This is a genomic window from Kosakonia sp. SMBL-WEM22 (assembly GCF_014490785.1).
Taxonomy (GTDB): domain Bacteria; phylum Pseudomonadota; class Gammaproteobacteria; order Enterobacterales; family Enterobacteriaceae; genus Kosakonia.
The window spans coordinates 57,524-172,866 of record NZ_CP051488.1 but is presented as its reverse complement, the minus strand read 5'-3'; the positions used below and the strand labels follow the sequence as shown (position 1 = coordinate 172,866).

Sequence of the window (115,343 nt, the reverse complement as noted above, 5' to 3'; positions counted from 1 at the left end):
GCGCCGCAGAGCAGCGCCCGTACACGCTCGCCGCCGCTTAATGCGGCAGCCGGTTTATCCGCCGCAAATGGCGGCAGGTTAGCTTGCGAAAAGGCGGCCTCAAGTCGCTCAGGCAGATCCCACTGACCGTCGAGTAACTCCAGATCGGCGGGCTGATAGCGCCCCTGCAACACGCGCTCCAGCGCGGCGAAGATCTCGCCATAGCCAAGCAGCTGCGCCAGGGTGGTCTGCGCAGAGAGGGTGTGTTGCTGCGCGACATACACCCAACGCACCGCAGATTCGATATGCCCGAACGCGGGCTGAGACTGCCCGGCAAGCAGGCGTAGAAGTTGGGTTTTGCCGACGCCGTTACGCCCGACCAGCCCGCACAGCGAGGCGTCGAAAGTTAAATTGAGCGGGCCGAAAAGGGTCTCGCCTGTCGCAAACTGGCAGGTGACCTGATGCAAAATAAAGGCGGGTGACTGCGCACAATGAGCCATAAGCACTCCTGAATGAGATCGTTAACGGCCTTGCCAACGCGAGAGCGTTTAACAAGGTGGCGGATTCATCAGTCGTGTTTGTTCATTTTCCGGGTGCGCTCCAGTGAGACGAGGAGTTCGTCGTCGCACAGGATAGCCAGGGATCCAGGCCGGGTTCAAGGTTAAATTTTCATCTTTACGTCGCGGTACGCAACATTGAGGGCTAATTGTTTGCGCAATATTGCCGATGAATAAGGTGACTTAACTGAAAGTAGCAGGCCATGCGTGCAATCCAGGATCGCCATTTCAGAAAGGAGACGATAAAACCGCGCGTTACCCCAAACGCATAACGGTGGCATATCGTTCAGCACTGCTCAGGGAGGAGGTCCGGAAGTAAAGCATTGTTCTGGTTCAGGCCCTGAATCCTAAAATGAGAATGAATGATGTCCAGATATATTCTGATTGTCGATGACAGCCGCCTGTCACGCATGATTTCCCGCCAGTATGTTCTTAACTTGCACAGCGACTGGAGCATTGATGAGGCCGGTACGGGCGAAGAGGCGATTGCCCACGCTGCGGCGAACACCCCCTATCTGATTCTGCTCGATGTGAATATGCCCGGCATTGGCGGCATTGAAGCGGCGTCACGCCTGCGTCAGACGCACCCGCAGACCCACATCGTGCTGCTCACCGCTAACGTGCAGAACTCCGTGCAGGCTGCCGCCGAAGAGATGGGCCTCGGCTTTCTGCCTAAACCGCTGAAAGAGACGCAACTGCACGCCATGTTGAAGAGCCTGGAGAGCCAGCCATGACCGAGTTGCCCGATATCAGCGAGATTGAAGCAGACAGCCTGATGGAGATCTTCAACATCGGCGTCGGTCACGCAGCGGCGGCGATGAGCAACATCGTCAACGAAGAGGTGCGCATGTCGGTACCGACCATCCGCTTTACGCCGCGCTCAAAAGCGGCCGACGAGATGGGCGCGGGCGTGTCGCTATTCGGCATCAGCCAACACTATGAAGGGGCCTATGCCACCGAAGCGATTCTGATGTTCCCGGAAGCCGCCAGTTTCGAAATCGTCCGCATGATGGTTGGCGATCTGATCCCGGCACATGAGCTGGGGGAGATGGAGCGCGAAGCGATGAGCGAGATTGGCAATATCGTGCTCAATGCCTGCGTCGGCACGCTGGCAAATATGTTCCAGAAAGAGCTTCAGGGATCGCTGCCGGTGGTGCGGGTTGGCAGCAGCGAAGAGATCCTCAACCCGGAAAAGGATGAGAACGATCCGCTGGTGATGATGCTGCGCATTGATTTTGCGCTTGAGCGCCAGCAGATCCAGGGCTATCTCGCGTTTATCCTCGATATGTCCGCGCTGTGCGACTTACGCGAGCAGGTTCGGCTTTATATCAGCCGTTTAGAATTCGGTAGTGTTCCCAGCGGAATGCATTAATCATGAAAGATAAGTTGTTATTGGATGCGTTTTCAGCCCTCAGCCTCGGTGTCATCCTTGTGGATGCGCAGTACCGTATCGCGCTGTGGAATGCGTGGTTAGAGACGCATACCGGGCGGGCGGCCAGCGACACCGTCGGCGAAGACTTTTTTCCGTCTTTCCGGACCTGACCTATCACCGCGTCGGCGATGCGATCCGTCAGGCCATTGGTCACAATTTATCTTCCCTGCTTTCGCAATCGCTTCACCGCTCGCCTTTTCCGCTCTATGCAGAACCGGCGCGGCCAACCGCCCGTCTCAGCCAGGCGGTGACCATTGTTCCACTCGGCGATGCCGAGCGTTACTGCCTGATTCAGATCGTCGACGTCACCGCAGCAGTGCGCCGTGAGTCGCTGCTGCGCGATCAGGCCCATGAGCTGCTGTCGCAATCCCTGTCGGATGGCCTGACGGGCGTCGGCAACCGCCGCTATTTTGATCTCTGCATTGAGCGCGAGTGGCGCGCCAGCAAGCGTAATAACAAACCGCTGTCGCTGCTGCTGATCGATGTGGACTACTTCAAGTCCTACAACGATAGCTATGGCCACCAGCACGGCGATGAGTGCCTGCAGCAGATCGCGGCGGCGATGCGCGGCACGCTCTGCAACCCGAATGAGATCCTGTTCCGCTACGGCGGCGAGGAGTTTTGCGCTCTTCTGCCGGAAACGCGCTCGGCAGATGCGGTGGAGCTGGCAGAAAAGCTGCGCACCAGCGTGCAGCGCCTTGAGCTTCCCCACGCCAGTTCACCGGATGGCTGCGTCAGCGTCAGTATCGGCGTCGCCAGCCTGTGCCAGCAGAACCATACCGAATATGGACAGTTGATCCAGAGCGCGGACAACGCGCTGTACGAGGCGAAACGCGCCGGGCGCAACACCGTTCGCGTCAGCACCGCCTTTCGTCGATTCACCCACGCGCCACGCCGCTGAGTTGAGTGTCGCTGCCGGATGGCGCTTCGCTTATCCGGCCTACAAAGGCCGAACGACGGCACCGAGCCGGATGTGTTACCGGATGGCGCTTTGCTTATCCGGCCTACAAAGGCCGAACGGCGGCACCGAACCGCCTGCTTTGCCGGATGGCGCTTCGCTTATCCGGCCTACAAAGGCCGAATGACGGCACCGAACCGCCTGCTTTGCCGGATGGCGCTTTGCTTATCCGGCCTACAAAGGCCGAATGACGGCACCGAACCGGATTTTTTGCCGGATGGCGCTTCGCTTATCCGGCCTACAAAGGCTGAACGACGGCACCGAGCCGGATGTGTTACCGGATGGCGCTTTGCTTATCCGGCCTACAAAGGCCGAACGGCGGCACCGAACCGCCTGCTTTGCCGGATGGCGCTTCGCTTATCCGGCCTACAAAGGCCGAACGACGGCACCGAGCCGGATGTGTTACCGGATGGCGCTTTGCTTATCCGGCTTACATGGCCGGAGCGATGGCACGGAACCGTAGGCCGGATAAGGCGTAGCCGCCATCCGGCAACACGCTTCCCGGCAAAATCGGAGCATAAAAAAACCCGCCGTAGCGGGTTTTTCATCGTCTGAACGATTACTGCAGCAGCGAAATATCCGCCACTTGCAGGAAGAGTTCACGCAGTTTCGCCAGCAGCGTCAGGCGGTTGATGCGCACCTCTTTATCGTCGGCGTTCACCATCACGTTCTCAAAGAACTCATCCACCGGCTCGCGCAGCTGCGCCAGCTCAATCAACGCTTCCTGATAGCGCCCTTCAGCAAAGAACGGCTGCAGGGTATCGCGCAGCACCACCACATTGCCCGCCAGCTTGATCTCTGCCGCCTCTTTCAGCACCGCCGCCTGCACGTTCTCATTCAGCGTTTCATCAGATTTCGCCAGGATGTTGGAGACGCGCTTGTTGGCTGCCGCCAGCGCCGCCGCCTCTTCCAGCGTACGGAAGTGAGACACCGCCTTCATACGCGCGTCGAAATCGGCCGGTTTGGTCGGACGGCGCGCCAGCACTGCCTGAATGGTATCAACGCTGTAGCCTTCGTCCTGATACCAGGCGCGGAAGCGGCCCAGCATAAAGTCGATCACATCGTCGACCACTTTAGCGTTCGTCAGCTTATCGCCGTAGAGACGCACTGCCTCTTCGGTCAGCGTTTGCAGATCCAGCGCCAGGTTCTTCTCAACGATAATACGCAGCACGCCGAGCGCGGCACGACGCAGCGCGAACGGGTCTTTATCGCCTTTCGGGTGCTGGCCGATACCAAAGATCCCCGCGAGAGTATCCATCTTATCGGCAATCGCTACAGCGCAGGCTACCGGGTTAGAGGGCAGATCGTCACCGGCAAAGCGCGGCTGATACTGCTCGTTCAGCGCAACGGCAACGTCTTCCGCTTCGCCGTCGTGACGCGCATAGTGCATGCCCATCACGCCCTGGGTGTCGGTAAACTCAAACACCATGTTGGTCATCAGATCGCATTTGGAGAGCAAGCCCGCGCGCGTGGCGTGGTTCACATCTGCGCCAATCTGACCGGCAATCCAGCCCGCCAGCGCCTGAATACGATCGGTCTTGTCGCGCAGCGTGCCGAGCTGCTGCTGGAACAGCACGGTTTGCAGACGCGGCAGGTGATCTTCCAGGCGTTTTTTACGGTCGGTATTGAAGAAGAACTCGGCATCCGCCAGACGCGGGCGCACCACTTTTTCATTACCGGAGATAATCTGTTGCGGATCTTTCGACTCGATATTGGCGACGAAGATGAAATTTGGCAGCAGTTTGCCGTCGTTGCCATACACCGGGAAGTATTTCTGGTCACCCTTCATGGTGTAGACCAGCGCTTCTGCCGGAACGGCGAGGAATTTCTCTTCGAACTTCGCCGTCAGCACCACCGGCCACTCAACCAGAGAGGTAACCTCTTCCAGCAGGCTGTCGCTCAGATCGGCTTTACCGCCAATCTTGCGCGCCGCTTCTTCGGCGTCCGCTTTGATTTTGGCTTTACGCTCGGCGTAATCGGCCATCACTTTGCCGCGCTCCAGCAGGATCTGCGGGTACTGATCGGCGTTGTCGATGGTGAACTCCGGCTCGCCCATAAAGCGGTGGCCGCGGATCACGCGATCGGAGTGAATGCCAAGGATCGTTGCCGGCACCAGCTGGTCGCCCAGCAGCAGGGTAACGGTGTGAACCGGACGCACAAAGTGCACGTCCGACGCGCCCCAGCGCATCAGTTTCGGGATCGGCAGTTTGCTAAGCGAGGTGGCGATCATGTTCGGCAGCAGCGCTTCGATGCTTTCGCCTTTGACATGGGCGCGATAGAGCAGCCATTCGCCTTTATCGGTGGTCAGACGCTCGGCCTGATCGACGGTGATACCGCAGCCGCGCGCCCAGCCTTCAGCCGCTTTGCTCGGTTTGCCTTCCGCGTCAAACGCCTGGGCGATGGCCGGGCCGCGTTTTTCAACTTCGCGATCCGGCTGCGCGGCGGCAAGGTTAGCCACTTTCAGCGCCAGACGGCGCGGCGCGGCGAACCATTTAACGTCGCCGTGGGCAACGCCTGCCGCATCCAGCTCAGCGGTAAAGTTGGCAGCGAAGGACTCCGCCAGGCTGCGCAGCGCTTTTGGTGGCAGCTCTTCGGTGCCGATCTCCACCAGGAATGTTTTCTCTGACATGGCCGCCTCTTATTTATTTCTGTTGCACATCGGGAAGCCAAGGGCTTCACGGGAAGCGTAATAGGCTTCAGCGACTGCTTTGGTCAGCGTACGAATGCGCAGAATGTAGCGCTGGCGTTCGGTGACGGAGATGGCTTTACGCGCATCAAGCAGGTTGAAGCTGTGGGCGGCTTTCAGAATGCGTTCGTAAGCCGGCAGCGGCAGCGGGTTTTCCAGCGCCAGCAGCTGCTGAGCCTCTTTCTCATACTGCTCAAAGCAGGTGAAGAGGAAGTCGACATCGGCGTATTCGAAGTTGTAAGTGGACTGCTCCACTTCATTTTGATGGAACACGTCGCCGTAGGTGGTTTTACCCAGCGGGCCGTCGCTCCAGACCAGATCGTAGACGCTGTCTACGCCCTGAATGTACATCGCCAGACGTTCCAGACCGTAGGTGATCTCGCCGGTGATCGGCTTGCACTCAAGGCCGCCAACCTGCTGGAAGTAGGTAAACTGCGTCACTTCCATGCCGTTAAGCCACACTTCCCAGCCAAGACCCCAGGCGCCCAGCGTCGGGTTCTCCCAGTTATCTTCCACGAAACGAATATCGTGAATGGTCGGGTCCATACCCAGCTCTTTCAGTGACCCGAGGTACAGTTCCTGAATGTTGTCCGGAGAGGGTTTAATCACCACCTGGAACTGATAGTAGTGCTGTAAGCGGTTCGGGTTTTCGCCGTAGCGACCATCGGTCGGGCGGCGGGAAGGCTGAACGTAGGCAGTTGCCATCGGCTCCGGGCCCAGCGCGCGCAGGCTGGTCATCGGGTGCGAAGTACCGGCACCCACTTCCATGTCCAGAGGTTGAACGATGGTGCAGCCCTGACGAGCCCAATAATCCTGTAAGGTCAGGATCAGACCCTGAAAGGTCCTGGTATCAAACTTTTGCATATTATTTCGTGCTGGATACGTGTGGATTTAAAGGAAGCGACCAGTATACCCGCTGACTGCAAGATATACAGTACGAAACGGGGTTGTTTACGGAAAATTGGGAAATAGCGGCGGCATTGGCGCGTATTGTGGGGCTTAACGCATCGAAAGGTGCAAAAACTGCCCTTCAGCGTCAAAAGTGCAGACAAACGCTTCATGACGCGGCGTCACGCCACGCATTTCGTAACTTCCCTGGTACTGTTCGAAGCCGGTAACGTTTACTTTCTCCGCCCCGGTGTTGTAGCGGTGCGCGGCATTTTCCCGGCAGAGCTGCTCCATATCGAGGGAGCGCGTCGGGCCAGGCCGCGCCGTTTGCGCCTTCTGCTCCGGCATTTTCTCGGGCGCGCTGCAACCCGCCAGCAGCAGCATCAGCATGGGTAGAGTAAACTTCATCATTTTCTTACGCATTTCCTTGCGGGCTGATAGGGTAAACGGCCAAAAACGCCATTGTGCAGCACTGCGCTTAGTGCACAACCACGCGGGGGAAAACTCAGAATTATCCAAAGAGATACGCAGGTAAATTACCACTCTTAGGATAGTTGTCGACAATAAGAAATTGAGGAAGTGATGCCATCAAAAATTCACTGGATAGATAATTTACGCGGGATAGCCTGTTTAATGGTGGTCATGATCCACACCACCACCTGGTACATTACTAATCCGGCCACGGTGACCAGCTTCGACTGGAACGTTGCCAATCTGCTCAACTCCGCCTCGCGGGTCAGCGTTCCCCTCTTTTTTATGATTTCAGGCTACCTCTTCTATGGCGAACGCAGCGCCCAGCCGCGCCACTTTTTGCGCATCGCCCTCTGTCTACTGTTTTATAGCGCGATCGCCCTGCTCTATATCGTGCTGTTTACCTCAATTAACAGCGACCTGTCGCTGAAGAACATCCTGCAAAAGCCGATTTTTTACCACCTGTGGTTCTTCTTCGCCGTCATCGTTATCTACCTGGTCTCGCCGTTAATTCAGGTCAAAGCCCTGAGCGGCAAGATGCTGCTGGCGTTAATTGCAGTAATTGGCATTGTCGCCAACCCCAATCTGGTGACGCTGAAAAGCGGCGGTGTGGAGTGGCTACCGATCAATCTTTACATCAATGGCGACACCTTTTACTACGTGCTCTACGCCATCCTCGGGCGCGCCATCGGCATGATGGAGACGCAAAAACGCGCGCTGAGCTGGCTCAGCGCCGCGGTGGTGGTGCTGGCGGTGGTGGCGATTTCACGCGGTACGCTGCATGAGCTGAGATGGCGCGGCAACTTCGCTGATACCTGGTATCTTTACTGCGGCCCGATGGTTTTCCTCTGCGCCATCGCGCTCTTTACGCTGGTCAAAAACACCCTCAATAGTCGTACCCTGCCGGGGCTGGCGCTGATTTCGCGCCACTCGCTGGGCATTTACGGTTTCCACGCGCTGATTATTCATGCGCTGCGCACGCGCGGTGTGGAGGTGCAAAACTGGCCGCTGCTCGACATTCTGTGGGTCTTCTGCGCGGCGCTGTCAGCAAGCCTGGCGCTCTCCATGCTGGTGCAGCGCATCGACCGGCGGCGGTTTGTCAGCTAGTGATGCGCGCCCGCGCCCGGTGCAGCTGGCGCGGGGAGGAGAAACCGGCGGCCAACGCCGCCTGCTCCGCACCCTGGCCCTGCAATAGCGCCTGCTCGGCAATCACCAGCCGTAGCTGCTCAAGATAGTCGCGCACGCTGATCCCCAGATGCTGCTGAAAAAGACGGGTCAGATGCCGGGCGCTGACGTGTGCCTGCGCGGCGATCTCCGCCAGTTGCCAGGCCTTTTGCGGTTCCGCAGTCAGCGCATCCTGCGCACGGTGCACCGCCGGATGGAGATGGTTGCGATAGCGCAGCCACGGTGAAAGCTGCGGGTCGTCGCCGGAGCGGCGAAACCAGACCACCATTTCGCGCGCCACTGCCAGCGCACGCGCCGGCCCGCATAAACGGTTAATAATGTGCAGGGCGAGATCGATGCCTGAGGTGATGCCCGCGCTGGTCCAGATACCGCGATCCTCAATAAAAATCCGGTTCTCTTTCACCAGCGCCGCCGGTTCGAGTGCCTGCAAACGGGCAATCACATTGTGATGGGTCGTACACTGAACCCCGTTCAACAGCCCGGCTTTTGCCGCCAGCATCGCGCCGGAACAGACGCACATCAGCGTAATCGCCCGGCGGTGGAGCAGAGGTTGCAGGCGCATCAACCAGTTGCGCACCTGCGTTGCCTGCGGCGTGTCGAATAAACGCGACGAGTCGCTGACGCCGGGCAGCACCAGCAGGCTCCCCTCCGGCAATCTCTCCGGCAACGGCGCGATGTTGCCCATCGTTAAGCCAAGGGAGGTTGCCACCTCCGCTTGCGGGCCGATGTAGTGCAGGCGAAAGGTCTCCTGCGCCTGCGCGAAGGTCTCTGCCGGACCAGCCATATCGAGCGCCAGCACGCCGGGCAGCATCACAAACCAGACATCACACATTTATTGTTCCAGCGTCTCCTGGACGGTTTTAATGGCGGCAAAGCGCCCAACGAGCACGGTTTCCGTGCGGTGGCGCAGCGTGTGGCTATCAAGCGTCACACCATTGTGTGTCATCGGGAAAGTGAGCGTCGCTTCGCTGACGAAGGTGACGCGATAGCCCAGATCCGATGCCACCCTGGCGGTCGTTTCACAGCACTGCTCCGTACGAATACCACAAATGATCAGATGATTGATATCGCGCTGACGCAGCCAGCGATCGAGGCCGGTATCGGTAAAGGCGTTGTGGACATGCTTATGGAAAGTGACATCTGCCTGGTGCTGCAAAAAGGGCATCGGTTTCACGAAGCCGCTCTCCAGTGAGAAGGGGCCGCTGTCGGCGACGTGAAAGATATCCACCAGCGGAATACCGCGCGCCTGACAGCCTGCAATCAGCGTCAGCAGCGCCTGCTGGAAGGCAGGAAAGTCGTTATCCTGCCAGAAGTCACGGTGGAAAAAGGATTGCTGGGTATCGATGTTAATCAGGGCGGTACGGGTCATTTCAGGACTCCTTGCTCAGTGGGGTTAACGCTATTCTGGCAAGGCTTTACGCTGCTGCTAAGACCAAAAAAGGACAACATCAGGGTGATTACGGCCCACCGTTACCAGCGGGCCGAAAAGGTTATGACATCAGCGGCAACAGCTGCTGATAGATGCGGCGGAAGGTATCGCGCTTCGCGGCATAGTGTGCGTGGCGCTGCGCGTCCGGCTGATGCTGCTGCTCCACCGGGAGCTGCGGCAGCAGCATTGCCAGCGGTACGTTGGGATTAACGGCGATCTGTGCCAGCCGCGCCGCGCCGAGCGCCGGGCCAACATCCCCGCCGGTGCGGTAATCGAGCTGCAAGCCGCTGATATCCGCCAGCATCTGCCGCCACCAGGCGCTGCGCGCGCCGCCGCCGATAAGGGTAATGCTTTGCGGCGTCACGCCGCAGGCGTGGACGACATCCATCCCGTCTGCCAGCGCATATCCCACCCCCTCCAGCACCGCACGCGCCAGCTCCGCCGGGCCGTGTTGATGGGTCAGACCAAAGAAGACGCCCTTTGCCTGCGGGTTGTTATGCGGCGTGCGCTCGCCGGAGAGATAGGGCAGAAACCAGATATCGCCCGCTTTCTCATCCGCCTGCTGCGCGGCGTTAATCAATGCCTGCACCGACGCCATGCCGGTCAGTTTTGCCGCCCAATCCAGGCAGGAGGCGGCGCTCAGCATCACCGACATCAGGTGCCAGCGCCCCGGCAGTGCGTGACAGAAGCTGTGCACCGCGCTTTCCGGTTTGCTGAGGAAACCTTCGCTGACGGCAAAGTAGACACCGGATGTGCCGAGCGAGAGCATCGCCTGGCCCGCATCCGCCATGCCGACGCCGACCGCGCCAGCGGCATTGTCGCCGCCGCCTGCAACAATCGGCACCACCGGCATCGACCAGCGCCGGGCAACCTCCGGCAGCAGTTCGCCGGTGATCTCGCTGCCTTCAAACAGCGTTGGCATATGGCTGCGCGACAGCGAGCAGGCGGCGAGCATCTCATCGCTCCAGTCGCGCTTCGCCACATCGAGCCACATGGTGCCCGCGGCATCGGACATATCGCTGGCATAAACGCCGGACATCTTCAGCCGCAGGTAATCTTTCGGCAGCAGCACCTTCGCCACCTTTGCGAAGATCTCCGGCTCGTGCCGTTGTACCCACAGCAGCTTCGGCGCGGTAAACCCCGGCATCATCAGGTTGCCGGTGATCGCACGGGCATTAGCGACCCGCGCCTCCAGCAGCCCGCACTCCTCACCACAGCGACCATCGTTCCAGAGGATCGCCGGGCGCAGAACGCGGTTTTCACTATCCAGCAGCGTCGCGCCGTGCATCTGCCCGGCAAGGCCGATGGCCTTCACCTGTTGTAATGAGTGCGCCGCGCCGAGCGCCCGGATGGCGCGATTCGTCGCCTGCCACCAGCTTTCGGGATCCTGCTCCGACCATAGCGGGTGTGGGCGAGAGACGCTGAGTTTCTCCGTATGGGAGGCCAGCACCTCGCCCTGCTCACCGAGCAGAATCGCCTTCACGCCCGAGGTACCGAGATCGATCCCGATATACATAGTGACTACTCCTTGTTGAGTGTGCCGCGCAGAAGCCGGTTACTTATCGAAGAGATAGGCGTTGACCAGGTTCTCCAGTTGCTCCTGATGACCGCTCTGATGACGCGGTGCCAGGTTCTGCTCTTCAGCGTACTTCGCCAGCTCGGCAAGGCTAAGCTGCCCCTGCAAAATTTGCTGGCCCAGCTCACCATTCCAGCCCGCGTAGCGTTTGGCGACGCGTTTATCCAGCTCGCCCTCTTCCACCATGCGGGCGGCGATTTTCAGCGCCAGCGCCATGGTGTCCATCGCGCCGATATGGCCGTAAAAGAGATCGTACTTATCGGTGCTCTGGCGACGCACCTTGGCGTCAAAGTTGAGGCCGCCGGTGGTGAAGCCGCCCGCTTTGATGATTTCATACATCACCAGAGCGTTCTCTTCGACGCTGTTCGGGAACTGGTCGGTATCCCAGCCGAGCTGCGGATCGCCGCGGTTGGCGTCGACGGAGCCAAACAGCCCCAGCGCAATGGCGGTGGCGATTTCATGGTGGAAGGAGTGGCCCGCGAGGGTGGCGTGGTTGGCTTCGATATTGAGCTTGATCTCCTTCTCCAGCCCAAACTGCTTGAGGAAGCCATAGACGGTCGCGGCGTCGTAGTCATACTGATGCTTGGTCGGCTCCTGCGGTTTTGGCTCAATCAGCAGCGTGCCGCGGAAACCGATTTTGTGCTTATGCTCGACCACCATGTTCATAAAGCGGCCAATCTGCTCGCGCTCCTGACGGAGGTCAGTATTGAGCAGAGTTTCATACCCTTCACGCCCCCCCCACAGCACGTAGTTTTCGCCGCCGAGTTTATGGGTGGCGTTCATCGCGCTCACCACCTGGGTTGCCGCCCAGCTGAAGACTTCCGGGTCCGGGTTGGTGGCCGCGCCCGCACCGTAACGGGGGTTAGTGAAGCAGTTTGCCGTGCCCCACAGCAGCTTGACGCCGCTCTGCTGCTGTTTTTCCCCCAGCACATCAACCATTTCGGCAAAGTTGCTCAGGTACTCTCTCAACGAGGCGCCTTCCGGGGAGACATCGACATCATGGAAGCAGTAGTAGGGCACATTGAGCTTATGGAAAAATTCGAAGGCGACATCGGCTTTGCGTTTTGCCAGCGCCATCGCCTCGCCAGGCTGTTGCCAGGGACGATCGAAGGAGCCGACGCCAAACATATCCGCGCCGTTCCAGCAGAAAGTGTGCCAGTAGCAGGCGGCGAAACGCAGGTGATCTTCCATGCGTTTCCCGAGCACCAGCTCATCCGGGTTGTAGTGACGAAACGCGAGCGGATTCGTACTCTTTGAACCTTCAAAACGAACCCGATCCAGCTGGTCAAAATAAGCGTGCATAATGAGCTCCATTGGCGAGTGAACATATCTGAGTTAATACTGGATTCTCTCTGCGCCTTGCTCAATTACGTTATTTCACACTGCCATTGAGAGAATACGCAAACGTGCGCTGGCTCGCAAAATAGCCGCAAAAATTGCTGCGAGATACTTTCCGGCTTTTTATGCAACACCAGTTTTATTTTTTTTAAAATAAGATCGGGGTCATAAATCAGCAAATAAACGAAAAAACGTAACCCGCCTATTAAAATCTGTAATTGCCACTATTCCATTCTGCGTTAAGAATTTGCTCGTTCTAAGCAGTGCATGTTTCTTTTATCTCGCACACCACCCTACGAAAGGTATTCCTATTATGAAGATAAAGAATCTTTGCCTTACACTCTGCGCTACCCTGCTACTTGCCAGCACGTTCGCTCACGCCAAAACGATAAAGATCGGCATGGCGATTGACGATCTCCGTCTGGAGCGCTGGCAAAAAGATCGCGACATTTTTGTTAAGAAAGCCGAATCCCTTGGCGCCGATGTTTTTGTCCAGTCGGCGAACGGTAATGAAGAGACCCAGATGTCGCAAATCGAAAATATGATCAACCGCGGCGTCGACGTGCTGGTTATTATTCCCTACAACGGTCAGGTATTAAGTAACGTGGTGAAAGAAGCCAAACAGGAAGGAATTAAAGTTCTCGCCTATGACCGCATGATTAATAATGCGGATATCGATTTTTATATCTCCTTCGATAATGAAAAAGTCGGGGAATTACAGGCGCAAAGCCTGGTCAATAAGGTGCCGCAGGGTAATTACTTCTTGATGGGCGGCTCGCCGGTGGATAATAACGCCAAGCTGTTCCGCGCCGGGCAGATGAAGGTGTTAAAGCCCTATATCGACAGCGGCAAAATTAAAATTGTCGGCGACCAGTGGGTCGACGGCTGGCTGCCGGAAAATGCGCTGAAAATAATGGAGAACGCGCTGACCGCTAACAACAATAAAATCGATGCCGTGGTTGCCTCGAATGACGCAACCGCCGGTGGCGCTATCCAGGCATTAAGCGCACAGGGGCTGGCGGGCAAAGTCGCCATCTCCGGCCAGGATGCGGATCTCGCCGGGGTTAAGCGCCTGATTAACGGCAGCCAGACGATGACCGTCTATAAACCTATCACCCAGCTTGCCAACACCGCGGCAGAGATCGCCGTCGAGCTTGGCAACGGCAAGCAGCCGAAGGCCGATGCCTCACTCAACAACGGTCTGAAAGATGTGCCTGCCCGCCTGCTGACGCCGATCGAAGTCACCAAAGAGAATATCGACGCCACGGTGATCAAAGACGGCTTCCACCAGAAGAATCAGCTCTGAAAACGACGGCGCGCCTGAACCCAGAACCAGGCGTGCCGCCGCCCTCACTTCAGGCGCTGTCTGATAAGCGATCGACGTGGAGCAGCCATGCCTTACTTACTCGAAATGAAGAACATCACCAAAACCTTCGGCATCGTGAAGGCGATTGATAACGTCAGCCTGCAGCTCAACGCGGGTGAAGTGCTCTCCCTGTGCGGCGAAAACGGTTCGGGTAAATCGACCCTGATGAAAGTGCTGTGCGGCATCTACCCGGCCGGCAGCTATGAAGGCGAAATCTACTTTGCCGGGGAGATTCTGCAAGCGAGCCATATCCGCGATACCGAACGCAAAGGGATCGCCATCATTCACCAGGAGCTGGCACTGGTGAAACACCTCACGGTGCTGGAGAACATCTTTCTTGGCGCGGAGATCACCCGCCACGGCGTGATGGACTACGACCAGATGACGCTGCGCTGCGAGAAGCTGCTCAAACAGGTGAGCCTTGCTATCTCGCCCGATACCCGCGTCGGTGACTTAGGCCTGGGCCAGCAGCAACTGGTGGAGATCGCCAAAGCGCTGAACAAGCAGGTGCGGTTGCTGATTTTAGATGAGCCGACCGCCTCACTGACCGAGCAGGAGACGGCGGTGCTGCTCAATATCATCCGCGACCTGCGCAACCACGATATCGCCTGCGTTTACATCTCCCATAAGCTCAATGAAGTGAAAGCCATCTCCGACATCATCTGCGTTATCCGCGACGGGAAGCACATCGGCACCCGCGATGCGGCGGGGCTGAGTGAAGATGACATTATCACCATGATGGTGGGCCGCGAGCTGACGGCGCTCTACCCCAATGAACCGCATACCCACGGCGAGGAGATCCTGCGCGTCGAGCACCTCACCGCCTGGCATCCGGTTAACCGCCATATCAAACGCGTCAACGACGTCTCCTTTAGCCTCAAGCGCGGCGAGATCCTCGGCATTGCCGGGCTGGTCGGGGCCGGGCGCACCGAAGCCGTGCAGTGCCTGTTTGGCGTCTGGCCGGGGCGCTGGGAGGGGAAAATTTTTCTGGATGGCGAACCGGTTGCGATCCGCAACTGTCAGCAGGCGATTGGCCACGGCATCGCTATGGTGCCGGAGGATCGCAAGCGCGACGGCATTGTGCCGGTGATGGCGGTGGGCAAAAACATCACGCTGGCGGCGCTTAACCAGTTTACCGGCAGCCTGAGCAGCCTTGATGACGCCGCCGAGCAGGCGTGCATTTTGCAGTCCATTCAGCGGCTGAAGGTGAAAACTTCGTCGCCGGAGCTGGCGATTGGCCGGCTGAGCGGTGGCAACCAGCAGAAAGCGATTCTCGCCCGCTGCCTGCTGCTCAACCCGCGCATTTTGATCCTCGATGAGCCGACGCGCGGCATCGATATCGGCGCGAAGTATGAAATCTACAAACTGATTAACCAACTGGTGCAGCAGGGAATCGCAGTGATTGTCATCTCCTCCGAGCTGCCCGAAGTGCTGGGGCTGAGCGACCGCGTGCTGGTGATGCACGAAGGGAAGCTGAAAGCCGATCTTATCAACCGTCATTTGACCCAGGAGCAGGTTATGGAAGCGGCGCTGAGGAGCGAACATCATGTCGAAAAGCAACCCGTCTGAAAGTCAGTTAACCACCGCGTCGCCGGGCCCCTTCTCCGGGCTAAAATCACTCAACCTGCAGGTGTTTGTGATGCTTGCGGCCATCGTAGTGATCATGCTCTTTTTCACCGGCATGACCGACGGTGCCTACCTGAGCGCGCGCAATATCTCTAACCTGCTGCGCCAGACCGCCATCACCGGCATCCTCGCGGTGGGGATGGTGTTTGTCATTATCTCGGCAGAGATTGACCTCTCGGTAGGCTCGATGATGGGCCTGCTGGGCGGTGCGGCGGCTATTTTTGACGTCTGGCTCGGCTGGCCCTTGCCGCTCACCGTGGTGGTGACGCTGCTGCTCGGCCTGTTGCTCGGTGCGTGGAACGGCTGGTGGGTGGCTTATCGTAAAGTGCCGTCGTTTATCGTTACTCTCGCCGGGATGCTGGCGTTTCGCGGCGTGTTAATCGGCATTACCAACGGCACCACCGTTTCACCCACCAGCGCGGCGATGTCGCAAATCGGCCAGAGCTATCTGCCGGACGGCGTTGGCTTCGGCGTTGGCGCGCTGGGGCTGGTGGCATTTGTGCTCTGGCAGTGGCGCGGTCGCATGCGCCGCCAGTCGCTGGGCTTAGCCACCTCCTCCTCCGGTCATTCGATAGGGAGACAGGCGCTGATCGCGGTGATTGTGCTCGGTGCCATCTGGCTGCTGAATGATTACCGCGGCGTGCCGACGCCGGTGCTGCTGCTGGTCTTTCTGCTGCTGGCAGGTCTGTTTATGGCGACGCGCACCGCTTTTGGCCGCCGCATTTATGCCATCGGCGGCAACCTTGAAGCGGCGCGGCTCTCCGGTATTAACGTTGAGCGCACCAAGCTGGCGGTCTTCGCCATCAATGGCCTGATGGTGGCGATTGCCGGGCTTATCCTCAGCTCGCGTCTCGGTGCCGGTTCGCCGTCGGCGGGCAACATTGCTGAACTGGATGCGATTGCCGCCTGCGTGATTGGCGGCACCAGCCTCGCGGGCGGCATCGGCAGCGTGGCGGGCGCGGTAATGGGCGCTTTCATTATGGCCTCGCTGGATAACGGCATGAGCATGATGGATGTCCCCACCTTCTGGCAGTACATCGTCAAAGGAGCCATTTTACTGCTGGCGGTGTGGATGGACTCCGCCACCAAACGTCGTGCCTGAGTCGGGCGAACAGAGGCGCGATCACACTGCCGGATTATTTTTGTCCGGCAGTGTGTTGAATATGGTAATCAGAACTGATGAATAGTCAGGAAGCGAACCACTATGTTTGAAAAGCGCCATCGCATCACGCTGTTATTTAACGCGAATAAAGCCTACGACCGCCAGGTGGTCGAAGGCGTTGGGGAGTATCTTCAGGCGTCGCAATCGGAGTGGGATATCTTTATCGAGGAGGATTTCCGCGCCCGCATTGAAAACATTAAGGAGTGGCTCGGCGACGGCGTGATCGCCGACTACGATGACCGGGAGATTGAGCGGCTGCTGGCAGATGTCGATGTACCCATTGTCGGCGTCGGCGGCTCTTATCACACGCCGGAGCACTACCCGCCGGTGCACTATATCGCCACCGACAACCACGCGCTGGTTGAGAGCGCATTTCTGCATCTCAAAGAGAAAGGGGTACACCGCTTCGCCTTTTACGGCCTGCCCGCCTCGAGCGGCAAGCGCTGGGCCGCCGAGCGGGAATATGCCTTTTGCCAGCTGGTAGCACAGGAGAAGTATCGCGGCGTGGTCTACCAGGGGCTGACCACCGCGCCGGAAAACTGGCAGCATGCGCAAAATCGCCTTGCCGACTGGCTGCAAACGCTGCCGCCGCAAACGGGGATTATCGCCGTTACCGACGCGCGGGCGCGCCACGTTTTGCAGGTCTGCGACCATCTGCATATTCCGGTACCAGAGAAGCTATGCGTGATCGGCATTGATAACGAAGAGCTGACCCGCTACCTCTCCCGCGTCGCGCTCTCTTCGGTAGCGCAGGGCACGCGGCAGATGGGCTACCAGGCCGCAAAGCTGCTGCACCGGCTGCTGGATAACGAAGCGATGCCGTTGCAGCGCCTGCTGGTGCCACCAATGCGGGTAGTCGCCCGCCGTTCAACGGATTACCGTTCGCTGAACGATCCGGCGGTGATTCAGGCGATGCACTACATCCGCAACCATGCCTGCAAAGGCATCAAGGTCGATCAGGTGCTGGACGCGGTCGGCATTTCGCGCTCCAATCTGGAGAAGCGCTTCAAGGAGGAGGTGGGCGAAACCATTCACGCGGTGATCCACGCCGAGAAGCTGGAGAAAGCGCGCAGCCTGCTGATCTCCACCTCGCTCTCCATCAATGAGATTTCGCAGATGTGCGGCTACCCGTCATTGCAGTACTTCTACTCGGTGTTCCGCAAGGCCTACGACAGCACGCCGAAGGATTATCGCGATCGCTACAGTGAAATCCTGATTTAGACGCAAAGAAAAACGCCTTCCAGGTGGAAGGCGTTTCAGCAAGCGGGGTTACATGTGGGCGGCAATTAACTGCTGATTGTCCTGATACATGGCAAACAGATAGTTGTTATAGCTCGCGCCGCGGGTGGAGTAGCCCTTCAGCTTGTGGATCATCGCCGTCGCCGTCACTTCCTGGTCCGCTTTACGCAGCTGCGCACGGGATTTACGGAAGGAGGCATAGGCCGCGTGGGTATTCAGGTTGGTGACGTAAGCGTCTACCGACTCCTGCACCGAGCCAAACTGCGAATAACCTTTCACTCTGCCTGAGCCACTTTTACAGGCGCCCTTCGCGCACTTCATGCCGAACAGGTTGTTGTTACTGCGCGCCAACTTAGAGGTGCCCCAGCCGCTCTCTGCTGCGGCCATGGTGGCGACCATGCTGTCCGGAATAATGTCTACGCGCTCCAGCAGCGTGTTCCACGGAATACGACGCGTATTCCCGGACCAGCTCACTTTGTAGCGTTTGGCAATATCCTTCATACGCGTGCGCTCAGAGGGCGACCACTGGCTGTCGTACTGTTTTCTGAGCAGCCAGTTACGCTCTGCGGTGATCGCAGCGTTTTTGCTGGTGATGTAAGGCATTACGGTCCGGAGAAACGCTCTTTTTCGTGGTGTCCCGGAAGGGTATTTTCGCAAATCAGGAAGTGAACGGCTTTTTACACTATTGCGAGAATACTCTTTCTTACTGCTTGCCTGTTTTTTTACGCTTGCCTTAGTGACGTGGGCTTTGTGACTCGCTGTTTCTGTGTGCGTTTTTGCCAGCACTCCACCTGAAAACATCAAGGTGAAAAACATGAGTATCGTCGCCCCACTTCGTCGCATGGGTATCGATATCATTAGGTCTCCTGGTCGGATATAAGCATTCCAACGCCTTCTTTTATGCACGATTTTGCGGGCTGAATCGCAAATCATACCAAAATTAACCTTATCGGGCACGTACAGAAATAATCCAATTCTGAAACTATGTCACCGGTAAACTGCATATAAAGCACACAACTTCTTAAAATTGCGGCGATTATCGCAATATTGAAAACCGCACGTTTTACGCATTTTCTCAACCCTCGCCCTCCTCCCAGGCGAACCGTTGATGGGGAGGAGTTACCCGTGCCAGCAGACGGGCACACTAAAGAAAATCACTATCACGGGGCTTACTGATGAAACTCGCTGCCTTACTTCTGCTGTTACTGCCCGGCGTCGCCTGCGCCGACTGGACAGCCGCCGGTTTTCCCGCCTTAACCGACGACGGCACCGGCGTCTGGCGCAGCCAGGCAATGCTGAAAAAGGGTGCGATGCCCGTTACCGTGCAGCAAGGCGACGCATGCTGGCAGCCTGCGGGTGCCATCAAGCTCAATCAGATGCTGTCGCTTGTGCCGTGCAGCGCCAGCGCGCCGCAGTGGCGCATCTTCCGCGATGGCGACTATCAGCTGCAGCTTGATACCCGCTCCGGCACGCCGACGCTGTTAATCAGTGTGAAAGCGCCCGCAGAGAAACAAACGGTGGTGGCGCGCCAGTGTCCGGTGCGCAGCGATAAACCGCTGACCATTCCGGTTGGCGACACTTTCCCGGAAGGCAGCGAAGTGCGGGATTTCTGCAGCCAGCAAACCGCGACGGTGCGCGAGGGCAAAATCACGCTGCTGCCAGCGAAAGAGAGCAACGGCCTGCTGTTGCTTGAGCCAGCGCAGACGCGCGGCGCGGCACCGTTTCAGTGGCATAACGCCACGGTCTACTTCGTGCTGACCGACCGCTATGTCAACGGCGATCCCGCTAATGACAACAGCTACGGGCGGCACAAAGATGGCATGCAGGAGATTGGCACCTTTCACGGCGGTGACCTGAAGGGGCTGACCAGCAAGCTCGACTATTTGCAGCAGCTCGGCGTAAACGCTCTGTGGATCAGCTCGCCGCTGGAGCAGATCCACGGCTGGGTTGGCGGCGGCACCAAAGGGGATTTCCCCCACTACGCCTATCACGGTTACTACACGCTCGACTGGACGCGCCTCGACGCCAATATGGGCGATGAAAACGATCTGCGCACGCTGGTGGATGAAGCGCACCGGCGCGGCATCCGCGTGCTGTTTGATGTCGTGATGAACCACGCAGGCTACGCAACGCTTGCGGATATGCAGACCTACCAGTTCGGCGCGCTCTACCTGAAAGAGGAGGAGCGCAAAAAAATCCTCGGCGAGCACTGGACCGACTGGAAGCCCGCCGCCGGGCAGACCTGGCACAGCTTTAATGATTACATCAACTTTAGCGATAAAACCGCCTGGCAAAACTGGTGGGGCAAAAAGTGGATCCGCACCGATATTGGTGACTACGACAACCCCGGTTTCGACGACCTGACGATGTCGCTGGCCTTCCTGCCGGATCTGAAAACCGAATCGAAAGAGGCTTCCGGGCTGCCGCTCTTTTATCGCCATAAACCGGATACCGCCGCGCGCGAGATTGCCGGTTACACACCGCGCGATTACCTGACCCACTGGCTCAGCCAGTGGGTGCGCGACTACGGCATTGATGGTTTTCGCGTGGATACCGCTAAACACGTTGAGCTGGAGGCCTGGCAGCAGTTAAAAACCCAGGCAACGGCGGCGCTGGCGGAGTGGAAACAGGCCAACCCGCAGAAGAAAATCGACGATGCGCCCTTCTGGATGACCGGCGAGTCCTGGGGGCACGGCGTGATGCAGAGCGCTTACTACCAGCATGGTTTCGATGCGATGATCAACTTTGATTACCAGCAGCAGGCCGCCGATGCCGCAAGCTGCCTGGCGAATATGGAGAGCGTCTGGCAAGAGATGGCGGAGAAGCTACAAAGCTTTAATGTGCTGAGCTACCTCTCTTCACACGATACCCGTCTGTTCCGCGAGGGCGGGACGCAGTCGGCAGAGCTGTTATTGCTCGCCCCTGGTGCGGTGCAGATCTTCTACGGCGACGAATCCGATCGCCCCTTTGGCCCGACAGGCTCGGATCCGCTACAGGGGACGCGATCGCAGATGAACTGGCAGGATCTTGATGGTAAAGCCGCCGCCAGCCTGCGCCACTGGCAGACGCTCGGGCAGTTCCGCGCGCGCCATCCGGCGCTCGGCAGCGGTAAGCAGACCCCGCTCACGCTGCCGCAGGGTTACGGCTTTGTGCGCACCCAGGGCGAGGATAAAGTAATGGTCGTCTGGGCGGGACGTGCGCAACAGCAGTAATACGGAATATTGTGCTGATAAAGTACCACTGGCAAGAACAAACGTCGACAAACTGCGGCGAAGGGAGATTTGCACCGCGCGGGTGAGAGCGTTATGGTTAGCCACTTTCACCCGCAGCCCGACAGAGCAGTAGCGATGACATTTTCACTTTTCGGCGACAAATTTACCCGACATTCAGGCATTACGCGTCTGATGGAGGATCTTAACGACGGTTTACGTACCCCAGGCGCAATCATGCTCGGCGGTGGCAACCCGGCAAAAATCCCGGCGATGACCGACTACTTCCAGCAGCTGCTTTCCGAGATGCTGGAGAGCGGCAGCGCCACGGATGCCCTGTGTAATTATGATGGTCCGCAGGGTAAAACCGAGCTACTGACGGCGCTGGCGGCGATGCTGCGTGAAGAGTTAGGTTGGGATATTGAACCGCAGAACATTGCACTGACAAACGGCAGCCAGAGCGCGTTTTTCTACTTGTTTAACCTCTTTGCTGGCCGCCGCGCTGACGGTAGCACGCGCAAAGTGCTCTTCCCGCTGGCGCCCGAGTATATCGGCTACGCCGACGCCGGCCTGGAAGAGGATCTCTTCGTCTCTACGCGACCCAATATTGAGCTGCTGCCGGAAGGGCAGTTTAAGTACCACGTCGATTTCGAACACCTGCATATCGGTGAAGAGACGGGGATGATCTGTGTTTCGCGCCCGACCAACCCGACCGGCAACGTCATCACCGATGAGGAGTTGATGAAGTTGGACGTGCTGGCCAATCAGCACAATATCCCGCTGGTGATTGATAACGCGTATGGCGTCCCCTTCCCCGGCATTATCTTCAGCGAAGCGCGCCCGCTGTGGAACCCGAATATCATTCTCTGCATGAGCCTGTCGAAGCTGGGCCTGCCGGGCAGCCGCTGCGGCATCATTATCGCTAATGACAAAGTGATCTCTGCCATTCGCAATATGAACGGCATTATCAGCCTCTCACCGGGCGGCATTGGCCCGGCAATGATGTGCGAGATGATTAAGCGCAAAGACCTGCTGCGCCTCTCCAACGAGGTAATTAAGCCGTTTTACTACCAGCGCGTGCAGGAGACCATTGCCACGCTGCGCCGTTATCTGCCGCCGGAGCGCTGCCTGATCCACAAACCGGAAGGGGCGATTTTCCTCTGGCTGTGGTTTAAAGATCTGCCGATCAGCACTGAGCTTTTATACCAGCGCCTGAAAAAACGCGGCGTGTTGATGGTGCCGGGAGACTACTTCTTCCCCGGTCTCGATAAGCCGTGGCCGCACACTCATCAATGCATGCGCATGAACTATGTGCCGGAGCCAGAGCTTATTGAAGCGGGCGTTAAAATTCTTGCCGAAGAGGTGGAGCGCGCCTGGCAGGAGCACAGCGCCTGACAGAGGGTTATGCAGGCAGGCTTTTTAGCCGCGCTTCGCGTAACCGCGCAGGATCGACACAACTCAGCGCGCTCGTCGGGCAGGCCTCAACGCAGGCAGGCCCCTCGTCGCGGTGCTGACAGAGATCGCACTTCAGCGCCTGCAGCGGCGCTGAAGTCACCTCCATCGCGCCGAAGGGGCAGGCAACCATGCAGCTTTTGCAGCCAATACAGCGCGCCTGCTCCACCAGCACTGCGCCCTGCGCACGGTAAATGGCACCAACCGGGCAGGCTCTGGCGCAGGGCGCCTCTTCACAGTGATGGCAGGTGACCGCCGTGGAAAAGTCGCCGGTTTTGACCACGCGAATGCGTGAAGAGAAACGGGCAGGGTTAAGGCTCGAGCACTCCTGATCCTGCTGGTGCGACACTGCACAGGTCACTTCGCAGGTGCGGCAGCCGATGCACTTTGCCGCATCGGCGATGATAAATCGATTCACACATCCTCCCGCCTGAGGCTGAAAAGAGCGAGAGTGCCAGAAGAGGCCGCCTGCGCGCTTTGATCGCACCCGGCAGATCGGTGGATTTCCCCCCAGCGAAGCGGCTTACCCCTTCTCGTTAATAAAGAGCGCCTTGTCGCGCAGAATATGGTCGTTGCCCCGGCGGCGGGTAAAACCAATGCGATCGAAGTACTCGAGAATTTGAATCGCCAGCTTGCGCCCGACATTGAGCTGGTCGCGGAAATCCGCCGCGCTGGTAGAGCCGCGCCCCTGATCGAGATCGCGGATCATGCTGGCGAAGGTGACAATGCGATCGTTGCGGTAGTAGCGGTCTTTCACGATGGCGGTGATCAGCCCCTGCTGCGCCGCCTGGCGCAGTACGCCGCGCATCACCTGCTCATCAACCCCCGTTTCACGCGCCACATCACGCACCCACCAGGGCTCATCCCCAAAAAGCGGTGCGGCTTTCTGCCACAACTGTGCCTGCTCATCGTTAAAACCGGCTTTATGCTCCGGCAGATGCAGCCAGCCGTGATGGCTCTGGATATCGCCGCTCTCACGCATACGCTCAATCAGCGTTAAGACCAGCGCTTCATCCTCCATCGGCAGCGCCATGCGGCGTAAACGCTCGCGGCCAGGGCCAGGTTCGTCATGGTGCTGCTGATGATAGGTCGCCAGCGTCTCCAGCAGCTTGCGCTGCCAGCGGGCGGCAATCGGCGCATCGAGCAGGTTATTACCGGCACGAATAAAACAGGGGTTCTCCAGCAACAGATTCAGGCCGCTTGTGCTGAGCTGGCGCGCCCAGCCGAAGGCGGTGAGATCCACCGCGCCGCGCGACAGATGCGCGTTTAATGCCTGGGTATCGTCTTCTGCACGGGCAAGGTCGGCGATCCACGCCAGATAATCCGCTTTGCGCTTGCCGCGCCGCGGCGAGTTCAGCGTCACCACGCGAGCGCCAGCCAGCGTAGTGCGCGCGGAGATATCGCGCAGCACCAGCCGGTCGTTATCTGCCAGCCACAGCGGCGTATCCAGCACCAGCTCGGCTAAGTCATCCTCCAGCAGCGACACGCGCCCGGTAACATGGCTGGCAGCGTGATGAATATGCAGCGGCTGCCACTGGGTGAGCGGCGTATGGCTATGAAGGGCAACGATCACCCGCTCCGTTGGCTCAGGCGGCTGTTGCGACAGCAGCCAGTCACCGCGATTGAGCGCCTCTTTTTCTGCATCACCAGCAATGTTTAGCGCAATGCGCTGCCCGGCGTGGGCACGCTCAACGGCCTGGTTCTGCGCATGCAGACCACGCACGCGCATCGGCTTATTAACACCAGTGAGCCACAGCGTATCGCCAATGCGGACATCGCCGGAGAGCGCCGTGCCGGTAACAACCAGCCCTGCCCCTTTCACCGTAAAGGCGCGATCCAGCGCCAGCCGGAAGCGCTGATGCTCCGGGTGCGCCCGCTCCTGCAGCTGCAACAGGTGCGCGCGCAGTTCATCAATGCCGCGCATCTCGGCGGCGGCAGTGACAAACAGTGTCGCCTGCGGGTAGCCAAACGCTCGTAAGGTCTTCTCCACCTCTTCGCACACCTCGGCGATGCGCGCTTCGTCAACGCGATCGGCTTTGGTAAGCGCGACGGTCAACGCCGGGTTGCCGGTCAGCTGCAAAATCGCCAGGTGTTCACGGGTCTGCGCCATCACGCCATCGTCGCAGGCCACCACCAGCAGCGCATGATCGATACCGCCGACGCCCGCCAGCATATTACTGAGGAATTTTTCATGCCCCGGCACATCAATAAAGCCCGGCACGCGGCCATCCGGCTGTGGCCAGTAGGCGTAGCCCAGATCGATGGTCATGCCGCGACGCTTCTCTTCCGGCAGGCGGTCGGCGTTAACGCCGGTAATGGCTTCGATCAGGGTGGTTTTGCCGTGGTCAACGTGCCCGGCAGTGGCAATAATCATTTCAGCAACATCTCCAGCAAGCGGGATTCATCATCAAGACAGCGGCAATCGAGCCACAGACGGCCCTCATAGATACGACCAATCACCGGCTGCGGCAGCGCGCGCCAATGGGTTGCAAGCGCCTCCAGCTGACGACCACTGCCGTCATGCGGCGTAAAGGTCAGCGCCGCACCGGGCAGCCGCTCGACGGGCAGCGACCCGCTACCGATTTGCGACAGGCACGGCTCGACGCGCAGCGCAAACTCGCTGTAGCGGGCGGCAAGCGCGTCGCACAGGCGCTGGGCCTGGTCGCGGATCTCCGCCTCTGGGCGGGTGAGATAGCGCAGCGTCGGCAGGTTTTGCGTTAATTTTTCCGGGTGCAGATAGAGGCGCAGCGTGGCTTCCAGCGCCGCGAGGGTCATTTTATCCGCCCGCAGCGCGCGTTTCAGCGGGTGGTGTTGCAGCTGCTCAATCAGCGCCTTTTTACCGACGATAATTCCCGCCTGAGGCCCGCCGAGCAGCTTATCGCCGGAGAAGCTCACCAGGCTGGCGCCCGCGGCGATCAGCGCCTGCGGCATCGGCTCTTTCGGTAAACCGTAGAGACTTAAATCGACCAGCGAGCCGCTGCCGAGATCGACCATCACCGGCAGGTCGGCTTCCTGCGCCAGTTCAACCAGCTCGGCCTCCTCCACCGCTTTGGTAAAGCCTGCAATGTGGTAGTTACTGGTGTGAACTTTCATCAGCGACGCGGTGTTGGCGTTGATCGCCTGGCGGTAATCTTTGGCGTGGGTGCGGTTAGTGGTGCCCACTTCATGCAGAATGCAGCCCGCCTGGCGCATCACATCGGGAATACGAAACGCGCCGCCAATCTCCACCAGTTCGCCGCGCGATACCACCACTTCACCACCGGCCGATGTTGCCGCCAGCATCAGCAGCACCGCCGCGGCATTGTTGTTGACGATGCAGGCATCTTCCGCGCCGGTTAACTGGCAAAGCAGCGCCGCGATGGCGCGATCGCGATGGCCGCGCCCGGCGCCGTCGAGATCGTACTCCAGCGTTACCGCCGAGCTCATCGCCGTCGTCACCGCCTCTATCGCCGCCTGCGACTGCACCGCGCGCCCGAGGTTAGTGTGCAGCACCGTGCCGCTGAGGTTAAACACCGGGCGCAGCGCGCGGCTGTTCTCCTGCGCCAGGCGCTGTAACGCAGCCTGCGCCCAGTTTTCACACCACGCTGGCAAGCGCTGGGCGTCGCGGATCTCCGCGCGCGCGTCGTCCTGCAACTGACGCAGGGTTTGCGTGACGCGGCTGTGGCCATAGGTGGTTAACAGCGGTGCGAACGCCTCGTCACGTAACAGGCGATCGGTCGAAGGAATCTGGCTGTAAAGAGTTGTCATGAAAAGGCCCGGCTGTGGAGTTACCCCTCCCGTCAGGGGTGTTGACGTGAGGGGATTGTACAGCGATTTTCTCAGGCGGGCATAACCCCGATCATGCCTTGGGCGGTTCCGTGCGGGCAAAGCTTTCACGCTGAAAGAGATTTTCCACCAGCTTCACCAGCAGCGGGCGATTGACGTTCCAGCCTGGCGAGACGCGGCGGAAGTTGAGGTAGCTGATGGCGCAGGCAATGGCGATAGTTGCCAGGTTGAGCGTGCCGACGTCGAGCTCGCTCTCTTGCAGGCACTTCTCCAGCGCATCCAGCCCGCGAGAGACTTTCTCCCGCTGGCGCAGCAGCTCCGCCTGCGATTGCTGCTCTACCGGGCGGGCTAATTCCCGCACCGAGACCAGCGCAGCATCCATAATGCCGTCGGCCAGCGCTTCCAGCTGGCGGATTTTCAGCGCCGCCTTAGCATCGTCCGGCAGCATCGGCGGCTCTGCGCCGAGCAGGTCAATGTATTGCGCAATGATCGGTGAGTCGTACCACACCTCCCCCTCATCGGTGACCAGCGCCGGCACTTTGCCGAGCGGATTGTAGTGACCGACGCCGCTCTCTGCGCTGTAGGGCTGCTCATTGATAAATTCGAAGGTAATACCTTTTTCCAGCAGTATGACGGAGATTTTGCGTACAAAGGGGCTGGTGTAGCTGCCGATCAGTTTCATTGCCGTGTCCTTTTTAAATTTGCCGCAGGGATAAAAAAGAGTGTACGTCACATGCGGGTGTTGTACAGCGAGGCACTCAATCCCCTTGACGTCGCTTGTAGAGATAAAATAGTCCTTTTCACCTGCGGGAAACTAAAACCAGGCGCGCCCCTTAATAACAGCGTCTCTCTTAAAGCGTAAAAGCGGACGCAAATACGCTTTGCCTTACGCTGCCAATTTCTTGCCACAGGATTGTTACTGGTTGAAGGGTGAAAGGGAGTTACAACCAGGGCTTTTTGAAAAGATGCCCTTTGCGGTCGATCACGTTCAGAATTTTCCGGGAAAAATATCTTGTGATGTTCGTCACAAATAAATAACAAACAGCCGAAAGCAATATGTGACACAAATCACAATTATCACCCAATTCCGTGCAAAACCTGCGCATTGTTCTTTTTTTACACTCATTTTTTGTGACGCAAATCACTATGAATGGTGGATAACCCCCGGCGTTAGCGTGATCAAGATCACATAAAAGTGTGTCATCTGGACAGGTTAATGATTCGGTGCCAGATTCCGCATCACAGACAATTCAGGTCCGGCTACCTCTGCCGCCACATTAACAATAAACCTCGGGCTTCCGGCCTGTGCGCTAGCAAACATAAGAAGGGGTGTTCTATGTCATCCGATATCAAGATCAAGGTGCAAAGCTTTGGTCGTTTCCTGAGCAATATGGTGATGCCGAATATCGGCGCCTTTATCGCGTGGGGGATTATCACCGCCCTGTTTATACCAACGGGATGGTTACCTAACGAGACGCTGGCGAAACTCGTTGGCCCAATGATCACCTACCTGCTGCCGCTGCTGATCGGTTTTACCGGCGGTCGTCTGGTGGGCGGCGATCGCGGCGGCGTGGTCGGTGCGATCACCACCATGGGCGTGATCGTAGGCGCGGATATGCCGATGTTCCTCGGCGCGATGATCGCCGGCCCACTGGGCGGCTACTGCATCAAGAAATTTGACGCAGCCGTCGACGGTAAGATCAAGTCCGGTTTTGAAATGCTGGTGAACAACTTCTCCGCTGGCATTATCGGCATGATCCTCGCCATTCTGGCGTTCCTGGCGATTGGCCCGGCGGTGGAAGTGCTCTCGAAAGCGCTCGCTGCGGGCGTGAACTTTATGGTGGTTCACGACATGCTGCCGCTGGCCTCCATCTTCGTTGAGCCGGCGAAAATCCTCTTCCTGAACAACGCCATCAACCACGGTATCTTCTCACCGCTGGGTATTCAGCAGTCCCATGAGATCGGCAAGTCCATCTTCTTCCTGATTGAAGCAAACCCGGGTCCGGGTATGGGCATTCTGCTGGCCTATATGTTCTTCGGTCGCGGTAGCGCGAAGCAGTCTGCGGGCGGCGCGGCAATTATTCACTTCCTCGGCGGGATCCATGAAATTTACTTCCCGTACGTGCTGATGAACCCGCGTCTGCTGATTGCGGTGATCCTCGGCGGTATGACCGGCGTCTTTACCCTGAGCGTGCTGAACGGCGGCCTGGTCTCCCCGGCTTCTCCTGGATCTATCCTCGCGGTACTGGCGATGACGCCAAAAGGTGCTTACTTCGCTAACCTCGCGGCGATTTTCGCAGCCATGATTGTCTCCTTCGTTATCGCGGCAATCCTGCTGAAAACCAGCAAAGTGAAAGAGGATGAGGACGATATCGAAGCGGCAACCCGCCGTATGCAGGATATGAAAGCCGAATCCAAAGGTGCTGCGACTGCGCAGGGAACGAAAGATGTGACTAACGATCTGAGCCACGTGCGCAAAATCATCGTTGCATGTGACGCAGGGATGGGTTCCAGCGCCATGGGCGCAGGCGTGCTGCGTAAGAAAGTGCAGGATGCCGGTCTGAGCAACATCTCTGTCACCAACAGCGCGATTAACAGCCTGCCGTCCGATGTCGATCTGGTGATTACGCACCGCGACCTGACCGAGCGCGCCATGCGCCAGGCACCGCAAGCGCAGCATATTTCGCTGACCAACTTCCTCGACAGCGGCCTTTACACCGGCCTGACCGAACGCCTGGTTGCGGCCCAACGCCACACCACTAACGAAGCGAAGGTCAACAGCAGCCTGCAGGACAGCTTTGATACCTCCAACAGCCATCTGTTTAAGCTGGGCGCGGAGAATATCTTCCTCGGCTGTAGCGCAACGCACAAAGAAGATGCGATCCGCTTTGCCGGTGAGCAGCTGGTCAAAGGCGGCTATGTGCAGCCAGAATATGTTGACGCGATGCTGGAGCGTGAAAAACTGACCCCGACCTATCTTGGTCAGTCTATTGCGGTTCCGCACGGTACGGTGGAAGCGAAAGATCGCGTCCTGAAAACCGGCGTGGTCTTCTGCCAGTATCCGCAGGGCGTGCGCTTCGGCGAAGAAGAGGATGAGATTGCGCATCTGGTGATCGGCATTGCCGCACGCAATAACGAGCACATTCAGGTCATTACCAGCCTGACTAACGCGCTGGATGATGAGACGATTGTCGAACGTCTCTCGCACACCACAAGCGTTGAGGAAGTGCTGGCATTACTGAACCAGTAATCCGCTCCACGTTCTCTCCTCTTCGGAGGAGAGGGCTTGGGTGAGGAGAAGCGGTGATGTTCCTCACCCCAGCCCTCTCGGGTAAAAACATTGATAAAGGGTCATTCTATGAAAGCATTACATTTTGGCGCAGGTAATATCGGACGTGGCTTTATCGGCAAACTATTGGCCGACGCGGGGATTGAACTGACGTTCGCCGATGTTAATCAGGTGGTTCTGGACGCCCTCAACGCCCGTCACAGCTATCAGGTTCACGTAGTGGGTGAACAGGAGCAGGTGGATACCGTCTCTGGCGTCAATGCGGTGAGCAGCATCGGCGAAGAGGTTGTCGATCTGATTGCGCAGGTCGATTTAGTCACCACTGCCGTTGGCCCGGTAGTGCTGGAACGCATCGCTCCGGCGGTTGCCAAAGGGCTGGTAAAACGCAAGGCGCAGGGCGTCGATACGCCGCTGAACATTATCGCCTGTGAAAATATGGTGCGCGGCACCAGCCAGCTGAAAGGGCACGTTTTCGCCCAGCTGGCCGAAGAGGATAAAGCCTGGGTTGAGGCACATGTCGGCTTCGTCGACTCTGCCGTCGACCGCATTGTGCCCCCTTCGGCATCTGCCAACAACGATCCGCTGGAAGTAACCGTTGAGACCTTCAGCGAGTGGATCGTCGACAAAACTCAGTTCAAAGGTGCGCTGCCGACGATTGCGGGGATGGAGCTGACCGACAATTTGATGGCGTTTGTTGAGCGCAAGCTCTTCACGCTGAATACCGGGCATGCTATAACCGCCTACCTTGGAAAACAGACCGGCCATCAAACCATTCGCGACGCGATCCTTGATGAGAAAATTCGTGCCGTGGTGAAAGGCGCGATGGAAGAGAGCGGCGCGGTGTTAATCAAGCGTTATGGCTTCGATGCTGACAAGCACGCGGCCTATATTCAGAAAATCCTGGGTCGTTTTGAGAACCCCTATCTGAAAGACGATGTGGAGCGCGTAGGGCGTCAACCGCTGCGTAAACTGAGCGCGGGCGACCGTCTGATTAAACCGCTGCTCGGCACGCTGGAGTACAACCTGCCGCACGCCAACCTGGTGAAAGGGATCGCCGCCGCGATGCACTATCGCAGCGAAGAGGATCCGCAGGCGCAGGAGCTGGCTCAGCTTATTGCTGAGAAAGGCCCGCAGGCGGCACTGGCACAGGTTTCCGGTCTCGACGCCGACAGCCCGGTGGTACAGGAAGCCGTCAACGCTTATCAATCCCAGGCATGATGCCGATATTGGCGCGGGAGATCCCGCGCCAGCTAACGAAGTTGTCAGATATGCAGGCAATAATGGAACACACCCAGGCTTTCGAAAACCGTGTACTCGAGCGTCTGAATGCGGGAAAAACCGTGCGCAGTTTTTTGATTGCCGCCGTTGAGTTGCTAAACGAAGCGATCAATATCCTCGTGCTGCAGGTGTTTCGCAAAGATGACTACGCGGTGAAATATGCCGTCGAGCCGCTGCTGGACGGCGACGGTCCGCTGGGCAATTTGTCTGTGCGTTTGAAGCTGATTTACGGCCTCGGGGTTATCTCGCGGGCCGAGTATGAAGATGCCGAGCTGCTGATGGCACTGCGCGAAGAGCTGAACCACGATGGCACAGAGTACGCCTTCACTGATGATGAGATCCTCGGGCCGTTTGGCGAGCTGCACTGCGTCGCCGCCCTGCCGCCGCAGCCCGTGTTCGATACCAGCGATGCAGATTTTTTCGCCATGCAAAAACAGCGTTATCAGCAGGTGGTGCGCTCCACCATGGTGCTTTCGCTGACCGAGCTGATCTCACGGATCAGCTTAAAAAAAGCATTCCAGAAGTAATCCCCTCCTGAAGTGTTGTATCCTTGCAGTTTGTTCCTGAAGAAAATGCCTATCATGAAAGAAGTCGAAAAAAACGAAATTAAGCGTCTGAGCGACCGTCTCGACGCCATCCGCCACCAGCAGGCGGAGCTCTCTCTGGTTGACGCGGCTGAGAAGTACGCCGAACTGGAAAAAGAGAAGACCACGCTGGAGACCGAAATCGCCCGCCTGCGCGACCAGTATAGCCAGAAACTGAGTAAGGAGGCGCAGAAGCTGACCAAAATGCGCTTCAGCCGTCCGATTACCAAGAAAGAGCAGGCCGATCTCGGCAAGCTGAAAAAGAGCGTGCGCGGGATTATCGTGGTTCATCCAATGACGGCGCTGGGCCGTGAAATGGGGCTCGACGCGATGACCGGCTTCGCCAACACCGAATTCTGATAGCTTCTCGCCGCCCCGCCTCCATTGAGCGCGCGGGCGGCCTTAATTGGCCCTACCAATTCTCCCTGCTTTTTCTCCGCGCTTCACAGTTCCACTAAATCCCTTCACAGCCAGATTGCCACGCCGCAACATTTGGATAACCATTCGTTATCACAAACCCTACACAACCGCATTGGCAGGACCACTTTTACAAAACCTGTGAGACAGAGCTAAGCAGAGACTTATCGCTCGCGGTTTTGCCGTGGTTCTCAGGAGACCTGCATGACGCTCTGGCAACAGAACTATGACCCGGCTGGTAATCTCTGGCTTTCCAGCCTCATCGCATCGCTTCCGATCCTGTTCTTCTTTTTCGCGCTGATAAAGCTAAAGCTTAAAGGCTACGTTGCGGCAAGCTGGACCGTCGCCATCGCCCTTGCCGTTGCGCTGCTGTTCTACAAAATGCCACTGGATCGCGCGCTGGCGTCGGTGGTGTACGGCTTTTTCTATGGCCTGTGGCCCATCGCGTGGATCATTATCGCCGCTGTCTTTGTCTATAAGATCTCCGTCAAAACCGGCCAGTTCGACATTATTCGCTCGTCGATTCTCTCCATTACGCCAGACCAACGTTTGCAGATGCTGATTGTCGGCTTCTCGTTTGGCGCGTTTCTCGAAGGGGCTGCCGGGTTTGGCGCGCCGGTGGCGATCACCGCCGCCCTGCTGGTGGGGCTGGGCTTTAACCCGCTCTATGCCGCCGGGCTGTGCCTGATTGTAAATACCGCGCCGGTGGCATTCGGTGCGATGGGGATTCCGATTCTGGTTGCCGGCCAGGTGACCGGGTTAGACAGCTTCGAAATCGGCCAGATGGTGGGCCGTCAGCTCCCCTTCCTGACCATTATTGTGCTCTTCTGGATCATGGCGATTATGGATGGCTGGCGCGGGGTGAAAGAGACCTGGCCTGCGGTGATGGTGGCCGGTGGATCGTTCGCCATTGCGCAATATCTCAGCTCGAACTTTATCGGCCCGGAGCTGCCAGACATCATCTCCTCGCTGGTGTCGCTGGTCTGCCTGACGCTGTTCCTCAAACGCTGGAAGCCGGTGCGCATTTTCCGCTTTGGTGATATGGGGGCGTCGCAGGTCGATCTCGATCTATCCCGCACCCGATACAGCGCCGGGCAGATCCTGCGCGCCTGGTCGCCCTTCCTGTTCCTGACCGCGACTGTGACGCTGTGGAGTGTTCCGCCCTTTAAAGCGCTCTTTGCGCCGGGCGGTGCGCTCTACGACTGGGTGTTTAATATCTCTGTGCCGCACCTCGATAAGCTGGTGGCGCGCATGCCGCCGGTGGTGAACACCGCCACGCCGTATGCGGCGGTCTATAAGTTCGACTGGTTCTCTGCCACCGGCACCGCCATTCTCTTTGCGGCAATCCTCTCGATTGTGTGGCTGAAGATGAAACCAAAGGATGCCATCACTACCTTTGCCGGTACGCTGAAAGAGCTGGCGCTGCCCATCTACTCCATCGGCATGGTGCTGGCTTTCGCCTTTATCTCCAACTACTCGGGCCTGTCGTCGACGCTGGCGTTAGCGCTGGCGCATACCGGCAGCGCGTTTACCTTTTTCTCGCCGTTCCTTGGCTGGCTGGGGGTCTTTTTAACCGGCTCCGATACCTCATCAAACGCGCTGTTTGCCGCGCTACAAGCCACGGCTGCGCAGCAGATTGGCGTTTCAGATGTGCTGATGGTGGCGGCTAACACCACCGGCGGCGTCACCGGTAAGATGATCTCGCCGCAATCCATCGCTATCGCCTGTGCGGCGGTGGGGCTGGTGGGCAAAGAGTCCGATCTCTTCCGCTTTACAGTGAAACACAGCCTGATATTCACCTGCATGGTCGGGGTGATCACTACCCTGCAGGCCTATGTGCTGACCTGGATGATCCCATGAATACCTTTCCCAAACGCCTGGCTGACGAGGTCGCCGACCGCGTGCGGGCGTTAATTGCCGAACAACAGCTGGAAGCGGGCATGAAGTTGCCCGCCGAGCGCCAGCTTGCCGTGCAGCTTGGCGTATCGCGCAACTCCTTACGTGAAGCGCTGGCCAAGCTGGTGAGTGAAGGCGTGCTGTTAAGCCGCCGCGGCGGTGGAACCTTTGTGCGCTGGCAGCATGAGGCCTGGTCGGAGCAGAACATCGTCCAGCCGCTGAAAACGCTGCTCAATGATGACCCCGATTACAGCTTCGATATTCTCGAAGCCCGCCACGCGATTGAAGCCAGCACCGCCTGGCATGCGGCGATGCGCGCCACCGACGCCGATAAAGAGAAAATCGTGCTCTGCTTTGAGGCCTCGCAATCCGATGACCCGGATCTCGCCTCGCAGGCGGATGTGCGTTTCCATCTGGCGATTGCCGAAGCCTCACACAATGTGGTGCTGCTACAAACGATGCGCGGCTTCTTCGACCTGCTGCAATCCTCGGTAAAGCAGAGCCGCCAGCGCATGTACCTTGTTCCGCCAGTTTTCGCCCGGCTTACGGAGCAACACCGCACGGTGATGAACGCCATTCTTGCCGGCGATGCCGAGGGGGCGCGCCAGGCGATGATGGCGCACCTCGCATTCGTCCACACCACGATTCGCCAGTTTGACGAAGACCGGGCCCGCCAGGCGCGCATTACCCGCCTGCCCGACGAGCAACTGATTCATTTAAGGGAGAAAAAAGCATGATTATTTCCGCAGCCAGCGACTATCGCGCCGCGGCAAAACGCATTCTGCCACCGTTCCTGTTTCACTATATCGACGGTGGCGCTTACGCCGAATATACCCTGCGCCGCAACGTCGAGGATTTATCGCAGGTCGCGCTCCGCCAGCGGGTACTGAAGAATATGTCCGACCTGAGCCTTGAGACCACGCTGTTCAAGGAGCAGCTCTCGATGCCGGTGGCGCTGGCACCGGTCGGGCTGTGCGGGATGTATGCCCGTCGCGGCGAAGTGCAGGCCGCAGGCGCAGCAGATGCCAAAGGCATCCCCTTTACCCTGTCGACCGTCTCCGTCTGCCCGATTGAGGAGGTGGCGCCAACCATTAAGCGCCCGATGTGGTTCCAGCTCTACGTGCTGCGCGATCGCGGCTTTATGCGCAACGCGCTGGAGCGGGCAAAGGCAGCGGGCTGTTCCACGCTGGTCTTTACCGTCGATATGCCAACGCCGGGCGCGCGTTACCGTGATGCGCACTCCGGGATGAGCGGGCCAAACGCCGCCCTGCGCCGCTACTGGCAGTCGGTGATGCATCCGCAGTGGGCGTGGGATGTGGGCGTCAATGGCCGTCCTCATGACCTGGGCAATATCTCTGCTTACCTCGGGAAGCCAACCGGGCTGGAGGATTATATTGGCTGGCTGGCAAACAACTTCGATCCCTCTATCTCATGGAAAGACCTGGAGTGGATCCGCGAATTCTGGGATGGCCCGATGGTGATCAAAGGGATCCTCGATCCGGAGGATGCCCGCGACGCAGTGCGCTTTGGCGCGGATGGGATCGTCGTCTCTAACCACGGCGGTCGCCAGCTTGATGGCGTGCTCTCCTCAGCGCGTGCGCTGCCAGCGATTGCCGATGCGGTGAAGGGTGATATTGCCATTCTTGCAGATAGTGGGATTCGTAACGGCCTTGATGTGGTGCGAATGATTGCGCTCGGTGCAGATACCGTGCTGCTGGGCCGCGCCTATCTCTATGCGCTGGCGACACATGGCCGACAGGGAGTGGCTAACTTGTTGGATCTGATTGAGAAAGAGATGCGCGTAGCGATGACGCTGACCGGCGCGAAATCGATTCGTGAAATCAGCAAGGACTCGCTGGTACAGGCGCAGAGTGACATCCCGGCGGCGCTGGCACCGCTGTCGCACGGCGATGCGGCGTAGTAAAAAATGCTCTCCCCGCCCTGGGGAGAGTGCTATCCTGCCCCCGCTATTAAGGGGGCTGCATGCTGAACATTGTCTTATTTGAACCTGAGATCCCGCCCAATACCGGGAATATTATCCGCCTGTGCGCTAACACCGGCTTTCGTCTGCATATCATTGAGCCGATGGGCTTTACCTGGGACGATAAGCGCCTGCGCCGAGCAGGGCTGGATTATCACGAATTCACCGCCGTGCAGCGCCACGCCGATTACGACGCCTTTCTGGCCGCCGCTAAGCCTCAGCGCCTGTTTGCGCTAACCACCAAAGGTACGCCCGCGCACAGCGCCGTGTCGTTTGCCGATGGGGATTATTTAATGTTCGGCCCGGAAACCCGCGGCCTGCCCGCCACCATTCTTGATGCGCTGCCGCCGGAGCAGAAGATCCGTATTCCGATGATGCCGGACAGCCGCAGCATGAACCTTTCCAATGCGGTGTCGGTGGTGGTGTATGAAGCCTGGCGCCAGCTCGGTTACCCCGGCGCGGTGTTGCGCAGCTGATGTGAGGTTTGGGATTGGATTGCCGGATGGCGGCTACGCCTTATCCGGCCTACGGGTAGCGCGCATCAACCTGGCGCACTTCTGGCGTTATTGGCAAAAATAGTTGTAGGCCGGATAAGCGCAGCGCCATCCGGCATATTTCAAATACCGTCGCCGTACTCAAACCCGTGATTGGCTCCATTAAAATGCTGATCCATATCCATCGCGGGCTTATCGCTCTCTGGCTTACCAACGATGCGCGCCGGAACGCCTGCGGCGGTGGTGTGCGGCGGTACGGGCTGCAACACCACGGAACCGGCACCGATTTTTGCCCCGCGTCCTACTTCGATATTGCCGAGGATCTTTGCCCCCGCGCCAATCATCACCCCTTCGCGGATCTTCGGATGGCGATCGCCGCTGGTTTTGCCGGTGCCGCCGAGGGTAACCGACTGCAGAATCGACACATCATCTTCGACAACTGCCGTTTCACCCACCACAATACCGGTGGCGTGGTCGAGCATGATCCCGCGCCCGATGGTGGCTGCCGGGTGAATATCGACCTGAAAGCTTACCGAGACCTGGTTTTGCAGGAAAATTGCCAGCGCCTGGCGGCCCTGCGTCCATAGCCAGTGACCAATACGGTGCGCCTGCAGGGCGTGGAACCCTTTCAGGTAGAGCAGCGGCGTTGAGTATTTATCCACCGCCGGGTCGCGGGTACGCACAGCCTGAATATCGCAAGCGGCGGAAGCGATCATCTCCGGGTCTGCGGCGTAGGCCTCCTCCACCACTTCGCGAATGGCGATGGCGGGCATAATTGGCGACGCCAGCTTGTTCGCCAGCATATAGCTCAGGGCACTGCCGAGATTTTCATGCTTGAGTAAGGTTGCGTGATAAAAACTGGCCAGCATCGGTTCACAGTCCGCCAGCGCGCGGGCTTCGGCTTTGATATTTTTCCAGACCAGATCCAGTTCTTCACACGGCATTGCTTACTCCAGACGAAATAAAAGCAAGGCCGGACTCAGCCAGCCTTGACGTGATAGTGATGAGAATCCCTGCGATTAGCCGCTTATTGCTCATCCTTGCGGGCGCGGCCCAACAGCGTTAATGCTGCCTCGCGCGCATTTTTTCCGCAATACAATACCTGATAAATTTCCTCGGTTATTGGCATTTCAACGCCGAACCGGTGCGCCAGCGCGCGCACTTCTTTGGTATTGCGATAGCCCTCAACCACCTGGCCTATCTTCTCCTGCGCGCCTTCAACATCCATGCCCTGACCGAGCATCATGCCAAAACGGCGGTTACGCGACTGATTGTCGGTACAGGTCAGCACCAGATCGCCCAGCCCCGCCATGCCCATAAAGGTGGCAGGATCGGCACCCAGTGCCGCGCCAAGCCGCGACATCTCCGTCAGACCGCGAGTGATAAGCGCCGTGCGCGCATTCGCGCCAAAGCCGATGCCATCGGACATACCCGCGCCAATCGCAATCACGTTCTTCACCGCGCCGCCAAGCTGCACGCCAATGAAATCCGGGTTGCTGTAGACGCGCAGGCTCTTGCCGCAGTGCAGCAGCTTCTGCAGATCGTCGGCAAACTGTGGGTCGGTGGAGGCTAAAGAGATCGCCGTCGGCATTCCCGCCGCCAGCTCTTTGGCAAACGTCGGACCGGAGATCACCGCCAGCGGTATAGAGGAGCCTAAGGCTTCACGCGCCACGTCCTGTAACAGACGCCCGGTTTCCGCCTCCAGCCCTTTTGTCGCCCAGACAATGCGCGCATCGCTGCGCATCAGCGGTTTGATCTTCGCCAGCACCTCGCCAAAGACGTGGCTCGGCACAACGACCAGAATGTCGCGGCTGGCGGCCAGCGCGCGGGACAGGTCGCTCTCAAGCTCAAGCGTGTCGGGGAAAGGCACATCGGGAAGGAACGCCACGTTGCAACGGTCGTGTTGCAGCGTGGCGATATGTTTCGGGTCATGGCCCCACAGCACAACCTGGTGGCCATTTCTTGCCAGCGTGATGGCAAGAGCGGTGCCGTAAGAGCCGGCACCGATCACAGTCATTGCAGCATTAAGTGCGTTCATCAGGCATCCTGATGTTGTTCGGCACCTTCGCCAGTCTGCTGTTGCAGGTAGTTCATGAACAGCGCATCAAAGTTTACCGGAGCAAGGTTCAGTTGCGGGAATGTACCACGGGAAACCAGGCTGGTGATGCATTCACGGGCATACGGGAACAGGATGTTCGGGCAGTATGCGCCCAGGCAGTGCGCCATCTGGGTGCCTTCGATACCGTCGATAGAGAAGATGCCGCCCTGTTGTACTTCGCACAGGAAGCCGGTCTCTTCGCCCAGAGAGGCGGTTACGGTTACGCGCAGAACCACTTCATACACGCCGTCCGCCAGTTGCGTTGACGCGGTGTCGAGGTCCAGCTTGACTTCCGGCTGCCACTCTTTCTGGAAGATGTGCGGTGCGTTCGGCGCTTCGAAAGAGATATCTTTCGTGTAGATACGCTGAATCTGGAAAGTCATTTCGGTGTTGTTTAGCTCAGACATGAATAAGTAACCCTTAAGTGTTGTAGTGCTTAGAAAGCATTAACCTAACAGCGGATCCAATCCGCCACGCGCATCCAGCGCAAATAAATCGTCGCAGCCGCCGATATGCTGTGCATCAATAAAGATCTGCGGAACCGTGGTACGGCCACTACGTTGAATCATCTCTTCACGTTTTACCATGTCGCCGTCGATCGGCAGCTCGGCAAAATCAACGCCTTTGCTGCTCAGCAGCGCTTTTGCGCGGTGGCAAAACGGGCAGGTTGCTTTGGTGTAGATCTCAATATTGGCCATATCTCTTCTCCTGGTTTTACCCTGTGAGCCAAAGCCCACCGGGTAAATTATTTACCGCGTACTAACGGCAGATTTTCGCCGACCCAGCCGGAGACACCGTCTTTGAGCACAAAGACTTTCTCGAAACCGGCTTTTACCAGCTCGTTTGCCGGGGTCTGCGCCTGCAGGCCGGTACCGTCTACAACAATAATCGGCGTGCTTTTACGTTTTTCAAGCTCACCTACATTATTGGCTTTGATCTCGCCTGGCAGCAAATTCACCGCGCCGGCGATATGACCTTTACGGAAATCATCGCGCTGACGTAAGTCCACAACCACCGCATCTTCTTTATTGATGAGGCGCGTGGCTTCCCCACGGGAAATCACTTTCACTTTCGACGCGACGCCTTTGAAGGTCGTGTATAACACCGCGGCGAACAACGCAAGCCAGCCGATACAGAGTATCGGGTTGCGTCCAATAAATTGCATAATTTCTTGCATCTGGGGTAACAGCTCCCGACTAAGTGATTAAAAACCAGCAAGGAGTATACCTGCGCAGTTGGGCAAATACAGCCAGCGAGCGCGATGGATTGCATTTTCTGCGGCGTGTTACGAAAAAAATAAACAACGCGGTGCAAAACATCCCCCCACGTGACCCCTTTCTTTGATCTTCTGCGGCTATTTGATCGATTCAGCTGTAGTAAAATTACGCAAATTTTTCTCTTCAGAGCATGAGGTTGTCGCAATGTCGGTTTCAAAAAAACCTATGGTACTGGTGATTCTCGATGGCTACGGCTATCGAGAAGATCAGCAAGATAACGCCATTTTCAACGCTAAGACCCCGGTGATGGATAGCCTGTGGGCCAGTCGTCCGCATACCCTGATTGATGCTTCCGGCCTGGAAGTGGGTCTGCCGGATCGCCAGATGGGCAACTCCGAGGTCGGGCACGTCAACCTCGGTGCCGGGCGTATTGTTTACCAGGATTTAACCCGCCTGGACGTTGAGATTAAAGAGCGCACCTTCTTCACTAACCCGGTACTGCGCGGGGCGGTGGATAACGCCGTCAGCGCCGGCAAAGCGGTGCATATTATGGGCCTGCTCTCCGCAGGCGGCGTACACAGCCATGAAGATCACATTATGGCGATGGTCGAACTGGCCGCCGAACGTGGCGCAGAAAAAATCTACCTGCACGCCTTCCTCGATGGCCGCGATACGCCGCCGCGCAGCGCTGAATCCTCACTGAAAAAATTTGAAGAGAAATTCGCCGCCCTCGGTAAAGGCCGCGTGGCTTCGATTATTGGTCGCTACTTCGCCATGGATCGCGATAACCGCTGGGATCGCGTTGAACAGGCGTATGACCTGATGACGCAGGCCAAAGGGGAGTTCACCTTCGATAGCGCCGTTGCCGGGCTGCAGGCCGCTTACGCCCGCGACGAAAACGACGAGTTTGTGAAAGCGACGGTCATTCGCGCTGCCGGTCAGGCCGATGCGGCAATGGAAGATGGCGACGCGCTGATTTTCATGAACTTCCGCGCCGACCGCGCCCGCGAAATCACTCGTGCCTTTGTTAACGCCGATTTTGACGGCTTCGCGCGCAAAAAAGTGGTCAAGCTCGATTTCGTCATGCTGACTGAGTACGCCGCCGACATCAAAACCGCCGTGGCCTACCCGCCGACCTCTCTTGCCAACACCCTTGGCGAGTGGATGGCGAAGAAAAACCGCACCCAGCTGCGCATCTCCGAAACGGAGAAGTATGCCCATGTCACCTTCTTCTTTAACGGCGGCGTTGAAGAGCCGTTCCCTGGCGAAGACCGCATCCTGATCAACTCGCCAAAAGTTGCCACTTACGATCTGCAACCAGAGATGAGCTCCGCCGAACTGACGGAAAAACTGGTCGCCGCCATTACTGGCGGCAAATATGACACCATCATCTGTAACTACCCGAATGGTGATATGGTTGGCCATACCGGCGTGTTTGATGCAGCGGTCGCTGCAGTGGAAGCGCTGGATAACTGCATTGCGCAGGTCACCCGCGCCGTTGAATCCGTTGGCGGGCAGCTGCTGATTACTGCCGACCACGGTAACGCTGAACAGATGCGCGATCCATCAACCGGTCAGGCGCATACGGCGCACACCAATCTTCCGGTTCCGCTGATTTATGTCGGTGACAAAACGGTGAAAGCGCGCTCTGGCGGCAAACTTTCCGACATCGCGCCGACCATGCTGTCGCTGATGGGCGAGGAAATCCCGCAAGAGATGACTGGTAAGCCGCTGTTCATCGTGGAATAATCGCTCCCCATGAGGGGAAAGGCGATTTTTTCAATTACATGGGTCGGGCTCCGACCTCTGCTCTGCGCCAGCGCACTCAGCGCTGGCGCATTGCTGTGCGCCGCTCCCGCCCACGCGGATGACCGCGATCAGCTCAAATCCATCCAGGCCGATATCGCCGCCAAAGAGCGCGCAGTTCGCCAACAGCAGCAGCAGCGCGCAGGCCTGCTCGCGCAGCTGAAAGCGCAGGAGGAGGCCATCTCCGCTGCCGCCCGCCAGCTGCATGAAACCGAAAACACGCTGGCTGTGCTCAATAAACAGATTGATGAGATGAACGCCTCCATCGCCAGGCTGGAGCGCCAGCGCGCGTCGCAGGAGCGCAATCTTGCCGCGCAGCTCGATGCTGCGTTTCGTCAGGGTGAGCACAGCGGTATCCAGTTCCTGTTGAGTGGTGAAGAGAGCCAGCGCGGTCAGCGTTTGCAGGCTTACTTCGGCTATCTCAACCAGGCCCGTCAGGAGACCATCGCGCAGCTTAAGCAGACGCGTGAAGAGGTCGCTTCGCAAAAAGCCGAGCTTGAAGAGAAGCAGAGCCAGCAACAGACCCTGCTCTATGAGCAGCAGGCGCAGCAGGCGAAGCTGGAGCAGGCGCGAAACGAGCGTAAAAAGACACTTGCCGGGCTTGAATCCTCAATTCAGGAAGGGCAGCAGCAGCTTAGCGAGATGCGTGCCAATGAATCGCGCCTGCGCGATCGCCTTGCCCGGGCAGAAGCGGCGGCTAAAGCCCGCGCCGAACGCGAAGCGCGTGAAGCGCAGGCGGTGCGTGAGCGGCAGAGCGAGGCCAGCCGCAAAGGCACTACCTATAAGCCGACCGAGAGTGAACGCTCGCTAATGTCCCGCACCGGCGGTCTGGGCTCACCAGCGGGCCGGGCAATATGGCCGGTTCGCGGCCCGTTGCTCCATCGTTATGGCGAACAGTTGCAGGGTGAGCTACGGTGGAAAGGCATTGTTATCGGCGCGTCTGAAGGCAGCGAAGTCAAAGCCATCGCCGACGGGCGCGTGATCCTCGCCGACTGGCTGCAGGGCTATGGCCTTGTGGTTGTTGTTGAGCACGGCAAAGGCGATATGAGCCTTTATGGTTATAACCAAAGCGCCCTTGTTAGCGTTGGCGCGCAGGTGCGCGCAGGCCAGCCGATAGCTCTCGTCGGGAGCAGTGGCGGTCAGGGCCGGCCTTCACTCTATTTTGAAATTCGCCGTCAGGGCCAGGCGGTCAATCCACAGCCGTGGTTGGGAAGATAGGTTTGCTTCAACTTCGCCGCATTGTGATCACTCTCGCCAGCGTGCTGGCGCTCTCCTCGCCGGTGTTTGCCGGCAAACTGGCCATCGTTATCGACGATTTTGGCTACCGACCCCAGACAGAAAACCAGGTGCTGGCCATGCCGCAGGCGGTCTCCGTTGCGGTGCTGCCAAATGCCACCCACGCCCGCGACATGGCGACCAAAGCGCACAATAGCGGCCACGAAGTGCTGATTCATCTGCCGATGGCCCCGCTCAGCAAACAGCCGCTGGAAAAAGATACCCTGCGCCCGGAGATGGGCAGCGCAGAGATTGAACGCATCATCAGTGAGGCCGTCAATAAGGTGCCCTATGCCGTTGGGTTGAATAACCATATGGGCAGCGCCATGACCTCCAGCCTGTTTGGCATGCAAAAGGTGATGCAGGCGCTGGAGCGCTATAACCTCTACTTTCTCGACAGCATGACCATCGGCAATAGCCAGTCGATGCGCGCCGCCTCCGGCACTGGGGTGAAGGTGATTAAGCGCAAAGTGTTCCTCGACGATACGCAGAATGAGGGTGATATTCGCCGTCAGTTCGACCGTGCCGTCGCGCTGGCACGCCGTAACGGCTCGGCTATCGCCATCGGACACCCGCATCCTTCGACCGTGCGTGTATTGCAGCAGGCGCTGGCAAACTTACCCTCTGACATTACACTCGTGCGGCCAAGCGACCTGCTTCATGAACCGCAGGTGGATAACCCGACGCCAGCCAAACCTGACGCGCCGCAGCCGCCACCACGCAATCCGTTCCGGGGTGTGAAGGTGTGTAAAGCGAAGCAGAAGCCAGAGCCGGTAAATGCCAGCCGCTTCTTTAGCGTGGTGGGAGAGAGCATCAGCGAAAGTACGTTGGTGCAGTACTTCCAGCACCAGTGGCAGGGCTGGGGCCGGAAGTAAGCAGCTTCAGTAAATTTTCACCGCTTTGCGGGCAAGACGATGGTGGGACATTTTCTTGTCCCGCCATTTATACAGGCGCAGTGACCACAGCAGCACCTGATAAGCGAGTTTAGGGCTGCGGACATTACTCACCATACGTTTAAACATTCCCGATGCATATATTTCGGCAATCATACGCCTGCGTATTATTTCATCCGGCTCTTTTCGCACCGCGTGGCATACGCGGAGTGCTTCATAAGTAATTTGTTGATGGAATTCGGGATATATTGCAATGCGGTCAGCGTAATCGCGATTTAGTTTCTCCAGCAGGCGGGTAATTTTCATGTAATGACGCTGATAGGCAAGGTTTTTTAATCCCTGTCGCTTCAAACGGCTGACCGAGTAGCCATGAAGAAAATATTTATATAACGATTGTTCGGTATAACGCACGCGTTTGGCGTTATACATAAATTCGGTGCTCCAGATAATATCCTGGTGATGCAGCCCGGGAATAAATTCAATACGATTTTGCTTAATCACATCGTGGCGATAAACGCCCATCCACACCACGTGCGTCCAGCGGCGGCTTGCCAGCGCCACTCTTAACCACTCAGGCCCGCTGAGCACCCCAGTGGAGCGAATGCGATCCAGCGGGATGGATTGCCAGGTAGTGCCATTCTGCCGATCGCACCAGTCTGAGTTGCACTGCGCGAGGTCAAGATCGTCTTCCAGCGCCATTTTCATCAGCGTTTCATACATTTGCGGATAAACAATATCATCGGCATCGACAAACGCGATGTATTCACCTGTGGCATAGGTTAAACCGCGGTTACGCGCCACGGAGGCACCGGCATTACACTGGTGAATAAGCTGGATATGAGGATACTTCTTTGCGTAACGCTCTGCTATTTCAGCAGAATGATCGGTTGAACCATCATTGACGATGATGATTTCAAGGGCACTCCACGTTTGCGACAATAGAGATTCCATGCAAGGTACAAAATCATCGCCCGCATTGTAGAGGGGGATAATAACGCTAAGTTTACCAGGGCTATTCATCATTAATTACCTGATTCATTGTCATTACAGTGACTATTTTTAAATTGTTTTAATTAAGAAAAAATTAAGATTGAGTAGAGTGAGTAGGTAAATTTTCAGACACAGCGGTTGCGATTAAGTTTCATCGTCGCTGCGATCTAAGATTATTCAGATTAGCCAGAGGGTTTAGAGGACGTAATAAAAGTATTGCGTAATTGCGAAGAATTTATGACACTGACAAAAATTTACATTTAATAATGAGCTTTGAGATTTTTCGTAAAAATAAGGGCCATTATCTGGCCCTTACTCTTTTAATCCCAGCTCAGTATGACTTTACCGGATTGACCCGAACGCATTGCATCAAAGCCCTGCTGAAATTCATCAATCCCGAAGCGGTGAGTGATGATGGGTGAGAGGTCGAGACCGGACTGGATCAGCGCCGCCATTTTATACCAGGTTTCAAACATCTCACGGCCGTAAATCCCTTTGATAAGCAGCCCCTTGAAGATGACTTTGTTCCAGTCAATCGACATCTCCGAAGGGGGAATACCGAGCATGGCGATGCGCCCGCCGTGGTTCATGGTGTCGAGCATGGTGCGGAAAGCCGCAGGCGCGCCGGACATCTCCAGCCCGACGTCGAACCCTTCAGTCATCCCCAGCTCCGCCATCACTTCGGTGAGGTTCTCTTTGGCAACGTTTACCGCGCGCGTGACGCCCATTTTGCGTGCCAGCTCAAGTCGATACTCATTCACATCGGTAATTACCACATGGCGCGCACCAACGTGTTTAGCAACGGCAGCGGCCATGATGCCGATAGGGCCTGCACCGGAGACCAGCACATCTTCGCCCACCAGATCGAAGGAGAGCGCCGTATGCACGGCATTACCGAACGGGTCGAAAATTGACGCCAGTTCGTCAGGGATATTGTCCGGGATTTTGAAGGCGTTGAAGGCCGGAATCACCAGATACTCCGCAAAACAGCCGGGACGATTGACGCCTACGCCGACGGTATTACGGCATAAATGGGTGCGGCCCGCGCGGCAGTTACGGCAATGCCCACAAGTGATATGCCCTTCGCCGGAGACACGATCGCCGATCTTAAAGCCTTTCACTTCCTGACCGATCCCAACCACTTCACCCACGTATTCATGACCAACCACCATCGGTACCGGGATGGTTTTTTGCGACCACTCGTCCCAGTTGTAGATATGGACATCGGTACCGCAAATTGCGGTTTTGCGGATCTTAATCAGCAGATCGTTGTGCCCAACTTCCGGTTCCGGCACATCGGTCATCCAGATGCCCTCTTCCGCTTTCAGTTTGGATAACGCTTTCATTTCACGTCCTCAGATCACACCCAGTTGTTTACCAATGCGGGTAAAGGCTGCTACCGCGCGTTCAATTTGTTCAGGCGTATGGGCCGCCGACATCTGTGTACGAATGCGCGCCTGGCCTTTCGGCACCACCGGGAAGAAGAATCCCGTGACGTAAATACCCTCTTTTTGCAGCTCGCGGGCAAAGTTTTGCGCCACTACGGCATCGCCAAGCATCACCGGAATAATGGCGTGATCGGCACCCGCCAGCGTAAAGCCCGCGGCGCTCATCTGTTCGCGGAACAGACGGGCGTTGGCCCACAGGCGATCGCGTAGCTCACCGCCCGATTCCAGCATCTCCAGCACTTTGATAGATGCGCTGACAATCGCTGGTGCCAGCGAGTTGGAGAAGAGATAAGGGCGCGAGCGCTGGCGCAGCCACTCCACCACCTCTTTACGCGCGGCGGTATAACCACCCGACGCGCCGCCAAGTGCTTTGCCAAGCGTGCCGGTAATGATGTCAACCCGGCCCATCACGTCACAGTATTCGTGGGTTCCGCGCCCGTTGGCACCGACAAAACCGACGGCGTGGGAATCATCAACCATTACCAGCGCATCATATTTATCCGCCAGGTCGCAGACACCCTGCAGGTTGGCGATCACGCCATCCATTGAGAAGACGCCATCGGTAGCGATCAGCACGTGGCGGGCACCCGCTTCGCGCGCCTCTTGCAGGCGGGCTTCCAGCTCCTGCATATCATTGTTCGCGTAGCGATAGCGCTTCGCTTTACACAGACGCACGCCGTCAATGATGGAGGCGTGGTTGAGTGCATCGGAAATAATGGCATCTTCCGCGCCGAGCAGCGTCTCAAACAGCCCGCCGTTAGCATCGAAGCAGGAGGAGTAAAGAATCGAGTCTTCCATGCCGAGGAAGTCGGCCAGCTTCTTCTCCAGCGCTTTGTGGCTATCCTGCGTGCCGCAGATAAAGCGCACCGAGGCCATACCAAAACCATGGCTATCCATACCGGCTTTCGCGGCGGCAATAAGCTCCGGATGGTTAGCAAGGCCAAGATAGTTATTGGAGCAGAAGTTGATGACGTGGCTACCATTCGCCACGGTGATATCAGCCTGCTGTGCTGACGTGATAATGCGTTCCTCTTTGAACAACCCTTCCGCACGTGCGGTTTGCAGATCGTCCGTTAACTGTTGATAAAAATCCCCACGCATCGCAATTCTCCAGACTGGGCAAATTTCGGCACATATTACCCAAAGCTATACGTTGATACGAGATGACGCTTCATTGCTTATCCGTTTTGCAGCATAAATCACGCATAGCCCTCCCCTATCCTGGGGAATGGCTGAAGGGGCAGCAATGTGGTGGTATGATAAAGTTATTCGTGTCTGAGATTGTCTCAACGCTTCATTTTGCAAAGGTACAGTTATGATCATCGTCACTGGCGGCGCGGGTTTTATCGGCAGTAATATCGTTAAAGCCCTGAATGACAAAGGCATCACCGATATCCTGGTGGTGGACAACCTGAAAGACGGCACTAAGTTTGTCAATCTGGTCGACTTGCATATCGCCGACTATATGGATAAAGAGGATTTTCTGATCCAGATTATGTCTGGCGAAGAGTTCGGCGAGATCGAAGCGGTATTCCACGAAGGCGCGTGCTCCTCTACCACCGAGTGGGATGGCAAGTACATGATGGAGAACAACTATCAGTACTCCAAAGAGCTGCTGCACTACTGCCTGGAGCGTGAAATTCCGTTCCTGTATGCTTCATCCGCAGCCACCTACGGCGGCCGCACCTCGGACTTTATTGAATCGCGCGAATATGAAAAACCGCTCAATGTCTACGGCTACTCAAAAATGCTGTTCGATGAGTATGTGCGCGGCATTCTGCCGGAAGCGAACTCGCCGATTGTCGGCTTCCGCTATTTCAACGTCTATGGCCCGCGTGAAGGGCACAAAGGCAGCATGGCGAGCGTCGCTTTCCATCTCAACACGCAGTTGAACAATGGCGAGAGCCCGAAACTGTTCGAAGGCAGCGACAACTTTAAACGCGATTTCGTCTACGTCGGCGATGTGGCTGCGGTCAATCTCTGGTTCTGGGAAAACGGCGTTTCCGGTATTTATAACCTCGGTACCGGCCGCGCGGAGTCCTTCCAGGCCGTGGCGGATGCTACGCTCGCCTTCCACAAAAAAGGCAGCATTGAGTACATCCCGTTCCCCGATAAGCTGAAAGGCCGCTATCAGGCATTTACGCAGGCCGATCTTACTAACCTGCGCGCGGCGGGCTACGACAAGCCGTTTAAAACCGTGGCCGAAGGTGTAAGCGAATATATGGCCTGGCTAAACCGCGACGCGTAAGTATGAAAATTCTGGTCATTGGACCCTCCTGGGTAGGCGACATGATGATGTCGCAAAGTCTTTACCGCACGCTGAAGGCGCGCTTTCCCCAGGCGATAATTGATGTGATGGCACCCGCGTGGTGCCGTCCGCTTTTATCGCGCATGCCGGAAGTTAACGAGGCGATCCCGATGCCGCTCGGTCACGGCGCGCTGGAGATTGGTGCCCGCCGTAAGCTGGGGCACAGCTTGCGCGAACGCCGTTACGATCGCGCCTACGTGCTACCTAACTCCTTTAAATCCGCCCTTGTTCCCTTCTTTGCCGGCATTCCACACCGTACCGGCTGGCGCGGTGAAATGCGCTATGGCGTACTTAACGATGCGCGAGTATTGGATAAGCAAGCCTGGCCGCTGATGGTGGAGCGCTATGTTGCGCTGGCGTATGACAAAGGCGTGATGCGCTCGGCGAAAGATCTGCCGCAGCCGCTACTCTGGCCACAGTTGCAGGTTAATGAGAGTGAAAAACTGCAGATGTGCGCCACTTTTGATCTTGCAGCTGAACGTCCGATGATCGGTTTTTGTCCCGGCGCGGAGTTTGGCCCGGCGAAACGCTGGCCACACTACCACTACGCCGAACTGGCGAAGCAGCTTATTGATGAAGGCTATCAGGTGCTGCTGTTCGGCTCGGCAAAAGATCACGAAGCGGGTAACCAAATTCTGACCGCGCTGAGTGTTGAGCAACAGGCGTGGTGTCGCAATCTGGCGGGAGAAACGCAGCTGGAGCAGGCCGTGGTGCTGATTGCCGCCTGTAAAGCGGTGGTGAGCAATGATTCAGGCTTGATGCACGTTGCCGCCGCGCTCGATCGCCCGCTGGTGGCGCTCTATGGCCCCAGCAGTCCCGATTTCACGCCGCCGCTCTCCCACAAAGCGCGCGTCATCCGCTTAATTTCTGGCTACCACAAGGTGCGCAAAGGCGATGCCGAGGAAGGGTATCATCAGAGCCTTATCGACATTACGCCGCAGCGCGTGCTGGATGAGTTGAATGGTTTGTTGCTGGCAGCAGAAGGATAAGCGATGCGGGTCTTGATTGTGAAAACCTCGTCAATGGGCGATGTGCTGCACACACTGCCCGCACTGACTGATGCCACTCAGGCCATTCCGGGCATCCGTTTTGACTGGGTCGTGGAAGAGGGTTTTGCCCAAATTCCTTCATGGCACGCCGCAGTCGATCGCGTTATCCCGGTGGCTATCCGCCGCTGGCGCAAAGCCTGGTTTTCCGCGCCCGTTACGGCAGAGCGCCAGGCTTTCCGCAATGCGGTGAAGGAGAGGCAGTACGATGCCATTATTGACGCCCAGGGGCTGGTGAAGAGCGCCGCGCTGGTCACCCGGCTGGCGCATGGCGTGAAGCATGGTATGGACTGGCACTCCGCACGCGAACCGCTGGCGAGCCTGTTCTATAACCGCCGTCATTCTATTGCGAAACAGCAACACGCGGTTGAGCGTACGCGCGAGCTCTTTGCGAAGAGTCTGGGCTATGCCAAACCACAGACGCAGGGCGACTACGGGATAGCGCAGCATTTTATCTCCGGCGCTGCGCCAGCCTCCTCCTATGCCGTCTTTTTGCATGCTACCACGCGCGATGATAAACACTGGCCAGAGAGCCATTGGCGCGCATTGATTGGCCTGCTTAACGGAAGCGGTTTGCAGATAAAGCTCCCCTGGGGAGCCCATCATGAAGAGGCACGTGCGAAGCGGTTAGCGGAAGGATTTGATTACGTTGAAGTGTTGCCGAAGATGAGTCTTGAGAAGGTGGCGCAGACACTTGCTGGCGCAAAGTTTGTGGTATCGGTCGATACGGGCCTCAGCCATCTGACGGCGGCGCTGGATCGCCCAAATATCACGTTATATGGCCCAACGGACCCAGGGCTGATTGGCGGGTATGGAAAAAACCAATATATATGCCGCGCAAGTGATGGCGATTTAGCCCATCTCAGCGCAGAAAACGTTTTTAATGAGATTGCCTGTTTAGGCTAAAGGAAAAGTGAATGCCAGCCTCTATGAGTGCGCAAACCTGGAAGGGGCGCAGTGAAAAAGCCGCGTCCATTATGGAATATGGTACGTTTATCTTGACCGCCGCTACGCTGGTCGTAGCGATGATTAATAACAATTTGAGCATGAAGTTTTTTAATATCTGCGGAATTCTCGCAATAATAACGCTCATTCTCAAAGGACGTTCAACAAGTATAAACTGGAAAAGCTTCGCGCTACCCGCTTCTATTCTTTTTATTGGCATTCTGGATCTTATTTGGTACAAAACTTTCAAAGTCGATAACTCTCCTTTTAAAGCGACGTACCATAATTATATTAATACCGTGCGGGTCTTTATTTTTGGTTTTTTCATGGTGCTGCTAGCCGCCTCGACAAAATTCAAATATAAAAGTAGTGCACTGCTTTATCTTCTCTATTCCGTTTCATTTATTATTTTAGGCTACGCTCTGTTTCAGAAATTTTCTGTCGGCATGAACAGGATTGATTTTGGCATTGGCTCATCAACGGGGGCCGCTTACTCCATCATGCTGGTTGGCTTGATTAGCGCGGTCTCTATTCTCTATACCCCAAAAAGTCACCCACTTTTGTTTGTGCTGAACGCAGTAGTGATCTTTGCTGCTTTGGTGATGACGCAGACCCGCTCATCCATTTTAATTTTCCCGATTATCTGCTGCCTGACCATCATCACTTATTACCTTAAGGATCCTAAAAAGCTATTCCTGGGAATTGGTGGTTTCTTAGCATTAATGATGGTGCTTGGCCTCGTTTTCAGCCAGTCGATTGCCAGTCGGTACGATGCGGCCGTTAAAGATATAAACTTATATCAGCAAGGTAACGGTGGCACCTCTCTCGGTGCGCGGTTTGCGATGTACGAATCAGGGATGACGCTCTTTAAGGAAGCCCCCCTAAAATGGCGTTCAGCTGATGAACGCGCGCAAGAAATTGCAAAAATGGTGGTAAAAAACAAGACGTTAAGCTCTGCGATGGTATATATCAATGTTCATCTGCACAACGAGATCATCGAAAACGCCTCGCTGAAAGGTATCATTGGCGTAATATCCGTTATTTGTTTTTATGCTGCCTTAATATTTTCCGCCTACTATTATCGCTCGATGGGTTTGTTTGCTTTTTCTCTGGCAATAATCGGGACTGGGTTAAGCGATGTGCTTCTTTGGGCGAGAAGCGTGCCGATTATCATTATTTGCGGCCTGACTCTTCTTTTACTCTTCAATAAGATCCGCAGCTCACAATAGTATGATGAATCAATGGCCACCATGCGTGGCCATTTTATTGCGTAGCATTCATCTTGCAGGCCATCAGCCTTTCCAGGCCGTTAATTAGCGTGCGCTCATCGATATCAGAGACAAAGTGCGTAGGGGAGATAATTTGCTCCGCGCACTCGCTATTCGGTGCCCATATCAGGGGCGAGGGATATTCAGCGGTACGTGCCTGAGGATAGAGCGCCAACATCGGCCGGTTAAAGGCTGAGGCAATATGCACCAGAGCGGTATCGACAGAGACAACATATTTGCTGAGCTTCGTTAAGGCTACGGTATAGATAAAATCAGGATAAGGTAGCGTTTCAATGTTGCTTACAGGGATGGAGGATAAGTCATCCGGATGACCAGTATAGATAATTCTCAGGCCAGGATGGTGCTGTGCGAACCAACTGTGGATAAGCAGCATCTGCTCAGATGAAAGACGGCAAATCTTCTTGGCGCCCAGGGGATTAATAGCAACCACGTCAGACGAGCCTACCAACGCCCTTACCGCATCTTCGACATCCGCCGGAATAGCGATATCGTAACGATAATCATCGTCTGCATCGCGTTCGAAAAGCTGCCGCACAATGACGTTTGTGCGCGAGGACATATGCTCGTTCAACTGCTCATCATGAGGGTTGTAGCGCGAATAGTAGCGCTTGTACCATTTATCAAATCCCAGCACGTACGAATCCCGCAGCCCCGAGAGCAGTAACGCGTGGCCAAAGCAAGGAAACGTTTCAAAGGGATCCAATACAACATCGAAATGGCGTTTTCTTAACTGGTGCCGAAGTTTAAGCAGTTCACTCATGTTGTTTGATTTTTTTATGAGCAGCTGGTCAATATGCGGATGTGCGTTGAGAAAAGCATGCCCCGAGCCACATGAGAGTATCGTTAACGCGATGCCTTTCCTCGACAATATTCGGTAAAGCGCGCTAAGGACAATCAGATCACCAATCTTACTGTTGTCATGAATTAATAAGCAGCTTTTTATGTTTTTGCTATCAATATTCGGTCCACGTCGGTTTTTTAAGAATAAAGAGAGAAAATTGATCTTTATTTTATTGATTAAATGCTTTTTCTTCTTGTGAAAGGTTCCAAGGCGCATTTTTCTTACCAAAAAAGTGGTTACCACTAGTTAGCAAAGGTGTTTGCTTTGCGTTCGAAATCAATTTTTTCATGCAGCTCGTGGCTGTTTTTATAATTATTTTTTTCGAGCTCATCGGGTTGCATGAAAGGAATGATGTCGTAACTAATTGCAGTATCATCCGAAAGATTAAAGATATTAATGTCTGGTATATTAGCCCGCATAAAAATAAAGAAGGGTAAAATCTTGGGCAGATCTTTACTTAACTCAGAAGGCATCGGATTGTTACTTTCGTCATAAAATCGGCGGCAGGTATTGGTCAAATCCAGACCGGAACAGATAATGGCACTATATTTCAGCGAATAGGCAATTTGAATCGCGGTATAAGCAACTGTGTGGCATGAACAGTAGCCCAGCGCGATATCCTTACTAAAACCGACCAGACGCCCCTTCTTAGACCAGGGGATATTGATAAGTAAACTTTTATGCAGGCGACTCTTCATCAGGAACTTAAGCTTTTTTATCGCTCCGCCTTTTTCGCGCTTATAGAAGGCGCGCAGTATCAGGCAGTTCTCACGCAGATAACACTTATCTTCCTCCGCTGCCGCCTCGTAAACATCAGCATTAACGATGGTAAAACGACTATTGCGGCTAAACTGATAAAAGTCATCACGGCGCTGTAACAAAAAACGGGCGTCCGTTAGAACATAAATTAACGGATTGATATCATTCTCGATTAAATAAGCGGCAGATCCGTTGACCGCGATTATATCCCGGCTGCGAAGAACCGACAAAGGCGTCTTCTTTGATGTAGGCCCAGACAGAAAGATAACAACGTCATCTGAAGACTTGTGTCTTTTCAATCGCTCAACACATGCATGTGTAATATATTTAATATTTTTCATAATAAACCTGTTGGGATTAATACATATTACTGTTTCAGACTAACAATATGCTTATCTTTAATAATCTGGGCCAAACTTAAAAACTGAAGATGGTGTTGCACTTTCCGTTACCTTTCTGCTGTGCTTATTACTATTCATCTTCGGCAAGCGATACAAGAGTAACTAGCAAAGAACGCGGAAAATTTTCATCAGCGAACCGGCTTACCTTTTATCCTACGAATAAAATTGCGTATTTTTTTCTTATAAATAAACTGGTAGTAGCCAAGGTCTTTTATACCATTAACAATACCGTAATGTCGCTCCAGGTCGATGCGATCTTTCGCTTTTCTTATCCGGGAAGGAGACTTGCCTGACAAATCTATTATCCGCACTTCGCCGTTTTGGATGATAAAATTACCTTTATGCGGATCGCCTGAGACCATACCATTTTGATGCAGCTCATCTATTGATAGTTTTATTTTTTGTTTGAGGTTGTCATCAATGGATGCAAAGTCAGCTAACTCAATACCATCAATATATTCAATTAACATTATATAAGAATGGGCGAAGCGGAATGTCTTTTTAGCAGCCAATAGATAAAAGTCATTTATGGCTTCAGCACCATTTTCTCTAATTCGCTCAGTCTGATGAAATAACGCTTCATAATAATCGCCCTTGAAAATAGACTTCAGAAAACGTTCTGTCTTTTTCTGTTTGGGGACAAAGATTTTTAGAATATACTTCCCATATTGGGTATTGATTAGCACAACTTTTGTGTCATCAATACTACGAAAAACTTTAATCACATCTATATTATAAGCAAGAAAATCTTTGAATATTTCTAGATACTTTTCACCACCTGTTTTGGTGAAAACAACATAATCCCCAACTTGATGTTTGTTACTCATAAATTTGACCAGCTATTGTTTTATTTTGAATGTAAAGAGTACTTTCTCAGAAGATATAAAAAACCTGCTTTAATACCTGCCATATATTTATGTTGCACCAGAAGATGTTTATATCTTTTCTTGAACTCGATAAATGTTCTTGCGTCACGTGGTGGTTGATCTTTCCAGGGTGATGCGGCTAACGCAGTTTGGTAGTACACGGTGGACGGGTAAGTCGCCCATTTATGCCAAGGTTTTGTCGCCCCTGTATAGTGTATTAAGACTGTTTCGTCCGAAATAATATTCTTGTAGTTTTGATGAGAGCGATCTTTCAGCTCGCTTTTAATAGTGTAGATTGTATTAAATTTCCCCGGTAAGAAATGCACTCTATCTTTTAGTAAGACATTGAGAACATCCTGGTCCGGGTACTTAAATTCTATGCCGCGATTATTTTTATTGAGAAGTATAGAGAAAGCCTGATTAGTGAGACCATTTTTCACCCACTCTTTGAGATTGGCAAACACTACGCCGGAATTAAAATAATTGTTGCGTATATCGGGGTCTTTTAATCTTTCGACGGCTTTACTCTGCATCGAATCAACATCACGTACGACTGCCGCAGCGACGTTTTCAAGGTTACATGCAGCCAGCTCATCAAGCCGACCTTTACAAAAGACGTCAGCGTCAAGATAGAGCAGCTCATCGAAACTATTGCTGAAGTATTCAAAGGCGAATAGCCGGAAATACATGGCACGTGACCAAATTTTGGTACTGGGAAGATCGCTTAGGCATTCAGAATTAATTAAATATAAATTTATTTTGATTGCATACTTCTCAGCCAGTACGCCTATTCGCTTCAGGAAGCAATCATCATACTCATCGGAGATGATGTGATAATTTATGTCGATGCTGTTATTGATTACAATCGACGTTATTGATACGCCTACCCAATCAAGATAGTTGCGATCGATTCCATAGGCGATGTTTAGAGCATGGGTTGTTTTCTCTTTGCTATAATCAAAAACTTCGAATTCAGAAATTTTAATACCTGGAAATGAGTCCACTGCATCACCTATGTGTTTTTTTAGTTTGCGATTTTCTTTTGAAAATAAAACAAATAACTCACTAACCCTTTAAGGAACTTCTTCTGATGCAGCATATGTTTGGCACAATATCGATATTGATTTGCATTTGTAGGCTTCAATAAGCGATCGTTTTTCCACGGCGACTCTCTTTTAGCACGAAGAAAACCTTGTGACACCGGATAATCAGACCAATCGTGCCACGGTTTCGTTGGCCCAATATAGTGAATGAACACCGTGCTTTCATTTACTGGGTTTGGTACACCCGTTTTTAATTCATAATTAATGCTGTACTGAGTATTAAATTTCTTATCAATAAACTTTGCTTTATCCACCAGCAGCATATTCAATACATCTTGATCGAGATGCGTAATTCTACTGGCCACAACCGGATCGCGTAGCATTTCAATCGCATTACGCGAGATATCATTCGCAGCCCAGCACGGAATATTAATCAGGAGAAAACCAGCGTTAAAATACCCATTAACTAAACCGGGTGAGTCCAGACTTACCGCTCGCTTTTGCCACCAGTTAATATCGCCTTCTGCGACAACTGCGGCGATCTCATGCTCGCTGAATTCAAGATCAATCAACTCCTGTACACTGCCCTGACAAGCGATGTCCGCATCGAGATAGAGCACGCGATCCGCTTTCTCCGTAAAATAATCGGCAATAATAAAGCGGAAATAGGTCGCATAGGTCCAGTTTTTGGTGCTGGGTAGTGATTTCAATTTATCGCAATTCACCAGATAAACCGTAATCCGTGCCTGGTATTGCTCTGCGAGCGAGGAGAACTTTTTGTTATCCTCTTCTGTTATATAGTCTGTAAAGACATGGAAGGATAATCGCTTATCTTTATTATTTAAAAGAATTGACGCTATCGAAATCCCACATCCATAAAGGAAGTTCTTATCGATGCCGTAAGCGATATTAAACGCACTGATGCCAGCATCAGATAAATAGTTATAATCCTTTATCGAAAGAATCACTTCTTTCTCATCAAAATAAGTTTGGCTCATTCAATGCTCGTATTCAGTGCCGTGAGGACCGAGAGGATCGCCTCTCGCATACGTCGATTATAGGTTTCGGTATAGAACGCGCTGATTGACTGCTTAACCGTATCTGGCTGGAATGACGTGCGATGATCAACAACCTGCTGCAGCAAGGCCACAAACTCAGCCATCTCGCCTGGCGGATAGAGATAGCCATTGACGCCCTGGCGAATAATATCTTCCGGACCGGCAACACAATTTGCGCTGATGCAGGGAATGCCCCACGCCATCGCTTCCAGCAGCACCATCCCGAAGCCTTCAAAGGATGAGGTCAGTAGCAATGCGGAGACTTTTTTGATTTTGTCCCTGACCACGTCCCAGGGCTGAGCCTGCCAGCCATGCCAGGTGATGTTGCGGTCGATATTGAGTTTGCGCGCGTAAGCCTTGCACTTTTCAAAATCCGAACCATCGCCAATCGCATGCAGATGCCACTGTCCTTTAACCTGCGCGAGACCATCGAGCAGATCTTTAACTTTTTTCTGCCCTTCAAACTTCATTCTGCCGACGTATAAGAAGGTCGCAGTCTCGTCCGCATTCGGGGTGGGGATCGTGCCGCTCTGCGGTTCAACGGGGTTATAGACGAGGTGGATTGTCTCCTCCGCAATATCCCGCGCCTCCATCTGCGTTTTGATACCGCTGCTTATCGCGAGGTGATAATCAGCCCAGACTACACAGTCACCGTGCTTTTTATGATCCAGCGAGAAATGCGGCCACGACAAAACAGTAAAACGATGTTTGCATTTCCGCCGCGCTCTGTTTACCAGAAAGCAGGTGGGCGTATCAATGCAGATTACAAAGTCGGGTTTATGCTCATTCATCCAGCGCTTGAAATTATGGATATGGATCGCGCGCCTGATAAAACTGAGTTTAATGTTCGAGAAGGAGTAAGCCGCGTTAATCCCTGCCAGCCACCCTTTATCCATTTTGTCGTTACGGCAAAAAAAGAACATCTCGCACTGCGCAAAGGCAGCTTGCTGAAACGAATGAATGACGGCTTTGATGACCGTTTCCATGCCACCAAAACCCGATACGGCTTCACCAACAAATGCAATTTTCATTGAGTGACCACTTCTCATTTTAGAGAGATTTACGTTCCGTTCTTTCGCGGATTTTTTCAGCCCGAGCCTGCGCTTGCGCTAATAAACCAGCCTCTTGCTGGACAATCTTTCGCGGCGAGGCGGCAAAGTAGACGGTAAGAAAACGCCAGATATCCCGCTGGGTAAGACCAATATTGAGTGAAGAGAAGTAGAGCCCAACCAGATCTTTATCACGCCAGCGCGTCGGCACATGGGCACGCATTTGCGCACGATGCAGATCGATCACCGAGATTTTCAGGCTCTTTTCGTCGCCTTCAAAAGGCAGATGGAGCAGGAAATGGCAGATATAGCAGTCCCGATGGTTTACCCCGGCCTGATGCATCTTGCGCACCATGGTGGCAACACGCCGAATAATCATCCGTTTGACACGCGGCTCCGGCGGCGTCGTCAGCCAGTCAGCGCAATAGTCTTCAAGGCTAATGGTTGGCGTCAGATCTTCAGTGATAATGAAAGACGTTTTATTGATAGGGTTGGCACCCTTTTCGCCAAACCCAACGCCGTGCATGGTATCAACACCTGCATCATGCAGACGATGAATGGCTTTCCACTCGCGATCGGCGCCCAGTACCGGCAGACGCAGCGAAAGCAGATTTTTCACCACCTCTTTAAACGCGGTGCCCTGATGCCACTTCAGGAAATAGCTTTTACCGGCGAGTTCAAAACGCAGGGTGCGGCGCGTTTCGAGCTGGCGAAATACCTCGCCCTGTAACTTTTCCACTTCGGCAAACGCATCTTTACCCCGCCAGAGTGTCGCCAGCGGCTCTTTCAATTCAACCATTCACTTCACCCGTAATGATGTCCGCCGCTCTCTCCGGCAGGCTATAAAGATCTTCTGTATCCGCGAAATACCGCGCCCGCTCCGCCCATGCTTCGCGCAGGGCAGGCTCTTGCAATGCACGCTGTAGCGCCTCGTTTAACGCGGCCTGAGACCATGGATCCTCGATTACCACACCGCACTGCGCACGGGCAATGTAGGGCGCATATCCGCAAACGCTGCTGACGATCACCGGCAGACCCGCGGTTATCGCTTCAAGCAGCACAATGCCCGCCGCTTCCTGGTAGGCCGGATGCATCAGCAGATCGGCACCCGCCATCAGCTCAGCCACATCGCTACGCCCTGAAAAGAAGTGCACGTTATCTTTGATACCTGCCTTCGCTGCCTGTGCGGCAAAGCGCCCCGGCTTGTCCTGGCCGACGATAAACAGCTGAGTCTTTTTTCTTAATGCTTCTGGCAGCGCGGCAACAGCGGCAAGCGTACGATCAACGCCTTTCCTGCTGAAATCGGATCCGATCTGTAACAACCAGAATTGATCGTCCGCGATGCCGTTTTTTTCACGGTAGATCTGGCGGGCATTGGCGATCTGCTGGCTGTATTTACGATCGGGATAGATCCCCGGCGGCAGAATGTGAAATCTTTCGCTTTCAGTATGGTAATGCCGCTGAAAATCGCCGATCTGCTTGTCGGTCAGCATCAGCAGCTGCGTCGCTTTCCCTTGTTCAAAGGTCGCTTTCTCAAAGGCGGCATAATGGCGATAACGGGCGGTCAGGCGGTAAAAGAAGCCCTTCTCCTGCGCCACTTTTTCGGCATAGCAAACGTCGGCCGCATAGTAGACATCCAGTCCCGGCATTTTATTAAAGCCGACCACGCGATCGGCGGGATGTTTCGCCAGATGCGCCACTACCCAGGCGTGATACTCAGCGTTGCGCCCGTGGTTGGTGCGCGACGTGACCGGGACGCGGATCAGCTCAAACTCTGTGGGCTGCTCGCCTTCCCATGACTGCACATAGACCCTGACATGATGCCCGCGCCCGGCGACGGTCTGCGCAATACGCATAAAGTCGCGCTGCAGGCCGCCAAAGGGAAAATATTTGTATAAACAGAAAGCGACAATCATCAGCAGACGCCTTCTAAAGAGGGCAACATCTTCTCTGTCGCCGCGATGACGTCTTCTGCCGGAATAACAGAGAGATACTTCTTGTTTCTGTCCAACTGGCTGCGCGGCGGCATCGGCTGATAATTACCGGCCCAGAACTGGATGATGTTGTCGCTCCATGGTCGCCAGAAAACGTGGTCGGTGGCACCAAAGAGGCAGATAATCGGCGTCTTTACCGCAGCGGCGATATGGCCTGGCGCAGAATCCACGCCAATAAACAGCGCGGCGTGGGCGATTAAGGCACCGAGTTCAGGAAAACGCGTTTTACCCGCCAGAGAAGTGACGGGCCTGCGCGCACATCCGCGGGCAATCTCCTCAACGCAGGCGAGATCGTCAGCGCCCGGGCCGGAAGTCAGTACGACGTCATATCCCCGGGCTTGCAGGGCATCGATCACCTGCGAGAATTTTTCATTATCCCAGCATTTAAACAGCTGGCGGGCTGTTGGCTGCACAACGACATAGTGCTCACCAACGCCAGCCTCATCCAACACGCTGCGCATGCGCTCCCAGTGTTCGGGCGCATAGCTCATGGTGGTATCACGGCAGAAGTCAGTAATTCCCAGTGGAGCCAGAGTCGATAAATTACGTTCCACCGCGTGTTCACCGGCAAACGGCGCAAGATGAGTAAAGCTTTTTTTCCAGAAAGCAGACTGCCGATGGGCGTAATCCTGCGAAATTTTCACTTTTGCTGGCAGAAAGCGTACCAGCGGCGCCACAATGTGTTGATCCGTCAGATTGACGATGAGATCGTAGTTATTCTTGCGTAATTGGCTCACCAGACTGAAGAAATTCCCTATCTTTTCCTTCAATGACGTCCCCTTATTGCTCATGCCATAAAGAGCATGGATTTCAGGGTTTTCGGATAAGATTGGCATTGTGTCTTTGTAGAGCAGCATATCAATGCGCGCATCAGGATAGTTGCGTTTTAACGTGCTGACGACCGGCGTGGTCAGCAGCATGTCTCCATGAAAACGCATTTTAATAACCAGAATTCGGTGAAATGGCTTTTCCACAATCGGCTCTTCTTGATGTATATCCGTGAAAAATTACAGGCACGCTACCGCCCCAGGCTCGACAGCTACCTGAACACTGATATTGCGTACTTATAGATCCTTTATTGTACCACTTCTTTATCACCAATCCGACTCGAAGCACTTTTCAACAAAGACCTGAAAATTAAAATAAAAATCAACAATATAAATAATCAGCATTACTACATGGTCATAATCAGTTCGTTCTGAAACATTCAATAATTAGATAAAAATGAAAAAAAATTGATAAGAGTGATACTCATGACGTGATAAGAGGCGAATTTGGTCGATTTCAGCAAAAGTAATAGCAATGACGGTACTAAATACATAAAATCCCCAGCACATTCCTAAGCCTGCAACGTACTATGCTCCAATTGCTCTACACCACACTGCTGTACATTATTCAGCCGCTGATTTGGGTGCGGTTGTGGGTGCGTGGTGCAAAAGCTCCGGCTTACCGTAAACGCTGGGGCGAGCGCTATGGCTTCTACAATAAGCCGTTGAAAGCAGGCGGCATCATGCTGCACTCCGTTTCCGTGGGCGAAACGCTGGCCGCCATTCCGCTGGTGCGCGCCTTACGTCACCGCTATCCCGATCTGCCCATTACCGTTACCACCATGACACCAACCGGCTCCGAGCGGGTAATGTCAGCATTCGGTGGCGACGTTCAGCATGTTTATCTGCCTTACGATCTGCCAGACGCGCTAAACCGTTTCCTCGATAAGGTCGACCCTAAGCTGGTGTTGATAATGGAAACCGAGCTGTGGCCTAACCTGATTAGCGCTCTGCATAAACGAAGCATTCCGCTGGTGATTGCTAACGCCCGTCTCTCGGCGCGCTCCGCCGCTGGCTATGCGAAGTTGGGTAAATTTATTCAGAAATTGCTGCGCAAAATTACGCTAATTGCCGCGCAAAACAGCGAAGATGGCGACCGTTTTATTGCACTTGGCGCTAAACGCAACCAGCTTACAGTAACCGGTAGCCTGAAGTTCGATATCTCTGTCACACCGCAACTTGCCTCCCGCGCTGTCGCCCTGCGTCGTCAGTGGGCGCCGCATCGTCCGGTCTGGATTGCTACCAGCACCCACGAAGGCGAAGAGAGCATTATGCTGCTCGCGCATCAGGCCTTGCTAAAACAGTTTCCTGATTTACTCTTGATTCTGGTTCCACGTCATCCTGAACGCTTCCCTGACGCCGTAAATATGGTGCGGGAGGCAGGTTTGAGTTTCATCACACGCTCTTCCGGCGAAATCCCCTCTGCCAGCACCCAGGTGGTGGTTGGCGATACGATGGGCGAGCTGATGCTGCTTTACGGCATTGCCGATTTGGCGTTTGTCGGCGGGTCGCTGGTCGAGAGAGGCGGTCATAACCCACTTGAAGCCGCCGCGCATGCAATACCTGTGCTGATGGGGCCGCATACGTTCAACTTCAAAGATATCTGCGCGCGGTTGACGCAGGCCGATGGGTTGATCACCGTAAACGATGTGGACGCGCTCATCAAAGAGGTCACCTCTTTGTTGACCGATGAAGATTACCGGAGTTTTTACGGTCGCCACGCAGTGGAAGTGCTCTATCAGAATCAGGGCGCTCTGCAGCTTTTGTTGCAACTGCTGGAACCCTACCTGCCACCTAAAGCGCAATAAGGTCGATTATGCAAAAGCGGGCGATCTACCCTGGTACGTTTGATCCCATCACCAACGGGCATATCGATATTGTGACCCGTGCCGCCGCGATGTTTGATGAGCTGATACTGGCGATTGCCGCCAGCCCGAGCAAAAAACCGATGTTCAGCCTCGATGAGCGCGTTGCGCTGGCGCAGCAGGCGACGGCACATTTGCGAAATGTCACGGTAGTCGGCTTTAGCGATCTGATGGCTAACTTCGCACGTGACCAGCAGGCCACGATTTTGATCCGTGGTCTGCGCGCGGTAGCGGATTTTGAGTATGAGATGCAGTTGGCGCATATGAACCGGCATCTGATGCCGGATCTGGAAAGCGTCTATTTAATGCCGTCGAAAGAGTGGTCATTTATCTCCTCTTCGCTGGTCAAAGAGGTGGCGCGCCACCAGGGTGATGTCGCACATTTCCTGCCGCAGCCGGTTCACCAAGCGCTGCTTGATAAGCTGAAGTAAGCTTCGAAGCCGGATAGCTAATCCGGCTTTATTCCCCACCTATTTCTGACACTGCCGGCAGTAAAACGTTGAACGCTGCGCATGTTTTGCCGCCAAGATTGGCGTGCCGCAGATGCGACAAGGCTGTCCTTCCCGCCCGTAAACCTGCAGCTCCTGTGCGAAATAACCAGGTTTGCCGTCGCTTTGCAGGAAGTCTTTCAGCGTCGTTCCGCCCTGCTCAATAGAGCGCAACAACACCGCTTTGATCACGCGTACCAGCAGTTCATACTCCTGCTGCGAGAGGGATGAGGCCAGCCGATCGGGATGGATCCCGGCGGCAAACAGCGATTCGCTGGCGTAGATATTGCCGACGCCCACCACCAGCTTGTTATCCATCAGCCAGGGTTTTATCGCCGTTTTCTTCTTCGCGCACTTCTCACGCAGATAGTCGACGTTAAAGGCGTTGCTCAACGGCTCCGGGCCGAGATGCGCCAGCACGTTGTGCCCTTCCAGCTCTTTGGTCCATAGCCATGCACCGAAACGACGCGGATCGGTGTAACGCAGCACTTTGCCGTTGCTCATGACCAGATCAACATGGTCATGTTTTTGCGCGGGAAGCTCGTGGGGTAGAACGCGCAGACTGCCGGACATACCGAGATGAATGATGATCCAGCCATCCGGCAGCTCCAGCAACAAGTATTTAGCGCGTCGCTGCACGCTGAGCACCGGTTTGTCGCTCAGGCTATGGATCTCTTCGGAAACAGGCCAGCGTAGCCGACTGTTACGCACCACGGCATGCAGGATGGTTTCACCGACCAGGTGCGGCTCAATGCCTCTGCGGCTGGTTTCAACTTCAGGTAATTCAGGCATCTCATCTCCGGCTTTTGGCGGGCTATCAGAAATGCAAAAACCCCGACAGAGCGGGGTTTTTGTTCAAGAAAACTAAAATTATTTAATTTTAGCTTCTTTGTACATCACGTGCTGACGGACAACTGGATCGAACTTTTTCAGTTCCAGTTTTTCCGGCTTAGTACGTTTGTTCTTCGTGGTGGTGTAGAAGTGACCAGTACCAGCGGAAGAAACCAGCTTGATTTTCTCACGAATACCTTTAGCCATGATTTTTATCCTTTAAGTACTTAGTACTTTTCGCCACGGGCACGCAGTTCAGACAGAACTGTATCGATGCCTTTCTTATCAATTACACGCATACCTTTAGCAGATACACGCAGGGTGACAAAACGCTTTTCGCTCTCAACCCAAAAACGGTGAGAGTGCAGGTTCGGCAGGAAACGGCGTTTAGTCGCGTTCAGTGCGTGGGAACGGTTATTACCGGTCACCGGACGCTTGCCAGTAACTTGGCAGACTCGGGACATGTCTATTCTCCAAAAATCAAATTAGCTCGAGCTTCGTATGGGGTATTGGCGCCTCGTCAGGCTTTACAGCCCGGTCATCGCAGTTCTATGTGAACTCTCGATTGCCAGGCCCAAATGCCAAACCCGAGATTCTCAAAGGTGGCGTAGTATACGCTGACTCGGCGGTGTGCTCAAGTCCCGAACAGACAAAGATCCCGATGGATCGCGCAAAGTGGTCTAAATCCAACCGCGTTCCGCAAAAGAAACGCACTCACCGCGACCAATGACCAGATGATCAAGAACGCGAATGTCCATGAGTTGGCAGCATTTTATCACTCGTTCGGTGATGGCCTTATCTGCTCTGCTGGGCTCAGCATTACCCGAGGGGTGATTATGCGCGAGGATCACGCCGACCGCATTGAATTTTATTGCTTCGCGTAAAATTTCTCGCGGATGCACCTCAACATGGTTAATCGTGCCGGAAAATAGCCGGGCGTGTTTGATGATGCGGTTGCGGTTATCAAGCAGGATAACCATAAAGACCTCACGCTCTTCGTTTGCCAGCTGGCTTTGCAAAAATTCCCGCACCATATCCGGGCTGAGCAGAGAACTCTCCTCGGCAATACGCGCGTTGTAGGAGCGCCTTGCCAGTTCACCGATGCCCCTGAGCTGCGTATATTTGGCAATGCCAATGCCCGAGATAAAACGAAACTCATCGTAGTCAGCACAGAGCAGAGAGTGGAGCGAGCTGAAGTGGTTTAACATCTCGCGCGCGACGGTAAGTACGCTTTTCCCGCATGCGCCAGTGCGTAAAAACAGTGCCAGTAACTCAACATCCGTAAGAGACTCAACGCCCAACTGCATCATCTTTTCACGCGGCTTTTGAGGAATTAACACAATCGCCATATCTACACCTCCCTGTCTGGCTCTCATGCTGCCACATCCAGAGATGCTCATCGAATGGCACTTTTCAATGCTGCGTAACGCCTCGCAAAGTGGTTCACGGGCACAGGCACGACGACATCAGGATTGTGATAAAATCCCCAGCCTCTGGCGAATCCAACGGGAAAGAATCATGACAACTCTGGCGGGTAAAAAAATTGTCCTCGGCGTAAGCGGGGGTATCGCGGCCTATAAAGCGCCTGAGCTGGTGCGCCGCTTGCGCGATCGCGGTGCGGAAGTCCGCGTGGCGCTGACCGAGGCCGCCAAAGCCTTTATCACACCGCTAAGTCTGCAGGCCGTTTCCGGTTATCCTGTCTCCGACAGCCTGCTCGACCCCGCCGCGGAAGCGGCAATGGGGCATATTGAGTTGGGTAAATGGGCCGATCTGGTGATTCTGGCTCCCGCCACCGCCGATTTAATCGCTCGCGTCGCGGCGGGCATGGCGAATGACCTGGTCACAACTATCTGCCTGGCCACGCCGTCACCGGTTGCGGTTGTCCCGGCGATGAATCAGCAGATGTACCGCAACGCCACTACCCAGCACAATTTACAGGTGCTGGCGTCGCGCGGCCTGCTGTTGTGGGGGCCAGACAGCGGTAGCCAGGCGTGCGGCGACGTTGGCCCGGGCCGCATGCTCGATCCGCTCACCATCGTCGATATGGCCGCGGCTCACTTTTCGCCGGTCAAGGATCTGCAACATCTGAACATTATGATTACCGCCGGTCCGACCCGTGAACCGCTGGATCCGGTGCGCTACATCACTAATCTCAGCTCTGGCAAAATGGGCTTCGCGATCGCCGAAGCAGCTGCGAAGCGCGGCGCGAATGTGACGCTGGTTTCAGGCCCGGTGTCGCTACCTACGCCCGCCTTAGTTCAGCGCGTGGATGTCACTACCGCCCTTGAGATGGAAGCGGCAGTACAGCAGCGCGCCCAGCAGCAGCATATTTTTATCGGCTGCGCGGCGGTCGCTGACTATCGGGCCAGCGAGATCGCGCCGGAGAAAATTAAAAAGCAAGGCGATGAAATCACACTAAAAATGGTGAAGAACCCCGATATCGTCGCCGGCGTTGCGGCGCTCACCAATCATCGACCTTATGTTGTTGGGTTTGCCGCGGAAACGAATAATGTGGAAGAATACGCCCGGCAGAAACGCGCCCGCAAAAACCTCGACCTGATTTGCGCCAACGATGTTTCGCAATCTAATCAAGGCTTTAATAGCGACAACAACGCATTACATCTGTTCTGGCAAGATGGCGATAAGCGCTTGCCGCTGGAGCGCAAAGCGCTGCTGGGACACCTATTACTGGACGAGATTGTTACCCGTTATGATGAAAAAAATCGACGTTAAGATTCTGGACCCGCGTGTGGGTGAGCAGTTCCCGCTGCCGACCTATGCCACTTCCGGCTCCGCCGGTCTTGACCTGCGCGCCTGTCTGGATGACGCCGTAGAGCTGGCGCCAGGCGCCACCACACTGCTGCCTACAGGTCTGGCGATTCACATTGCCGACCCAACCCTTGCAGCCGTCATTTTGCCGCGCTCGGGCCTGGGTCATAAACATGGCGTGGTACTGGGCAACCTGGTTGGGCTGATTGATTCCGATTACCAGGGGCAACTGATGGTCTCCGTCTGGAACCGCGGGAAAGAGAGCTTCACCATCGTGCCTGGCGAGCGTATCGCGCAGATGGTCTTTGTACCGGTGGTGCAGGCTGAATTTAACCTGGTGGAAGAGTTCGATGCCACCGTGCGTGGCGAAGGCGGCTTTGGCCACTCCGGGCGTCAATAATCCGCGCTATTTAACGCATTACACAACACTATAACGCGATAAGATCACCGCAAATGCCAGGCATTTGCGGCCGTTGTGTGGTTGCTCGCCTGACAAGTGATTATTTTCTGGGGTTTTTTAGAACATGGCAGAAAAACAGACTGCGAAAAAGAATCGCCGTGAGGAAATACTTCAATCTCTGGCGTTAATGCTGGAATCCAGCGATGGAAGCCAACGTATTACCACGGCGAAACTGGCGGCATCGGTCGGCGTCTCTGAAGCCGCGCTGTATCGTCACTTTCCCAGCAAAACACGCATGTTCGATAGCCTGATCGAGTTTATCGAAGATAGCCTGATTACCCGCATCAACCTGATTTTAAAAGATGAAAAAGACACGACTGCGCGTTTGCGTCTGATTGTCTTACTGATTCTGGGCTTCGGCGAACGTAATCCCGGCCTGACCCGCATCATGACCGGTCATGCGCTGATGTTTGAGCAGGATCGCCTGCAGGGGCGCATCAACCAGCTTTTTGAGCGTATTGAAGCGCAGCTGCGCCAGGTCCTGCGCGAGCGCAAAATGCGTGAAGGCGAAGGGTATGCGACCGACGAGACACTGCTGGCAAGCCAGCTGCTGGCCTTCTGTGAAGGGATGCTGTCGCGCTATGTGCGCAGCGAGTTCAAATATAGCCCGACCGAAGATTTTGACGCGCGCTGGCCGCTGTTACTTCTGCAATTACAGTAATCACCCTATGCAGCCTCTGTGGCTGCATTCGCATTTCCCGCCATTCTGTGTAAAAGCCCAACGTAATTCGTAACAATGCCAGATGTGGCACCCTTGCCGATTCTCTACGCTCCTTCAGGCACCTGGTTATTCCTAAAACAAATTACCGCTTCGATACCCTATAAAAGCAAGAAGGAGAGACCGGATGGCAACATCTCGTCGGGAACTGTTAAAGCTGAGCGGTATCGCTACCGCTTCCCTGTTACTCAGTCAAAAAAGTTTTGCTGCATGGGCGCCTGCACAGCGCTACCCCGATCCGCGCGTGGTCGCGCTCGATGACGCCTTTCGTGGTTATATGGTCTCCAGCGCCAAAGTAGAACAAATCGCTACTGGCTGTCGCTGGGCGGAAGGGCCGTTATGGTTTGGGGATATGCGCATGCTGCTCTGGAGCGACATCCCCAACAATGCAGTGATGCGCTGGGATGAACAGACTGGCGAGACCGCTGTTTTTCGCAAACCGGCAAATAACGCCAACGGTCATGCCCGCGATCGCCAGGGGCGATTGATCAGCTGTGAGCACGATACGCGGCGTATTACGCGCACAGAGTACGACGGCACCATTACAGTACTGGCGGATAGCTTCGACGGTAAGCCGCTCAACTCGCCGAACGACATCGCCGTTAAATCTGACGGCTCAGTCTGGTTTACCGACCCACCATTTGGCATTACCGGTTTTTATGAAGGACATAAAGCCGAGCCGCAGCTGCCGCAGAATGTTTATCGTCTCGATCCGCAAACCCGCAAGCTGGAAGTGGTGCTGGGGGATGTGCGCGGGCCGAATGGCATCTGCTTCTCGCCGGACGAAAAAATCCTCTATGTTGTGGAGAGCCGCGCTACGCCTAATCGTTTAATACTGGCGTGGGATATTGTCGACGGGCAGTTACAAAATAGGCGGGTGCATATTGATTGTGACAACGGCACCGCGGACGGTATCGCCTGCGATGTAGATGGCAATTTATGGTGCGGCTGGGGCATGGGCAGCGACGAGCTGGATGGTGTTCGGGTGTTTAACCCGCAGGGCAAAGCGATTGGCATGATTCACCTGCCCGAGCGCTGCGCTAATCTCTGCTTCGGCGGCGAGCAGCGAAACCGGCTCTTTATGGCCGCCAGCACCTCGATTTACGCCCTGTATGTCAACACGCAGGGCGCACAGCTTCTGTAAGACGAAACCCGGCAGGCCTGCTGCCGGGTAGCTCCTCAGACACCGTACTCTTCGCGATAGGCACGCACAGAGGCGACCAGATCGGCCAGCTCCGGCTTCTCTTCCAGATAGTCTACCAGGTCATTCAGCGTAATGATGGAAATCACCTTGCAGCCGTAATCACGCTCAACTTCCTGAATCGCAGAGATCTCTGCGCGGCCGCGCTCCTGACGGTCGAGCGAGATCAGCACGCCAGCAAGGGTCGCGCCGTTAGCCTGAATAATCTCCATCGACTCGCGGATCGCCGTCCCGGCGGTGATCACATCATCCACCAGCATCACACGGCCCTGCAGCGCACTGCCAACCAGGTTACCGCCTTCACCATGATCTTTGGCTTCCTTACGGTTAAAGCAGTAGGGCACATCGCGCTCGTGATGCTCTGCCAGCGCCACTGCGGTGGTGGTCGCAATCGGGATGCCTTTATAAGCCGGGCCGAACAGCAGATCGAAATCAATCCCGGAATCCATTAACGCTTCAGCGTAAAAACGGCCTAACAGCGCCAGATCGCGCCCGGTATTAAACAGCCCGGCATTAAAGAAATAGGGGCTTTTGCGCCCGGATTTCAGCGTGAACTCGCCGAACTTCAGTACCTGTTTGTTAAGCGCAAATTCAATAAACTGACGCTGGTACGCTTTCATGGATCCGCTCCTCTTCCTGTTTTGATGATTTAAAAATTTAGCAAAGTGCGTTGCGCAGACAGCGGGCCTGACGCCCGGATGTTGCGCAAAAAAAAGGGCGACTCATCGTCGCCCTCAAAATCAATTTTCTAACGCCGCTTTTTGCGCCGCGACAATGGACTCAATGCCCCCTCGGGCTAGCGCCAGCATCGCGAGCAGCTCTTCATGAGTGAAGGGCTCGCCCTCTGCGGTGCCCTGCACTTCGATCATGCGGCCATCTTCGGTCATCACGACGTTCATGTCGGTCTCAGCCGCTGAGTCTTCAACATACTCCAGATCGCACACCGCTTCGCCATTAACGATGCCAACGGAGACAGCCGCCACCATACCTTTCATTGGGTTGGTCTTCAGCTTGCCTGCGGCAACAAGTTTGTTCAGCGCATCGGCCAGCGCCACGCACGCACCGGTGATCGACGCGGTACGGGTGCCACCATCAGCCTGCAGAACATCGCAATCGAGGGTGATAGTAAATTCGCCAAGCGCTTTCAGATCGACCGCCGCGCGCAGTGCACGCGCAATCAGGCGCTGGATCTCCATGGTACGTCCGCCCTGCTTGCCCTTCGCCGCTTCACGGGCGTTACGGGTGTGGGTCGAACGCGGCAACATGCCATATTCGGCAGTGATCCAGCCCTGGCCCTGGCCTTTAAGAAAACGTGGAACACCTTCGTCGATGGAGGCGGTGCAGAGCACTTTGGTGTCGCCAAATTCCACCAGCACGGAACCTTCTGCGTGTTTTGTGTAGTTACGGGTCAGGGTGACGGGGCGCACCTGAGTGGCGCTTCGGCCTGCTGGACGCATGATGATTTCTCCGGCTGTTACGAATGTGGCTGCGCATTATACTGGCTAACCCTGGTTATTCCTATCCTGATAAGGCCACCAAAGCTATAATCCCCCGCATCTCTCCTTCAAAACGGGAACGACTATGATCCGCAGTATGACCGCCTACGCCCGGCGTGAAATCAAGGGCACATGGGGCTCAGCCTCCTGGGAACTGCGCTCGGTTAACCAGCGTTATCTGGAAACTTACTTCCGCCTGCCGGAACAATTCCGCAGCCTTGAACCGGTTGTCCGTGAGCGTCTGCGTACCCGTCTGACCCGCGGTAAAGTGGAATGCACCTTACGCTTTGAGCCGGACGCCAGCGCGCAGGGCGAACTGATTCTGAATGAAAAACTGGCTAAGCAGCTGGTCACCGCCGCGAACTGGGTAAAAATGCAGAGCGACGAGGGTGAAATTAATCCGGTCGATATTCTGCGCTGGCCTGGCGTGATGGCGGCTCAGGAGCAGGATCTCGATGCGATTACCGCTGAAATCCTCGCCGCGCTGGATGGCGCGCTGGACGACTTTATCGTCGCCCGCGAAACCGAAGGCCAGGCGCTGAAAGCGCTGATCGAGCAGCGTCTGCAAGGCGTCAGCACCGAAGTCAACAATGTGCGCGCTCATATGCCGGAAATCCTGCAATGGCAGCGTGAACGCCTGGTCAGCAAGCTGGAAGAGGCGCAGGTGCAGCTGGAAAACAACCGCCTCGAGCAAGAGCTGGTGATGATGGCGCAGCGTATCGACGTTGCCGAAGAGTTGGACAGGCTCGAAGCGCATGTAAAAGAGACCTACAACATCCTGAAGAAGAAGGAAGCTGTGGGTCGCCGCCTCGACTTTATGATGCAGGAGTTCAACCGCGAGTCGAACACGCTGGCCTCTAAATCGATCAATGCGGAAGTGACCAACTCGGCTATTGAACTGAAAGTGCTTATTGAGCAGATGCGCGAGCAGATCCAGAACATCGAGTAACGTTTCACGCGATCTCCCTAAGTCGCCGCAGGACAAAAAGGCCATGTTAAATCAAGGCCTTTTTTGTTTTATAGCGTCTTTTTATATATCACTACAGCACGTATCCAGCATGGATTTAAAATCACCGACGCTGGCGCAGCACGCTAAAGTGCATGGCTTAATACTGGAATTTATCAAACCGGGAAGGCCGACGCAGAATGCCTTTATCCAACGGTAACAGGACGTACCTGACAGAAATGATGGGTTTTTATCTGTTTAGAACCCTGATAAAGCGTGAGAAATCACAGAGCAATGGCAGAGACAACAGCGATTGGCTTCATAAGCCTCTGAATAAAATGACATAGAGAGAGTACCGGCTGATGGCAGAAAAACATGCAACCTAAAAAGTGCGAGGAACGACATCGAGTGTGCTTACACTACCATTGGCCTCTTGCCATCACGCCAAACCAATCCTGCTTCCGACTGCGTCAGCCGAAAGCGTCGTAACCATACGTGATGCGCTGCGCCGTTACAAACTGCGACGGATTGCGCAAGCTGTTGCGCCATATTCCAGAAGCATTGCTGCTTAATAATAATTCCAGCGTTTACTCTTTAAGCGGTAAATATGCATTATATGAGAATGAAATTATATCAAGTAATTGAAAAAACCACTAAAGGCCTTTTTAAAGATCATAACAATTCTTTGTAAGTTTCTAAAAACCAGTTTAAATTATCAGAAGGCTCATTAATTTCTATAGCCGAATCGCGATCAATTTCAGGCTCACCGGGAATAGTAACGTAACAAACCATACTGTTTACATCGTTTCCAACAGAATTACATAACTGTTGCTTTGCCTTTTTCATAGCACTTATATAGAGATTAAGATTTCTTTTTCTTTCCTCATCAAAATCATAACCTTTTGATAATAAAGGCTGAATCTCTTCATAGTAATGATCCATCATTACAGGAGTAAATGAACGAACGCCCACATCATCATTATCATCAAAAAATCCCTGCACCCAAGAATAACCTTCCCACTCTATTCCCTTGTGCATCTTTTCAATGCTCTTCTTAGTAGATACAGCCATATAGCTTGTCAACCCATCATCGTCTAGTACCAGAACGACTCCGTAAATAATATCGCCCTGGTTGTATTTTTTATATAATTCTAAAAACTCCTCTTGGATTAATTTATTTAAATTGTCCAATTGCGTGCTATGCCAACTTTTCATTACCTATGCCCTCCGAATACTTCGTGTCCGATTTCTTGTAACTTCTGTTTAAGAAGATCAGTTCCATCACTGCGTGATAAATTTTTATATTTACTTATTTCCTTAATTTTTTTATCAGCTTTGGCTAACGCATCGGCAACTTTTTTTGCATTTTCTTTTGTGTGGACGCCTTCTACATTATTAGCAATCATAAGATTTGCAGGATCATTTACAGGATCAATGCCGTATTTTTTAAGGATAGCTTTCGATCTTGCCAAATGCGGATCCAGAGATGCATTTGAGTATTTTCCTTTAAAAACAATATGATGACCATGTGGTCTTGTCACACCTTCGGGTATAACGTGGCCATTTGCTAAAGCCTTCGCTAACCAGCGATATTAAAGCCACCCAGCGATCCCCCCTACCAGCGGGTTCGGCGCATACTATTAAAGATTAACCCTGCTTAAGGATTCTCAGAAAGAATATATTCTACTTCAGAAAATTTTTCTGGATTTGCGTCCAAAAAATCCTTCAGATACTTAACCAAATATTCAGGATAGTTAAGTAGTCTTAATTTTTCTTTGTAAGCTTCTGTATGTGGTTTTGAGTTTGTAATTCTATAATGTATAACTTCAAGCCAATCAGGCGCTTTTTCTTTAAGGTCATCGATAACATGAACGACAGCATTTATATACGAACAAACCTCAAATGTCTCGGCCGTGCCAATGATATTTTTCATTACATCACCGTACTCGCAGTCATCATCAAGATAAGATAGCATTATTTCGATATAATTAGCATCTTTAGACAAAGCCATTTTTTTCAGCGTTTCATTAAAAGCAGCCACTTCAGATTCATTGCTGAATTTAGCATTTTTTTTCAAATCAGGTTCTAAGGTCAAAATTACATTCCTCACCTTTCTTATTTAAAATCTTAGGGAGATTTTATTTACCCCCTTGAAAAAAAACCATTAAACATCTAACTAAGAAGATTTTATATATTGAGATCAAGATTATATTTTTCTCCAAATAATAATAGAGGCCTCATTTACACCCTCCTATATGTTCAATGATTGACATACTTTATATTTGTAAGCGCCTTACACTCTTTCAGCCTTTTTTCATCTATGCCTGTATGCTGAAGGCAAGCATCTTCATAGTCAAGGATGCCTTCATCCAACTTATCTTTTAAAAAAAGATCAATATCCGGAATAGACACCGAAGGAGGGATATCAAGACCAAATAATGGCGAAGCGTTAGCTGAGTTAGTAACCCCACCTAATAATTGCAAGGCAGATATAACATTAATTTTCTGCTCTTCCACATTCATATAAACACGCATAGTGGAGTGGCCATTATTTCTCAAAACGCCACTCACAACAAACTCACCTTTATTTTCCTGAAATGCTAATACATCACACTTACTTACGCCATATATATAAAACGGTATATTATCCAATTCATACTCTCCTTGCTCATTCTTTTTTAACCATACAGACTCATAGTTAACCGGCGGATAACCATCCTCATCCTGGTTTAAATAGAATGTAACTTTTACATATTTTTCATCAATCATTAAAGTAACCCACTTTATTTCGTGCCGTTATCGCTTGGGTGATTATAGTCTGGATTAAAGGCAGAGAATCCTTCACAGACGTAGGTCGAGCGGCCCAGTGCATCGTTGTCGTCAAGATGATGCTGGCCGTTTTAGTATTTACTATCAAAAAAATAGAAGAAGATCCTCACGCAGGCTGATCAGAGTATCTTTCTTTAAATTTCATGAAAACATCTTTGGAATTTAATAACTGGGCAGCATAATTTTCTACTGCTTCAGATCTATCATCATCAGTTATTGAGATGAATAAGGTAAAATCGTTTTCGGGGAAAAGACCTGATTTTTTTAACGTATTTAACACACCAGTAAGCGATTCATAAAATTCCGCCTGAAACTCATCTGAACTATCGTCTATCTGAGCAAGCTTGTGACTTATATTTTTGATTTCAGAATCAGTTAAGTCATCATTCCCATAAGCCCATTCGGAGGGAGTCCATTTTAAAACATTTTTAAAGTAATCCTCTTTTGGTTTTATCTCTCTAATATATTTCTCTTTAGCTTTAGCTAACGATTCATGTGTGTTTAACGCCAAAAACAATGACTTTGCAAAACTATCTGTGACGAGGGCAACAGAATAAATATTCTCATTCAAGTTTTTGACTATCTTCAAATAATCGTTACGCACGGCGCGCTCTAGATCTTCTTCAAAAACTTCCCATAATTTGCTCATAATAGTTCACCTATACTCTCCGAAAACATCTTTACCAGCTTATTGAAGTTTGCATTTCATTTTTCCAGTCGCTTCAGAATGGCTGATAACTTTATCTTTGACTTGATCTGATATAGCTAAATGTTCTTTTTCTAATATGTCTGCAACTTTTTCCGCATTTGGAACAGTATGCACACCTTTACCATTATTAGCTACCATTAGGTTAGCCGGATCATTTATATCTATATTATAGATCTTAAGAATCTTCCTACTGCGATTTAGCTGCATACGCATATCCGGATTTGTTTGTAAGCACCCTTAAAAAAATATGATGTCCATGAGGGTTAACTATATCCGATGGAACAATATGTCCATTACTTTTTACAATATCTAACCGACTAAGACCGAAAGGATCCATAAAAACCAACGGGTTCGGCGCATACTGATACAGGTTTATCCCACCCGCGAGCCCTATTGGGTCCTGGCTGATAAAGCGCCCCACGTTTCACTCAGCAGCCGGTTGCCGTCCCACACGAAGATCGTCACGCCGAATGCATCCTGCTTCCAGCTGCGTCGGCCGAAGGCGTCATAACCATACGTGGTGCGCTGCGCTGCGCCGTTACGTAAGGTGACGGACTCTGCCAACTGATGCTCTGCGTTCCATCTGAACTGCTGTGTGGTGTGTCGGGCGATATGTTTGGTGATAACGTTGCCGAAGTTGTCGTACTCCCAGCGTTTATCTTCATACACGCGCAGGCGGTTATCCTGTAACGGGCCCGCGGTGGTGTCGCTAAGAAGGTTATGGGCCGGGACGAAGGCGAAGTGTTCGTCACTAGCGCGGGTTAAGCGGCCCAGTGCATCGTAGTCATAGCGATGCTCACCGGTGTATTTATCCACCATCTGCAGCAGCTGCCCGTCACGCCGCCAGGCGTAATCACGCGCCACTGCGATTTTCCCGTTCCGTCCGGCAAGGCGGTGACGGTGCGGTTGCCGAGCTCACCATACTGATGATGAAGCTCATAGCTGCTGCCGCGAATGAGGTTGCGCTCAAGCGTAAGCTGCCCGGCGGGGGCCCACTCCAGCTCCACGCGCCCGCCGTGGTTAATGCCCGCAGTCAGGCGTCCAAGCGAGTCAAACTGATAACGGGCGCGCTGCCACTGCGCCTCGCCGCGGCGCGCCAGATCATATTCATATTTCACCTGATGGCCCAGCGCAACGGTACGCGCCAGTGGCAGGCCATCCGGCGCCAGACTCCATTGCGTAATCTGCCCCGCGGCGTCGTAGCCCCACAGGTACTGGCTATATTTTTCACCCGGCGTTGTCGGCGTCGCGTCGGTGTGTATCTGCCGGACTCTCTGGTCGGTGCTGTTCCAGCGATAGCGGCGCTCGAAAACCAGTTCGCGGCGCATTCCGCCAGGAGGGTTAGTAAATTATTAGCTCGCCCTGGGGCCACGGACCGGCCCAGCCACAGGGCATATGACCTTGCTCATAAATAGAAATAAGATTCATAAAAAAAAGGGACTTATTTAAAAAGGGACTATAAGCATCCTCTAATAAATAATTTAATAAATCCCACTTTATATTATTAAGCAAAGCCTTTTGATTCCCTCCTATCAGAGGAATTTGTGGAACAATTTTACTTTCAACGATAACAGCAGCAGCATCTGCGAGCTTGTTCCATTCAAGAAAAGCATTCACATGTTTTTTTGACAACAAACCTGTAATATTATTCCGGGCTTCTAAAGTAACACTTTCCCACTCTTCACTTTCTAGATTAAGTTGAAAAGCATTTATATTTTTAACGCGTATTGTGTTAGGAATAGAGCTATCTTTTCCTGCGTTTGAAAGCCAATTGATTCTTAATAACTTTTCGATCGATGCCTGGTTTATATTCATAAGTTCATCTTATTTATTCTACCTGGGATTCTTGGGACACACATGCCACCGAGAGCATCATACTGAATCCTGTTCTGGATACTATACCTTACAGCCTGGTTAACGTGGTGCGCATGTAATCTTTTCAAAGATATTATAAATATAACAAAGGCTTTTTAATTTCACAAATCAAAAACCTGCAAAAGTCTTAGCCACGATTTTTTACTGCCATCTATTTTTGAGTGATAAATCTGGTTACACCACTCCTGCCTCGCCATCATTTTGGACAGACATGTCAATGGATAATAGCGGGCCATAACCAGATGATTTTATCAAAATAATATTTTTATCAACATCGCCAGATTTTCTGGCCTTAAAGGTTGTAAACCTGATATCAGGTGCAGATTGTGCGGCCAGGCCTAGCTTTGAAATGCCACAAAATGACTCCCCATTTAACGACAGAGTGCCATATTTCCCTTTACCCTTACTTGCTCTATTTTCAAGAAAGAAGGATACTTATAATAAATTTCTGCTTCACCTTCATGTAATGGGCTAATCTTTCGTTAATACCCTCATCAGATTGCCTCTGATTCTTGGTGACGTAATTAACAATAATTTCAATTTCTTTTTTTACTTTCTCATTTTAGTTAGTGGGTGAAACAGGATTACCATCTTAAGAACCTCTACCAGTTAAGAGGAATCTAAACTCAGGGTTCCATAATAACGACCAGGAAACCAAGCTTATTTCCCGGCTGTTATTAAAAGAGTGATTGATAATTTAGCTATATTAATGATTTAATTTTTCATATTCCACGCCCGATATGGACGCTTGAATCATTTTATCAACGAGTTTATCTTGATAAACAGTAACATCCTCGAAACAATTTTTTAGAATGGCGGCTGGCGCACCACCCATTTTTTGTTCATCAATTACTACTTTTTCTATTCTTTCGATAAATGCATCGTTAGATTCATAAGGGGTATACACAGACTCTTCTTTATTAAGAAAATATATACCGCATAGTAAGTGAGCAAAAAAGAAGTCGCCTTTCGGATATGTTGCTGTGTCGGACGTAATAATTACATCAAAATATTCGTAATCAGCGCGTACGCTTTCGAGTATTTTCTTCATTTTCGCGGAAACTATTATAAAAGGGCCGCTTCTAAAAAAATCGTTTGGCCTTAAATCAGAATCAAGCTCCAGTTGTAATACAGGAAAGTTACTCCCCAGTTTTTCTGCGAGTGTTACATTAAAAAGCATAACATCGTTCATGTTTGTAACTGTTGCATCAGTATACAAGTTATCATCATATGTTTCTTTTATACGGTAATACATATTCTATCCTTCTTAAAAATGTGGATCGGCATTTTGCAACTTAAACTGCTGGCCAAGTAAGGCTTCACGAATCTTATCTTCAACCTTACCAATTTTATCGGGCAGCTCGCTATCTTTAATAGCTTTCATTTCATATTTACTCTGCAGAATTCTCATTTCTTTATTCGTAAACATGGTTACTTCTTTGAGATGTCTGCCAGAATATAAAGGTAAACCCGATGCCAGAGATTCTTCAACGATTGTAGGTAGAGAAATACCATTTATTCCTCTATTAATATTGTATCCTAAAGAAACTGCCTGGTTCCCACGCATGAATTAGTTGATAACCCCAACGGATCCACCCACACCAGCGTATCACCCACATAGCTTTAGGTATTCATCCCGCCCGCTAGCCCAATCGGGTCAATCTGCGATAACGCCCGGCGACCGGGTCCTGGTAGCGGAACAGGTTGTAGTGCAGGCCGCACTACTCGCCGCATCCCTGTGGCTCGCGCTCTGTTCGCCCGCCAGCTGTGCCCCCTGCCAGTCGAAGCGGATGGTTGCCGGGTCTTTCTCACCGTAGCGCCAGAGAATCTTATGAGTACGTCTGCACAGCGGGGCGTAGTAGTATTCCCAGCGGCTGCCTAAGAAATTAAATTATTTAATATAAACTTTTTTATCAAGAAATAACAAACCCAGGCAATTGGCGCATAGATTACAAATAAATTACAGGAAGAACTCATCAACTCTAAAAATAAAAAATTTAATAGCAAATAATTACGAGCGAATGTGATAATACACTGCACCTCCTTGAATGCGATATCTCATAATATCTTGCCTTTATACAAACCTCATTTAATCATACGCATCTCCATAAACTTTCTTTTTCCAGTAAATATCTTTACCACCTGTATTATACAACTCCGACAATAACTCAGAGAAACTAAGTGCTATAACTGGACAGCTTCCGGCTACCCCATGAACCTCGTAATTACTATCATAACAACGGCCACTTCTCTCAAGAGATAAATCTAAAGATAAATAATCATGGTTATCCGTTTTTGCTATCAGATACCATGCGGAAGAGATATCATATTCACATAATTCACCTAGAATCTTCATGTTTGAATTTAAAATTTCAACATTAGAAAGAATGGTAAATGTGATCAGAGAGCTATCGTTGCAAAAAAGTTTAACTCCATTACATTTTTGATAAAAGTAAATGACATCTTCAGGATATTTTAATTTATTATTAGGGAGTGATGGCAGATCCCCTTTGGGTGGAATCACCTCACATCTTTTATCGTTCTTAATCAAATCAAGTACTTTATCTATTTTATCCATACTCTGCACCTTGAAATATCACAGACTCAAAAGACCCATCATATAAATATTGGTTTACTGCTCGATAATATGCATCTCTACTTGCCGTAAGAACATGTGCGGCATCAAACTCGCCCCTCCGGGTACCCTACGCGTATTCAAATCTGTTCCCAACAAATTTGTCGCGGACGAGATATTGTCCCTGGAAACGCAGGTTCTGCGGCACCTGCCATTGCGAGCAGGTTATGCCACACCGGGTTACGTTGCTCTTCCGTGCGGGTGCCCGCTGGGTCCCAGAAGAAGCGCTCTTCTTTCTGCGGCTCGACGGCCTTTGTCACCTGCCCCGCGGCGTCTTAGCCCACAGGTACTGGCTGTATTTTTCACCCGGCGTTGTCGGCGTGGTATCGGTGTGTATCTGCTGAACTCTCTGGTCGGTACGGTCCCGCCTGAAGCGGCGTTCGAACACCAGTTCGCGTCGCGCGGCCAGCAAAATATTTAAGGGTCTGGTTTACTCGTAATTTTTACCAGAATACAGCCCGAAGTATCATTGTGGGACATGGTATTATCCCTGGATATTGCTTATCATAAATAATGATATCTACAATCTATAATTGAAAAATCATGAATAAAAAAACCATCTCTTTAACTCCAACAAATGAAATTAGAGCATATTATACGGATGATTTCATTCGAGTTTATCAGGCGTTTTCCGATGAAATAGCAGAAAGCGCTCTTGAGAACAAAACCTTCGTATCTCCACCATTCAGTATGAGCAGAATGACATGGATTAAGCCTTCTTTTTTATGGATGATGTACCGTTCAGGATGGGCAAAAAAAGACTCAAGACAAAAAAGAATTCTGGCAATAGATATAAGCCACACAGGATTCCGTGAAATACTCAAAACTGGAGTACTTAGCAGTCATGGCGAGTCTCTTCATAATAGCTTAGACAGCTGGCGCACCGATATAAAAGAATCAGATGTAATAATACAATGGGACCCAGAAAGGGACTTATATCTAAATAAACTAAACTATCGCACCATACAAATAGGATTACGTAATCAAGCTGTTGAAGATTATTGTAAAAAATGGATTTTTAACATTTCAGATGTAACCAGCCTTGCCGAAAAGATAAAAGGGTGTATAGATTCTGGGAGCATACATTTAGCAATTTCACTTCTCCCTCAAGAACGGTCTTATAAAATTTAAGCCGAAAACCGGCTTAAATAGAAATTTATTTTTTTAAACTAAAACACCGTAAGATTTTCCAACCTGTACTGCTTTGCTCTTTATTTCAGGGATGGAGTTTCTTGATAATGCCTTTAATTTCTCAACAGCGTATTTTGAACCTATTCTCGCTAAAGCGTATATACAGTTCCATGCCAACATGTAATTATCATCCTCTCTGTCATCAGCCAAATAATCATATTCAGACAAAGCACAGTTATATAGGGCATTTACTGCATCATCGCTTTTAGCATTTATTTTAACTAAAGCCCGCACAACATCATCATGTTTATAATGAAAATCATCCCCCAAAAGATGTATCAAAATATCTTCATGCTTGCTTGTAAATCCAAAATGAAAGCCAATATATAAAGCGTATTCAACTTCTTTCAGGTCTTTAGAAGAATGCGCATTTTTTAAAATGTCATCTATAAAATCATCAACATTTTCCTGAGTACATGGAAAAAGTTTTAGAAACTCTTCATCTGTTATTTTTCCAGCTCGAAGCGGCTTATTATTAACCACGGAAAGCACTAAGTTCGTTTGCTCTGAATTCATTATTTCCTCAACACATTAAAAGAATCGATACCATCGTTAAAGATTTTGAAAGCAGCGTCCCCTTCCCTACCAAGACCAATTTTTATCTGGTCATCTTCGCCTTTAAATCGAGCATTTTTCAATCTCCAAGCTTCTGATTTTACTTGAGTTGGCATATCAGGATGGGTTACAGCAGCCAGATCAGACTTATCTCTAATGCCAATACCTTCTAACTGTGCTCGCGTACCGGGTTTTAGATTGAATGGTACCAATATCCCGTCGTAGTCTTCTGAAAACTCACGGGTAGGAGATATTATTGTTTCGGTTGTACCCGGCATCCGTCCCGTTTTTTGTAAAACAGCAAATCATCTTTTGACATGGTCCTGTAAAAAACATTCTCATACGGTGGCTTATAACATGCAACCAACCCCAACGGATCCACCTACACCAGCGGATCACCCGCATAGCTGTAGGTATTCATACTGCCTGCTAAACCAATCGGGTCCATCTGCGTGTAACGCCCGGCCACCGGGTCGGCGGCGCTCACCACCTGCCCGCATATCTTCAGGCAGATGCTCAAATATACAACAGAGATGGAGGTCCTGATTGCTGGCCCGGAAAAGCACTTTAAAGTAGTTTCGGTATTAACAATAAATTCATGCAAATCAAAACTGGAATACTCTTTATTAATTCTTTTAAGCTAGTTATTTTGACCAAGTGCACCTTTTCATCCTGCATTTTTAACAAAATTAAAGTGCATACTAAAAAATTTTGAGGTTAATGAGAGGTACTGCCAGTCTAATAAAATGCGACATATACCTCTTCAAAGGAATTATAAACCTTCCAAAGACTCTTTAATTTCAAGCATCAAAAAATCCGCAAAAGTCTTAGCCACGATTTTTTTACTGCCATCTCTCTTGAATGATAAGTTTGTTTCCACTACTGCTGCCTCGCCATCACTTTGAACAGATACGTCAATAGAAAATAGCGGGCCATAACCAGAGGATTTTATCAAAATCATATTGTTATCAATATCGCCAAGTTCCCTGGCCTTAAGGGTTGCATACCTGACATCAGGTGCAGATTGTGCGGCCAGGCCTAACTTTGAGATGCCATAAAATGACTCTCCATTAAATGAAAGCGTCCCATATTTCTCTAAAAAGAACTTATATGTGGAAGGGAATTTAACCTTAAGCTCTTTCTCATAAAGCTCAATGACATCCTCAGAGGCGGGACCACTTCCTCGAGCTTCCTCACCACTTGCACTAATTAATTCATCGAGCAAATTAAAAATATCTTCCATTATAGCTTCCTGATATTAAACCGTTGATTATTTCCCATCGACCGAATCTATAATGCTCGACGGTTTCAATAAAATACACCTTTACAATGACAAATACATATAAAAATCACCATCTGATAATAAATATTAGAATCAAGAGTTTAGGCGTCATGTAAAAACAAGGGCGACATTAAGTCGCCAGCCAAGGGATTAATATAAATTTAAACTTTGATTTTGCAAAATCCGCATTAAACCCTAGCCTTAATTATTTTTCATTAAGAAATCCCAATAACTTATCAATAAGGGGATAATTCCAGCCCACTCCGTCTAAATTTTTTCTGTATCGCTAAACATGCTAACAAAAAGTGATACAAATATACGTGCGGATTTTTTGAACTTCTAACAATAAACTATCACTTAATTCAATAAGGTTTTTAGACATTATCAAAAACTCATCCTTTATAATAGAAAAGATGGTTTCACATGCTCTCTTAATACCATCATTTGTAGTAGGGAGAATGGGGCGTTTGTCATTTACCCCTAACGCGCTGACAAATAACGTGTAATCTTTATTTGGAAGATTTGATTTATAAGGTGGGTTATTTGTAAAATCACATCATTAATACCCATCGCCAGAACCAGGCATACCATTGCAGATGTCCTCGACTTAGCTAAGAAAGTAATGTCAATAGTTGTAATAGCGTGTAGTGTCTTTAATGTCATTTTGTTTTTTGTGACTTTAACACCCGACACTTCTTTGGATTTATCTTTTAAATATACAAGAAGTTCTTTTTCGAAATTTTTTTCAGATCTTTTACATTAAAAGACATATTCGGACCTTGTCAATATTTCAATAATCAGAAATGTGCATCCAGAATGATCCCGTTACCTTCGAGCGGTAAGTCATTAGCACCTTTAGTTGCCACCTCCAGTTTTCCGGCTTTACTTGCGGAAGGTCTAATAATCCCTTCCGCCAAATCGCATTGATAGTTTTAACATGGCATTCTCATCAATGCTGTTTTCAGTCTTCTCATAAGGCTAACGCTTTTTATACATTCAAGCGGAGTTAGTCCATCCAGAATAGGGATTTTTTTGTGAATCCACTCAAAGCATTCTTCTGCGCCCAGTAAACCATATATAACTGTAGCAATATCTTTATGCCCTCCAATCTCTACGGCAAGTTCCATTATTTCACTACTTTGATACATAGATTCATAAACTCTATAGAAAATTTCCCATTTAGCATCACCAGGATATTCCGCTTCAAGATTTTCCATTATTAAAACCCCATGAAAGATATTAAATTTGAACCTGACGGATTTCGTGACGAAGGCGCTAGAATCCCGTCATAACCTTGCTCTTTTGCCCAGCTTCCAATTTGATGAGTTACATCATAATTTTTTCCAGTTATATCTTTTAAAGACACCCCCAACTGATCTCTGACATCAGCCCTCGTCAAATCGAGCACATTATTCAATTGGACCTTTTTAGAAACAAGCACCCTTTTGGATAAATCTACATTCCACGCGTTAACCTCAGTAAGAGCAGTTTTGCGTGAGTTAGCCCCATAAACTCCGCCCAGCCCCGTATCTGTATAACGGTGAGAAGCTGCAATATTTCCAGGGTGTGTTGTCCATGTAGTTTCTATGCGATGTGGCTCTTCAAAGCGATAAATTGTTCTATTGACCTTTCTTCCCTTCGGCGCAACAGAACATTCAAACAATCCCAACGGCTCCACCCACACCAGCGGATCACCCGCATAGCTCTAGGTATTCATACCGCCTGCTAAACCAATCGAGTCCATTTGCGTGTAACGCCCGGCCACCGGGTCGTAATAGCGGAACAGGTTGTAGTGCAGGCCCTACTATTCGCCACATCCCTGTGGCTCGCCCCTTCGGGGTACGCTACGCGTATTCAAATGTGTTCCCGACAAATTTGTCGCGGTCAAGGTACTGGCCCTGAAAGCGCAGGTTCGGCGGTACCTGCCACTGCGGTTCGCTGAGTTCGAGCTCCGTTTTGCTCCAGGTGCTGAACTGCCCGCGCCATACGGCCTGGTCGTCGGCGTCCGTTACGGCCTTCGTCACCTGACCTGCCGCGTCGTAGCCCCACAGGTACTGGCTGTATTTTTCTCAGTGAGTTGTCGGCGTCGCGTCGGTGTGTACCTGCTGGACTATCTGGTCGGTGCGGTCCCAGCGATAGCGGCGTTCGAACATCAGTTCGCGGCGGGCGTCCAGCACCGTGCGCTGCGGCTTCAGCCCGCCGAGGCGCAGCAGCAGGTTGTGCCTGCCAAGGTTCTTGCACTGCATATGCTCATTATCATTTAATTAGAAAAAAAGTTATTGATTCATTAATTAAAAATTTGCAGCAGTATTTATTATGGTTATTTATTAATGAAAATGGCGGGCTCTCCCGCCTTAAAGATAAGAATAACTCATGTATTTCAATATATATTATGAATCTTACGGCAACCTGTTGCTACCTCTTCTGGGACTACATTTTTTCCAAGAAATTAAGACTCCATGCATCCCGAGTTCATTATTTATACTTTCCAATTGATTGTCCTGAACAATCCAAAACCATCTCTCATTTACACTGTTAATTTTTTTTAGCATACCCCATTCATTTTTTTGTATGGCTTCGCACAATGTTGATTCGCCAATCACAATATCTAAATGAGAGGAATTAATGACATTGACGGGGTATACTAACCGTAATTTTGTTGAATTAAACCTTGCCTGCCCCTGAAATCGACCATCAACTTCTTTATTAAAGGCCATCGCATTTTCCCATGGGAAAAGCTTGACCATATTCTCTCCAATTGCATAATGATAGGCATCATATACATCGGCACATTTATAGCCTATTGCATAAGACGCAGCATTATTTTCAAAAAACCCATCTAAAAATAAAAACAAATCTTCAAGACCATCACCATTGTATTGAAGATTTATATGGAAAAAGCCTCCAAATGTTTTTGTTGAATATCCGAAAGCCGCTTCCCAGGGGGTACCCTTAAGACCTTCATGATAAATCCGGAAATCTTTAGCTTCACCTTTATCTAGCGCATATTTGAGCTCATCCAGACTTTTCTCTACAAAATCAATATCCTCTTGGCTTCGATATCTTCGAACCGCATAGTAACCTTGTGCATTTACATCAGATTTTATAGTTTCAAAAAAACGAAAACCTTCATTAAGCGCACTGGAAGGTGTAATCTCTTGTGTACCATAAATAGCGAAACCGAAAGCCATGCTAACTCCTATATACTTTCAATCAAATCATCTAATACAGACTTAATATGGTAAGCATCATAATGGTGTTTAAACAAAATTATTTCGCCCTGTTGTGAAGGCGGGAGGTTACTCATTGCCGTCTGGTTCCGAGTAGTTAATGTCGGCAACTTTTTGCCCATATCTGTTTTTGATGCAAGTTCTATCGAGTGTGTTTTTCCGTTTATATCAACGGCCATAATGTCAGGTCTTCTTCCGGAAATACCATGTCCATGCGCAAAGCTATAAGACCTGTTCAAATAAATCTCTTTAAACTTACCACTCATAGCAAGTTTATTTGCAATAACTTCTGAGAATTGATCATGGCCAGGCGTTTTATCGACTTGCCCTTTGCCATATATTTTAGCTCCATTGACTTCTCTAACTGGACATGGCGCAAGTCCAAAAGGGTCTATCCCCGTAAGCGGATCACCCACATAGCTGTAGGTATTCAGCCCGCCCGCTAACCCTATCGGGTCCATCTGCGTGTAACGCCCGGCCACCGGGTCGTAGTAGCGGAACAGGTTGTAGTGCAGCCCGCAATACTCGCCACATCCCTGTGGCTCGCCCCTCCGGGGTACGCTACGCGTATTCAAATGTGTTCCCGACAAATTTGTCGCGGTCGAGGTACTGGCCCTGAAAGCGCAGGTTCTGCGGCACCTGCCACTGCGGCACGCTGAGTTCGCGCTCCGTTTTTCCCCAGGTGCTGAACTGCCCGCGCCAGACGGTCTGGCCATCAGCGTCCGTTACCCGCTCCGGCAGGCCGTTCAGTTCGGTGTGGTACCAGTAAACCTCGCAGTCGTCGAAGACGCTGTCGATGCGGGCCAGCGGCTCGTAGCTGCCTTCGGTGTAGACGTACTGGACGTGGTGGTCCGGCTCACGGTCGCTCTGTTCACCTGCCAGCTGTAACCCCTGCCAGTCGAAGCGGATGGTTTCCGGGTCTTTCTCACCGTAGCGCCACAGAATCTTGTGAGTTCTGCGCCCCAACGGGTCGTACCGGTATTCCACTCTGCGGAACTCGCTGTTCCCCTCAAAGCGAATCTCTTTTACCCGCTGTTCATCGTCATACGTGAAATGCTGCACCACGCCGCTTTTATCCTGACGGCGCACAAGCCGCCCGAACCCGTCGTAATCGAGCTTCAGCCCGTCGAGGCGCAGCAGCAGGTTGTGCCACACCGGGTTGCGGTGCTCTTCGGTGCGGTTGCCCGCCGCATCCCATAAGAAGCGTTCTTCCTTCTGCGGTTCGACGACCTTTGTGACCTGGCCCGCGGCGTCGTAGCCCCACAGGTACTGGCTGTATTTTCCACCCGGCGTTGCCGGCGTGGTATCGGTGTGTATCTGCTGAACTCTCTGGTCGGTGCGGTCCCGGCGGTAGCGGCGTTCAAACACCTGCTCCCGGCGCGCGTCCAGCACCGTACGCTGGGTGATGCGCCCCGCGGTGTCGTAACGGGTCTCCTGCGAGAGCACGCCCTGGCTGCGGGAGATTTCCCGGTGCAGGCGGTCTCGGCCATAGGCCGCCAGCGTGTGCGTCGCCCCGCCGTGGCGCAGCTGCATCTCCAGCAGGTGCCCGGTGCCGTAGCGCAGCGCCGCCAGCTCGCGCCCGCCCGGGTACCGCGTGCTGCTGAGGTTGCCGAGCGCGTCGTACTCGTACTCAAACGTCCCGCTGTGGTTCTCCTTGCTCACCAGCTCGCCCGCCGCATTGCGGGTGAAGATGAGCACGGCGTCCCACTCGGGTTCGCGCTCTTCCAGCAGCGCGGTGCGCCATTCGGCGCGGGTGGCGCGGCGAATTTCCAGCGACAGCGTGTCGTGACGGTACTCGGTGCGGTGGTCGGCGGTTTCTCGCGCGGTGAGATGATTTTTTTACAAATGTGGATTTAATATTTCCAATTAAAGAACTCCTCTTGAAAACATAAACCTACAGAGTTAACAGCATAAAAATGCATTGCCTTAGGTAAGGCCATGCATTTAATAAATCAAAATTAGCATTACTTCAAAACAGCGGGATTAAATACTACAATATCCTTGTTTTTTTTCACACCACACGGTATACATCCAGTTTTAAATATCTCATAAAGTTTTTCAAGAGGCGATCCTAATATAACTCCATTAATATATCGTTGAGTGGCAATCATACTCAACATATATATAGCCTCGTCACTAACCTCACTAATAAAATCCTCATACCTTTTATTTTCCGCAAGACCCATTTTTTTCTTTAAAAGATATGCTTTCCGTTTTCTGATGTTTTCTTTCAAAGCATCTCCTTTTGAAATCATCATTTGATATTTAATAGCGTCCTGTGATTCTTTATAAAGCGCATTTAAGAGTAATTCAGAAGTGATTTCGGCAAAGAAGTCACTCCATACTATATATTCTTTAGGTAGATCTTGATCAAAAAGAAGATGCAAAGCCAACTTCTCATCATTAATATATTCTGAGTTTAATACATCTCCACCGCTTCCAGCAAGAAATTCAGGATTGCGGGAAAACAACATAGGTTCCATGTAAATGGCAACATCAACTTGCATATTCACCTCAATATATTAGTCCACAAATTATAGACGCGCTCCCTACCGAGCTTCTCTGTATCTGGTCCAAAAATGTCTCTGTTATACATGTCTTTAGAGCGTATAGGTGTCCCGCTTTCCATCGCTTTTCTAGCTGTACTTTGGATATCATTTACTTGCTGCGCGATTGCTTTTTTCGACTGATTTAAGTCAATTCTATTGAGAGCATCGCTAATGGCATCGGTATAACCATGATGGTTGCCTTGATGTCTAGACATAGCACTTGAAGCATCGTCTGCTTTACGCAAGAAAATCCCATTGCCAGCGTCATCTATATAATAATTTATCTTTTTTAATGCTGGATGATTAGCCAGCTCTTTTGGAATTATATGATGCGCCTGATAGCCCTTCCATGAAGTAGAACGAGACAGACCCATTTTTTGCATCATATTTTTACCAAGGGTTGTAGAGCATCCTGCCAATCCCAACGGATCCACCCACACCAGCGGATCACCTACGTAAGAATACGTGTTAATACCGCCCGCTAACCCAATCGGGTCCATCTGCGTGTAACGCCCGGCGACCGGGTCGTAATAGCGGAACAGGTTGTAGTACAGCCCGCAATACTCGCCACATCCCTGTGGCTCGCCCTTCCGGGGTACGCTACGCGTATTCAAATGTGTTCCCGACAAATTTGTCGCGGTCGAGATATTGCCCCTGGAAGCGTAAGTTCTGCGGCACCTGCCACTGCGGCACGCTGAGTTCGCGCTCCGTTTTTCCCCAGGTGCTGAACTGTCCGCGCCAGACGGTCTGGCCGTCAGCGTCCGTCACCCGTTCCGGCAGGCCGTTCAGTTCGGTGTGGTACCAGTAAATCTCGCAGTCGTCGAAGACGCTGTCGATGCAGGCCAGCGGCTCGTAGCTGCCTTCGGTGTAGACGTACTGAACGTAGTGGTCCGGCTCGCGGTCGCTCTGTTCACCCGCCAGTTGCAGTCCCTGCCAGTCAAAGCGGATGGTTTCCGGCTGCGGGTCGTTATAGCGCCACAGAATCTTGTGAGTTCTGCGCCCCAGCGGGTCGTACCGGTATTCCACTCTGCGGAACTCGCTGTTCCCCTCAAAGCGAATCTCTTTTAACCGCTGTTCATCTTCATACGTGAAATGCTGCACCATGCCGCTTTTATCCTGACGGCGCACAAGCCCCCCGAACCCGTCGTAATCGAGCTTCAGCCCGCCGGGCGCAGCAGCAGGTTGTGCCACACCGGGTTGCGGTGCTCTTCGGTGCGGTTGCCTGCCGGGTCCCAGAAGAAGCGTTCTTCTTTCTGCGGTTCGACGGCTTTGGTAACCTGCCCCGCAGCGTCGTAGCCCCACAGGTACTGGCTGTATTTTCCACCCGGCGTTGCCGGCGTGGTATCGGTTTGTATCTGCTGGACTATCTGGTCAGTGCGATCCCGGCGATAGCGGCGTTCAAACACCAGCTCCCGGCGCGCGTCCAGCACCGTACGCTGGGTGATGCGCCCCGCGGTGTCGTAACGGGTCTCCTGCGAGAGCACGCCCTGGCTGCGGGAGATTTCCCGGTGCAGGCGGTCTCGGCCATAGGCCGCCAGCGTGTGCGTCGCCCCGCCGTGGCGCAGCTGCATCTCCAGCAGGTGCCCGGTGCCGTAGCGCAGCGCCGCCAGCTCGCGCCCGCCCGGGTACCGCGTGCTGCTGAGGTTGCCGAGCGCGTCGTACTCGTACTCAAACGTCCCGCCGTGGTTCTCCTCGCTCACCAGCTCGCCCGCCGCATTGCGGGTGAAGATGAGCACGGCATCCCATTCAGGCTCCCCCTCTTCCAGCAGCGCATTGCGCCACCCGGCGCGGGTGGCCCGGCGGATTTCCAGCGACAGCGTGTCGTGACGATACTCGGTGCGGTGGTCAGCGGTTTCCCGGGCGGTCAGCCCTCACGAAATAGCAGCTATAATTCGAATATTTGCTATTTCCATAAATAGCTTAGCTCAAGCTATTTTTTAATAATATTAATTGTCCCATTCATCATATTTATAATTATTATCAATCGCCATAAAATCTATACCAACAAGTCCCTGCTTTGTGAATCGCTCTTTAAAATCTGAGGAACATACGGGCTTACCAATGTCAGTACAGAAGAATAAATGATCACACAAATTCTCCTTAATAATAAATCTATTTATTTTGCTACAATAAACCGTTTCATCATCAGTAATGAAATCATCTATTTCGTACTCAGATTTATCTTTATCAATTATAGATAAGTATTTCTTCAAATAAAATAAATTATAATGCTTAGATACCTCCCTCCCGTCGCTAAGCTCAATACTTAAAGGCACATTAAAATAATCAACACTCAACGCTGAGCATAAAGATAACATTTCATCTGAAGCTAGATCATCTAACGGGTAATAGTCTCCCGCCAAATTATCCACGGTCGTTCTTAATGTATAATGATCACAAAAAACCGTTAGTTCAGGCAACGCAGTATGAATATTAAACGTTGGCAACTCTGGTGTATATTCTTTGTCAATGTAGTGAGGAAATCCTTCCCCACCTGGCTTAAAATTGATTACAAAAAACTTGCAACTGTCTAATGTCATAGTAATCGCCCATTATTGAAACCTATATTAAATATGCCCTTTTTTAAACCTTCACGGGCCCAATCCTGTATATCTTTGACATGCAAAGCAAGCTGCGTATCACTAAGTTTGCTTTCCTTACGCAGCACATTCTCAAGTTTCTTACGAACCTCACCAGTGTATTCCCGATGATTAGACCAATGACCCGGCATATCTATCGTTTTGGCAAGATCTTCACTACCCGGAAGGAAGATACCATTCGAAGCGCCATCTCCATCCCAACCTATTTTCTTCAACCTATCAAATATAACCTTATACCTAGGATCCTTAATTAATTCTTCAGGAATTAAGTGATGGTTCGCCATTCCATCCCTTGGCCGTGCTCCCATATTTTTTCCAAGTTTAGTGGAACACCAGCCTAAAGGATCAATATAGACTAGAGGATTGGATGTATAAGCATACGTATTCATACCGCCCGCTAACCCTATCGGGTCCATCTTCGTGTAACGTCCGGCGACCGGGTCGTAGTAGCGGAACAGGTTGTAGTGCAGCCCGCAATACTCGCCACATCCCTGTGGCTCGCCCCTTCGGGGTACGCTACGCGTATTCAAATGTGTTCCCGACAAATTTGTCGCGGTCGAGATATTGCCCCTGGAAGCGCAGGTTCTGCGGCACCTGCCACTGCGGTACGCTGAGTTCGCGCTCCGTTTTGCCCCAGGTGCTGAACTGTCCGCGCCAGACGGTCTGGCCGTCAGTGTCGGTCACCCGCTCCGGCAGGCCGTAAAGTTCGGTGTGGTACCAGTAAATTTCGCAGTCGTCGAAGACGCTGTCGACGCGCGCCAGCGGCTCGTAGCTTCCTTCGGTGTAGATGTACTGAACGTAGTGGTCCGGCTCGCGGTCGCTCTGTTCACCCGCCAGTTGCAGTCCCTGCCAGTCGAAGCGGATGGTTTCCGGGTCTTTATCACCGTAGCGCCACAGAATCTTGTGAGTTCTGCGCCCCAGCGGGTCGTACCGGTATTCCACTCTGCGGAACTCGCTGTTCCCCTCAAAGCGAATCTCTTTTAACCGCTGTTCATCTTCATACGTGAAATGCTGCACCACGCCGCTTTTATCCTGACGGCGCACAAGCCCCCCGAACCCGTCGTAATCGAGCTTCAGCCCGTCGGGGCGCAGCAGCAGGTTGTGCCACACCGGGTTACGGTGCTCTTCGGTGCGGTTGCCCGCCGCATCCCAGAAGAAGCGTTCTTCCTTCTGCGGTTCGACGACCTTTGTGACCTGGCCCGCCGCGTCGTAGCCCCACAGGTACTGGCTGTATTTTTCACCCGGCGTTGTCGGCGTGGTATCGGTGTGTATCTGCTGAACTCTCTGGTCGGTGCGGTCCCGGCGGTAGCGGCGCTCGAAAACCAGCTCCCGGCGGGCGTCCAGCACCGTACGCTGGGTGATGCGCCCCGCGGTGTCGTAACGGGTCTCCTGCGAGAGCACGCCCTGGCTGCGGGAGGTTTCTCGGTGCAGGTGGTCGCGCCCGTAGGCCGCCAGCGTGTGGGATGTATCACTGATTCACAGGCGGCAAGATTTAGAGATGTTAGTGAACATATGCCAGTTACAGTTAAAGCGGTACTAAATTTAACTGTAAATAACATCAGTCTTAATTGGAAAGATTATTATAGATTGACTCCCTAAATTTCATATTTTCGCTACTCAATTCAATATCATTACTTTTGATAAACGGCTTAAACATATCAATAACAGGATGAGAGATAAAGCTAATATCTTTCCCAGCATTCACTCTTATTTTTAATAAACATAAAATCTCACTCGGTAAAAACTGCCACTCAGTAGCATCAAAAATATAGAACTTTTTAGAATCTTTACGGCAGTTATTAATATGGAAATCCCCCATGGCTAAAAAAACTTCCTTTACAGTTTGAGTGTCGTCGCTCAAGAAATTATTGTAAGCGAAACTGTAAACCTCATTGAGGTTTTTTTTGGGGTCTATATTAAGTGGTACGCTGCTACCATCCACTAGCCCCTCAAAAGAAGTAACATGCTCTTCCACCCCAAAAAAATCATTACCAATTATAACAAATAACGGGAGAATGCTATGTCCTGCTTCACAGCGAGCCAGATTCGGATTGCCTTTGCTTTTAGCCTCACTTGCTTTATTTTCAAGGAAAAAGTCAAGGTATTCCATAACATTAAGCTGATCTTCTTTTGTGAAAAAAGTAAAAGATAGTAAGCCTAAAGAACTAATGTTGGAATCCAGATACGCGGGCAATCTCTTTTTCATAAACAGAGCTGATGTTACTGCGAGTAGCTGAACATAATAAATATTAATTAACTTGTTGAAGCTATCTTCGTCTTTATTGGCGTAGAAATCCCTCGCATATATAGCGAACTCATCAAACTTCCTTGAAAGCGCAGAAGCTATGTCCTCTTGAACAACACGATAGCCTACTTTTTCATTTACAAAATACTTATAAGAAAGATCTGTTTCTCCCTCCAAATAAAGAGCCAGTCTCTCGTTAAGCTCTTCATAATACTGCCTCTCCTCCTTAGTGACGTAATTAACAATACCGTCAATTTCTTTAATTAATTTCTTCATTTATCGACTCCGTTACTCCCAAATGCTCATCAAATATTTTGAAACAAACCAGCGCCCATTAGCGGCCCTTCCAACGAAGACGTCAGCAACGTAAGTGTCGCCTATATTATCCAACATATCATTTACCCTGTACCCGTTAAGGTCATAGCCTCCCTTCCGGACATCTGTTCCAAGAACAGTTTTAATGAAATCTTTTGAACTTAGCTGCCGATCGCTTAATTTTCCGACCGACCCAGTTGTATTTGTTTTTACTTCAAAGAAATCATATTTCCCGTCATGCCTCAAACCGACTAAATCAATGCCATTATTAGATTTATTTTGCACCGAAAAAACATCTGCATAATTGCCTGAGGCTTCGAGCTGAGATTTCGCATGGGATTCGCCAAAATCCCCCAAGCGCTTACTAAAACACAGGCCAAGCGGATCGATCCTTGCTAATGGGTCCGGCACATAACCATAAGTATTAATCCCACCAAGCAACCCAATCGGGTCCATCGGCGTGTAACGCCCGGCGACCAGGTCGTAGTAGCGGAACAGGTTGTAGTGCAGCCCGCAATACTCGCCACATCCCTGTGGCTCGCCCTTCCGGGGTACGCTACGCGTATTCAAATGTGTTCCCGACAAATTTGTCGCGGTCGAGATATTGCCCCTGGAAGCGCAGGTTCTGCGGCACCTGCCACTGCGGTACGCTGAGTTCGCGCTCCGTTTTGCCCCAGGTGCTGAACTGCCCGCGCCAGACGGTCTGGCCATCAGCGTCCGTCACCCGCTCCGGCAGGCCGTTCAGTTCGGGGTGGTACCAGTAGATTTCGCAGTCGTCGAAGGCGCTGTCGACCCGCGCCATGGTAAAAAATATAGCTGTTAAACTAAAACTTCAGCTCCAACACCATCAATTAAGAGACTACGCAAAGAAGGAGATATAAACTCTGCATCGTTTATATCCAAATTTCCAAAACCAACTTTGTAGAGACCATATCCATTACTTCCTTTAGCATAAAATATAATCTGGCCTCCTTCATCATCACCTATTGCCAAGGATTCAGGAATATACTTTTGAACGTGATGCTCTTTGTTAATTTCTAGGCAACCCTTAGCCCCCCAAATACGCAGATAAACCTCATCCAACACTAAAATTTCGGCTTAAGATATTTGATTAATGAAATGCAAGTATTCATCCGGAATATTTAAATTTTTAAAATGATCTTTTAAAGCATCAATCTCATTTTGTTTAGACGCTTCCGCATATGTATCTAATCTGAAAATCTTATTAAGCTTAAAAAAATCGTTATTCATAATAACTCCACCTTAGCATACGGAACATTAAGTTTATCAAGCATTCTATATTGCTGATCTAGAACACTTTGAATGACTTCATCTTTAAAACCTGCATCCCGAAAATCGGTGACTATATTATTTAACTCATCTTGTAACGATAATGACCATTTCCCTTTACCTTGCGCAACTCGTAGATTGCGTCTGGCATTTTGTGCGTTGGATATTATTATATGAGGCAATCCCTTACCTGTTTCGATCGTTACAGTAGGTGCAAGCTTAGGATTATAACCATACTGAGATAGGTTATTAATCGCCCATTCTTGCTGAAGCCCGAGATGCGACTGTAGTCGGCCGCCGTTAGGTCCCATTACTTTTGGTTTCGGTAATGAGTCTTTATGTGTTTTGTTAAAATAGATGCACGGCGCCAACCCTCACGGATCCGCCCACACCAGCGGGTTCGGCGCATACTGATACAGGTTTATCTCGCCCGCGAGGGGCTCCGGCCACAGGTATTCGATTTCGCGCCCCTGCTCGTCGATAAACAATAGCACGTCATCCTGCGCGCGAACCTCCAGCGAGAGCGGTAACCCCCCTCTGACCGAGCCAGCCGTTGCCGATTTCGTCAGAAAAGTAATAGCGCTGCCAGTTCAGCGGTACGGAGGCCGGGAAGAAAAAGTCGTTATCTTTCTCCCCGAAAAGAATTTTAATGCCGAGAGTAGCATTAACCGGGCTCCCGACGAGCGGCGTTACATCTGCGGTATTGGGGATCTTGCACGACTCGGTCTCTTTTTTGGCTTTGCCTTTATCGCTGCCGCCCTTTTCACTGCCCGCTTTTTTCGCTTTTACGGCATCTTCCGCACCTTCTTTGGCGGCTTTCAGGGCAGCTTTTTCAACTTGCACGGCCGATTTCTCAGCGAGCTTTGCGGTCTCTTTTACCAGCCCTTTTGTCGCGCTCGCCGCCTCTAACACTTTGCCCACTTTGACCGCCATCTTACCGGCTTTGAAGGCCGCGTCCCCCCTGGTACAAAGTTCGCCGCAGCGTTGCCGTAGTCCCCTTCGGCGGCATAAATAGCAGCGTTCGCACCATCGGCCACGACGCCCAACACCGGTACCGCCCCTATCATATCCAGCCCGGTATGAACAATATCGCCCCACTCGCATCACCAGCTTTTCTTTTTAAGGGGTTGGCGCTTTCCGCTTTTACGTTGCCTTTCGATGCCGGCGCATATTGCAATTTGCCGATAGCATTTACTGTCGCCATATAAATTTCCTGCTATGGATTGCGTGTTCTTAACAGAATATTTAAGTTTTTATCCCGAAGAAAAATAAAGGCGATACTTTATTTCAGATGCACCCCGTAACAACTTCTTTTTATAACAGAATAAAAAAACGCCTGCACTAGTAAAGGTAATAAAGTACAGATGGAATTATCGCCTCGGAGAGGAGCGATAAGTATTGTGAAGCACCATTCACTCTTTAGCGGGCGGCCAGTGCAAGCCTTTGCGGATGGCAAGCTTACGAATCTCTTCTAATTTATCGACGGTTCTTTTATCGCTCTCTTTTTCGCGATCGATAACATCTGAGAGCATCTTCCCAAAATTTAAGCCATTCTGGTTTTCAATATTGGGGTTAGCACCATGGTTCAGCAAATACTCAACCTGGTCCAGTTCCATGCCAGCCAGGGCGGACATCAATACCGTTTTACCGGCGCTGTCTGTTTTATTGACATCGGCACCCGCTAACAATAAATACTTCAGAACGGCAAACGAATTGTCAGAGGCGGAGTTAAAAATCAACGGCTGGTAATTGGTCATGGCGTTGGGGCTGAGGCCACCGTCAATCAACGCTTTGAGATAAGCAGGGTTGTTTGAGCTCGCCATCACGGCTGCCGGGCTGCCAAAATCAGGAATATCCTGTAGCGGATCCGCGCCCGCTTTGACCAGCTCCGTCACGATAGACAGAGAGCGGCCATCGCCGTTTGTCGCCTCCAATAGCGCGTACATCAGCATAGTCATGCTCTGACGGCCGGGTTTATTTAAATCAGTGCTTTTTAACAAGACTTTTACTTCAGACAAATTATGCTCAGCAATTGCCTGAGCGAGCTGTAATTGCGTGCCGCTAAAATAAACTTCCGGCGCTGCTTGTTTCATATTCATGCTTCCGTGACCGGGTATTACAACAGAAAAGAGTGCCAGCCCTGCGAGGAGACTGCAAATTAGCCTTCGCAAAGTTTTCATTTTTATCTCCTTATAAAACCATCAGTATAGCCTGATCCTTTGCTTTCTCTTTTTCGATACAAGAGAGTCACATCACTCATAACGCGGCGAAGCGTGGGGTTAGCTTTCCCACTTGATATACCATTCTCATTATCCGCCGCCGGAAGTACGGCAATAACCATTCTAGTATAGTCCCCAATCGGGCCGCCGATTTTTGCGCCCAACACGACAAGTCAGCCGATCATCCAGGAGTTCAACGTCGACACAGGAGAGGGTATTTTAGAGTTGTGCCATCACTAGCAAAATGAATGTACCCATCGAAGAGAATAAAAATTCTAATAAGACAAGACTAAAGAAACGTCACTTTGTGTGGATAAAGGATCCTTTATCCCTCTAAATAACATTAAGCATGCGTTATGAAAGATAATATTCAGGGAAGTATGTTTTTATTATTATGTATTATTTTTACGCCTGTGTATTTCAAAAAGATGCTTATTCAATAAATCAGGTGTGATTACACCTTTTAATAGATATGATTTTCCTGATTTTATTGCCATTTATAGCCAAGCAATTAATTTATTCTAATAATGTTGATATGTTTTTCTGTGTAACTTGATCGTGGCCTCACTGAGGTCATCTTATTGTGACTTTTTCAAAATTAACACTTTTTCCTGTTCCGTCCAATTAGGAAACCTACTCTGCTTTCTGAAAAAAATGTCGCTAATGCCAAAGGGGAACGGATGCTGAACTTCTGGCCCCCTTCTGGGAAACCAGATAAGTATGCAGTTTATAATGTATTAATTTTTTTTTGAATTTACCTTTACGGAGCGGCCCACCCAGTGCGCATTAGTGGAGATCGAATCGCAAATCAGAACCACAGATCCAATCAGCGATGCTCTATAAATCACAACACATCAGCAAATAACCCACTATTTTCAGGGTACTGAAAACGCCGCAGGCATCTGCCAGAACACTTTGCAGTTTCAGTTAAGACACGTCGCAAGTTTTATGAAATTTTATAACAAGGCTATGGCTACCGCAGACGCAGGTACGCTCGTGTCGCACACGCCATTCGCAGCCAGTTCAAACAGGTAATGTCAGATAACGAAGCGGCTATTATGATTGTACATAATTGATGCGCGCTCGCTGCTGAATATACCAATAATTGATATAGAAACATACTGTCATTATCTTTTATATACAGATGATTCCTATTTCAAGAAAATTCGGCATTGAAGGTAGGAATGAAATGAGAGTAAGTACAGCATATTTCATGAAAGACACAAATAATAACGTGCTGGTACGTTAGTAAAGAAAGAGTTTCGCCTTTGCAATACCGCCTGATTTAAAGGATTTGGTAAGAAAGAATAATATTTTAATTAAAGAGGCAACTAATTATAGGGGTGGGAATATTGGTTATTTTGCGCCGAATGGACGCCGATGCACGTAGCGTGGCGGTAAGGCTAGTGTACCTCCGACATGGCTGGCAAGCTTGCACGCCGTCAACCCTCCCGGCTGATAATCACATCACTCAGGCAATCTGGCATTTTAGCGGTAAAGCTGAACGTCACGCTCTCGCCAGACGCACCGGCAGGCGTCGTGTAACTGGTCACTTCATCTAATGAATGGCCTCGTGGAGTGTCAGTAATCGTGAGCATCGGATAATGCTTTTTGATTTCACTCCGGGTCAGGCACTCACCCCGCCAGTGAAACATAAACATCACCGTTTTTTCATGCGGATCTCTGCTCAGCCTTAATTCAATACCGGTTGCCCTTCCCGCCGCAGAAAATGCGACATTCTCAGCACCGTAAAAATTGATGTACTCGTTCTGATCCTTGAGCCAAAACGTCACGGGTAAGCGGTTAAGCGTAGCAACATTGGTATCCGCTAAGGATTTACGCATGGTACTAATAAAATCCCACAGTGAATGCGGGCGCATATCAGCCACAGCATTAGCCGAGCTCAATATCATCATGAAAGCGATGGCAGAGGTCGTTTTCTTTATTCTCATTACAATCCTCTATTTCTCCGGCTGCTGAGTTTTAATCATCCCACAGATCTAATGCTTCCAACGGTGCAATACACTCCGAGCAAACGGTCGATAAAAGCCGCCGCATTTTCAGAATGACAAAGCGGTCGTTTAGCGATTTTTTTTCTATGTCTCTGTCGTTCAGATGGATAACCGTAGTGAACGGAAGTTCTAACGCCTGCACATCTTCTTTTTCAAGAAAGTAATGAGGAGAACCGGTTTCAACTCCATTATTCCATTTATGCACAGTCAGTCGGCAAAACGCATAATCTGATAACGGCTTGTTTTGATGCAGTATCTCTTTGATCTTTTTAGATAAACAATAGTTCGCAGCTTTATTGTGTATGGGGCATAACAAGAGCATTGCACACCTTTTGATGTTGGTGATTGTGTGAGCCTGTACTGCCGTTGAACGACTTAAGTTTTCTGTGCCAGCCAGTGTAGATTGAGAATATCAAAAAACCATCCCATCTCATTAATAAACCCGCCCGGGCTGCTTTGGCATTGCATTCTTCCACCTACATATTATTTATAGGTAGCCACTTTAAAATCCCGGTAACCATCCCACTAAGTTTAGCGCTAATCCAATCAAAATCAGATGGATAACAGAAAATATCCGCCGCTACCGCCATTATTTCAGCTAATCCGAAATGCCTCTCCTTAGAATATTTCAATCGCCCCATTCGTGCTTAGTCATTACCCTGCCCACACTGAATTTTAAGGGGGCGGCATGCTGTTACACATTCTCTATCTGATCGGCATCACTGCCGAAGCCATGACCGGCGCGCTGGCCGCCGGGCGGCGTCGAATGGACACCTTTGGCGTCATTATTATTGCCACTGCGACCGCGCTCGGCGGCGGCTCGGTGCGCGATATCCTGCTTGGCCACTATCCGCTTGGCTGGGTGAAGCACCCGGAGTATGTGCTCATCGTTGCTGTTGCCGCGGTGCTGACGACAATCGTTGCCCCGGTGATGCCACACCTGCGCCGCCTGTTTCTGGTGCTGGACGCACTCGGCCTGGTGGTATTTTCCATTATCGGGGCGCAAATTGCCCTCGATATGGGCGAAGGCCCCATCATTGCCGTGATTGCGGCTGTCATCACCGGCGTTTTTGGCGGCGTGCTGCGCGATATGTTCTGTAAGCGCATCCCTCTTGTGTTTCAGAAAGAACTCTATGCCGGGATCGCGTTTGCTGCCGCCGTGTTCTATATCGCGCTAAGCCATGTCGTCACCAATCATGACATCGTGGTGATTACCACCCTGCTGTTTGGCTTTACCAGCCGCCTGCTGGCGATACGCTGGAAGCTGGGCCTGCCGGTGTTTCATTACAGGCATAATGTTCACTGAAAAGCCTTTACGCCCTGCTTCGCAAGCCAGGACGTCAACTGCTCAATTACCGGCGCACGGATAAAAGCAACAACCTGCCGTGCTTTTTGTGTACCGATGGCGGGCAGCTGTTGCCAGGCCAGTTCATCCCGGCTGCGCATCTGCCGCCATGAGATATCGCCCGCCGCATTGATCGCCGATTGCGGCAGCGGCGCACCGAGCGCATGAAGCCAGCGGCTTAATGGCCTCTCACGCGTTAAGGAAAAACGATGCCAGAGTTGCAGGCCGCGCGTGGGCGACATTCCGGGTGTGGTCTGCAACTGCTCTTTTGTTAGCGTAAGCCAGGAGAATAGATGCTCAAAATGGTGCGCCTGATGCAGAGTCCGCCAGCCGCTTTCACTCAATCCGGTGATGTCGAGCGCCTTGTCCGAACTGAGCCAGGAGAGGCGGGCAATAAACTGTTGCTGACAATCCGGCGTGGTATAAAAGCAGCTCAGCGGTGTAAAACGAGCTTCCGGCGGTGTGGGCGGCTTTCGAACAAGGTTACGCCAGACCACGCGCTCCACGCGAGGGATCCCCTGCCCGGCAAGGGTGACGGCAATATGATCGCCCGGTGCGATATCTAACGCCTGCCAGCGCTGAACCGACCCAATATTCACGCGCTGCACGCGCTTATCATCAAGTTTTACTGGCTCCAGCAGCGCGACAACGGAGATTTTCCCGGTCCGCCCGATTGCAAATTGAATATCCTGTACCGCTGCCACCTCTTCTACCGGTTCATACTTCCAGGCTACTACCCAGTCACTTTGACCGGGTAACCACGCTTTGCCCGCAGGCTCCGCACTTGTGCGTACCACCACGCCATCCGTGACGAAGGGCAGCGGCGAAGTGAACCAGTGCTGACGAAGACGCTCAACGTCCTGCACGCTGTTGACCGGTGCGCTGTAGTAGTGCGCCTCTTCAAAGCCCGCCTTTTTCAGTACCACCAACCGCTGCGCCAAGGTGGCAGGGCCATCGGGCCAGGCCCAGACAAAAAAAGCAAGCTCATTAAGCAGCTCCGGGTTGTCGTGCCGCATCATCGCGCCGGCGACTTTTGCCCTGGCATTAAGCCCACCGGCCTGTTTTTGGATATGTCCCTTGCGGCGTAAATAGAGCTCACCCTGCAGGACGCTATCCGCCAATGCACCGGTAACGGTTTTTGGGATCGCGGGAATGGCCTGCGCCTTTGCTGTCCACTCCTCGCCCGCAAGGCCATTACCCCGGCTGATCGCCTGTGCCAGCCTGCCGTTGCGATAGACCAGCGTGACGGCAACGCCATCCACTTTTGGCTGCACCCAAAGATCCTGCTTTCCGCGCATCCACTGCTGCAGGGCCCATTTATCGGCCAGCTTACGCACCCCGGTATGGGCAACCGGATGAGCATGATTGCCGCCCGACAAAGCTGGCGCAAGGTCTGCGGATGTCATGTTGAAACAGTGCTGCCAGTTCGCCAGGCGCGCGCTCATCCGATCGTAAACATCATCGCTCACCTCGCTTGCGCCTCTTGACCAGTAATCTTCGTTCCATCTGCTGAGCTGCTGTTTCAGGCGCTGTACCTCATCCTGCGCCCGTGATGGTGACCAGACCGGACAAGCCGCCAGGCTAAACGCACTCCATAGCAGTAGAAAAATGGTAACCCCAACACATCTCCACATCATGCCTTCTCCCTTGTGATTGCGGAGTGGTTATAACGCTGCGTTTGAGCGCTTTCGAGTGGGAAAAAGGCAGGATGCGAGCGGGCTTCCGGGAAACGTACATAGCAATGAAAACGTGCATAAAAATCAGGAAAGCAGTACGCAAAATCGAATCATTGATGGGAAAACGGGTGACAAAAGCTACGTCACGTAGCGGCGATGTGTATAATAGGCACGTATGTAAGTTCCTATCGCATTCACATACAAAAGACTCTCATGGCTCAAGGCACGCTCTATATTGTTTCCGCCCCCAGCGGCGCGGGTAAATCAAGCCTCATCCAGGCTTTGCTGAAAACCCAACCGTTATACGACACGCAAGTTTCTGTTTCGCACACCACGCGCGCGCCGCGCCCGGGTGAAGTACACGGCGAACACTACTTCTTCGTTAATCACGATGAGTTTAAAGCGATGATTAGCAAGGATGCGTTTCTTGAGCATGCCGAAGTGTTCGGCAACTATTACGGCACTTCGCGCGCGACGATTGAGCAAGTGCTCTCAACGGGCGTCGATGTGTTTCTTGATATCGACTGGCAGGGCGCGCAGCAAATTCGTACCCGCATGCCGCAGGCGCGCAGCATCTTTATTCTGCCGCCGTCGAAGCTGGAGCTGGATCGCCGCCTGCGTGGCCGCGGCCAGGATAGCGAAGAGGTGATCGCAAAACGTATGGCCCAGGCGGTTGCCGAAATGAGCCATTACGCCGAGTATGATTACCTGATTGTGAATGATGATTTCGATACCGCCCTGGGCGATCTGAAAACCATTATTCGCGCTGAACGTCTGCGCATGAGCCGCCAAAAACAGCGACATGACGCTTTAATCAGCAAACTATTGGCAGACTGAGCCTGGTTTCAGTATCATGCCCAGTCATTTCTTCACCTGTGGAGCATTTTAATTATGGCACGCGTAACTGTTCAGGACGCTGTAGAGAAAGTTGGTAACCGTTTTGACCTGGTGCTGGTCGCCGCGCGTCGCGCTCGTCAGATGCAGGTTGGCGGTAAAGATCCGTTAGTACCGGAAGAAAACGATAAAACCACCGTTATCGCGCTGCGCGAAATCGAAGAAGGTCTGATTAACAACCAGATCCTTGATGTACGTGAGCGCCAGGAGCAGCAAGAGCAGGAAGCCGCAGAACTGCAGGCTGTTACCGCCATTGCTGAAGGTCGTCGTTAATTAACCTGCAGGTCACCCTTGTATCTGTTTGAAAGCCTGAATCAGCTGATTCAAAACTATCTGCCTGAAGACCAGATCAAACGTCTCAGGCAGGCGTATCTCGTTGCACGTGACGCTCACGAGGGTCAGACACGTTCAAGCGGTGAACCTTATATCACGCACCCGGTAGCGGTGGCCTGTATTCTGGCCGAGATGAAACTCGACTACGAAACACTGATGGCCGCGCTGCTGCATGACGTGATTGAAGATACCCCCGCCACCTACCAGGATATGGAGCAGCTCTTTGGCAAAAGCGTTGCCGAGCTGGTGGAGGGTGTCTCCAAGCTGGATAAGCTCAAATTCCAGGATAAAAAAGAGGCGCAGGCGGAAAACTTTCGCAAGATGATTATGGCGATGGTGCAGGATATCCGCGTCATCCTTATCAAGCTTGCCGACCGCACCCACAACATGCGCACGCTGGGCTCTCTTCGCCCGGACAAGCGTCGCCGCATCGCCCGTGAAACCCTTGAAATCTACAGTCCGCTGGCGCACCGTTTAGGTATCCATCACATCAAAACCGAGCTGGAAGAGCTGGGCTTTGAGGCGCTCTACCCGAACCGCTATCGCGTGATCAAAGAAGTGGTAAAAGCCGCGCGCGGCAACCGCAAAGAGATGATCCAAAAAATCCTCTCGGAAATCGAAGGGCGTTTACAGGAAGCGGGTATTCCCTGCCGCGTTAGCGGGCGGGAAAAGCATCTTTACTCCATCTACTGCAAAATGGTGCTGAAAGAGCAGCGTTTTCACTCGATCATGGATATTTACGCCTTCCGCGTTATTGTTCACGATCTCGATACCTGCTATCGCGTACTCGGTCAGATGCACAGCCTCTACAAACCGCGTCCCGGTCGCGTAAAAGACTACATCGCCATCCCTAAGGCGAACGGCTATCAATCCCTCCATACCTCAATGATTGGCCCGCACGGCGTACCGGTCGAGGTGCAGATCCGTACTGAAGATATGGATCAAATGGCGGAGATGGGGGTTGCCGCGCACTGGGCTTATAAAGAGCACGGCGAAAGCAGTACCACCGCACAAATCCGCGCCCAGCGCTGGATGCAGAGCCTGCTGGAGCTGCAACAGAGCGCCGGTAGCTCGTTTGAATTTATCGAAAGCGTTAAATCTGATCTCTTCCCCGATGAGATTTATGTTTTCACCCCCGAAGGCCGCATTGTTGAACTGCCAGCTGGCGCGACGCCGGTGGATTTCGCCTATGCGGTACATACGGATATCGGCCACGCCTGCGTTGGCGCGCGCGTCGATCGCCAGCCTTACCCACTGTCGCAGTCGCTCTCCAGCGGCCAGACGGTGGAGATCATCACTGCGCCTGGTGCCCGTCCGAACGCCGCCTGGCTGAACTTCGTGGTCAGCTCGAAAGCGCGCGCGAAGATCCGCCAGATGCTGAAGAACCTCAAGCGCGACGACTCCGTAAGCCTGGGCCGCCGTCTGCTGAATCATGCCCTTGGCGGAAGCCGCAAGCTGGCGGAAATTCCGCAGGAGCATATTCAGCGCGAGCTGGAGCGTATGCGGCTGGCGTCGCTTGACGATCTGCTGGCGGAAATCGGCCTCGGCAACGCGATGAGCGTTGTGGTGGCGAAAAATCTGCAGCAAGGGGAAGCCACGCCGGGCACCGCCGCACCGACTGGCGCAAACACCGCGCACCTGCCGATTAAAGGCGCTGACGGCGTGCTGATCACCTTTGCCAAATGCTGCCGTCCGATCCCCGGCGACCCGATCGTTGCCCACGTCAGCCCCGGTAAAGGGCTGGTTATCCACCATGAATCCTGCCGTAATATTCGTGGCTACCAGAAAGAGCCAGAGAAGTTCATGGCCGTGGAGTGGGATAAAGAGACGGCGCAGGAGTTTATCACCGAGATCAAGGTGGATATGTTTAACCACCAGGGCGCGCTGGCGAACCTGACGGCGGCCATTAACACCGCCACTTCCAATATTCAGAGCCTGAATACGGAAGAGAAAGATGGCCGCGTTTATAGCGCGTTCATCCGCCTGACGGCGCGCGATCGCGTTCATCTGGCAAATATCATGCGTAAAATCCGCGTGATGCCGGATGTGATTAAAGTCACCCGTAACCGAAACTGATTGTATGAATGCTCAGCGTTATGCGCGAATCCGCGAGATGCTCGCCAGGCGTCAGCCGGATCTGACGGTCTGCATGGAGCAGGTCCACAAACCTCATAACGTCTCTGCCATTATCCGTACTGCGGATGCCGTCGGTGTGCATGAAGTGCATGCCGTCTGGCCGGGGAACCGCATGCGCACCATGGCCTCTTCTGCCGCGGGCAGCAACAGCTGGGTGGATGTTAAAACTCACCGCACCATTGAAGACGCCGTCGGCGTGCTCAAGCAGCGCGGCATGCAGATCCTTGCCACCCATCTGTCGGATAAAGCCGTCGACTTCCGTGAAATCGACTATACCCGTCCGACCTGTATTTTGATGGGGCAGGAGAAAACCGGGATCACCCAGCAAGCGCTGGATCTCGCGGATCGGGATATCATCATTCCGATGATCGGCATGGTGCAGTCGCTCAATGTCTCCGTTGCCTCGGCGCTCATACTCTACGAAGCGCAGCGCCAGCGGCAAAATGCCGGTATGTATAAGCGTGAAAACAGCATGTTGCCGGACACCGAGCAGCAGCGCCTGCTGTTCGAAGGCGGCTACCCTGTGCTGGCCCGTGTCGCGAAACAAAAAGGCTTGCCTTACCCTCATGTAAATAATGAGGGGCAGATTGAAGCCGACCCGACATGGTGGGCTACCATGCAGGCTTCGAGGTAACTGATGAAAGGGAAGCTGCTCGATGCGGTGCCACTGAGTTCATTGACCGGCGTTGGCGCGGCGCAGAGCAGCAAGCTGGCGAAAATTGGTTTGCATACCGTTCAGGATCTGCTGTTACACCTTCCCCTGCGCTACGAAGATCGTACCCAACTCTACCCCATTGCCGACCTGCTGCCGGGCATTTACGCCACGGTAGAAGGCGAAGTGCTGAACTGTAACGTCACGTTCGGCGGTCGCCGGATGATGACCTGCCAGATAAGCGATGGCTCCGGCATGCTGACCATGCGCTTTTTCAACTTCAACGCGGCGATGAAAAACAGCCTTGCGGTTGGCCGCCGTGTGCTGGCTTATGGCGAAGCGAAACGCGGAAAGTATGGCGCGGAGATGATCCACCCGGAGTACAAGGTGCAGGGCGATCTCAGCACCCCGGAGCTTCAGGAGACGCTGACGCCGGTCTACCCAACGACCGAAGGCGTTAAGCAAGCCACGCTGCGCAAATTAACCGATCAGGCGCTGGAGCTGCTGGCCACCTGTGCCATCAGCGAACTATTGCCCCCGGAGCTGGCGCAGGGTTTGATGAGCCTGCCGGAGGCGCTACATACGCTGCATCGCCCGCCGCCGTCGCTGCAATTAAGCGAACTGGAGAGCGGGCAGCATCCCGCTCAGCGCCGACTGATTCTCGAAGAGCTACTGGCTCATAACCTGAGCATGCTGGCGCTACGCGCCGGTGCGCAGCGTTACCATGCGCAGTCGCTCACTGCTAACGATAGGTTGAAAGAGCAGCTGCTCGCCTCCCTGCCCTTTAAACCAACCGGCGCACAGGCGCGGGTGGTGGCTGAAATTGAACGCGACATGGCGCTGGATATGCCGATGATGCGCCTGGTCCAGGGCGACGTCGGCTCCGGTAAAACGCTGGTGGCCGCGCTCGCGGCGCTACGCGCGATCGCCAATGGCAAGCAGGTGGCGATGATGGCGCCGACCGAACTGCTGGCGGAGCAGCACGCGAATAATTTCCGTGCCTGGTTTGCACCGCTCGGGATCGAAGTTGGCTGGTTGGCGGGCAAGCAGAAAGGCAAAGCCCGCCAGGCGCAGCAGGAGGCGATTGCCAGCGGTCAGGTGCAGATGGTGGTTGGTACGCATGCCATTTTCCAGGAGCAGGTGCAGTTTAACGGCCTGGCGCTGGTGATCATTGATGAGCAGCACCGCTTTGGCGTCCACCAGCGGCTGGCACTGTGGGAGAAGGGGCAGCAACAGGGCTTCCATCCCCATCAGCTAATTATGACCGCCACGCCGATCCCGCGAACGCTGGCGATGACGGCGTATGCCGATCTCGATACCTCGGTGATTGATGAACTGCCGCCGGGTCGTACGCCGGTGACCACGGTCGCCATTCCCGATACGCGGCGCAGCGAGATTATCGATCGCGTCCGCAGCGCCTGCACCGGCGAAGGCCGTCAGGCTTACTGGGTCTGTACGTTGATTGAAGAGTCGGATCTGCTGGAAGCTCAGGCAGCAGAAGCGACCTGGGAAGAGTTAAAGCTGGCCCTGCCGGAGCTGAACGTTGGGCTGGTGCATGGCCGCATGAAGCCGACCGAGAAACAGGCGGTGATGCAGGCCTTTAAACAGGGCGAGCTGCATCTGCTGGTCGCCACCACAGTGATTGAGGTTGGCGTGGATGTACCGAACTCTAGCCTGATGATCATTGAAAACCCCGAACGCCTTGGTCTTGCGCAACTCCACCAGCTGCGCGGGCGTGTTGGACGTGGCGCGGTGGCCTCACACTGTGTGCTGCTCTACAAATCCCCGCTGTCGAAAACCGCACAAAAGCGCCTGCAGGTGCTGCGCGACAGCAATGACGGCTTTGTGATTGCGCAAAAAGATCTTGAGATCCGCGGCCCGGGCGAACTGCTGGGCACCCGCCAGACAGGTAATACCGAATTCAAAGTCGCCGATCTGCTGCGCGACCAGGCAATGATCCCCGAAGTTCAGCGCGTTGCGCGCCACATTCACGAACGTTACCCACAGCTGGCTGAAGCGCTGATTGACCGCTGGATGCCAGAAACGGAACGCTACTCCAACGCCTGATTTTTAGAACCTGATGGTGTGAGATCAACCTCTCTTAGAAAAGTATGCCTCCACCTTAAGCAACCGTTTGCTTTTACCATTCAGTCCGATAAAATCAGCGCTTTTCCATCAGGGGATAGCTTGAGATGTCCGTAAACACCATCGAGTCGGAAAATGCGCAACCGGTTGCGCAGACTCAACCCAGCGAATTGATCTACCGCCTTGAAGATCGTCCCCCGCTGCCGCAAACGCTGTTTGCTGCGCTGCAACACCTGCTGGCAATGTTCGTTGGCGTCATCACGCCCGCGCTGCTGATCTGCCAGGCGCTGGGTTTACCGGCTCAGGACACTCAACATATTCTCAGCATGTCGCTCTTCGCTTCCGGCGTCGCGTCGCTGATTCAAATTAAAGCCTGGGGTCCGGTCGGCTCCGGGCTGCTCTCTATCCAGGGCACCAGTTTTAACTTCGTGGCGCCGCTGATTATGGGCGGTACGGCGCTGAAAACCGGCGGAGCCGATGTGCCGACGATGATGGCGGCGCTGTTTGGCACCTTGATGCTGGCAAGCTGCACCGAGATGGTTATCTCGCGCATCCTGCCGCTGGCGCGCCGTATTATCACCCCGCTGGTTTCCGGTGTGGTGGTGATGATTATCGGCCTGTCACTGATTCAGGTTGGGTTGACCTCCGTCGGTGGCGGCTTCGCAGCCATGGGCAACCATACCTTTGGCGCGCCGAAAAACCTGCTGCTGGCAGGCGTGGTGCTCGGGCTGATTATCCTGCTTAATCGCCAGCGCAACCCCTATCTGCGCATTGCCTCACTGGTAATCGCGATGGCGGTGGGCTATGTGCTGGCGATGTTTATGGGCATGTTGCCGGAGTACAACGCGCCGGAGAGTACCTTTATGGTGCCGACGCCGCTCTATTACGGGCTGAGCATTGACTGGAGCCTGCTGCTGCCGCTGATGTTGGTCTTTATGATCACCTCCCTGGAGACCATCGGCGATATCACCGCCACTTCTGACGTCTCTGAACAGCCTGTTACCGGCCCGCTCTATATGAAGCGGCTGAAGGGCGGCGTACTGGCGAATGGTCTTAACTCCTTTGTCTCTGCGGTTTTCAATACTTTTCCTAACTCCTGCTTTGGCCAGAATAACGGTGTGATCCAGCTGACCGGCGTCGCCAGCCGCTATATCGGTTTCTTTATCGCGGTGATGCTGATGGTGCTCGGCCTCTTCCCGGCGGTGAGCGCTTTTGTGCAACAGTTACCGGAGCCTGTACTCGGCGGCGCCACGCTGGTGATGTTCGGTACCATCGCCGCCTCGGGCGTGCGCATTGTCTCCCGCGAACCGCTCAACCGCCGCGCGATCCTGATTATCGCGCTGTCGCTGGCGGTGGGGTTAGGCGTGTCTCAGCAGCCGCAGATCCTGCAATTTGCGCCGGACTGGCTGAAAAACCTGCTCTCCTCAGGTATCGCGGCGGGCGGGATCACCGCTATCGTTCTGAACCTGATCTTCCCACCGGAAAAAGAGTAAGCCTCTTCGCGCGGCAACGGAGAAATATCTGTTGCCGCCGCAATTTCCTTTCATCATTCCTCCCTTGAGCATCGCGCACAATTCGTGCATAACTCCCTTACGGTCACGCGAGGGAGGAAGATGATGAAATTTCTTGGGAAGCTGCTGTTAGCGGTCGTTATTATCCTGTTGGTGCTGCTGCTGGCGGCCTACTTCCTGCTGCAAACCCGCTGGGGGGCGACGCAAGCGAGCCAGTGGATCAGTGATAACAGCGATTACCACCTCACTTTTGATGCCGTTGACCACCGCTTCTCTTCCCCCTCTCATCTGGTACTGAAAGGTGTGAACTTTGGCCGCAAAGGCCAGCCAGCCACGCTGGTGGCGAAAATGGTCGATATCGGCCTCAGCAGCCGACAACTCACCGACCCGCTGCATGCCGACACCATTCTTTTACAGGATGGCACACTCAATCTTTCGCCCACTTCCGCGCCGCTGCCTTTCCAGGCCGATCGCCTGCAATTGCGCAACATGGCCTTTAACAGCCCGGCAACCGGCTGGGAGTTAAGCGCCCAGCGCGTTACCGGAGGTATCTCACCCTGGCAGCCTGTGGCGGGTAATGTAATCGGCAGTAAAGCGCAGTTGCAGATGAGCGCCGGTTCGCTGATGCTCAATGGTGTTCCCGCCAGTAACGTGCTGATTCAGGGCAGTATCGATAAAGACGTGGTGACGTTAACCACTATCGGTGCCGATATGGCTCGTGGCTCGCTCACGGGTGATGCAAAGCGCAGCGCCGATGGCAGCTGGGTGGTGAATAACTTGCGCCTCAACGATATTCGTCTGCAAAGCGATAAATCGCTACAGGATTTCTTTGCCCCGCTCACCACCCTGCCTTCGCTGAAAATCGGCCGTGTAGACGTAACAGACGCAACATTGCAGGGGCCTGAGTGGGCGGTGACTGACCTCGACCTCAGCCTGCGCAACCTGACCTTCGAAAAGGGCGACTGGGAGAGCGAAGAGGGCAAACTGTCGATGAATGCCAGCGAGTTTATCTACGGTTCGCTGCACTTCTTCGACCCGATCCTTAATGCCAGCTTCTCCCCGCAAGGCATTGCGCTGCAGCAGTTCACCTCTCGCTGGGAAAACGGCATGGTGCGCACCTCCGGCAACTGGTACCGCACAGGCAAAGCGCTAGTGCTGGATGATGCAGCGTTTGCCGGGCTGGAGTACACCCTGCCGGCGAACTGGAAACAGCTATGGGTGGACGACCTGCCCCCCTGGCTGAACAGCCTGGTGCTGAAAAAATTCAGCGCCAGCCGCAACCTGGTGATTGATATCGATCCGACGTTCCCGTGGCAGCTCACCGCGCTGGACGGATATGGCAACAACTTACAGCTGGTGCGCGAACGGAAATGGGGTGTCTGGAGTGGAAATGCGAAGCTGAACGCTGCCGCAGGCACCTTTAACCGCGTTGATGTCCGCCGCCCGTCGCTGGCGCTCAATGCCAACAGCAACACGGTCAATATCACCGAGCTTAGCGCTTTTACCGGCCAGGGGCTGCTGGAAGCAAGAGCGGTGGTTGCGCAAACGCCGGACCGCAGCGTCAATGTCAGCCTGAATGGGCGCGGCGTACCGGTCAATGTGTTGCAGGCGTGGGGCTGGCCCGCATTGCCGATTGACGGCGAAGGCAATGTGCAACTAACCGCCAGCGGTCAGGTGCGCGCCGACGCGCCGTTAAAACCCTCCGTCAACGGCGAGTTACAGGCGGTCAATGCGCAAAAACAGCAAATTAAGCAGAGCATGCACAGCGGCACGGTGAGCAGCATTGCGCCTGCCGCCGCGCAGCCACAGGCGACACCATAAACCCGTGCCGGATGGCGCTGCGCTTATCCGGCCTACGTTTTGTCCCCGCTTTATTCCAGGCCCGGTACCGGGCAATGCCCTTACTCCATCGTTTTACGGATAAAAACGACGATTTTTTAAATTCGAAAAAAAGATAACCGATGGAAAAGATAGGGTTTTATCTTAAACGGTGTGAGAAAGCGAAAGCATAATGCGAAAATTTAGGGCGGGGGGATGTGGTAAATGACTGAAAGTAGCTATAATGCGCCCGCCTCCATGTAGCAATGCAGGCGCGGAAGATCGTCATCTCCGGTGAGGTGGCTGGACTTCAAATCCAGTTGGGGCCGCCAGCGGTCCCGGGCAGGTTCGACTCCTGTGATCTTCCGCCAAAGTTGAGCTTCTTTTTGGCACATCTCTAAACATCACTTCTTATTTCCACCACGCTATTTGCAGCCTGCACGCACATTAAATTAATTAAGCGTTACGCTTGTTTTATTTTTCTTCGGCGTCGTTCGCTAATCTTTCAAGTTCTTTTCTTCCTAAAGATTTAAGCCAATTACCTAAACTCATCCCCGCATTTTGATTGATTGGTATCGCATTTGGCTGTTGTCATGTACGTACATTCAAGGAAAGACGTCCTGTTTTTTTAAACGCTCCCATCAGGTAATGCCATACCTGACAAGAGCTAACCCTCACAACTATCAAGGCGTTGATAGTAGCTGATTCGCATTCAGCCCCAGCGATCCCGACTACCGGAACCGAACGCAGCGTAATTGTGCGTTACCGCCCAAATGGTGGTGATAAAAGCATCCCCAGCATTACTCTTTCAGGCGCGTGGTTTCGCGATACTGGGTTTGATACAGGTCAGCATTTAACTGTTAAAGCAATGAATGGTTACTGATAAACACCTGCACACATCCCCCGCAGGCGAGTTCATTATGTTCGCCAGCGTAGACGTGAAAGCGTGTATTGATGCCGCTTTGAAAGCGATACGCTGTGGCTTCAGCAGGCTGCAATTGCCAAGCTATTACTCAACATATTAAAGCTATTTATGAAGAGACGGAGGGCGAAAAAGAGATTGTCGATCTGATCCGCTGGGGAAAGCGTAATGGTACTCGATCATGAAAGCGTTTTTTAAAAGAGACAGAGGTAAATCCGCTCATCAAGCTTAATGCTTCCATCTTTAAAATTTAGAGAAACAAATCAAAAAATTAAATAAAAGATAAACCCTCAACTGCTTTTAGTTAATTGAATTATCTTAAATACAAAAACACTTCGTTTTCATACGAATAAAAACAACTTCAGAATAGCCACCTCTCCCATTTGAAACATGCAGGCTTTAATTTTATTTTCGGATGTTTCGTCGCCCTCGCATTTATTAATCATGATATTGTTTTGCGCCATACCCCCACGAAATTAATAACAGCGTGTTAATAAAATATATATATCAATCCAGCCAATGGAGGCAAAAATAATGAATGTAAGGGATGCTACCTTTTCTGATATCGATCTGATATGCGATCTGCTTGCCGACGCATTTTATGACGATGTTCTTATTGAATCAGCCTTTCCGGCACCTGACAGGCGCAGGGAGGCACTGCGCAGCTTCTTCAGGATCTATGCCGAAGTCGCGCTACGAAAGGGTGGCGTTATTATTGATGAAAATAATATCGGCGCGCTAATGTATTTTCATTATGACTCAGAAAATATTACTGATGAGATATTGTTTAAACAATTACGCGATGAATATAGCGCCGATTACGCCACCATGGCGTATTTAATTCACAAACTGAGCGCTTATCATCCAACCACCCCGCACTTCTATATTTTCGTACTTGCCATTCCTGGTAAGGATCGCGGCATGGACGTTATCAACGCGTTGATGTACCGGTTAATCCATTTACAGGATCAAGCAGGCGTGCCTTGCTATGCCGAATGTACGGCTGCGCGTGTGCAACGTCTTGCCGGGCGGCTTGGCTTTAAACCCGCAGAATTCAAACTCTGCATCGACGGTTTCCCTGAGCTTTATCCTATTTTAAGAGAACCGCAAAAACCGCTCATTTAATACCACTCCACGCGCACAGGATTGTGATGAATAATATTACTAATAATCAACACAGAAGAGCAAAAAAATATCAGGAAGTCGCAAATTCATTATTCCCTTCAGCATTTTCTGATAATCATGACGCCCTTACTGAAAACATTACACGTATTTCAGATCATATAAATAAGTTGCGTCCGGAAAATAATGGTCCGGCGTGGTTAGGTAATAGCGGTGAGCTGGACGTTGACTATAAGGGCGTCCGGGCGGCTGAAATGGCCAATAATCTACGTCAGTGCGAGGAGGTTATTAGCGAGACGGCATCGCTTTTTCAGGGTATGCCGAACTGGGGCCATCCATTAGCGATGTGCAATACCATCCCGCAGGGCAATACTGCATCGGTTATTGCAGGCATGATTGCGCAGGTGTTCTCCCCAAATATTGTGTCGGGGGAGTACTCCTGGAACGTTCAGCGCGCGGAGCTTGAAAGCGCCGGGATGCTAGCAAACCTGATTGGCTGGGATGCGCCACGCGCTGGCGGGCTCTATACCTACGGGGGCTCTGGCTGCTGGACCTATCATGTTAAATACGCCCTGACACGCGTCCTGCCTGACTCCAGACGCGAAGGAATACGCATTAATGCAAAAGTTCTCTGCTCTCAGCAGGCGCACTACACCATGCTGAACAGCACAGACTGGACCGGTCTTGGGACGGATAACATTATCTGTATCAAAACCGATCCAAAGACCAACGCCATGGATCTAAAAGATCTGGAAGCGGTGTTGATTGCGCTGCGGATGCAAAACATCCCGGTTGCGTCCGTCGTCTGCACGATGGGGACAACCGACGCCAACGCCTTCGATCCGGTGGCGGACGTGCGCCGCTTACTGGATCGCTATCGTAACCCCGCGCCATACGGTAAAGCGCTGCTCTACTGTGATGCGGTGACCAGTTGGTCATGGCTGGCTTTCCAGAAATATGACTTTGCGACTAACCCACTGCAGTTCACCGAAGCGCTACTGCCGATGATGAAGAGCAACGCCCGGCAGTTGGAGAAGATGAAATACGCGGACGCTATTGGCATCGATTTCCATAAAGCAGGCTTTGCACCCTACACCAGCAGCTTCTTTGCGTATCGCGATGCCAGCGAATTTGAAGCGCTGTTCCAGCGCCCTAGATCGGCCTATTTGCAGTCCCGTACGGATTACAACCCTTACCACTACACGCTTGAAGTCTCGCGTGCGGCAACCGGCGCGGTAGCGGGCTGGGCAACGATGAAATACTTTGGTTATGAGGGCTTTCAAGCATGCCTGGGCTCGATTCTGGAAAATCATCTTGTGATGCGGAATCTGCTGCAAGCGGAGCACTCAACAGTGTGCGTCAACCCGCAAGACAATGGCATGGTCACCCTGCTGCGTATCTATCCGCAGGGAATAAATGCGCAGGAGCAGTATCAACGTGAACTGACCGATCCCGCCTACAAACCGCAGCTGTCGGCGCATAACCAGTTAACGCTGGCGATTGGCAATAAACTCTATGAATGGTTCCGCACGGGTAAGCAAATTAACGGTATGTATACGCCCTATATGAGCTTTACCACCGGCTTCTGCGTCACCGAGTACAACCGCGATGCGGCCGATGCGGATGCCAAAGTCTTTGCGCTGAAAATCTACATTATGAATATGCACCTGACGCCGGAGCTGATGAAGCACGTGCTGGATTGCATTATGGCAGCGCGGGACGAGGTAATGGGGCAGAAATTACAGCAATAAATAGATGACATTATTTTTTGCTAGCAGAAGCAACACAGGGTGTAAATAATTTTTGATTTACACCCTTTTTATTTAAAAAGGTCTCATATTTGCAGTCCACATGTAGAGCGCTTACAGTCCAATAACCGGATTTACTTTTCAGTTTCTTGATTGCGGGAAGCGTATGTCATCCAGCCTATTTATTCATATTGCTGCGACACAAAAGGATTGCCGTTAATGACCGCGTTAATGCCCATATGGCGTAACTGGTTGCAGCTTATTACGCTCTCATTGCTGCTGGTAGTGTTGATGGAGTACCTTCATCTTCCCGCCGCCCTGCTCCTTGGCCCGATGTTTGCGGGCATTTTTCTCGCCATCAACGGCCGTCCGGTCACCATT

At 52.6% G+C, this 115,343-nt stretch carries 107 protein-coding genes, 1 tRNA gene and 10 pseudogenes (2 of these 118 running past the window's edge); 48 read left to right on the top strand and 70 right to left on the bottom strand.

Annotated features, from left to right (window positions below):
- Nucleotides 1-479, bottom strand: the 5' portion of a protein-coding gene (locus HF650_RS00875; RefSeq protein WP_187800796.1) for an ABC-F family ATP-binding cassette domain-containing protein. The gene continues 1,141 nt to the left of window position 1, outside the view; only the first 479 of its 1,620 coding nucleotides appear in the window; it begins with the start codon at nt 477-479; the stop codon falls past the left edge of the window.
- A gap of 419 nt (nt 480-898) precedes the next feature.
- Here HF650_RS00875 and HF650_RS00870 point away from each other — a divergent pair, with 419 nt between their 5' ends.
- The 3 genes from HF650_RS00870 (at nt 899) to HF650_RS00860 (ending at nt 2,869) form a co-directional block, all read left to right on the top strand.
- On the top strand, nt 899-1,270 hold the full coding sequence (locus tag HF650_RS00870) for a response regulator (RefSeq protein ID WP_187800795.1): 372 nt from the start codon (nt 899-901) through the stop codon (nt 1,268-1,270).
- Nucleotides 1,267-1,908: a chemotaxis protein CheC gene (locus HF650_RS00865; RefSeq protein ID WP_187800794.1), complete on the top strand. Its 642-nt coding sequence runs from the start codon at nt 1,267-1,269 to the stop codon at nt 1,906-1,908. The genes HF650_RS00870 and HF650_RS00865 overlap by 4 nt, the downstream gene beginning before the upstream one ends.
- A gap of 94 nt (nt 1,909-2,002) precedes the next feature.
- Nucleotides 2,003-2,869: a GGDEF domain-containing protein gene (locus HF650_RS00860; RefSeq protein ID WP_223284245.1), complete on the top strand. Its 867-nt coding sequence runs from the start codon at nt 2,003-2,005 to the stop codon at nt 2,867-2,869.
- Between the two features lie 616 nt (nt 2,870-3,485).
- On the opposite strand, the gene glyS is transcribed toward HF650_RS00860, so the two are convergent.
- The 3 genes from glyS to HF650_RS00845 all read right to left on the bottom strand — a co-directional run bounded on the left by glyS (nt 3,486) and on the right by HF650_RS00845 (nt 6,911).
- Entirely contained in the window at nt 3,486-5,555 is a 2,070-nt protein-coding gene (gene glyS, locus HF650_RS00855; protein WP_187800793.1) for a glycine--tRNA ligase subunit beta, read from the bottom strand.
- Between the two features lie 9 nt (nt 5,556-5,564).
- Nucleotides 5,565-6,476: a glycine--tRNA ligase subunit alpha gene (gene glyQ, locus HF650_RS00850; RefSeq protein ID WP_042718627.1), complete on the bottom strand. Its 912-nt coding sequence runs from the start codon at nt 6,474-6,476 to the stop codon at nt 5,565-5,567.
- Between the two features lie 135 nt (nt 6,477-6,611).
- On the bottom strand, nt 6,612-6,911 hold the full coding sequence (locus HF650_RS00845; protein ID WP_187800792.1) for a YsaB family lipoprotein: 300 nt from the start codon (nt 6,909-6,911) through the stop codon (nt 6,612-6,614).
- A 171-nt stretch (nt 6,912-7,082) separates the two neighbouring features.
- Here HF650_RS00845 and HF650_RS00840 point away from each other — a divergent pair, with 171 nt between their 5' ends.
- Nucleotides 7,083-8,078, top strand: coding sequence for an acyltransferase (locus HF650_RS00840; RefSeq protein WP_187800791.1), 996 nt, complete (start codon nt 7,083-7,085; stop codon nt 8,076-8,078).
- Here the strand turns inward: HF650_RS00840 and HF650_RS00835 are convergent.
- The 4 genes from HF650_RS00835 to xylA form a co-directional block, all read right to left on the bottom strand.
- Nucleotides 8,071-8,988 carry a helix-turn-helix domain-containing protein gene (locus HF650_RS00835; protein WP_223284244.1) on the bottom strand — a complete coding sequence of 306 codons (918 nt, stop codon included), beginning with the start codon at nt 8,986-8,988 and terminating at the stop codon, nt 8,071-8,073. The genes HF650_RS00840 and HF650_RS00835 overlap by 8 nt on opposite strands.
- The gene (locus tag HF650_RS00830) at nt 8,989-9,525 is read right to left on the bottom strand and encodes an isochorismatase family protein (RefSeq protein ID WP_187800790.1); all 537 of its coding nucleotides are present in this window, start codon (nt 9,523-9,525) and stop codon (nt 8,989-8,991) included.
- Nucleotides 9,526-9,646: 121 nt separating this feature from the next.
- The gene (xylB, locus tag HF650_RS00825; protein WP_187800789.1) at nt 9,647-11,101 is read right to left on the bottom strand and encodes a xylulokinase; all 1,455 of its coding nucleotides are present in this window, start codon (nt 11,099-11,101) and stop codon (nt 9,647-9,649) included.
- A gap of 39 nt (nt 11,102-11,140) precedes the next feature.
- Nucleotides 11,141-12,463: a xylose isomerase gene (xylA, locus tag HF650_RS00820; protein WP_187800788.1), complete on the bottom strand. Its 1,323-nt coding sequence runs from the start codon at nt 12,461-12,463 to the stop codon at nt 11,141-11,143.
- A gap of 349 nt (nt 12,464-12,812) precedes the next feature.
- On the opposite strand from xylA, the gene xylF reads away from it, so the two are divergent.
- The 4 genes from xylF to xylR all read left to right on the top strand — a co-directional run bounded on the left by xylF (nt 12,813) and on the right by xylR (nt 17,874).
- On the top strand, nt 12,813-13,805 hold the full coding sequence (gene xylF, locus HF650_RS00815; RefSeq protein ID WP_187800787.1) for a D-xylose ABC transporter substrate-binding protein: 993 nt from the start codon (nt 12,813-12,815) through the stop codon (nt 13,803-13,805).
- A gap of 87 nt (nt 13,806-13,892) precedes the next feature.
- The gene (locus tag HF650_RS00810) at nt 13,893-15,434 is read left to right on the top strand and encodes a xylose ABC transporter ATP-binding protein (protein WP_187800786.1); all 1,542 of its coding nucleotides are present in this window, start codon (nt 13,893-13,895) and stop codon (nt 15,432-15,434) included.
- Nucleotides 15,412-16,593 carry a xylose ABC transporter permease XylH gene (gene xylH, locus HF650_RS00805; RefSeq protein ID WP_187800785.1) on the top strand — a complete coding sequence of 394 codons (1,182 nt, stop codon included), beginning with the start codon at nt 15,412-15,414 and terminating at the stop codon, nt 16,591-16,593. The genes HF650_RS00810 and xylH overlap by 23 nt, the downstream gene beginning before the upstream one ends.
- Nucleotides 16,594-16,695: 102 nt before the next feature.
- Nucleotides 16,696-17,874 carry a D-xylose utilization transcriptional activator XylR gene (gene xylR, locus HF650_RS00800; protein ID WP_042718640.1) on the top strand — a complete coding sequence of 393 codons (1,179 nt, stop codon included), beginning with the start codon at nt 16,696-16,698 and terminating at the stop codon, nt 17,872-17,874.
- A gap of 48 nt (nt 17,875-17,922) precedes the next feature.
- On the opposite strand, the gene HF650_RS00795 is transcribed toward xylR, so the two are convergent.
- Nucleotides 17,923-18,750: a protein bax gene (locus HF650_RS00795; RefSeq protein ID WP_076769334.1), complete on the bottom strand. Its 828-nt coding sequence runs from the start codon at nt 18,748-18,750 to the stop codon at nt 17,923-17,925.
- A 317-nt stretch (nt 18,751-19,067) separates the two neighbouring features.
- Here HF650_RS00795 and HF650_RS00790 point away from each other — a divergent pair, with 317 nt between their 5' ends.
- Both HF650_RS00790 and avtA read left to right on the top strand, forming a co-directional pair.
- Complete coding sequence (locus tag HF650_RS00790) at nt 19,068-21,104, top strand: alpha-amylase (RefSeq protein WP_187800784.1); 2,037 nt, start codon at nt 19,068-19,070, stop codon at nt 21,102-21,104.
- Nucleotides 21,105-21,197: 93 nt separating this feature from the next.
- Nucleotides 21,198-22,496 carry a valine--pyruvate transaminase gene (gene avtA / locus HF650_RS00785; protein ID WP_187800783.1) on the top strand — a complete coding sequence of 433 codons (1,299 nt, stop codon included), beginning with the start codon at nt 21,198-21,200 and terminating at the stop codon, nt 22,494-22,496.
- A 7-nt stretch (nt 22,497-22,503) separates the two neighbouring features.
- Here the strand turns inward: avtA and HF650_RS00780 are convergent, their stop codons facing one another.
- The 4 genes from HF650_RS00780 to HF650_RS00765 form a co-directional block, all read right to left on the bottom strand.
- The gene (locus HF650_RS00780) at nt 22,504-22,971 is read right to left on the bottom strand and encodes a 4Fe-4S dicluster domain-containing protein (RefSeq protein WP_187800782.1); all 468 of its coding nucleotides are present in this window, start codon (nt 22,969-22,971) and stop codon (nt 22,504-22,506) included.
- Nucleotides 22,972-23,076: 105 nt separating this feature from the next.
- On the bottom strand, nt 23,077-24,927 hold the full coding sequence (gene selB, locus HF650_RS00775; protein WP_187800781.1) for a selenocysteine-specific translation elongation factor: 1,851 nt from the start codon (nt 24,925-24,927) through the stop codon (nt 23,077-23,079).
- Nucleotides 24,924-26,300, bottom strand: coding sequence for an L-seryl-tRNA(Sec) selenium transferase (selA, locus tag HF650_RS00770; RefSeq protein WP_187800780.1), 1,377 nt, complete (start codon nt 26,298-26,300; stop codon nt 24,924-24,926). The genes selB and selA overlap by 4 nt, the downstream gene beginning before the upstream one ends.
- 91 nt (nt 26,301-26,391) lie before the next feature.
- Entirely contained in the window at nt 26,392-27,000 is a 609-nt protein-coding gene (locus tag HF650_RS00765) for a glutathione S-transferase (protein WP_187800779.1), read from the bottom strand.
- Between the two features lie 654 nt (nt 27,001-27,654).
- On the opposite strand from HF650_RS00765, the gene HF650_RS00760 reads away from it, so the two are divergent.
- From HF650_RS00760 to trmL, 8 genes are all read left to right on the top strand, one after another.
- Nucleotides 27,655-29,568 carry a PTS mannitol transporter subunit IICBA gene (locus HF650_RS00760; protein WP_187800778.1) on the top strand — a complete coding sequence of 638 codons (1,914 nt, stop codon included), beginning with the start codon at nt 27,655-27,657 and terminating at the stop codon, nt 29,566-29,568.
- 93 nt (nt 29,569-29,661) lie between these two features.
- Entirely contained in the window at nt 29,662-30,825 is a 1,164-nt protein-coding gene (mtlD, locus tag HF650_RS00755) for a mannitol-1-phosphate 5-dehydrogenase (RefSeq protein WP_187802567.1), read from the top strand.
- On the top strand, nt 30,825-31,412 hold the full coding sequence (gene mtlR, locus HF650_RS00750) for a mannitol operon repressor MtlR (RefSeq protein WP_076770295.1): 588 nt from the start codon (nt 30,825-30,827) through the stop codon (nt 31,410-31,412). Before mtlD ends, mtlR begins: the two co-directional genes overlap by 1 nt.
- Nucleotides 31,413-31,466: 54 nt before the next feature.
- A complete protein-coding gene (locus HF650_RS00745; RefSeq protein ID WP_187800777.1) occupies nt 31,467-31,829 on the top strand; it encodes a YibL family ribosome-associated protein in 363 nt (120 codons plus the stop codon).
- 261 nt (nt 31,830-32,090) lie between these two features.
- Nucleotides 32,091-33,746 carry an L-lactate permease gene (gene lldP / locus HF650_RS00740; protein WP_187800776.1) on the top strand — a complete coding sequence of 552 codons (1,656 nt, stop codon included), beginning with the start codon at nt 32,091-32,093 and terminating at the stop codon, nt 33,744-33,746.
- Entirely contained in the window at nt 33,743-34,519 is a 777-nt protein-coding gene (gene lldR, locus HF650_RS00735; RefSeq protein ID WP_187800775.1) for a transcriptional regulator LldR, read from the top strand. The genes lldP and lldR overlap by 4 nt, the downstream gene beginning before the upstream one ends.
- Nucleotides 34,516-35,703: an FMN-dependent L-lactate dehydrogenase LldD gene (gene lldD / locus HF650_RS00730; RefSeq protein ID WP_187800774.1), complete on the top strand. Its 1,188-nt coding sequence runs from the start codon at nt 34,516-34,518 to the stop codon at nt 35,701-35,703. The genes lldR and lldD overlap by 4 nt, the downstream gene beginning before the upstream one ends.
- Nucleotides 35,704-35,765: 62 nt before the next feature.
- Nucleotides 35,766-36,239 carry a tRNA (uridine(34)/cytosine(34)/5-carboxymethylaminomethyluridine(34)-2'-O)-methyltransferase TrmL gene (gene trmL, locus HF650_RS00725; RefSeq protein WP_187800773.1) on the top strand — a complete coding sequence of 158 codons (474 nt, stop codon included), beginning with the start codon at nt 35,766-35,768 and terminating at the stop codon, nt 36,237-36,239.
- A 140-nt stretch (nt 36,240-36,379) separates the two neighbouring features.
- On the opposite strand, the gene cysE is transcribed toward trmL, so the two are convergent.
- The 5 genes from cysE to HF650_RS00700 all read right to left on the bottom strand — a co-directional run bounded on the left by cysE (nt 36,380) and on the right by HF650_RS00700 (nt 39,532).
- On the bottom strand, nt 36,380-37,201 hold the full coding sequence (gene cysE, locus HF650_RS00720) for a serine O-acetyltransferase (RefSeq protein WP_187800772.1): 822 nt from the start codon (nt 37,199-37,201) through the stop codon (nt 36,380-36,382).
- A gap of 83 nt (nt 37,202-37,284) precedes the next feature.
- Nucleotides 37,285-38,295 carry an NAD(P)H-dependent glycerol-3-phosphate dehydrogenase gene (gene gpsA, locus HF650_RS00715; protein ID WP_187800771.1) on the bottom strand — a complete coding sequence of 337 codons (1,011 nt, stop codon included), beginning with the start codon at nt 38,293-38,295 and terminating at the stop codon, nt 37,285-37,287.
- Nucleotides 38,295-38,762, bottom strand: a complete 468-nt coding sequence (gene secB / locus HF650_RS00710) for a protein-export chaperone SecB (protein ID WP_042718670.1) — start codon at nt 38,760-38,762, stop codon at nt 38,295-38,297. The genes gpsA and secB overlap by 1 nt, the downstream gene beginning before the upstream one ends.
- Nucleotides 38,763-38,801: 39 nt before the next feature.
- Entirely contained in the window at nt 38,802-39,053 is a 252-nt protein-coding gene (grxC, locus tag HF650_RS00705) for a glutaredoxin 3 (RefSeq protein ID WP_054802704.1), read from the bottom strand.
- Between the two features lie 47 nt (nt 39,054-39,100).
- Nucleotides 39,101-39,532: a rhodanese-like domain-containing protein gene (locus tag HF650_RS00700; protein WP_042718673.1), complete on the bottom strand. Its 432-nt coding sequence runs from the start codon at nt 39,530-39,532 to the stop codon at nt 39,101-39,103.
- A 244-nt stretch (nt 39,533-39,776) separates the two neighbouring features.
- Between HF650_RS00700 and gpmM the strand changes: the two genes are divergently transcribed.
- The 3 genes from gpmM to HF650_RS00685 are packed head-to-tail and all read left to right on the top strand — an operon-like array spanning nt 39,777 to nt 43,528.
- On the top strand, nt 39,777-41,321 hold the full coding sequence (gpmM, locus tag HF650_RS00695; protein WP_187800770.1) for a 2,3-bisphosphoglycerate-independent phosphoglycerate mutase: 1,545 nt from the start codon (nt 39,777-39,779) through the stop codon (nt 41,319-41,321).
- 9 nt (nt 41,322-41,330) lie between these two features.
- Nucleotides 41,331-42,596, top strand: coding sequence for a murein hydrolase activator EnvC (gene envC, locus HF650_RS00690; RefSeq protein ID WP_187800769.1), 1,266 nt, complete (start codon nt 41,331-41,333; stop codon nt 42,594-42,596).
- Nucleotides 42,597-42,598: 2 nt separating this feature from the next.
- Nucleotides 42,599-43,528, top strand: a complete 930-nt coding sequence (locus tag HF650_RS00685) for a divergent polysaccharide deacetylase family protein (RefSeq protein ID WP_187800768.1) — start codon at nt 42,599-42,601, stop codon at nt 43,526-43,528.
- A 6-nt stretch (nt 43,529-43,534) separates the two neighbouring features.
- Here the strand turns inward: HF650_RS00685 and HF650_RS00680 are convergent, their stop codons facing one another.
- From HF650_RS00680 to kbl, 3 genes are all read right to left on the bottom strand, one after another.
- Nucleotides 43,535-44,569 (bottom strand): glycosyltransferase, encoded by a 1,035-nt coding sequence (locus HF650_RS00680; RefSeq protein ID WP_187800767.1) that lies wholly within the window; start codon nt 44,567-44,569, stop codon nt 43,535-43,537.
- Between the two features lie 287 nt (nt 44,570-44,856).
- Complete coding sequence (gene tdh, locus HF650_RS00675; protein ID WP_187800766.1) at nt 44,857-45,882, bottom strand: L-threonine 3-dehydrogenase; 1,026 nt, start codon at nt 45,880-45,882, stop codon at nt 44,857-44,859.
- 9 nt (nt 45,883-45,891) lie between these two features.
- The gene (kbl, locus tag HF650_RS00670; protein WP_187800765.1) at nt 45,892-47,085 is read right to left on the bottom strand and encodes a glycine C-acetyltransferase; all 1,194 of its coding nucleotides are present in this window, start codon (nt 47,083-47,085) and stop codon (nt 45,892-45,894) included.
- Nucleotides 47,086-47,299: 214 nt separating this feature from the next.
- Here kbl and rfaD point away from each other — a divergent pair, with 214 nt between their 5' ends.
- From rfaD to HF650_RS00650, 4 genes are read left to right on the top strand one after another with little or no spacing between them, the layout of a single operon-like run.
- On the top strand, nt 47,300-48,232 hold the full coding sequence (rfaD, locus tag HF650_RS00665) for an ADP-glyceromanno-heptose 6-epimerase (RefSeq protein WP_187800764.1): 933 nt from the start codon (nt 47,300-47,302) through the stop codon (nt 48,230-48,232).
- A 2-nt stretch (nt 48,233-48,234) separates the two neighbouring features.
- Complete coding sequence (rfaF, locus tag HF650_RS00660; RefSeq protein WP_187800763.1) at nt 48,235-49,281, top strand: ADP-heptose--LPS heptosyltransferase RfaF; 1,047 nt, start codon at nt 48,235-48,237, stop codon at nt 49,279-49,281.
- A 3-nt stretch (nt 49,282-49,284) separates the two neighbouring features.
- Nucleotides 49,285-50,244, top strand: coding sequence for a lipopolysaccharide heptosyltransferase RfaC (gene rfaC / locus HF650_RS00655; protein ID WP_187800762.1), 960 nt, complete (start codon nt 49,285-49,287; stop codon nt 50,242-50,244).
- An 11-nt stretch (nt 50,245-50,255) separates the two neighbouring features.
- Nucleotides 50,256-51,512, top strand: coding sequence for an O-antigen ligase family protein (locus tag HF650_RS00650; RefSeq protein ID WP_187800761.1), 1,257 nt, complete (start codon nt 50,256-50,258; stop codon nt 51,510-51,512).
- A 34-nt stretch (nt 51,513-51,546) separates the two neighbouring features.
- Here HF650_RS00650 and HF650_RS00645 read toward each other — a convergent pair whose 3' ends face one another.
- From HF650_RS00645 to rfaQ, 9 genes are all read right to left on the bottom strand, one after another.
- On the bottom strand, nt 51,547-52,629 hold the full coding sequence (locus HF650_RS00645) for a glycosyltransferase family 9 protein (protein WP_187800760.1): 1,083 nt from the start codon (nt 52,627-52,629) through the stop codon (nt 51,547-51,549).
- Between the two features lie 26 nt (nt 52,630-52,655).
- The gene (gene waaZ, locus HF650_RS00640) at nt 52,656-53,513 is read right to left on the bottom strand and encodes a 3-deoxy-D-manno-oct-2-ulosonate III transferase WaaZ (protein ID WP_187800759.1); all 858 of its coding nucleotides are present in this window, start codon (nt 53,511-53,513) and stop codon (nt 52,656-52,658) included.
- A gap of 188 nt (nt 53,514-53,701) precedes the next feature.
- Nucleotides 53,702-54,400, bottom strand: coding sequence for a lipopolysaccharide core heptose(II) kinase RfaY (gene rfaY, locus HF650_RS00635; RefSeq protein WP_187800758.1), 699 nt, complete (start codon nt 54,398-54,400; stop codon nt 53,702-53,704).
- A gap of 20 nt (nt 54,401-54,420) precedes the next feature.
- On the bottom strand, nt 54,421-55,443 hold the full coding sequence (locus HF650_RS00630) for a glycosyltransferase (protein ID WP_187800757.1): 1,023 nt from the start codon (nt 55,441-55,443) through the stop codon (nt 54,421-54,423).
- Nucleotides 55,444-55,463: 20 nt separating this feature from the next.
- Entirely contained in the window at nt 55,464-56,480 is a 1,017-nt protein-coding gene (gene waaO, locus HF650_RS00625) for a lipopolysaccharide 3-alpha-galactosyltransferase (RefSeq protein WP_187800756.1), read from the bottom strand.
- Nucleotides 56,477-57,571: a lipopolysaccharide 1,6-galactosyltransferase gene (gene waaB / locus HF650_RS00620; protein WP_187800755.1), complete on the bottom strand. Its 1,095-nt coding sequence runs from the start codon at nt 57,569-57,571 to the stop codon at nt 56,477-56,479. The genes waaO and waaB overlap by 4 nt, the downstream gene beginning before the upstream one ends.
- A gap of 19 nt (nt 57,572-57,590) precedes the next feature.
- Nucleotides 57,591-58,388 (bottom strand): lipopolysaccharide core heptose(I) kinase RfaP, encoded by a 798-nt coding sequence (rfaP, locus tag HF650_RS00615; protein ID WP_187800754.1) that lies wholly within the window; start codon nt 58,386-58,388, stop codon nt 57,591-57,593.
- Nucleotides 58,381-59,505, bottom strand: a complete 1,125-nt coding sequence (locus HF650_RS00610) for a glycosyltransferase family 4 protein (protein WP_187800753.1) — start codon at nt 59,503-59,505, stop codon at nt 58,381-58,383. Before HF650_RS00610 ends, rfaP begins: the two co-directional genes overlap by 8 nt.
- On the bottom strand, nt 59,505-60,557 hold the full coding sequence (rfaQ, locus tag HF650_RS00605; RefSeq protein WP_187800752.1) for a lipopolysaccharide core heptosyltransferase RfaQ: 1,053 nt from the start codon (nt 60,555-60,557) through the stop codon (nt 59,505-59,507). Before rfaQ ends, HF650_RS00610 begins: the two co-directional genes overlap by 1 nt.
- Nucleotides 60,558-60,940: 383 nt before the next feature.
- On the opposite strand from rfaQ, the gene waaA reads away from it, so the two are divergent.
- On the top strand, nt 60,941-62,218 hold the full coding sequence (waaA, locus tag HF650_RS00600) for a lipid IV(A) 3-deoxy-D-manno-octulosonic acid transferase (RefSeq protein ID WP_187800751.1): 1,278 nt from the start codon (nt 60,941-60,943) through the stop codon (nt 62,216-62,218).
- An 8-nt stretch (nt 62,219-62,226) separates the two neighbouring features.
- Nucleotides 62,227-62,706, top strand: coding sequence for a pantetheine-phosphate adenylyltransferase (gene coaD / locus HF650_RS00595; protein ID WP_187800750.1), 480 nt, complete (start codon nt 62,227-62,229; stop codon nt 62,704-62,706).
- Between the two features lie 39 nt (nt 62,707-62,745).
- Here coaD and mutM read toward each other — a convergent pair whose 3' ends face one another.
- The 4 genes from mutM to radC all read right to left on the bottom strand — a co-directional run bounded on the left by mutM (nt 62,746) and on the right by radC (nt 64,943).
- The gene (gene mutM, locus HF650_RS00590; RefSeq protein WP_187800749.1) at nt 62,746-63,555 is read right to left on the bottom strand and encodes a bifunctional DNA-formamidopyrimidine glycosylase/DNA-(apurinic or apyrimidinic site) lyase; all 810 of its coding nucleotides are present in this window, start codon (nt 63,553-63,555) and stop codon (nt 62,746-62,748) included.
- 78 nt (nt 63,556-63,633) lie between these two features.
- Nucleotides 63,634-63,801, bottom strand: a complete 168-nt coding sequence (rpmG, locus tag HF650_RS00585) for a 50S ribosomal protein L33 (RefSeq protein ID WP_013094893.1) — start codon at nt 63,799-63,801, stop codon at nt 63,634-63,636.
- 20 nt (nt 63,802-63,821) lie between these two features.
- The gene (gene rpmB / locus HF650_RS00580) at nt 63,822-64,058 is read right to left on the bottom strand and encodes a 50S ribosomal protein L28 (RefSeq protein WP_002436699.1); all 237 of its coding nucleotides are present in this window, start codon (nt 64,056-64,058) and stop codon (nt 63,822-63,824) included.
- Nucleotides 64,059-64,274: 216 nt separating this feature from the next.
- Nucleotides 64,275-64,943 (bottom strand): DNA repair protein RadC, encoded by a 669-nt coding sequence (radC, locus tag HF650_RS00575; RefSeq protein WP_187800748.1) that lies wholly within the window; start codon nt 64,941-64,943, stop codon nt 64,275-64,277.
- A 169-nt stretch (nt 64,944-65,112) separates the two neighbouring features.
- Between radC and coaBC the strand changes: the two genes are divergently transcribed.
- The 4 genes from coaBC to HF650_RS00555 all read left to right on the top strand — a co-directional run bounded on the left by coaBC (nt 65,113) and on the right by HF650_RS00555 (nt 68,685).
- The gene (gene coaBC / locus HF650_RS00570) at nt 65,113-66,327 is read left to right on the top strand and encodes a bifunctional phosphopantothenoylcysteine decarboxylase/phosphopantothenate--cysteine ligase CoaBC (protein WP_187800747.1); all 1,215 of its coding nucleotides are present in this window, start codon (nt 65,113-65,115) and stop codon (nt 66,325-66,327) included.
- Nucleotides 66,305-66,763: a dUTP diphosphatase gene (gene dut / locus HF650_RS00565; RefSeq protein WP_187800746.1), complete on the top strand. Its 459-nt coding sequence runs from the start codon at nt 66,305-66,307 to the stop codon at nt 66,761-66,763. The genes coaBC and dut overlap by 23 nt, the downstream gene beginning before the upstream one ends.
- A 124-nt stretch (nt 66,764-66,887) precedes the next feature.
- Nucleotides 66,888-67,484 carry a nucleoid occlusion factor SlmA gene (slmA, locus tag HF650_RS00560; protein WP_094418918.1) on the top strand — a complete coding sequence of 199 codons (597 nt, stop codon included), beginning with the start codon at nt 66,888-66,890 and terminating at the stop codon, nt 67,482-67,484.
- A 184-nt stretch (nt 67,485-67,668) separates the two neighbouring features.
- Nucleotides 67,669-68,685 carry an SMP-30/gluconolactonase/LRE family protein gene (locus HF650_RS00555; protein ID WP_187800745.1) on the top strand — a complete coding sequence of 339 codons (1,017 nt, stop codon included), beginning with the start codon at nt 67,669-67,671 and terminating at the stop codon, nt 68,683-68,685.
- Nucleotides 68,686-68,720: 35 nt separating this feature from the next.
- Here the strand turns inward: HF650_RS00555 and pyrE are convergent, their stop codons facing one another.
- Together pyrE and rph are read right to left on the bottom strand one after the other, a co-directional pair.
- Nucleotides 68,721-69,362, bottom strand: coding sequence for an orotate phosphoribosyltransferase (gene pyrE / locus HF650_RS00550; RefSeq protein WP_094418916.1), 642 nt, complete (start codon nt 69,360-69,362; stop codon nt 68,721-68,723).
- 120 nt (nt 69,363-69,482) lie between these two features.
- On the bottom strand, nt 69,483-70,199 hold the full coding sequence (gene rph, locus HF650_RS00545; RefSeq protein WP_094418915.1) for a ribonuclease PH: 717 nt from the start codon (nt 70,197-70,199) through the stop codon (nt 69,483-69,485).
- A 124-nt stretch (nt 70,200-70,323) separates the two neighbouring features.
- Here rph and HF650_RS00540 point away from each other — a divergent pair, with 124 nt between their 5' ends.
- Both HF650_RS00540 and HF650_RS25065 read left to right on the top strand, forming a co-directional pair.
- Nucleotides 70,324-71,187: a YicC/YloC family endoribonuclease gene (locus HF650_RS00540; RefSeq protein ID WP_187800744.1), complete on the top strand. Its 864-nt coding sequence runs from the start codon at nt 70,324-70,326 to the stop codon at nt 71,185-71,187.
- A 130-nt stretch (nt 71,188-71,317) separates the two neighbouring features.
- A pseudogene (locus HF650_RS25065) lies at nt 71,318-71,453 on the top strand (integrase core domain-containing protein); the annotation flags it as partial.
- Nucleotides 71,454-71,856: 403 nt separating this feature from the next.
- Here the strand turns inward: HF650_RS25065 and HF650_RS00535 are convergent.
- From HF650_RS00535 to HF650_RS00485, 11 genes and pseudogenes are all read right to left on the bottom strand, one after another.
- Entirely contained in the window at nt 71,857-72,399 is a 543-nt protein-coding gene (locus HF650_RS00535; RefSeq protein ID WP_187800743.1) for a DUF4303 domain-containing protein, read from the bottom strand.
- Nucleotides 72,399-72,725: an AHH domain-containing protein gene (locus tag HF650_RS00530; protein ID WP_223284243.1), complete on the bottom strand. Its 327-nt coding sequence runs from the start codon at nt 72,723-72,725 to the stop codon at nt 72,399-72,401. Before HF650_RS00530 ends, HF650_RS00535 begins: the two co-directional genes overlap by 1 nt.
- A gap of 116 nt (nt 72,726-72,841) precedes the next feature.
- The gene (locus HF650_RS00525) at nt 72,842-73,279 is read right to left on the bottom strand and encodes an Imm30 family immunity protein (protein WP_187800742.1); all 438 of its coding nucleotides are present in this window, start codon (nt 73,277-73,279) and stop codon (nt 72,842-72,844) included.
- 164 nt (nt 73,280-73,443) lie between these two features.
- Nucleotides 73,444-73,953 carry a DUF4265 domain-containing protein gene (locus HF650_RS00520; RefSeq protein WP_187800741.1) on the bottom strand — a complete coding sequence of 170 codons (510 nt, stop codon included), beginning with the start codon at nt 73,951-73,953 and terminating at the stop codon, nt 73,444-73,446.
- Nucleotides 73,954-74,119: 166 nt separating this feature from the next.
- Nucleotides 74,120-74,662 carry a DUF4303 domain-containing protein gene (locus HF650_RS00515; RefSeq protein WP_187800740.1) on the bottom strand — a complete coding sequence of 181 codons (543 nt, stop codon included), beginning with the start codon at nt 74,660-74,662 and terminating at the stop codon, nt 74,120-74,122.
- A 39-nt stretch (nt 74,663-74,701) separates the two neighbouring features.
- Entirely contained in the window at nt 74,702-74,929 is a 228-nt protein-coding gene (locus HF650_RS00510) for a hypothetical protein (protein ID WP_223284242.1), read from the bottom strand.
- Between the two features lie 106 nt (nt 74,930-75,035).
- Nucleotides 75,036-75,921, bottom strand: a pseudogene (locus HF650_RS00505) (RHS repeat-associated core domain-containing protein); the annotation flags it as partial.
- A gap of 142 nt (nt 75,922-76,063) precedes the next feature.
- Nucleotides 76,064-76,537, bottom strand: coding sequence for a hypothetical protein (locus HF650_RS00500; RefSeq protein ID WP_187800739.1), 474 nt, complete (start codon nt 76,535-76,537; stop codon nt 76,064-76,066).
- 766 nt (nt 76,538-77,303) lie between these two features.
- Nucleotides 77,304-77,852 (bottom strand): DUF1629 domain-containing protein, encoded by a 549-nt coding sequence (locus HF650_RS00495; protein WP_187800738.1) that lies wholly within the window; start codon nt 77,850-77,852, stop codon nt 77,304-77,306.
- A gap of 12 nt (nt 77,853-77,864) precedes the next feature.
- Nucleotides 77,865-78,164 carry a hypothetical protein gene (locus HF650_RS00490; RefSeq protein WP_187800737.1) on the bottom strand — a complete coding sequence of 100 codons (300 nt, stop codon included), beginning with the start codon at nt 78,162-78,164 and terminating at the stop codon, nt 77,865-77,867.
- A 522-nt stretch (nt 78,165-78,686) separates the two neighbouring features.
- Nucleotides 78,687-79,175: an SMI1/KNR4 family protein gene (locus HF650_RS00485; protein WP_187800736.1), complete on the bottom strand. Its 489-nt coding sequence runs from the start codon at nt 79,173-79,175 to the stop codon at nt 78,687-78,689.
- A gap of 600 nt (nt 79,176-79,775) precedes the next feature.
- Here HF650_RS00485 and HF650_RS00480 point away from each other — a divergent pair.
- Entirely contained in the window at nt 79,776-80,363 is a 588-nt protein-coding gene (locus HF650_RS00480) for a DUF4291 domain-containing protein (RefSeq protein WP_187800735.1), read from the top strand.
- A 33-nt stretch (nt 80,364-80,396) separates the two neighbouring features.
- Here HF650_RS00480 and HF650_RS00475 read toward each other — a convergent pair whose 3' ends face one another.
- From HF650_RS00475 to HF650_RS25520, 9 genes and pseudogenes are all read right to left on the bottom strand, one after another.
- Nucleotides 80,397-80,939 carry a hypothetical protein gene (locus HF650_RS00475; RefSeq protein WP_187800734.1) on the bottom strand — a complete coding sequence of 181 codons (543 nt, stop codon included), beginning with the start codon at nt 80,937-80,939 and terminating at the stop codon, nt 80,397-80,399.
- Nucleotides 80,939-81,256, bottom strand: coding sequence for a hypothetical protein (locus tag HF650_RS00470; protein WP_187800733.1), 318 nt, complete (start codon nt 81,254-81,256; stop codon nt 80,939-80,941). The genes HF650_RS00475 and HF650_RS00470 overlap by 1 nt, the downstream gene beginning before the upstream one ends.
- Nucleotides 81,257-81,750: 494 nt before the next feature.
- Nucleotides 81,751-82,221: an SMI1/KNR4 family protein gene (locus HF650_RS00460; RefSeq protein ID WP_187800732.1), complete on the bottom strand. Its 471-nt coding sequence runs from the start codon at nt 82,219-82,221 to the stop codon at nt 81,751-81,753.
- 971 nt (nt 82,222-83,192) lie between these two features.
- Complete coding sequence (locus HF650_RS00455) at nt 83,193-83,477, bottom strand: hypothetical protein (RefSeq protein ID WP_187800731.1); 285 nt, start codon at nt 83,475-83,477, stop codon at nt 83,193-83,195.
- 2 nt (nt 83,478-83,479) lie between these two features.
- Entirely contained in the window at nt 83,480-83,944 is a 465-nt protein-coding gene (locus HF650_RS00450; RefSeq protein WP_191264932.1) for an RES family NAD+ phosphorylase, read from the bottom strand.
- 24 nt (nt 83,945-83,968) lie between these two features.
- Nucleotides 83,969-84,446, bottom strand: a pseudogene (locus tag HF650_RS25030) (RHS repeat-associated core domain-containing protein); the annotation flags it as partial.
- 213 nt (nt 84,447-84,659) lie between these two features.
- Entirely contained in the window at nt 84,660-85,451 is a 792-nt protein-coding gene (locus tag HF650_RS00435) for a hypothetical protein (protein ID WP_187800730.1), read from the bottom strand.
- 8 nt (nt 85,452-85,459) lie between these two features.
- Nucleotides 85,460-86,240 (bottom strand): annotated as a pseudogene (locus HF650_RS25060) (RHS repeat-associated core domain-containing protein).
- A gap of 304 nt (nt 86,241-86,544) precedes the next feature.
- A pseudogene (locus HF650_RS25520) lies at nt 86,545-87,152 on the bottom strand (type IV secretion protein Rhs); the annotation flags it as partial.
- Here HF650_RS25520 and HF650_RS25055 point away from each other — a divergent pair.
- Entirely contained in the window at nt 87,135-87,347 is a 213-nt protein-coding gene (locus HF650_RS25055) for a hypothetical protein (RefSeq protein WP_223284349.1), read from the top strand. The pseudogene HF650_RS25520 and the gene HF650_RS25055 overlap by 18 nt on opposite strands.
- A 107-nt stretch (nt 87,348-87,454) precedes the next feature.
- On the opposite strand, the gene HF650_RS00420 is transcribed toward HF650_RS25055, so the two are convergent.
- From HF650_RS00420 to HF650_RS00350, 13 genes and pseudogenes are all read right to left on the bottom strand, one after another.
- The gene (locus HF650_RS00420; protein ID WP_187800729.1) at nt 87,455-87,997 is read right to left on the bottom strand and encodes a hypothetical protein; all 543 of its coding nucleotides are present in this window, start codon (nt 87,995-87,997) and stop codon (nt 87,455-87,457) included.
- Between the two features lie 2 nt (nt 87,998-87,999).
- Nucleotides 88,000-89,907, bottom strand: a pseudogene (locus HF650_RS25050) (AHH domain-containing protein); the annotation flags it as partial.
- A 78-nt stretch (nt 89,908-89,985) separates the two neighbouring features.
- A complete protein-coding gene (locus HF650_RS00400) occupies nt 89,986-90,579 on the bottom strand; it encodes a DUF1629 domain-containing protein (RefSeq protein ID WP_187800728.1) in 594 nt (197 codons plus the stop codon).
- Nucleotides 90,576-92,100 (bottom strand): annotated as a pseudogene (locus tag HF650_RS00390) (RHS repeat-associated core domain-containing protein); the annotation flags it as partial. The pseudogene HF650_RS00390 and the gene HF650_RS00400, both read right to left, overlap by 4 nt.
- A gap of 103 nt (nt 92,101-92,203) precedes the next feature.
- Nucleotides 92,204-93,160, bottom strand: a complete 957-nt coding sequence (locus HF650_RS00385; protein ID WP_187800727.1) for a hypothetical protein — start codon at nt 93,158-93,160, stop codon at nt 92,204-92,206.
- Nucleotides 93,161-93,172: 12 nt separating this feature from the next.
- Nucleotides 93,173-94,001 (bottom strand): annotated as a pseudogene (locus HF650_RS00380) (RHS repeat-associated core domain-containing protein); the annotation flags it as partial.
- 17 nt (nt 94,002-94,018) lie between these two features.
- Nucleotides 94,019-94,285, bottom strand: a complete 267-nt coding sequence (locus tag HF650_RS25045) for a hypothetical protein (protein WP_223284239.1) — start codon at nt 94,283-94,285, stop codon at nt 94,019-94,021.
- Nucleotides 94,286-94,297: 12 nt separating this feature from the next.
- Nucleotides 94,298-94,450 carry a hypothetical protein gene (locus HF650_RS25040; RefSeq protein WP_223284238.1) on the bottom strand — a complete coding sequence of 51 codons (153 nt, stop codon included), beginning with the start codon at nt 94,448-94,450 and terminating at the stop codon, nt 94,298-94,300.
- A complete protein-coding gene (locus HF650_RS00370; protein ID WP_187800726.1) occupies nt 94,447-94,800 on the bottom strand; it encodes a hypothetical protein in 354 nt (117 codons plus the stop codon). Before HF650_RS00370 ends, HF650_RS25040 begins: the two co-directional genes overlap by 4 nt.
- A gap of 96 nt (nt 94,801-94,896) precedes the next feature.
- A pseudogene (locus tag HF650_RS00365) lies at nt 94,897-95,693 on the bottom strand (DUF6531 domain-containing protein); the annotation flags it as partial.
- A 208-nt stretch (nt 95,694-95,901) separates the two neighbouring features.
- Nucleotides 95,902-96,582, bottom strand: coding sequence for an ankyrin repeat domain-containing protein (locus HF650_RS00360; RefSeq protein WP_187802562.1), 681 nt, complete (start codon nt 96,580-96,582; stop codon nt 95,902-95,904).
- A gap of 1,568 nt (nt 96,583-98,150) precedes the next feature.
- Nucleotides 98,151-98,660 (bottom strand): hypothetical protein, encoded by a 510-nt coding sequence (locus tag HF650_RS00355; protein WP_187800725.1) that lies wholly within the window; start codon nt 98,658-98,660, stop codon nt 98,151-98,153.
- 31 nt (nt 98,661-98,691) lie between these two features.
- Nucleotides 98,692-99,042 carry a hypothetical protein gene (locus tag HF650_RS00350; protein ID WP_187800724.1) on the bottom strand — a complete coding sequence of 117 codons (351 nt, stop codon included), beginning with the start codon at nt 99,040-99,042 and terminating at the stop codon, nt 98,692-98,694.
- A 366-nt stretch (nt 99,043-99,408) separates the two neighbouring features.
- Between HF650_RS00350 and HF650_RS00345 the strand changes: the two genes are divergently transcribed.
- Complete coding sequence (locus tag HF650_RS00345) at nt 99,409-100,026, top strand: trimeric intracellular cation channel family protein (protein WP_187800723.1); 618 nt, start codon at nt 99,409-99,411, stop codon at nt 100,024-100,026.
- Here the strand turns inward: HF650_RS00345 and ligB are convergent.
- Nucleotides 100,020-101,699, bottom strand: a complete 1,680-nt coding sequence (ligB, locus tag HF650_RS00340; protein WP_187802561.1) for an NAD-dependent DNA ligase LigB — start codon at nt 101,697-101,699, stop codon at nt 100,020-100,022. The genes HF650_RS00345 and ligB overlap by 7 nt on opposite strands.
- A 255-nt stretch (nt 101,700-101,954) precedes the next feature.
- On the opposite strand from ligB, the gene gmk reads away from it, so the two are divergent.
- The 12 genes and pseudogenes from gmk to HF650_RS00280 form a co-directional block, all read left to right on the top strand.
- The gene (gene gmk / locus HF650_RS00335; RefSeq protein ID WP_187800722.1) at nt 101,955-102,578 is read left to right on the top strand and encodes a guanylate kinase; all 624 of its coding nucleotides are present in this window, start codon (nt 101,955-101,957) and stop codon (nt 102,576-102,578) included.
- Between the two features lie 54 nt (nt 102,579-102,632).
- Nucleotides 102,633-102,908: a DNA-directed RNA polymerase subunit omega gene (gene rpoZ / locus HF650_RS00330; protein ID WP_007369481.1), complete on the top strand. Its 276-nt coding sequence runs from the start codon at nt 102,633-102,635 to the stop codon at nt 102,906-102,908.
- Nucleotides 102,909-102,926: 18 nt separating this feature from the next.
- Nucleotides 102,927-105,044 carry a bifunctional GTP diphosphokinase/guanosine-3',5'-bis pyrophosphate 3'-pyrophosphohydrolase gene (spoT, locus tag HF650_RS00325; protein WP_042715011.1) on the top strand — a complete coding sequence of 706 codons (2,118 nt, stop codon included), beginning with the start codon at nt 102,927-102,929 and terminating at the stop codon, nt 105,042-105,044.
- Between the two features lie 4 nt (nt 105,045-105,048).
- Nucleotides 105,049-105,738 carry a tRNA (guanosine(18)-2'-O)-methyltransferase TrmH gene (trmH, locus tag HF650_RS00320; protein WP_187800721.1) on the top strand — a complete coding sequence of 230 codons (690 nt, stop codon included), beginning with the start codon at nt 105,049-105,051 and terminating at the stop codon, nt 105,736-105,738.
- 3 nt (nt 105,739-105,741) lie between these two features.
- On the top strand, nt 105,742-107,823 hold the full coding sequence (gene recG, locus HF650_RS00315; protein WP_187800720.1) for an ATP-dependent DNA helicase RecG: 2,082 nt from the start codon (nt 105,742-105,744) through the stop codon (nt 107,821-107,823).
- A gap of 125 nt (nt 107,824-107,948) precedes the next feature.
- On the top strand, nt 107,949-109,334 hold the full coding sequence (locus HF650_RS00310) for a uracil-xanthine permease family protein (RefSeq protein WP_128481863.1): 1,386 nt from the start codon (nt 107,949-107,951) through the stop codon (nt 109,332-109,334).
- A gap of 123 nt (nt 109,335-109,457) precedes the next feature.
- The gene (locus tag HF650_RS00305) at nt 109,458-111,173 is read left to right on the top strand and encodes an AsmA family protein (protein WP_187802560.1); all 1,716 of its coding nucleotides are present in this window, start codon (nt 109,458-109,460) and stop codon (nt 111,171-111,173) included.
- 273 nt (nt 111,174-111,446) lie between these two features.
- A tRNA-Sec gene (locus HF650_RS00300) sits at nt 111,447-111,541 on the top strand.
- A 323-nt stretch (nt 111,542-111,864) separates the two neighbouring features.
- A pseudogene (locus HF650_RS00295) lies at nt 111,865-112,047 on the top strand (SymE family type I addiction module toxin); the annotation flags it as partial.
- Nucleotides 112,048-112,626: 579 nt separating this feature from the next.
- Entirely contained in the window at nt 112,627-113,217 is a 591-nt protein-coding gene (locus HF650_RS00290; protein WP_187800719.1) for an N-acetyltransferase, read from the top strand.
- Between the two features lie 251 nt (nt 113,218-113,468).
- Entirely contained in the window at nt 113,469-114,965 is a 1,497-nt protein-coding gene (locus tag HF650_RS00285; protein ID WP_223284237.1) for a pyridoxal-dependent decarboxylase, read from the top strand.
- A 216-nt stretch (nt 114,966-115,181) separates the two neighbouring features.
- Nucleotides 115,182-115,343, top strand: partial view of an AbrB family transcriptional regulator gene (locus HF650_RS00280; protein ID WP_187800717.1) — the 5' end (the start) only. The gene runs 897 nt beyond the window's last position; 162 of the gene's 1,059 nt are visible here — the first part of the coding sequence; the start codon lies at nt 115,182-115,184; its stop codon lies off the right edge, out of view.

Excerpts from the sequence above, each read along its gene's own strand:
- HF650_RS00870 (WP_187800795.1), top strand. The coding sequence starts at position 899 with ATGATGTCCAGATATATTCTGATTGTCGATGACAGCCGCCTGTCACGC.
- HF650_RS00865 (WP_187800794.1), top strand. The coding sequence starts at position 1,267 with ATGACCGAGTTGCCCGATATCAGCGAGATTGAAGCAGACAGCCTGATG.
- glyS (WP_187800793.1), bottom strand. The coding sequence starts at position 5,555 with ATGTCAGAGAAAACATTCCTGGTGGAGATCGGCACCGAAGAGCTGCCA.
- glyQ (WP_042718627.1), bottom strand. The coding sequence starts at position 6,476 with ATGCAAAAGTTTGATACCAGGACCTTTCAGGGTCTGATCCTGACCTTA.
- HF650_RS00845 (WP_187800792.1), bottom strand. The coding sequence starts at position 6,911 with ATGATGAAGTTTACTCTACCCATGCTGATGCTGCTGCTGGCGGGTTGC.
- HF650_RS00840 (WP_187800791.1), top strand. The coding sequence starts at position 7,083 with ATGCCATCAAAAATTCACTGGATAGATAATTTACGCGGGATAGCCTGT.
- HF650_RS00835 (WP_223284244.1), bottom strand. The coding sequence starts at position 8,988 with ATGTGTGATGTCTGGTTTGTGATGCTGCCCGGCGTGCTGGCGCTCGAT.
- HF650_RS00830 (WP_187800790.1), bottom strand. The coding sequence starts at position 9,525 with ATGACCCGTACCGCCCTGATTAACATCGATACCCAGCAATCCTTTTTC.
- xylB (WP_187800789.1), bottom strand. The coding sequence starts at position 11,101 with ATGTATATCGGGATCGATCTCGGTACCTCGGGCGTGAAGGCGATTCTG.
- xylA (WP_187800788.1), bottom strand. The coding sequence starts at position 12,463 with ATGCACGCTTATTTTGACCAGCTGGATCGGGTTCGTTTTGAAGGTTCA.
- xylF (WP_187800787.1), top strand. The coding sequence starts at position 12,813 with ATGAAGATAAAGAATCTTTGCCTTACACTCTGCGCTACCCTGCTACTT.
- HF650_RS00810 (WP_187800786.1), top strand. The coding sequence starts at position 13,893 with ATGCCTTACTTACTCGAAATGAAGAACATCACCAAAACCTTCGGCATC.
- xylH (WP_187800785.1), top strand. The coding sequence starts at position 15,412 with ATGTCGAAAAGCAACCCGTCTGAAAGTCAGTTAACCACCGCGTCGCCG.
- xylR (WP_042718640.1), top strand. The coding sequence starts at position 16,696 with ATGTTTGAAAAGCGCCATCGCATCACGCTGTTATTTAACGCGAATAAA.
- HF650_RS00795 (WP_076769334.1), bottom strand. The coding sequence starts at position 18,750 with ATGATATCGATACCCATGCGACGAAGTGGGGCGACGATACTCATGTTT.
- HF650_RS00790 (WP_187800784.1), top strand. The coding sequence starts at position 19,068 with ATGAAACTCGCTGCCTTACTTCTGCTGTTACTGCCCGGCGTCGCCTGC.
- avtA (WP_187800783.1), top strand. The coding sequence starts at position 21,198 with ATGGTTAGCCACTTTCACCCGCAGCCCGACAGAGCAGTAGCGATGACA.
- selB (WP_187800781.1), bottom strand. The coding sequence starts at position 24,927 with ATGATTATTGCCACTGCCGGGCACGTTGACCACGGCAAAACCACCCTG.
- selA (WP_187800780.1), bottom strand. The coding sequence starts at position 26,300 with ATGACAACTCTTTACAGCCAGATTCCTTCGACCGATCGCCTGTTACGT.
- HF650_RS00765 (WP_187800779.1), bottom strand. The coding sequence starts at position 27,000 with ATGAAACTGATCGGCAGCTACACCAGCCCCTTTGTACGCAAAATCTCC.
- HF650_RS00760 (WP_187800778.1), top strand. The coding sequence starts at position 27,655 with ATGTCATCCGATATCAAGATCAAGGTGCAAAGCTTTGGTCGTTTCCTG.
- mtlR (WP_076770295.1), top strand. The coding sequence starts at position 30,825 with ATGCCGATATTGGCGCGGGAGATCCCGCGCCAGCTAACGAAGTTGTCA.
- HF650_RS00745 (WP_187800777.1), top strand. The coding sequence starts at position 31,467 with ATGAAAGAAGTCGAAAAAAACGAAATTAAGCGTCTGAGCGACCGTCTC.
- lldP (WP_187800776.1), top strand. The coding sequence starts at position 32,091 with ATGACGCTCTGGCAACAGAACTATGACCCGGCTGGTAATCTCTGGCTT.
- lldR (WP_187800775.1), top strand. The coding sequence starts at position 33,743 with ATGAATACCTTTCCCAAACGCCTGGCTGACGAGGTCGCCGACCGCGTG.
- lldD (WP_187800774.1), top strand. The coding sequence starts at position 34,516 with ATGATTATTTCCGCAGCCAGCGACTATCGCGCCGCGGCAAAACGCATT.
- trmL (WP_187800773.1), top strand. The coding sequence starts at position 35,766 with ATGCTGAACATTGTCTTATTTGAACCTGAGATCCCGCCCAATACCGGG.
- cysE (WP_187800772.1), bottom strand. The coding sequence starts at position 37,201 with ATGCCGTGTGAAGAACTGGATCTGGTCTGGAAAAATATCAAAGCCGAA.
- gpsA (WP_187800771.1), bottom strand. The coding sequence starts at position 38,295 with ATGAACGCACTTAATGCTGCAATGACTGTGATCGGTGCCGGCTCTTAC.
- secB (WP_042718670.1), bottom strand. The coding sequence starts at position 38,762 with ATGTCTGAGCTAAACAACACCGAAATGACTTTCCAGATTCAGCGTATC.
- grxC (WP_054802704.1), bottom strand. The coding sequence starts at position 39,053 with ATGGCCAATATTGAGATCTACACCAAAGCAACCTGCCCGTTTTGCCAC.
- HF650_RS00700 (WP_042718673.1), bottom strand. The coding sequence starts at position 39,532 with ATGCAAGAAATTATGCAATTTATTGGACGCAACCCGATACTCTGTATC.
- gpmM (WP_187800770.1), top strand. The coding sequence starts at position 39,777 with ATGTCGGTTTCAAAAAAACCTATGGTACTGGTGATTCTCGATGGCTAC.
- envC (WP_187800769.1), top strand. The coding sequence starts at position 41,331 with ATGAGGGGAAAGGCGATTTTTTCAATTACATGGGTCGGGCTCCGACCT.
- HF650_RS00680 (WP_187800767.1), bottom strand. The coding sequence starts at position 44,569 with ATGATGAATAGCCCTGGTAAACTTAGCGTTATTATCCCCCTCTACAAT.
- tdh (WP_187800766.1), bottom strand. The coding sequence starts at position 45,882 with ATGAAAGCGTTATCCAAACTGAAAGCGGAAGAGGGCATCTGGATGACC.
- kbl (WP_187800765.1), bottom strand. The coding sequence starts at position 47,085 with ATGCGTGGGGATTTTTATCAACAGTTAACGGACGATCTGCAAACCGCA.
- rfaD (WP_187800764.1), top strand. The coding sequence starts at position 47,300 with ATGATCATCGTCACTGGCGGCGCGGGTTTTATCGGCAGTAATATCGTT.
- rfaF (WP_187800763.1), top strand. The coding sequence starts at position 48,235 with ATGAAAATTCTGGTCATTGGACCCTCCTGGGTAGGCGACATGATGATG.
- rfaC (WP_187800762.1), top strand. The coding sequence starts at position 49,285 with ATGCGGGTCTTGATTGTGAAAACCTCGTCAATGGGCGATGTGCTGCAC.
- HF650_RS00650 (WP_187800761.1), top strand. The coding sequence starts at position 50,256 with ATGCCAGCCTCTATGAGTGCGCAAACCTGGAAGGGGCGCAGTGAAAAA.
- HF650_RS00645 (WP_187800760.1), bottom strand. The coding sequence starts at position 52,629 with ATGCGCCTTGGAACCTTTCACAAGAAGAAAAAGCATTTAATCAATAAA.
- waaZ (WP_187800759.1), bottom strand. The coding sequence starts at position 53,513 with ATGAAAAATATTAAATATATTACACATGCATGTGTTGAGCGATTGAAA.
- rfaY (WP_187800758.1), bottom strand. The coding sequence starts at position 54,400 with ATGAGTAACAAACATCAAGTTGGGGATTATGTTGTTTTCACCAAAACA.
- waaO (WP_187800756.1), bottom strand. The coding sequence starts at position 56,480 with ATGAGCCAAACTTATTTTGATGAGAAAGAAGTGATTCTTTCGATAAAG.
- waaB (WP_187800755.1), bottom strand. The coding sequence starts at position 57,571 with ATGAAAATTGCATTTGTTGGTGAAGCCGTATCGGGTTTTGGTGGCATG.
- rfaP (WP_187800754.1), bottom strand. The coding sequence starts at position 58,388 with ATGGTTGAATTGAAAGAGCCGCTGGCGACACTCTGGCGGGGTAAAGAT.
- HF650_RS00610 (WP_187800753.1), bottom strand. The coding sequence starts at position 59,505 with ATGATTGTCGCTTTCTGTTTATACAAATATTTTCCCTTTGGCGGCCTG.
- waaA (WP_187800751.1), top strand. The coding sequence starts at position 60,941 with ATGCTCCAATTGCTCTACACCACACTGCTGTACATTATTCAGCCGCTG.
- coaD (WP_187800750.1), top strand. The coding sequence starts at position 62,227 with ATGCAAAAGCGGGCGATCTACCCTGGTACGTTTGATCCCATCACCAAC.
- mutM (WP_187800749.1), bottom strand. The coding sequence starts at position 63,555 with ATGCCTGAATTACCTGAAGTTGAAACCAGCCGCAGAGGCATTGAGCCG.
- rpmG (WP_013094893.1), bottom strand. The coding sequence starts at position 63,801 with ATGGCTAAAGGTATTCGTGAGAAAATCAAGCTGGTTTCTTCCGCTGGT.
- rpmB (WP_002436699.1), bottom strand. The coding sequence starts at position 64,058 with ATGTCCCGAGTCTGCCAAGTTACTGGCAAGCGTCCGGTGACCGGTAAT.
- radC (WP_187800748.1), bottom strand. The coding sequence starts at position 64,943 with ATGGCGATTGTGTTAATTCCTCAAAAGCCGCGTGAAAAGATGATGCAG.
- coaBC (WP_187800747.1), top strand. The coding sequence starts at position 65,113 with ATGACAACTCTGGCGGGTAAAAAAATTGTCCTCGGCGTAAGCGGGGGT.
- dut (WP_187800746.1), top strand. The coding sequence starts at position 66,305 with ATGATGAAAAAAATCGACGTTAAGATTCTGGACCCGCGTGTGGGTGAG.
- slmA (WP_094418918.1), top strand. The coding sequence starts at position 66,888 with ATGGCAGAAAAACAGACTGCGAAAAAGAATCGCCGTGAGGAAATACTT.
- HF650_RS00555 (WP_187800745.1), top strand. The coding sequence starts at position 67,669 with ATGGCAACATCTCGTCGGGAACTGTTAAAGCTGAGCGGTATCGCTACC.
- pyrE (WP_094418916.1), bottom strand. The coding sequence starts at position 69,362 with ATGAAAGCGTACCAGCGTCAGTTTATTGAATTTGCGCTTAACAAACAG.
- rph (WP_094418915.1), bottom strand. The coding sequence starts at position 70,199 with ATGCGTCCAGCAGGCCGAAGCGCCACTCAGGTGCGCCCCGTCACCCTG.
- HF650_RS00540 (WP_187800744.1), top strand. The coding sequence starts at position 70,324 with ATGATCCGCAGTATGACCGCCTACGCCCGGCGTGAAATCAAGGGCACA.
- HF650_RS00535 (WP_187800743.1), bottom strand. The coding sequence starts at position 72,399 with ATGAAAAGTTGGCATAGCACGCAATTGGACAATTTAAATAAATTAATC.
- HF650_RS00520 (WP_187800741.1), bottom strand. The coding sequence starts at position 73,953 with ATGATTGATGAAAAATATGTAAAAGTTACATTCTATTTAAACCAGGAT.
- HF650_RS00515 (WP_187800740.1), bottom strand. The coding sequence starts at position 74,662 with ATGAGCAAATTATGGGAAGTTTTTGAAGAAGATCTAGAGCGCGCCGTG.
- HF650_RS00510 (WP_223284242.1), bottom strand. The coding sequence starts at position 74,929 with ATGCAGCTAAATCGCAGTAGGAAGATTCTTAAGATCTATAATATAGAT.
- HF650_RS00500 (WP_187800739.1), bottom strand. The coding sequence starts at position 76,537 with ATGAATATAAACCAGGCATCGATCGAAAAGTTATTAAGAATCAATTGG.
- HF650_RS00495 (WP_187800738.1), bottom strand. The coding sequence starts at position 77,852 with ATGTATTACCGTATAAAAGAAACATATGATGATAACTTGTATACTGAT.
- HF650_RS00490 (WP_187800737.1), bottom strand. The coding sequence starts at position 78,164 with ATGCGTGGGAACCAGGCAGTTTCTTTAGGATACAATATTAATAGAGGA.
- HF650_RS00485 (WP_187800736.1), bottom strand. The coding sequence starts at position 79,175 with ATGGATAAAATAGATAAAGTACTTGATTTGATTAAGAACGATAAAAGA.
- HF650_RS00480 (WP_187800735.1), top strand. The coding sequence starts at position 79,776 with ATGAATAAAAAAACCATCTCTTTAACTCCAACAAATGAAATTAGAGCA.
- HF650_RS00475 (WP_187800734.1), bottom strand. The coding sequence starts at position 80,939 with ATGAATTCAGAGCAAACGAACTTAGTGCTTTCCGTGGTTAATAATAAG.
- HF650_RS00470 (WP_187800733.1), bottom strand. The coding sequence starts at position 81,256 with ATGCCGGGTACAACCGAAACAATAATATCTCCTACCCGTGAGTTTTCA.
- HF650_RS00460 (WP_187800732.1), bottom strand. The coding sequence starts at position 82,221 with ATGGAAGATATTTTTAATTTGCTCGATGAATTAATTAGTGCAAGTGGT.
- HF650_RS00455 (WP_187800731.1), bottom strand. The coding sequence starts at position 83,477 with ATGGAAAATCTTGAAGCGGAATATCCTGGTGATGCTAAATGGGAAATT.
- HF650_RS00435 (WP_187800730.1), bottom strand. The coding sequence starts at position 85,451 with ATGGCTTTCGGTTTCGCTATTTATGGTACACAAGAGATTACACCTTCC.
- HF650_RS00420 (WP_187800729.1), bottom strand. The coding sequence starts at position 87,997 with ATGCAAGTTGATGTTGCCATTTACATGGAACCTATGTTGTTTTCCCGC.
- HF650_RS00400 (WP_187800728.1), bottom strand. The coding sequence starts at position 90,579 with ATGACATTAGACAGTTGCAAGTTTTTTGTAATCAATTTTAAGCCAGGT.
- HF650_RS00385 (WP_187800727.1), bottom strand. The coding sequence starts at position 93,160 with ATGAAGAAATTAATTAAAGAAATTGACGGTATTGTTAATTACGTCACT.
- HF650_RS25040 (WP_223284238.1), bottom strand. The coding sequence starts at position 94,450 with ATGAATAACGATTTTTTTAAGCTTAATAAGATTTTCAGATTAGATACA.
- HF650_RS00370 (WP_187800726.1), bottom strand. The coding sequence starts at position 94,800 with ATGGGACCTAACGGCGGCCGACTACAGTCGCATCTCGGGCTTCAGCAA.
- HF650_RS00360 (WP_187802562.1), bottom strand. The coding sequence starts at position 96,582 with ATGAAACAAGCAGCGCCGGAAGTTTATTTTAGCGGCACGCAATTACAG.
- HF650_RS00355 (WP_187800725.1), bottom strand. The coding sequence starts at position 98,660 with ATGAGAATAAAGAAAACGACCTCTGCCATCGCTTTCATGATGATATTG.
- HF650_RS00350 (WP_187800724.1), bottom strand. The coding sequence starts at position 99,042 with ATGCTCTTGTTATGCCCCATACACAATAAAGCTGCGAACTATTGTTTA.
- HF650_RS00345 (WP_187800723.1), top strand. The coding sequence starts at position 99,409 with ATGCTGTTACACATTCTCTATCTGATCGGCATCACTGCCGAAGCCATG.
- ligB (WP_187802561.1), bottom strand. The coding sequence starts at position 101,699 with ATGTGGAGATGTGTTGGGGTTACCATTTTTCTACTGCTATGGAGTGCG.
- gmk (WP_187800722.1), top strand. The coding sequence starts at position 101,955 with ATGGCTCAAGGCACGCTCTATATTGTTTCCGCCCCCAGCGGCGCGGGT.
- rpoZ (WP_007369481.1), top strand. The coding sequence starts at position 102,633 with ATGGCACGCGTAACTGTTCAGGACGCTGTAGAGAAAGTTGGTAACCGT.
- trmH (WP_187800721.1), top strand. The coding sequence starts at position 105,049 with ATGAATGCTCAGCGTTATGCGCGAATCCGCGAGATGCTCGCCAGGCGT.
- recG (WP_187800720.1), top strand. The coding sequence starts at position 105,742 with ATGAAAGGGAAGCTGCTCGATGCGGTGCCACTGAGTTCATTGACCGGC.
- HF650_RS00310 (WP_128481863.1), top strand. The coding sequence starts at position 107,949 with ATGTCCGTAAACACCATCGAGTCGGAAAATGCGCAACCGGTTGCGCAG.
- HF650_RS00305 (WP_187802560.1), top strand. The coding sequence starts at position 109,458 with ATGAAATTTCTTGGGAAGCTGCTGTTAGCGGTCGTTATTATCCTGTTG.
- HF650_RS00290 (WP_187800719.1), top strand. The coding sequence starts at position 112,627 with ATGAATGTAAGGGATGCTACCTTTTCTGATATCGATCTGATATGCGAT.
- HF650_RS00285 (WP_223284237.1), top strand. The coding sequence starts at position 113,469 with ATGGCCAATAATCTACGTCAGTGCGAGGAGGTTATTAGCGAGACGGCA.